Origin of the sequence: Terrimonas rubra (assembly GCF_042686025.1) — a bacterium.
Lineage (GTDB): Bacteria > Bacteroidota > Bacteroidia > Chitinophagales > Chitinophagaceae > Terrimonas > Terrimonas rubra.
On the sequence record NZ_JBHUOZ010000002.1, the window covers coordinates 173015 to 288357 of the forward strand.

A 115343-nucleotide genomic window follows, 5' to 3' on the forward strand; every position below is an offset into this window, starting at 1 on the left:
GCCACATCGTATAAATCGATGATCGTTACTTTCGTTTCTATATCGTATAACTGGTTAATCACTTGCAATCTTTCTTGCGTCATATTAATGCCAAATGATTTGTGGCGGTTACTTTCCTTACTTTTTAAAGCAGCTGCTTTCTCCCGGCCAATACCATTATCCGTGATCACCACTTCCAGTAAATGTTCGGCTGGTTGTATAAATTGGATAGTAACCTTGCCGCCCTCTTTTTTATGCATAAGACCATGCCAGATGGCATTTTCGATATAAGGCTGTAAGAGTAAGGGAGGCACTTCCAGGTATTGCTCATCAACGGAGGATGCAACAGTCATTTCATAGGTTAGTTTATCTTTAAAACGCATCATCTCCAGCTCAATGTATAAACGCAGCGTTTCAATTTCCCTGGATAAAAATACTTTTTCTGATTTTGAGTTTTCCAGCACCAACCTGATCAACCTCGAAAACTTTGTCAGGTAGTCCGATGCGGTTTCTGCATCGTTCTCCAGGGTATACAGCTTGATAGAGTTAAGACAGTTAAAAATAAAGTGAGGGTTCATTTGTGCCCTCAGGGCCGCCATTTCTGTTTCAGCCAGCTTTTTTTCAAATGCAGTTTCCAGTTGTTTGGCCTGTTGTAACTGCAGGTGCTCAAATTGAGTATCAAGTGTTAACTTTTGTTCCGCTAATTTTTGCTGCAGTTCCGTGGTATATTGTTGTTGCAGTTTATTCCGCTCCTCTTTTACCAGCTTGCTTTTATAGGCCAGGGCCAGGGCAAAACAAAAGGCTTCCGCCGTTACACCCATTAAACCCCAGAAAGGCGGAAAGTTGGCAAATACACTGATGCCTGGCGGCAAACCGGGAATAAAATATACAAAATTGCTGAATACAAATAAAAAGAGTATCAGTAAGGTCAGGCCTGCCAGCAGGTATTTTTTTATAGGGCTTTTACTGGTAATTAGTACATATAATAAAAACAGGTTAACCAGGTTATTAGGCAGGGGCAGTACATAATGATAATAAAATGAGGAAGTAAAAATAAAAACGCCGGTAAAATTTTCATACACTTCCACAGCAGTTTCAAGGATAATCAGCAGGAGTAATATTTTTAAGACCTGCCATTTTACAGGGTGGCTGGTTTTTAACTGTAAAATATGTACAATGAATAAAGTATAAAAAAAAGCAATGCCCGAGCTGACGGGGATATGAAAATGCTGCTGCTGTAAAAAACCAACCTGTAAATTAAACCGGGTGTTGCCAATGACCAGCCATACATATAAAGCGCATAATACATAGGCTACATAGAAAAGAAAGGACTTATCTTTTTCCAGTATAAACTGGTATAGTGCAAACAGGGCCATAAATACCAGGCAGCCCAGGGCCATACTCATTACCGTTAACAGAAAAGCGCCATCACCCGTCTGTTGTGTAAAACTATGAGCCGCAGCATCAGTTGCCTGCAGGCGGGGAGTAATAGAGGACAGATAGTTAATCCGCTCGACAATTTTTACATAGAAAGTATCCTGTGCCTGCGGTGGTATGGTCAGCAAAAAATGTTTTTCTTCCGCCATAACCGGGTAAACAGGCTCTGCCATAGCCTTACCGCCCGTAAACATACTGACAAATTGATGGGGGTTACAATTGAAGTATAAACGTATGGTATCGGCTGGGTTTTTATTATCGATACTGAACCTGAGCCAGTTGGTGTTTACTGCGTACCGGGGTCTGATTAAGCCGGTATAGGCCACGGGTATTGGAACAAACTGTTGTTGACGGATGGCTGCAAGATCAAGCGTATCCTGCCCTGTATCATTATAAAACCAGGTATTGCCCGTAATACCCCATACAGAATCGGCTCGCGGCGGGTTGTATAAAATGATGGCCGGTTGTGCCGCCAGGTTCAGGTAACACAACAACACCAGGAGACCGCAATACAAAAGCTTTTTCTTCATGGTAATGCCTTATTAAAAGTACATTAATTAAATTTTGCCTTTGCTGCTTTATGGCGGACAGTCGTTTTTTTGAGTAAGCTGTGTCAATTGCTCCTGTCGCTACCGGCTCAAAAAAACGGCCATTCACTTATTTATTGTTATTCCCGGCATCTTTTCGTTTCAATTTTAGTATCTAAAATTTGATATATGCTAAAAAGAATCCTGCTTATTACAGCGAGCATTGTATTAATGCTGCTGCCTTTCTGGCCCCTTACCGAGCATTTGTTTCCCATAGTAGATAATACCAATTTTGGTTATTACAGTTTAACCTGCTTAGCTATATTCCTGGTTGCGGTAACCCTGGCTTTACTGTTACGTAAATACGCAACACCTGCTAAAGCCGATAAAAAACTACTGCCAGCCACCTGCTTGTTTTTTGTTCTGGGATTTTCGGCTATGTTTGCCCTGCACCTGGGTGCACCTGCATTGGGACCGGACCTGTTAGCCTTAAAAACTATTGAACAGGTACGGTATGGCATGTTGCTGTTATCCGTTATGGGTTTTGCCGGGGGATGCTTTATGCTCTTACGGTCTATCCCCATAAAGACATCTTTAAACGCCTACCTGTTTACCGGCTTTTTAACCATTGTTACCATTGCCAATTGCTGGGATAATATAAGTTCATTAATGCTGGGGTCTCAGTTAACATCGTGGGTAGAAAATGGTAAAAACCCTGTTGATTTTTTTATTGATCTTGATCATCATATTCATTGGCGGTTTTTTGCCCGCGTTTCCCTTTACATAACAGCTATCTGGATCAGCCTTTTTTTGTGGAAAAGCGGCCTTTTTAAAATATGGCAAACCCTGCTGTTAACCCTGTTTTGTCTTACCGGTGTTGGCTTTTGTATTCTTTTTATAATCAATGGGTTTGATTATTATTTCCCGTTTATGGTACCAGCCATAGCCCTGGCTCCTGTATACTGGATCGGGATAACACTTTTAAGTAAACCCAATTATGCCGGTAAACAGCAGTGATCATCTTCACAATTTACCCCTCTACCCGGCGCCGGGTATTTTTCAAAAATGACAGAAGAATGTGGGATAACAATTTGTAAAAGCCATAATTTTAGGGATTCTAACGTCACATTTATTTTAACATATGAACCCTTTCTACAAAAACCTTAAACACCTGTTGCTGCCTGTTACACTTATTTTTTTAGGTAATTATATATGGGCCCAGGATTTTACGAAGATTCACCCGGCATTATCAGCAATGCTGACAAACCGTGCAGCCGGAAAAAACCTGCCTGTTATTCACCCGGAGAACAGTTCATTTAATTTACAGCCGGTAAACAGTGAAGCGGTAGCCACAGCCCGTGCCGTACCCATGTACCCCTGTATTGTTTATACTACCAGGGGTAAGGCCTTAAGAGATAACGGCTATAATATCAAAGGCATTTCAGATAAACTTGCCGTGGCCTTTGTAACCCTGGATGAAATGACCCGCCTTTCTTACGAACCGGATGTTACGTATATAGATGCGGATATGTTTGCCAAGCCGGATAATGGCATTGCCCGTGCGCAAAGCGGTATTGACCTGTTACAGCAAGGCGTGTTGAATAATACCAGGTACACCGGTAAAGGTGTGATCATTGGTATTATTGATTCGGGTATTGATATTAAACATCTTGATTTCAGGATGCCGGGAGCTGACTCTACCAAAAGCCGGATCCTGTATTTATGGGACCAGCTCTTATCAGTTACTACAGGTGAAATTACAGAACCTTCGGCCAAGACCGGTGTACTGTACAACAACAGCGATATTAACCAGGACCTGACAGCAACACCTGCAGGCAAAGTGCGCTCCTTTGATACAAATGGCCACGGCACCCACGTAGCAGGCACGGCTGCAGGCAACGGGGAGGGTCACCCTTCTAAAATACATAAGGGTATGGCACCGGAAGCCGACATCGTTGTAGTAAAAGCGGGTAACGGTAGTTTCTCGGTTACTAATCTTATTAATGCATTGAAATTTATTGACAGCATCGGCCGGGTGTTAAACAAACCCGTGGTAATTAATATGAGCCTGGGCGGATTAAGTTATGCGCAGGATGGTTTTGCTCCCCACGAACAGGTGGTAGACCAGATCACCAATGCCTCAACAGGCCGGGTAGTAACTATATCGGCCGGTAATAACGGAGGTCAGCAATTACACCAGCTATTTACCATACCTGCCAACAGTTTTGTGGATGTGCCTTTGAATGTTGTATCATATAATGATGATTATTCTTCCGGGCAATCCTTTTTCATGAATTTTTATGCTTCGCAGCAAACCAATATTGCAGGCGAGATAGTGGCGCCTGACGGGTCAAGTGTGATCAATACAACACCGGGTCCGCAGCAATCACTGAATATTCAGAATGGCGCTTACTCTATAATTGTTTATAATAACACTTACCAGTCTAATACGGTATTAAGCCGTTTGCAAATGGTGATTAATAAAAACAACTCCAGTGCCATCAGCGCCTTAAACGGCAACTGGGTATTCCGTGTGTACAATAACTCGGCTACGCCCCAAACCATCCATGGCTGGGTAGTAGGGCAGGCCAATACTTTCAGTACGGCTACGCTGGTTAACGGCGATAACAATTACGTGGTGGGCTCGCCCGGCACTTCCTCCAATGCTATAACGGTAGCTAATTATGTAGGCCGTAACCGTTGGTTAAACGAAGTTTCTGACCCTCTCGGTACCTGGAGCTCAAGTGCCTATAGCGAGGGGCGTATATCGCTTTCTTCGTCTGCCGGACCACGCCGCGATGAAGTATTAAAACCTGAAATATCAGCAGTTGGCACGAATGTTATCTCGGCACGTTCCCGCTCATTAGCTTACGGTACCGGCTCCAACAGCCAGACCATTGATTATTATTACCGCGCCATTGCCGGAACCAGTATGGCTTCGCCGGTTGTAGCCGGTGCAGCAGCTTTATTATTGCAGGCCAAACCCAATGCCAGCTTTAGTGAAATTAAAAATGCTATGACCTCCCAGGCTGATAAGGATGAATATACTACCGCCGCCACCAATAATACCTGGGGTTATGGCAAGCTGAATGCGCTAAAAGCAATGGCCTCTTTAACTGGTTGCAATACCAACAGTATTGATGTAATTAAATATGAAACCCTGCCTTTACCTGCCAATTATGTTCACGTTAATATAGGGAACAATATACTGGCCGTGAAATATACGGCTCCCCGGAAAGGTATAGTAGGCGGTATTTACTTTTTTGCCGGTAATATTACTGCTACAGATAATTTCCAGTTACAGTTACAAAAAGCCAATAGCGGGGGTACACCGGACGGAACCGTATTGGCCAGCCTGGACGTAACCGGTAATATGTACCAGCGTTATTCTTATAATTATTTTGATTTCAGCAGCTTTAAAGTACCGGTAAATACCGGCGATAACTTTTTTGTGGTGGTGAAACGTTTAACCACCAATGCCAATGTATTTTCTATTTACGCAGAAAGTACCCTGATTGATGGTCGCAGCTACCTTAGTTCTAATAATGGTAGTTCCTATAGTGTTAGGAACGATTATGATTTTAAAATACGCGCCGCCGTTTATTCCCTGCAACAGGATGAGGCCGTACTGGCCACTGCTACATCGGCAAAAAACCAGTTGGTGAATGGTTTGCCCCAGTTTTATAATGCCAGCTGCGAGTTGATCACCCAGGTAGTACCCAGTGGAAACAAGCCGGTTAATGGCAATGTAAATGCCCGTGTTGTTTTAAATACTACCGCTAACGCCCCATTTGTAAAACGTATATACGAAGTAATAAACCAGGACAATGATGCACAGGCAACCGGTAAAATTACATTGTACTATACACAGGCTGAGTTTAATGCACTGAACGCTGTGCTGGCTGCCCCGCTTTTACCAACGGGACCAACCGATGTACAGAAGTTTGTAAACCTGCAGTTAAGCAAGTATAACGGCATTAGTAATGACGGAACCGGCAACCCCGCTACGTATACCGGCAATCCAACGCTTATCAACCTGCAGCCTTCCAACGCAGTGTGGAATGCAGCCAAGAGCCGCTGGGAAATAACAGTGGATGTAACCGGCTTTGGTTCCTTCATTATTGAGGCAGCTAAAAACGCACCGATCGTATTGGATTATTTCAACGGCAATATTGTTGACAAAAACAATGTACTGAACTGGAAGCTTACCTGTGGTTCTTTACAGGCCGTTAAGTTTTATATTTACCATAGCCGTAACGGTGTGGATTATGTTGTAAAAGACAGCCTTTCCGCAACAGCCAATAATTGTGCTGCCATACAAAGCTATACGCATACAGCACCAATGGGCGGTATCAATTATTATAAGATCAGTTTTGTTAACCACCGTAATGAAGTGGTAACCAGCGCCGTGGTAACCCTTACCAACGAAAGCACGGAAATGATGGTGATGCCAACACTGATAAGCCTGAACAGTTCACAAAACATACAGGTGTATAATACCGAAGAAACAGCGAAAACTTATTTCCTGTTATATGATAACAGCGGAAGAAAGGTGTTTGAACAGGTATTAACACCGGGACAACAGGCAGTTAATTATAAACCAACCGCAACAGGTATTTATTTCTATTCCATCAGTACCGATAAAAAAGTATTGAAATCGGGCAGGATCCTGGTACAATAAAACCAGTATATAAGAGACTATTCAAAGGGCCGCCATATGCGGCCCTTTTTTATGACCATAGTGTAAACAAACTACCTGCTATTCTTAACCTCAGCAGCCATATTAACCATACTGATATGATAAAATAATAGCTGACAGAAAGTTATTGCTGAAGGGCTGCCCGGCTGGCAGTAGTAGCTGCAACGTACACTCCTTTCCGACCCGCAAGGGTGTACAATAATATACCGTTGCACTACTACAGAAGACGGGGACTGTAGCCGATAACAGAACCGGAGGCTGAAAGCCCCTGGCTAATTAGGTAATGAGAGAATGAGATAGTTTGAAAATGACGGTTGTTTGCCGCAGCAGCTGACTATTCATAACAGCACCCCGAGACAATAGAAGCCGGTCATGTGCCTTTTTACATCAGGCCGTATTAGTTCTGAATTTAAGCTTACGGGTAAATAATAATTCGGTAGTGATAATGAGTAACATACTGATGGCAGTAGTTGACAACACTTTTTGTATGAAAAGAAAAAAGGAACCAAAGGATAGCCACTCTAAAAAAGTAAGATAGGTATTGTGAAAGAAGGTGAGCACAAAGGCGTAGATGAGATAAGGCGTCCAACCCATAGCTTTTGGCGAAGGCTCACGATAGGTAAACTCATTCGCATCTTTAGGCGCCAGGATATTGATAATAAAAGGTCGCAGGTAACCGATCAGTAAACAGGCAGCCGCATGCAGGCCCGGCGTTAAAGTAAAATAGTCGAGTGTAAGGCCGGTGAAAAAACTAATGATAAGTAACCAGCCGCGGGAGACAGCAAAAGGCAACCATAGTATGAATAAGAAATACAGGTAGGGTATAACCAGCTGGTGCAGGTGTGGCACAGCATTGAGCACATATACCTGTATCAGTATAAAGAGAAAAAAACGGATTATATTTCTTAGCAGATCACTCACCTGTTTGTTGCAGTTTTAATATCGTTTACTTTTTTCTGGGTTTCCTGGTTCAGTTTCTGCATTTCATCATAATGCAGGTTTTCCACCACCGATACCTGTTGCAGGGTAGCAAAGTTGGCAGTGGCCTTTATTTTCAACACGTAAAAGTTGGTTGTTTTATCTTTTACTATATCTATTACCCGGCCTACCATCATACCGGCAGGATAACTGTTGGAAAATTTACCGGTAACAATGGTATCACCCACCAGTACCGAGTCGCTTTTAGGAATACTGTTCAGGGTAAGTATACCGGGTTGTTGTGCATCCCAGGAAAGACGGCCGGCATTACCTGTTTTTTTAAGCAGTACGTTCACATTGTTTTGTACATGCAATAAGGTCATTACCTGGCTGAAGTTAGTGCCCACGTTCACCACTTTACCTACCAGTCCGCCATTGGAGCTGAAAACCCCCATATCATCCTTAATTCCCTGTGCCGAACCCTTATTGATCTGTAAATAGTTTTTTTCGGAGTTGACGGTATTGTATACCACCTGTGCAGGCGTCCAGGTGAACAGCCTTTTACTGCCGGTACTGTCAAAAGGTATGGAGTCGCGGAAATAACCTTTAGTGGTATCCTGTTGTGTAAAGTTGTAAGCCTGTAAATTGCGCAGGGAGTCGTTGAGATAGTGTAATCTTTTGTTTTCCTCTTTCATGCGGAAGAAATCTTCCACCGTATTGTAACGGGTATTGAACCAGCCTGTTAGCTGGTTGGCCACCCCCAGCCCTTTGGCCCGGTGCGTACGGTTATAGGTAAATAAAAACCATAAACTTATTCCCTGCAAAGCAATAAACAGCAGGAATACAATATAACGGCGTATGAAAACAAAAATATTCCGCATATAGGTTGTGGTGTAAAACAACCGGTCGCTTTATTTTTTGCAACCTTTTATGAACTGTTATTTTACCTGGGTATAAAAGAATAACGGTGCCTTTATGGTACAACCGGTAAACCGGTGTATGTTTATCGCATTACAAAAGGATACCTGTCGTAATGTTTTAAGGCAATACCTGTGCCACGTACCACGCTTTTCAGCGGATCATCGGCCACGTGTACCGGTAATTTAATTTTCTGGCTTAAACGTTTATCCAAACCACGTAACAAAGCACCGCCACCTGTTAAGTATAAACCACGGCGGTAAATATCGCCGGCCAGTTCGGGAGGTGTTTGCTCCAGCGCTTTTAAAATAGCTTCCTCAATTTTAAAGATGCTTTTATCCAGTGCCTCGGCAATTTCCTGGTAGCTTACCATAATTTGTTTGGGAATGCCGGTTACCAGGTCACGGCCATTTACCGGGATATCGTCAGGCGGATTGTCCAGGTCTTTCATGGCAGCACCTACCTGTATTTTAATTTGCTCGGCTGTACGCTCACCAATCAGTAAGCTATGGTAACGGCGCAGGGCTTCCATAATATCGGCGGTAAACTCGTCACCCGCCACACGGATACTCTGATCGCATACAATACCGGCCAGGGCTATTACCGTAATACCGGTTGTACCACCCCCAATATCAATGATCATATTACCCACCGGCTCTTCCACATCAATACCAATACCCAGGGCAGCGGCCATTGGCTCGTGGATAAGGTAAACCTCTTTGGCACCTGCCTGCTCGGCACTGTCACGTACCGCACGCTTCTCTACCTCGGTAATGGATGAAGGAATACAGATCATCATTCTCCAGCTGGGCGGGAAAAGGGGTTTTTTAGGATAAACCAGTTTGATCAGTTCACGGATCATCAGCTCGGCAGCATTAAAGTCGGCAATTACACCATCTTTTAAGGGCCTTACGGTACGGATGCTCTCGTGTGTTTTTTCGTGCATCATCAACGCCTTTTTACCAACAGCCAACACCTCTTTAGGGTTGTTTCGGTTAAGGGCAACAATGCTCGGTTCATTTACTGCTACTTCGTCGTTATGTATGATAAGGGTATTTGCGGTACCCAGGTCCATTGCTATTTCTTGTGTAAACCAGTTAAAAAGTCCCATGCTAAAAACGCTTGAATTAAGTGTGCAAAGTTGGAGGAAATAATTCGAATAAACAAAGCGAAAACCCTTGTAAATATTGATTTCTTTTAAACATTTGTTTTCTCTGTCACCCTCATTTTTCAGAAATCAAATTTACCATCGCCGGCCTCATCGCAAGGTAAGATACTCAATTAAATCCACGCTTTGTGAATAACTCTAGAACGAAGTTTTTCCGAAATTATTTTTTTGGCACAATAATAGTATTTGTACCTGCAAATAACCTATTGAAAGGACCAGAATCCGTTACACTTCTACATATATGGTTTCCTTAATCTATCAGCAAAAAGTAAGGGGATGACTATGTCATCCCCTCTTTGTATTGTCAGTGCTTTTTTACGCATGCACAAAACCCAGTTTTGCCTCCACCGATAAGGGTAAAGCCGGTAAACGCCGGCGCTCTATTAAAAAGCTGTTCAGCTGTGCTACTTCGCGGAAAATATAGTGTTTATCCGCAGCTCCCTTTAAATAGTCCTTGCCCGTGCTGCCACCTGTACCAATCCGTGTACCGATAATACGGTGCACCATGTTCATATGCCGGTACCGCCAGGAACTTAACTGTACATCCATTTCCAATAAGCCGGTGAGCAACTGGAAGGGCTGTTGTAACAGCGGGTATCCCCGGTATAACATAATGAATAAAGCCGCCCGGGAAGCCTTTGCGGACAGGTGTTTTACCACTGTACCCTGCTGGGTTGCAGCGGGTGTGCCGCCATAACCCATGGGGCAACCGCCTGTGGCAGTCGTACTTACACCGGCAGCTGCCGTTATGCTCTCTACCTTATCATCGTTAAAGAAGATACTGTCAAACAATTGCAGGTTGTTCTTTTCTGCTTCCGCAAGGCTGTTATCGTAGGCTTTACGGTACTGTTGCCAGAACGATTCATCGCCAAAAGCGGTTTCATCCTCAAAAAAGGGCATCCGCTCCAGCCAGCTGTTCACCAGTTCGAAAAGAGACTGGCTGTTTTCGGCATTTTTGATGATATTGATATGATCGGGCCTTAACTGTGCCGTATAGTATTCCTTACCATGCCTTTCTTCAAACTTCAGTCCCAGCTTGGCTTCCAGCTCCTTGAACTGCCAGCTCTGAAAGCCGGAGGCCGGGCGCAGCATGTCCCGGAAATCGAGGAAATCCATGGGTGTCATGGTTTCCATAATATCAAACTGGTGTACCAGCACCCGCATAATGGTGGCCATACGGTCCAGGCGGTGCACGGCAGTTTGTAATTCCGGCGAATTATCGTTCAGCGCCGGCTGGTTCATGGTGGCAATAATAGAATCTAACTCGTAGTGTATCTGCTTAAACCACAGCTCATAAGCCTGGTGGATAATAATGAACAGCATTTCATCGTGTGCCGGCATCTGCAGCTTATCGCTTTCGGTTTGCTGGGCCGATAAAATTTTTTCCAGTTGTAAGTAATCATGATAGTTAACTGCCATATAGCGAAAAATTTTTAAGATCAATTAGCGCCACAAGGTAAATTTATTTCCGGGAACGGTTTTCACAATTGACAAGTAACAATTTACAATTGACAATGGGAAAGGGGTAAAAAGACGTATTGATTATTCACTTTTCACTAGTGGTAACCAGGCTTTTAGCTTTCTGCTTTATAATTGGATTTTTACTGTTAATTTTGCCGGTTTAAGCGTAGTTATGTTTCAAAATTTATCAGAAAAGCTGGAGTCGGCCTTTAAAGGCCTGAAAGGTCAGAGCCGTATTACGGAGTTAAATATTGCGTCTACTGTAAAAGAGATACGCCGTGCACTGATTGATGCCGACGTGAACTATAAAATTGCCAAAGAGTTTACCGATAAGATCAAAGACAAAGCCGTAGGCGAGAAGGTGATCAATGCCATCAGCCCCGGCCAGTTAATGACCAAGATCGTTAAGGACGAACTGACCGACTTAATGGGCGGACAGGAAGCTGTTTTTAACGCCAAGGGTAACCCGGCAGTTATTTTAATTGCAGGCTTACAGGGTAGCGGTAAAACCACGTTCAGTGGTAAGCTGGCTAATTTCTTAAAAAGCAAAAAAGGGTTGTCGCCCTTACTGGTAGCAGCGGATATTTACCGCCCTGCGGCCATGGAGCAGTTACGTGTGCTGGGCGAGCAGATAGGGGTGGATGTACATATTGAACCGGACAATAAAGATGCGGTGAGTATTGCCCAGAATGCAGTGAAAGAAGCCCGCAGCAAAAACAAGAACGTAGTTATTATAGATACTGCCGGCCGTTTGGCTATTGACGAGCAGATGATGACCGAAGTGGCCAATGTACGTGCCGCTGTAAACCCGCAGGAGATCTTATTTGTAGTGGATAGTATGACCGGCCAGGATGCCGTGAATACTGCCAAGGCATTTAATGACCGTCTTGATTTTACCGGAGTAGTATTGACGAAACTGGACGGTGATACCCGCGGTGGTGCGGCTTTATCTATTAAATACACGGTTAACAAACCCATTAAGTTTGTCAGCAGCGGTGAAAAGATGGACACCCTGGACGTGTTCTACCCCGAAAGGATGGCACAACGTATATTGGGTATGGGTGATATTACCACCCTGGTGGAAAGAGCCCAGGCCCAGTTTGACGAAGCAGAAGCGAAAAAGCTGGAAGGTAAAATACGTAAGAACAAATTTGACTTTGCCGACTTTAAAGCCCAGCTGGAGCAGTTAAAGAAGATGGGTAATATGAAAGATTTGTTGGGTATGATTCCCGGCCTTGGCAATAAGTTAAAGGATATTGAAATTAACGACGATGCCTTTAAAGGCATTGAAGCCATGATCAATTCTATGACACCAGCCGAACGTGCCGACCCGGACCTGATTGATACCAGCCGTAAAAAACGTATTGCCAGAGGCGCCGGTAAGGATATCAGCGAGGTGAACAACTTTATGAAACAGTTTGACCAGATGCGTGATATGATGAAAAACATGAATAAGATGGGCATGTTTGGCAAAATGATGGGCATGAAGCGTTAAAATAACAATTATAAATATTTATAAAGGGGTTTTAATCAAAAGATTAGCCCCTTTTTTGTGAATAAGTATAAAGAAATTGTAAATCAGCCGCAGTTCATTTTGTAAGTTTACGGGCAATGCTTAATTTTGTCGTCCGGTATCAACCGGAACTAACAATTATTGTTTAACGCTGTTAAATTTCTATTTAATGTCAGCAAAAATCAGACTGCAACGCCACGGGTCTAAAAAAAGACCTTTCTACTTCATCGTAGTAGCCGATGCACGTGCACCACGTGACGGAAAATTCATTCAAAAATTAGGTACTTACAACCCTTTAACTGTACCGGCAACTATCCAGTTGGACCGTCAGAAAGCTTTAGAGTGGTTACATAACGGTGCTCAACCCACCGATACTGTACGCCGTATCTTAAGTTTCAAAGGTGTATTATACCTGAAACACCTGCTTCGCGGTGTGGGCTTAGGCCTTTTTGATGATGCCACTGCCATGGAAAAGTTCACAAAATGGACTGCAGAGCACGAAGCTCAAATTAAAAAACGCCAGGAAGATGCTGCCCGTAACAGAAGAAACCGCAGGCCAGCTCCAGGTCGCAGACCTGTTGAGAGAAGAGCGGAAACTGAAGGCGGAAGCGAGGCTTAATTTATATTCCTCACATCCTGAAAGTTTGTTGAAGGCGGTATCCCAGGATACCGCCTTTTTTGTTTGTTCAGGTATGGACAAAAAATAACTGCAGCGGCATGGCCACTGCAGTTAACCGGATGTTCTTCAATATATACTTAACTAACCTAGTAATCCTTTTTCGGCAAGGTATTCGGCAATCTGCACCGCATTGGTAGCAGCTCCTTTGCGCAGGTTATCCGATACAATCCACATGTTCAGTGTATTGGGCTGGGTTTCATCACGACGTAAACGTCCTACAAAAACCTCGTCACGCTCATGTGCATCTTTTGGCATCGGGTATAATGCGTTGGCCGTATCATCTACCAGCACCACACCGGGTGCATTGGCCAGCAGATCCCTTACTTCCTGCAGGTCAAAATCAGACGAAAATTCTATGTTCACACTTTCACTGTGACCACCCACTACCGGTATACGCACCGTAGTTGCGGTTACACGTATGCTGTCATCACGCATGATCTTTTTAGTTTCGTTCACCATTTTCATCTCTTCCTTGGTGTAACCATTGTCTAAAAAAACATCTATCTGCGGAATAACGTTCAGGTCAATGGGATATTTATAAGCCATGGGGTATTCAGTTGTTTCTCCTTTAACCGCCTTGGCCCTTTCGCCGTTTAACTGGTCAACCGCTTTAACGCCCGTTCCGGTAACACTCTGGTAAGTGGATACCACCACTCTTTTAATCCCATATTTCTGGTGTAAAGGGTTTAATGCTACCACCATTTGTATGGTGGAGCAATTGGGGTTGGCTATAATTTTATCGTTGCGCGTAAGCAGGTCGGCATTAATTTCAGGCACAATCAAAGGCTTATCCTTATCCATACGCCAGGCCGATGAATTGTCTACTACGGTAATACCGGCTTCGGCAAATTTGGGCGCCCATTCCAATGATGTATTTCCCCCCGCAGAAAAAATGGCTATATGCGGCTTCGCAGCGATAGCGTCATCCATGCTCACTACCTTAAATTTATTGCCCTTAAAAACAATTTCCTTACCAACTGATCTTTCAGATGCTACCGGTAATAATTCCGTTACCGGGAAATTTCTTTCGGCTAAAACTTGTAACATTTTGGTGCCCACCAGGCCGGTAGCACCTACTACAGCAACTTTCATTTTCTTTGTTTCCCCCCAAGGTCTCTTTAAAAGAGTTTTTTATGATTAAATAAATTTTTCATGATACAAAAAAACAGGCCCTCCGATGGGAGGGCCTGCCAGTTTATTTATGTTGTTACTACATAACGGTGCAAACCCTCCATCAGGAACGTTTCTTCATTCGTTTTGTAGTATGCATCATTGTAATCATGTGGCGCAAATATATAACCGCAACAGTAGCACGCAAAATTTATTTAAATATTTATTTCGGGGCTAACAACCGTATGTGTGATCTTATTTTATTTTAACGTGATCTCAATTACCCCGTTTTTAGCTGCCGAACCATATTTACTGGTGGCGGTTGCATCCCTCATTACTGTAACGGTCTTAATGGTATGGGGGTCTAATTGCTGGCGCTCTTCCTCAGTTACCACCTTACCGTCTATTACCCATAATGCGTTGGTTTCATTATCTACCCCAGAAATATTTACGGTTTTAGCTTTACCTCTTAATACAATACCGGCGGTTTTACCTGTAGTTTCGCGTACTTCAGTATTCTCTACTGTTCCCCTGATCTCGAGTTTTACTTTTTCTTTATCCTCCACAATATAATCACCGGCCTTTCCTGCCTTGGTTGTGATGACGATAACGCCATGCTCCGCTTTCTCTCCATATAAACCTGTAGCGGAAGCACCTTTTAATATATTGATCGTTTCGATTGTATTGGGGTTAAGGGCCTGGAATTCCCCCTCGCTCAAAATGCTGCCATTTAGTACGAACAGGGGCGGGTTAGCCGGTGCAGGTTTCACACCATAAAGAATTACCTCCTTCGGTTTTTCATTAACATCACCGGCATCCTCTTTTACCAGTTTATTGGCTTCTGCCTTGCCGGTAACATATATCGTCGCCTTTCCAGGAACTGTATCCTGAACAACGGGCACGGTACCCATAATTACAACAGCAGGAGTATATTCCTTCACCGTTTTGTTATGTATGGTCCTGAACGATAAAAGCAATACAGCAATCACCGGCAACACCAGGACAAACTTCAGTAAATGTCTTTTCCGGGTTTCATTTGTATTCATCATGGCAATACGTTTTTTAAGTGCTGAAATATTAAAATTGTTGGCTATTGCAAAATTCCTGTTCCCCATTACTTTTAGTAACAGGAACTGGTAACCTTCCCTGTCCACCCCCTGCTGTATCACTTTATCATCGGCAATAAACTCCAGGTTCTGTTTAATGGCGCTCCGCAACATCCAGGCAAAGGGATTGTACCAGTTCAGTATGCAGAGTATTTCACACCAGATCACATCCAGCGTATGTTTCTGCTTAATATGTACAAACTCGTGTTTAATAATCTGTTCCAGGTCCTCACCCTGGTGCTGGTTAATATTGAGGTACATATTTTTCCCGAAGGAGAAGGGGGCAATATTTTCCTGTACCTGGAAGATGGTAGCCGTTTCATCGGCCGATATCACCGTAGCATTCTTCTTTAAAAACCTTAGTGATAACCAGTTAAATAATAATTTGATCAGCAGTACCACCGCACCCAATGCTATAATGCCCAGTATATATGCGATCACTATTTCATTACTGTTTAACTTTTGTACCGCATTGCTGTTGGTAAGGGCCGGTATCCATTGTATAAAAACAATCTGGTCTACCTCCTTATACTGCCATAAACTGGATATACTGGCAAAGGGTATTAAAAAGGATATAAAACTATAACCCAGTAAATACCACCGGTTGATAGTATAAAAAGTAAGCCTGCTTAAAACCAGCTTATAAAAAACATATACCACCGCTAAGGATACGGATAACTGTAACAGGTATTGGGCTATGCTCATGGTTGTACTATTTTATAAAACATACGGTATTGCACCCGTAAGGCAATACATGTATTTATTTTGTCTTTTTGTTCTTTATCATCTGTACTATTTCCTGCAACTCATCGGCAGAAAGTTTTTTCTGGTTCACAAAAAAGTTCACCAGGTCCTTATAGGAGTTGTCAAAATAATCCTTTACTACGTTGCCCAGAAAACGCTTTTTATAATCCTCTTCACTTATCACAGGCTTATACACATACACATTACCAAAAAACTTGCTAGATACATAGCCCTTCTTTTCCAAGTTTTTAACAGTGGAAGCTACGGTAGTATAGGGAGCGGCCATTTGCAGGTGTTCCATAAATAGCTTCACATTACCTTCGCCCACTTTCCAGATGGCAAGCATTACCTGCTCTTCCTGTGCTGATAGTTTTTCCATTTTAATTACGAATGATTTTCAATATTACGAACAATTCGTAATAATAGCAAATATTTATTTACTCATTTTTTTGTAAATTAGGTTATGAAAAAACACCTCCTGCTGCTTTGTTGCCTGCTGGCAACAACCACCTGTGTATATGCCCAAAACCGCTACCAGGTGGTTATTACCGAAATTATGGCCGATCCCGCACCAATAGTTGGGTTGCCGAATAACGAATGGATAGAGTTAAAAAATACCGGTACTACGCCTGTTAACCTCGCGGGCTGGCGCCTGGGCGATTTAACCGGCATCAGTGGCCCCATGCCCCAGTATATGCTGGCTTCAGGTAGTTATGTTATTATTTGTACCGGTAATGCAGTTACCGCCTTATCAGCATTCGGGGCAACGCTGGCAGTTACCAGCTTTCCTTCATTGGATAATGAAACGGACCAGTTATTTATACGGTCGGCAAACGGTACCACCATGCATGCAGTGAATTATCAAAGCAACTGGTATAACAATGAGTTAAAGAAAGAAGGAGGTTGGACTCTTGAAATGATAGATCCTGTACAGCCCTGTTCCGGCAAAGAGAACTGGAAAGCCAGTACCAGCGCCACCGGTGGTACGCCGGGTACTGTCAACAGTGTCAATGGCAGCTTAACCACCCAGCCGGCCCCGGCTGTTACGCATAGTTATACCACCGGAACAAACCAGGTAACCATTGTTTTTAACCAGCCGGTGGACAGCAGCAGCGGGGCCACACTTACCAATTATAGTGTTACGGGCAACAATATTACCCGGGCCCTCACCCTGCCGCCTTTATTTAACCAGGTACAGCTTACGCTAGCAGAGCCTTTAACGGAAGCCACTATTTATACTATCAGCGTTAGCGGGGTTATTAACTGCTCAGGCAAAGTGATAACTGCCCAACAGGTGCAAACAGGCCTGGCTTCAGCTGCTATGGCGCAGGATCTAGTGATCAATGAGATCCTTTTCCGTCCCCGCCCCAATGGCTATGATTATGCAGAGCTATATAACAGGAGCAAAAAAATAATCGATCTCTCCAAAATACTACTGGCCAACAGGAATACCGCCGGTAATATCGACAATATAAAATCAGTAAGTCAGCAACCCGTATATATTTTCCCTGGCGATTATGTAGTAGTAACGGAAAATGCGGACAACCTGGCTTTAAACTACCTGGTTAAAGCGCCTTCAAAAGTAATGGTCATTCCCGCACTACCGTCCTACCCCAATACCGGCGGAACCGTAGTACTGGTAAATGAACAGGGAGCCGTGGTGGATGAAGTGGCTTATTCCAATAAATGGCATTTTCCATTAATAGATAATGACGAAGGCGTTGCCCTTGAACGTATTGACCCCGATCAGCCTTCCCAATCGGCCCAAAACTGGCATTCCGCCGCTTCCACAGCAGGTTTCGGCACCCCCACTTATCGCAACTCACAGTATAAATCGGTGGAAACAGGTAAGGGCAGCATCAGTATTTCACCCACCGTTTTTTCGCCGGACGGGGATGGGTTCAATGATATAACTTCCATTAGCTACAACCTGCCGCAAAATGGTTTTGTGGCCAATATCACCATCTTTGATGCTGCAGGCAGGCCTGTAAAAAACCTGGTGCGTAACGCAACAACCAGTACCTCAGGCTATTGGAACTGGAACGGGCTCAATGATAAAAACAACCCGCTGCCCATAGGCACCTATATTATACTCAGCGAATTTTTTAACCTGCAAGGGAAAAAACAGGTATATAAAAATACCGTAGTGCTTGCCCGGCCTTTATAATTTTTTTATGACGCCCGATAAACTATTACCTTACTATTGTATATTTACCGTCAGAATCCCACCCGGAAAAACGCTTAGTTGAGCCCCCTGCCGGCTCAATGCTTAACCTTCCTGCACCGGACATTATTTATTTACATTTTTTGGTTTTATGGATCTGATTCAACTTACCATTTTACAACTACTCGTTTTGCTCTTAGCTGCAGTGGCCATTGGTGCTGCCCTGTATTTTTTTATCAGCGGCCGTACACAAAAAAAGAGCATCAGTAAAAAACTGGATACCGAAAAGAAACGGGTGGAAGAATGGAAACGCCGTTACCGTAATGATATGGACCTGCGGGATAAGGAGATCAGCGACCTGAAAAAAGACCAGCAGAACAGCCAGTCTAATGAAGCACTACAAAAATTATTACAGGAGAACACTAACCTGAAAGAAGAGATAACCATTCTGCAGGAGCTGCTGGATGAAGGCCAGGCTACAGCAGAACCCGAAACGGAAGAAACGGAAATTATCATCAGCGAAGAACCTGTGCAGCCTACATACGCTGTACCAACCCCAACCACACCCGATTATTTAACACAATTGCAGGCGGCCCAGTCGGGCCTGGTGGAACAAAATAACAGAATAGCTTCCTTACTTGAGAATATTGAAACCATTAAACAACAGGAAACACAACAACAGCAGATATTAAAAGATAAGGAGATACTGACACACAAGGTTGATGACCTGGAAGTATTATTATCCACCAAACAAAAAGAGCTGGATAATATGCAGCAGCAGCAGGAAATAACCAAAGAACTGACTTTACTGCTGGACAATGCGCATAAAGAGTTTGCCTTATTACAGGAAAAAATAAATAAGCTGGAGTCGCAGGCCGGTAACGCTTTGTTATTAAAAATAGAACATGAAGACCTGAAAGAAGCCAATTATAAATTACAAAAAGATATTTCCGTGCAGCTGCAGCTGGTACAACAAAAGGATACCGAATACCGCAACCTGATGCATGAGCTTACGGCCACCGAACATAAACTGAGCGAAGCTAATTTTGAACGCCAGCAAATGCAAAAGAAAATTGCTTACCTCGAGGAGATTAATAACGATATGCAGCTCATTAGCCAGGACAACCAAAGCCTGATGGACCAGATAAAACGTATCGGTCAGCTGGAAAGCATGTTGCAGGTAGTATCGCAGGAACGCGATGCTTTACTGGGGCATTCAAAATAAGTAACTCATTCCTGTTGTTTTCCCGCAGATTTCGCAAAAGAATACAGCGCAGATTTTCGCAGACAATACAATATACGCTGCGCTAGCTGCATGAACAGCTTGAGACACTAAAACCGGTTATTGGCCCAGTTTTATATCAATAAATTAACCCGCAGATTTCGCAGAAGAATACAACGCAGGTTTTTCGCAGACAATACAATATACTCAGCGCTAGCTGCGTGAACAGCTTGAGATACTAAAACCGGTTATTGGCCAGTTTTATATCAATAAATTAACCCGCACATTACGCAGAAGAATACAACGCAGATTTTCGCAGATAACACAATATACGCTGCGACGATCTGCGTAACTAATCCGCGAAAATCTGCGGGCAAAAATCTACTTATGTAAATAATGAAAAACTAAAACCTCGGACAGTTTAGTTTACGCATATTGGGATCTACATATTTGCGGATATAGATAAGTGATATTTCCACACCGCCACGGGCATTGGATGCCGCTTTCAGTTTTGAAATATTTACATCATACGAAGCGCCGAAACGGAACTCCCCAAACTCAAGTCCCATATAAGGAATTACCGCATCGCCAAAACGGTACCAGCTACCCAGGTATACATTGGTAGGATTATCCTCATCGTTATTTACATTTACCGATACTGCACCACCTACTGATGTATTATTGGCCTTGGCCTGCATACTATGGTTAGCGGCCAGGTGCAGGTAATTATAAGAGCTTCCCAATGGTATTTTACCACCGGCCTGTATCGTTGTACGTGGATTTAAAATAAAATTAGCGCCGTTAAAACTTTCTTTAGGGCGGTTAATATGGTACATGGAAGCACCTAAATAAAAGTTATTATACCCATCGGTACTGCCATTATAAAACACACCGGCATTCAGGTCAAAATAATGTAATGCCTGGTTACCCTGACCAACTAAAGTTTCTTCGGAAATGCCGGTAAAACCAAAGGGGGTCAGCATATCACCAAACTTCAAACGGCTTACATCTAATCTTTTATTTGTGTACATACCCTGGAAACCCGCACCGATCTGGTGGTTAAGATTTTCGTCCAGGCTTTTATGGTAGGCAACCGATAACCCTACATGGTTTGTTACCAGTACGCCATCACCGGCTTTATCGCTAAAGCCTATCAGGCCTACGCCAAACTGGTCACCTTCCGGAATACGGTTTTGTAAAATGCCCATATCGGCCGATACGGTATAAGTATTAAAAGCATTGCTGATAGATGGCCACTGGTTACGGTAATTGCCGGCCACCCGGATCACACCGTCAAACTTACCCGTTAATGCCGGGTTCAGTGTTAAGGGTGAAGCAAAAAACTGTGAAAAATTAGGGTCCTGTGCCTTGCTCACAACCACCATTGCTACACAGCCTAAAACAGTTAATAATATTTTCTTCATCAAAGCAATAAGTTTATCTCATTAGACAGTACTAAAGCCCCAAACGTGGCTTACGGTATTAAAACGTTGTAATACAGGCAAAATTGTAAGCCCGGGCAACGGAACGGAAAAATACAACTTTTTAATACAGCAACATGCAAATACTGTCCCTTCTGTAAAACTTAACAAATTCCGGTTGTAAGCCGGATCACAGGCCCATCTTTGTCCATAGGGGTCAGCCTAATTAATTCATTACCAGTTTTATGGGCTTTCGGCTCCGGTACAAATCCCGGCTGCAGTTACGGCTGTACGCTTGTAGTGGCCGCCGCCCGCCTGGCCCCGCAATGGCCAGCTACCGCTGCCATCCGTCAGCCCCTCGGCTATAGTACGGGTACCGGCTATTGAAACCTATAATCCTAAAATTTCTTTTAAGCGGGCATAACCGCTGCGACTTACCGGCACCCGGCCGCCATTGCGTAATAAGGCAATATGACTATCCTTTTCATAAGGCTCTATACGGGTTATTTCCTGCAGGTTCACCATGTAGGAACGATGGCAGCGGGCAAATTCCTGTGCCGGTAATATCTGCTCAAAATGCGACATGGTTTTATTCTTTAAAAAAGCGCCGTCACGGGTATGCACTTTTACAAAATTGTCGGCAGCTTCCAGGTAAAACACATCCTGTGTAGGAATGATCTTTATTTTGGTGCCGGTTTTTACCACTATACGCTGGCTTTGTGCCGGCGATTGAGAGGCTGCATCCAGCAGGCCGGGCATATTCAGGGCTGCACGTCCCGCCTGTTGTTCAAGCCATTTATTAACCGCTGTTGCAAAACGCTCCCGGCTAAAGGGCTTTAATAAATAATCAATGGCATTAGCCTCAAAAGCCTTAATGGCATATTCATCAAAAGCAGTGGCAAATATTACCGAAGGCTGACTGTCCACCAGTTCCAGCATTTCAAACCCATTGATCTTGGGCATCTGTACATCTAAAAAAATCAGCTCAGGCTCATGCTCCTGTATCGCTTTTACTCCTTCAAAACCATCGCCGCAGGTGGCTACTACCTGTAATTGCGGAAAATCCTTTATAAACTCTTCCACTATACTGCGGGCCAATGGCTCATCATCAATTATTACAACTTTATGCATGGTTAAATATACTATTTAGTCTTTATGCTATATCAGGTTGAATTTGTGGTATGGTTACCTGCGTGGTAAAAACATGGTTGCTGCCTCCCGCCGTTAACAGGTCGTTACGGCCAAATAACAGGTATAAACGCCGTTGTACCGATGATAAACCAAAGCCGGTTCCCTTACGGGGCGATGATGTATCAGGGTCGTACGGGTTTTGGATGGTTATCTGTAGTTGTCCGTCTACGGCTGCTGCCTTCAATACTATATCGGCCGGCCCTAGGGTATCATACAAGCCAAATTTTATAGCATTCTCTACCAGGGGTTGTAATATCAGGGCCGGTAGTCTCAGTTCACGGGTGGTATCATCACATTCAATAGTAGTTACCAGGCGGTTGCCAAAACGTACTTTCTCAATATTCAGGTAGCGGCCTAAATGATCCAGCTCTTCCTGCAGGCTTATCCATTTATTTTCGCTGCTGCTTACATTATTACGTAAAAAAGCCGACAGCTGTAATACCATATCCCTGGCCTCATTGGGGTTAATACTGATAAGCGCATTAATGGAGTTAAGGCTGTTAAATAAAAAATGCGGTTGTAACTGCTGGCGCAGCTTATACAATTCGGCATCCCGCGAAAGTTTCTCCGCATCTTTTTTCCGCTGTTCATTCTGTTCCTGCTCCTGCAAACCATACCATATAATACCCAGCATGGCGGCTATGATCAAAACCAGGAAGCCAATACTGCCGCGTATGATCAGCGAGTGCTGTAAAAAACTGCTATAGCCCTCTACCTCCTCTAAAAAAAAGTTCAGTACAAAGCGGTTAAAATATACCCATATAATGCTCAGCACTATACAAAGTATGATCATATTGCTGTAACGGCTGGCCCCGGCATTATAGTAGCGCAGCATGCCAATGATCAGTACACAGGCCCACAATAACAAAAAATTGCTGATCAGGCTGTCAATTACCGCTGTTTTCAGGGGCAGGTTAAACCAATAAAGTATCAGTGCCTGGTCGGCAATTAATACCAGCCAGCAAATACCCAATATGAGCAAAAGTCTGCGTACCGAAAATAAGCTTACCCGCATACGCTAATATTTACAGGGGTAAATTAATGGTATCCGTTAACTGGCTATGCCTGCGTTGCAGGGTCAGCATATAGGCTTCGGCATTGTCATGTTCTTCAATGCGGGTGTATAACTCTATACCATCATTCAGGTGCTGCAAAGGCTTTAATTCGGTAACATTTAAAAACTGCCACTGTACCAGCTGCAGTTGCTGGTTGTAAAAAAAATCTTCGCTCTTGCGGCCTATCTCGGTAGCTTTTTGTAAGGCCTTGCTGATATGGGTAGCTTGTATTAAACGCAGTTGTTCTTCAAACTGTGCCATATGGTTACCGGCGCCGGTAATAATACGGTAAACAATTTTTGCCATAAACCATTCCATAATGTTAGTTTTTAGGGTTTATAAAAAAATTAAAAGCTACCGGTTTAGTAGCTTTTAATTTCTATACCGCCAAACAGCACGGTACCTTTTATAATTAATGTTTTACGGGGCAGTTCGCTGGCTATGGCCATTTTACGTTTATCGGATATACCACCAAAAATAGTTACCGCTTCCGATCGTATAAGCCAGTTGGAAGGAATGATAAGCGTAGCGCCACCAAAAATGGCTGTTACTTCCAGTACACATTTTCCCTGTATATCAGCCTGTGTCAGATCAACCTCTGAACCGCCGAACACATTGGTTATTTCACCCCCCCTGAAGTTTTTGGATAGTACATTTTTTTTATCACTGCCGAATATGGAAGTGCTGTCCACATAATCATCTTCCGTTTCCACATAAGGGGTTCCGTCTGATAAAGGAATATCACCCCATTCGGTCTGACGTTCATCCTCCTCCTTTAGTGATTGCCGTTTTTTTTTACCGCCGGCCTGTGTAATAAAGTACACACCCACCAGTATCATAATTATCGGCCATACACTGAATTGTAAGTTATACGCCCTTAACACATCCTTGGATAAAAAGATGGAGCCGATGGCAATCAGTATGATCCATGCAGAACCTTTAAAGTTTTCTTTAAAGCCAATAAATAAACCTATACCTATCAGTATCCATTCCCAGGTAAAGATCCAGCGGGGAAAGTGTATATCAAAATTGGCCTTTATCAATGAAAAAACACCGAAGATCAGTAAAAACACACCCAACCATACATGGTTGCCCATATTGTGACGATTGTTACGCCTTTCCCTGCGTCTATCTCTCAGCGATTGATTACTATATTCGTTCATAACCTGTAAATTTTAACCGAAAGTACTATGCCCTAACCTGTTAAGCAACACCCTAATGCCTTATATACCCGAAAAAAGGGTAAACGGGAATTATTTAAGGGCGAATGACGAAAGCCCTGTACACTGGCGGGTAAACAACCCGCTATCCGCTTCAAAAAATGTTGATGGTCATTATCCTTATGCAGTAATAAAACTAAAGCTGTCGCCATCAAACAGGCCCAGGTCGCTCAGTTTTATATGCGGTATTACCAGTAAGGCCATAAATGATAAGGTCATAAAGGGTGAGGTAAGGGTACTGCCAGCCGCTTTAGCGGCTTTATCAATAGCCGCATACTGATGCCCCACTTCATACCCATCCCGTATGCTCATCAGGCCGGCAACGGGTAAAGGCACTTCCATTGTGATCGCTGCTGTGTTTCCGGTAGCAGGTACATACAGGCTAATACCGCCTTGCTGTGCTATTACCATATTAATGGCTTTTACCAGGCTTTCATCATCTACACCCACGGCCACTATATTATGACTGTCGTGAGCAACAGAAGAAGCAATGGCACCGTTTTTTAAACCGAAGTTTTTAATAAAGGCGCCGGTTACCGTGGCTTCGTTATAGCGATTCACTACTACAATTTTCAACATATCGCGGTCAGTATCGCTTACATACTGCCCGTTAAGGATAACAGGTGGTAATAAAATTTTATTGGTAATTAACTGCCCGTCCAGTGCTTCTATTACCGGTATATCGGCCGGAGCCGTGGTATCTTCCTTTACCCGGTATACCCGGCTGATATCATCCACGGTTTTGGGCCGGCAATTAAAATTGTTGATGGGCTTAACTGTAGCCGGCGAGCCGGTATTGATCAGGCTCTGGTTACCGTTGGCCACCAGCTCACCATTGATATAGGTTTGCAATACTTTAAAATGCTCCAGGTTCTCCACCACTATAAAATCAGCATCATCGCCGGGCTGTAACAAACCCACATCCATTTTATAATGTTTTACCGGGTTAATACAGGCGGCTTTTAATACCTTAAACACATCAATGCCTTTTGCAACAGCCCTGGCGCATAACTCGTTAATATGGCCCAGCATTAAACTATCCGGGTGTTTATCATCACTGCAAAACATCATATTGTCCGCATGATCGTGCATCAGCGGTATCAACGCATCAAAGTTCTTGGCGGCACTGCCTTCGCGTATCAGTATCTTCATGCCATGCTGCAGTTTATCCATGGCCTCATCGGCAGTAAAACATTCATGATCGGTTGAGATGCCGGCAGCAATATATTGCCTGGCCGTATCGCCTCTTAAACCCGGTGCATGGCCATCCACCGGTTTACCGAGCTCCTGTGCGGCTTTTATTTTTGCCATTACTTCCGCATCGCCATGTAATACACCGGGAAAGTTCATCATTTCACTCAGGTATTTAATTTCATCGCGGGCCAGCAGTTGTTTTACGGCAACCGCATCGATAGTAGCCCCTGCCGTTTCAAAAGTGGTGGCCGGTACGCAGCTGGGCGCACCAAAATTAAATTTAAAATTAACGGTATTGCCATTGTCGATCATAAAGTCAACACCCGCCACACCGCAAACATTGGCTATTTCATGCGGATCGCTGATAGTGCCCACCGTACCATGTACCACGGCCAGCCGGGCAAATTCGGCGGGTACCAGCATTGAGCTTTCAATATGTACATGACTGTCAATAAAGCCCGGTAAAATATAGCCCTGTTTATCACCCGGCAAACTGGTTAACGTTTCAATGCTCTTTATTTTTCCATCCTGTACCACTACCATGGCAGGATAAATTTTTTGTTGCGGAATATCTACCAGCTGGCCGGTTACCGTAAAAGAAGTCATGTTATATATTTTACCTGTTGAATCATGCTAAGGTAAAACAGTAGCACTAATATCATCCGGCTAATTTTTTTAAACAACAGGGAGCGTTTAACTTTAAACTAAAACGCATACCAATTGAACCCTGAACAAAATATACCGGTTGATGCCAGGATGCTGTTACCACAGATTGATCATTTATTTATACAGCTGTTAAAAGAATTGTCACCTGAAGACTGGCAACGGCCTACTGTTGCCCGTTTATGGAAAGTGAAAGATGTGGTGGGGCATTTATTAGATGGCAATATAAGGGCACTCTCCATGTTGCGTGACGGGTATTTTGGCGAGAGCCCTTCGGACACCACTTATAAAGGTCTTGTAAATTACCTGAACGGCCTGAATGCCGACTGGGTAAAAGCCATGAAAAGAGTAAGCCCTTCGATGCTGATCATTCTGCACGAAATAACCGGCCCGCTTTATTGTAATTATTATGCCGGGCTTGATCCCTTTGCACCTTCGCCCTTTGCCGTTAGCTGGGCAGGCGATACGGAAAGTCCCAACTGGAAACATATTGCACGCGAATACACCGAAAAGTTTTTACACCAGCAGCAGATACGTGATGCCGTAAATAAACCCGGCTTAATGAACAGTACTTATTATACGCCCTTCATTCATATTTTTATGCTGGCATTACCGCACCAGTTTAAAGAAGTAAATGCCCCTGTTGATACGGTTGTAAAACTAACTATACCTGAAGATATTGGTGGCAGCTGGCAGATCATTAAGCGTGCTGATGCCTGGGAGGTTTATACGGGCAATGATATAACACCAGCCACTACCGTGAGCATACCGGCAGCTATAAGCTGGCCCCTGTTCTCCAAAAGCATACGGCCCGATGCAATAATGGAAAAGATAAATATTGAAGGTAACCGCATACTGGGCGAACATGCTTTACACATGGTTGCTGTTATGGCTTAATGAAAAAATAAAAACCGGGAACATGTCCACTGAGAAAACAAATAACAACCGTATGGTTATTTCTTTTTTAACCATTCGTAAGGCCATTGGTTTTATGGGCATTTTTTTGCCGGCCGCTTTACTGGCCGCCACATTTTTAGTGGGGCAATGCTCCCGTATACAGGACTCCATCAGTCATTATTATTTTACCATTGCCGGCGACATATTTGTGGGGGTATTATGTGCGGTGGCGTTGTTCTTAATTGCCTATAAAGGTTATGACCGTAACGATAATACCTGGACCACCATTGCCGGCGTAGCAGCTATACTGGTAGCGCTTTATCCTACCACACAAAACGATGATGCGGTTTGCAGCGTGGTACATTTAACGGACAACAAAGCCAGGGTATGGGTGCACTATACTGCGGCAGCTATTTTCTTTTTAAGCCTGTCCTTTATTTCTTTTTTCCTTTTTACCAAAAGCAGGGGCCAAAAAACACCCGAGAAGCTGGCCCGTAATAAAATATACCGCAGCTGCGCCGTTATTATGGTGGCTTGTATTATACTGGTATTTATAGCCACCCGCGACAGTATTGCGCAAGATGCCGATGCCATTCATGCCGTTTTCTGGCTCGAATGGATCGCTTTACTGGCCTTTGGTACTTCCTGGCTGGTAAAGGGCGAATTACTGCTCAGTGATGAATGAAGGAAGTAAATACGACCCTCCTACGACGAAATATGTTGCTTTTTTACAATATTATGGCTTGCAGTTGCAACCAATTGTTAACTTTGCAGTCTTTAGAAAACGAAAACATGATTATGAAAAAATTATTATTAGCTGCCGCCATTGCTTTTGCCAGCACAGCTGCTATTGCTCAACCGCCTGCAGGCGATGCCAAACCAGGTGATGTATATGGTGAAATTAAATCCATTAACGGCGCTATTGATATTGCCCAGATACCGGCCAAGCTGGCTAAACAGGAATCCATTGATACAAAAGTTACCGCTACTGTACTGGACGTTTGTCCTAAAAAAGGTTGCTGGTTAAAATTAGCGGTAAATGATACCACTACTGCTTTTGTAAAAATGAAAGATTATGCATTTTTTACTCCTTTAGCATTAAAAGGTAAAACCATTGTATTGGATGGTAAAGCATTTATTAAAACAACTTCGGTTGCCGAGTTAAAGCACTATGCTGAAGATGCTAAAAAATCGCAGGCAGAAATTGACGCCATTACACAACCTGAAAAAGAGATCCGTTTTACTGCAACGGGTATCCAGGTAGTAAAATAATTTTGCTGTAAGGCAAATAAAAAAAGCTGTCCGGTTGGACAGCTTTTTTTATTTGTTATGCTGTATGCTATTCATATAAATGTATATAACTGCCGGGCTTTGTTGTTTTGTTGCTGATAGCCCCGATTGCAGCGGAAAGCCCGGTGAGGAACTGCGGTAGGCGGTTCCCCCTATGGGGGTCAGGGGGCGTGCCGGACTTGCAGCGAAAAGCGGGAAACCAATGACCGGCCCTGCACTGCAGCCGATGCTACTGGTTTATTTACGCTTAATAACCACGTACATCCTTACCTTCCATATAGTTCATAAAGGCTTTGTTCACCACCTTGTTACCACCCGGTGTGGGGTAGTTGCCGGTAAAGTACCAGTCGCCCAGGTTACCGGGACAGGCTTTGTGCAGGTCCTCAATGCTCTGGAAGATCACTTCTACGGGAATATCTACCTCCGGCGGAGTAATAAGCTGGGCCACTTTTGCCGATATTTCTTCGGTGGTAGCTGTTTTATATAGTTGTTGTACTACATTCTCCGTATGTAACTGGTTGTTGCGTTGCAGGGTCTTGCATTTTTCCAGCAGGTCCTGTAATATCTGCTCCTGTCCTTTTTCACGTAATAAAGCCACGGCTGCGCCAAAAGCAATAAAGTCGCCCATTTTGCTCATGTCAATACCATAACAATCGGGATAACGTATCTGCGGAGAGGAAGATACAACAATGATCTTTTTAGGTTTCAGGCGGGCCAGCATACGGATGATACTCTCTTTTAGTGTAGTACCCCGTACAATGGAATCATCTATTACCACCAGTGTATCTACATGTGGTGTTACGGTACCATAGGTTATATCGTACACGTGCTGCACCATTTCGTTACGGCTGGTATCCTCGGTAATGAATGTACGCATCTTTACATCCTTGATGGCTATTTTTTCAATGCGTACCCGGCGTGATATGAGTTCGGCCAGTTGTTCCTGGTCAATATTATTACCCCAGCTGAGAATGCGCTCCAGTTTACGTTTGTTCAGGTAATCTTCCATACCTTTTTGCAAACCATAGAAAGCCACTTCGGCGGTATTGGGTATAAATGAAAAGATGGTGTTCTTTAAATCATTGTCCACCGCATTCAATACCTGCTCGCTGAGGTTATGACCTAAGGCCAGGCGTTCTTTATATATTTTTTCATCGCTGCCACGTGAAAAGTAAATACGTTCAAAGCTACAGGCCTTACGTTCTTTGGGCTCCAGGGCCTGGAAAATTTCGTAACGGCCATCTTCATACACGATGAGTGCCTGGCCGGGCATTAATTCTTTTACCTCGTTTTCGCCTACATTAAAAGTGGTACGTATAGCAGCTCTTTCCGATGCGGCTACAATCACTTCCTCATTAATATAATAATAGGAGGGACGTATACCATTGGCATCGCGGAACACAAAGCCGGTTCCATCGCCGGTAAGGCCACCCACATGAAAACCACCATCAAACAAAGGCAGGGCCTTTTGCAATACCGCTTTAATATCCGGATGTTCAGGTGAGTTTTCATCGGCCTGTACCAGGAAGTGGTGTAATACTTCCATCATAGCCGCCAGATCGCTCTGGCGCTGAAACACACCGGGATCGATATTGATGAGCGAAAAAAGCTCTTCGGTATTTACCAAATTAAAATTGCCCGCTAAAGCCAGGTTGCGGGCAGGTACGGTATGCCTTTTAATAAAAGGGTGGCAAAACTCTTCGTTATTCTTTCCCTGGGTACCGTAACGCAAATGGCCTAATAACAGTTCGCCCATAAACGACACATGCCCCTTCATGAGGCCGGCATGTTTACGTATTTCGGGGTTGTACTGTGCCAGGTTCTCCACTTCGGCGCCTATCTGGCGAAAAACATCGGCAATGGCCTGCGGTTTGGCGCTGCGTATACGGTGTAAAAACGGGTAACCCGGCTCTACATTCAGTTTTACGGCAGCCACTCCGGCACCATCCTGTCCGCGATTATGTTGCTTTTCCATCAGCAGGTACATTTTGTTCAAACCCCACATGGTGGTACCGTACCGTTGCTGGTAATAAGAGAAAGATTTTCTTAGTCGGATGAATGCCAAACCGCATTCATGTTTTATTGGGTCGCTCATTTTTTTAGAGGAAAGCGCAAAGTTAGGTTATTACATTTACTTTTCCGGTACACAAACCATTGTTCCTTTTATGCATTTGTGTTTATTACAAAAGCTATAACAACAGCGGGGCCACTTTGTTTGATGAAGGCCGAAAGCAGAAAGCGTAAAGCTAAAAGCTTAAGGCTCAAAGCAAGCACGCCTTCCTTCATCATTCAAGCTCAAAAACTTTTCTTATGCATACAGATAAATGCAGAAGGCTGAAAGCTAAACGCTGAAAGCCTCACTAACCTTAAACATAAAACGTTAAACCTTAAACGATTTTAAACCTTTTGAACTTCTTGAACCTTTGAACCTCTTGAACCTTTCCCTACCACCTCAGCAAAGCACTGCCCCAGGTAAAGCCGCTGCCGAATGCAGCCAGGCAAACCAGGTCGCCCTCTTTTATTTTGCCTGCTTCCCAGGCTTCGCATAAAGCAATAGGAACGGATGCAGCGGTGGTATTGCCGTATTTCTGGATATTATTAAACACTTTATCGTCGCTTAACCCTAATTGTTGTTGTACAAACTGCGCTATACGCAGGTTGGCCTGGTGGGGCACCAGCATATCAATATCAGCCGCCTGCAGGTTATTTTGTTTCAGGGCCTCCTGTACTACTTCCGGCATTTTTACTACCGCTTTTTTAAATACGGCCGGGCCGTCCATATAAGGGTACAGGTCGTCCTTATCCAGCAGGCTTTGGGTAATGAACATGCCGCCATAAGGCGTTTCGGGTTGTTCCGGCTTAACGGCCTCCCAGAATTTTCCGGCATGAAAGCCAGGGTTAGGCATACTTAACATTTCGGCTTCGGTGCCATCGCTGTGTAAATGGGTACTTAAAATACCCTGGTTTTCTTTTTCGGTAGGCTGTAACACCACGGCCCCGGCACCATCACCGAATATTACCGATACATTCCGGCCGCGGGTACTGAAATCCAGGGCATAGGAATGTGTTTCGGAACCAATGAGCAGGATATTTTTATACATGCCCGTTTTAATGAACTGGTCGGCAATACTGATACCATATACAAAACCGCTGCACTGGTTACGGATATCCAGAGCGGGAATATTGGGAATGTTTAAAATACGCTGTACCAATACACCGCAGCCGGGGAAATAATAATCGGGACTAAGGGTGGCAAAAATGATAAAGTCAATATCCTGCGGGGTTATGCCGGCCCTTTCAATAGCTACCCGGGCAGCTTCGGCGCCCATGGTGGCCGTTGTGTCTTCAAACCTTTTGGCATAACGACGTTCCTGGATACCGGTACGCTCCTGGATCCATGCATCGCTGGTATCCATTACTTTAGTGAGGTCGTTATTGGTTACAATGGTCTCAGGCAGGTACTTACCAATGCCCGCAATCTTTGTTCTCGGCATAAACAATCATTAAAAAAGCAAGATAAGAAATGTAACATAAATGCAACTGTTTCGCCGGTTAACTGTTTCAAAAATTTGCCTGTTCCGCCAATCCACGGGAAAAATCGGGGAATTGGCGTTTTTTTATGGGTATAGCCGTATAAATGGTATAGTTTTTTATGCTGATAAGGCATTAATTAAGAATAATACAGCAATTTTGTGGGGTATATGGCGGGGTAATAAAAAGTTTTCAGGATGTGATTGGCTACCAGGTTCTTATTAAATAAAACACTTACATATTGTGCTGTGTAAAAACAGTTGGTTCAGCCGGTAAGCCATAAAAGGATGATCGTTGATTCATTAACATATTATAACCACGCAGGCCGCAATTAATTGAATGGAAAAAGTAAAAGCCCCTAAGAAAAAAAATATCTGGAAACGCCTGTTGAAGGTGTTGGGCGGTATTATATTGGGGCTGCTCCTCCTGGTTGTTATTCTCATTATTGCCATTCAAACCCGCTGGGGCCAGAATATCATCCGCAAACAGGCCATCAGCTACCTGCAGGACAAGCTGGATACCAAAATAGATATTGGCAAATTGTATATCAGTTTCAGCACCAAGGTCGTGCTGGAAGATTTATATGTTGAAGACCGCAAACAGGATACCCTGCTGTCGGCCGGTAAAATACAGGTGAATATCAGCATCTGGAATTTATTGTTTGACAAGCTGGATATTAAAGAAGTGCAATTGCAGGACATTACCGCAAAGATCAAACGGGAGTTGCCTGATACCGCTTTTAATTTCCAGTTTATTGTGGATGCTTTTTCTTCCCCCTCCTCCGATACATCGGCCAGTGTAGCCGATACCAGTGCTGCCCCGTTTTTACTACGATCCGTTTTACTGGATAATGTACGTTTTGTGTATAAGGATGTAGTGACCGGTAATGATGTTACCACACAACTGGGGCATTTTGGTGCAAAGATCAACGGGCTTGATTTTAATAAACTGATCATTGATATTAAAGAAACCGCTATTGAAAATACAACAGCGATCGTTATACAAACCAAACCCTTAACCAATGATACGGCCCTGGTGGTAGCAACAGAGCCTACCACCCAAACCAGTGCAGCCGAAGGCAATTCGCTGCAGTTGTTATTAAGAGATGTCGGTATTAAAAACCTGCAACTCGATTTCAGGGATAGTGTCGGTTCGTTTTATACCCAGGCCAGTGTGGGCAGCCTGGCGGTACAACCCCGGAAACTGGACCTGGATAAAATGATTTTTGATGCCGGGGATATTACCATTGATAAACTGAATGCCATTGTAAGACAAGATAAAACCGCACCGGTAGTAACGCCTAAAAAAACAACCAATGCCGCTACCACCGAAGATGCTTTACAGGAAGTGGCCGCCGGAGAAGCGGGTTTACAACTGGCGGTAAATTCTTTAAAGATCAGCAACAGCAATGTACAGTACGACGATAATAATTCACCACGTATTGCAAAAGGAATGGATTACGCCCATTTAAAGGTGAATGATCTTAACCTGGAAGTAGACGGGTTTTTATTCAAGAGCGATAGTATTAAAGGCATTATAAAAAAAGGCGAGCTGAAAGAACAAAGCGGTTTTGTATTAGAAAAGTTACAGACCAGTTTTTTATACGGCAGCAGTACCGCTTATTTAAAGGACCTTGTATTAAAAACACCAGGTACGCTGTTGCAACGTGATATTGCCATCCGTTATCCATCAATAGAAGCCATTGGTAAGGATATTGGTGTTTTGTATGTAGATATGAACCTGGACCGGTCAAAGGTAGTGGCTGCCGATATCTTAACATTTGTACCCGACCTGGCACAACAGGAAGCTTTTGCCAACCCTGCTGCCTCATGGCAGTTACACGGACGCATCAGAGGTTTTATTAAAAACCTGGCGATTGAGGACCTGGAATTAAAAGGCTGGAATGCTACTGCTGTAAAGTTAAGGGGGCAGTTAAAGGGACTGCCGGATATGGACAGGTTTACATCGGACCTGGCCATTGATAATATCAGCACTACCCGCCAGGACCTGGAAAAGATATTACCCCCCGGCACCTTGCCCGCCAATATTACATTACCCAATACCATGCAGTTAACGGGTAAAATAAAAGGCGGGCTCGCCAGTAATGATATTGATGCCCGGCTGAGAACCGACCTGGGAAATGTAAAAATTAAAGGCAGTACCACGCATATTACCGATGCAGCCAAAGCCACCTATGATGTTAACCTGGCAACCGAATCCTTTAACCTGGGAAAAATAATGAACGACTCCACGCTGGGGCCGTTAAGCGTTAGCCTGCAGGCCAAAGGCAAAGGGTTTGACCCTAAAACGGCTGATGCCGTGTTTAAAGGAACCGTACATAGTTTTACATACAACCAGTACGAATATAAAGACCTGGCCATTAACGGGGATATCAGGAACCAGGTGGCCAATCTTACCGCCTCCATATCCGACCCTAATATTGACCTGGACCTTACCGCCTCGGCTAATTTTACCAAGGAATACCCGGCCATCCAGGCCAATTTACAGGTTGACAGCCTTAAAACACTGCCGCTTCATTTAACACCTGAAGCCATCAATTTTGCCGGTACTATCAAAGCCGATTTTGAGAATACCAATCCTGATGACCTCATTGGTGAATTAATGATTGAAAGAGGTTTACTGGTGATGAATAACCAGCCCGTGGACTTAGATAGTGTGAGACTGGTAGCCAATGTATTTGATGATATCCGTTACCTGCAATTATTCAGCCCGGTTGCCAATGTGGATTTATATGGTGAATATAAACTGACACAGATAGGCGATGTGGTGCAGCATGTGATGCAGCCATATTTTAAAACAACCCAACGCGATACCACCCTGGTGTTTGATCCGTATAACTTTACCTTAAACGCGACCATCAGTAACTCGCCGCAGTTAAAAGCCTTTGTACCCGACCTGGAACACCTGGAAACGGTTACACTAAATAGCTTTTTCAGCGATTTTAATGGCTGGCATGCCAATTTAAAAGCGCCCTCGCTTAGTTATGCCGGTAATAAAATTGACAGCCTGGCGCTGGATGCAGGTACCAATCAGGCGCAGGATTCTATACTGGCCAATATCAATGTAAAAAATATTGCTGCCGGCGGCATTGTTATACAAAACACCAATGTACAGGCTGGCGTTGCAGAGAACAACCTGGCTTTTGTTTTAAATATTAAGGACGAAAATTTTAAAGAACGGTATAACCTGCAAGGCTTACTGGAGCAGAATGATAGCAGCCAGTATAAGTTTTCTATTGTTCCGAAAAACCTGAAACTGAATTACAACGAGTGGAAAGCTGCAGAAAATAACAGCCTGGTATATTCGCCTGCCGGATTACTGGCTGATAATTTTTTATTGGCCCGGAACAACGAAGAGCTTAAAATACAAAGCACCGAACCGGTACCTACAGCACCCCTGCAGGTTTCTTTTAACCAGTTTGGTATTGGTACCCTGCTGGGTTTTGTAATGCCTGATACCACGCTGGCGAATGGTAAGCTGAATGGCTCGGTGGTATTGTCGGACCTGTTTACCTCACCCGTATTTACCGGCGACCTGACCATTGATAATTTACAACTTTACCAGGATACGGTAGGTAACGTAAAGATACTGGCCAGCAACAGTTCACCCGGCGTATACGATGCCAATGTAACCATCACCGGTGGGGAGAATAATGTTCAGCTGGCCGGAAAGTATTACCAGCAAACAACGGGTGGTAAGGACTTTGATTTTAACCTGGATATTAATAAACTGACCATTCAAACAGCACAGGCGTTTTCGGCCAAAGCCATCCGTTACGGTACCGGCTCGGTTAATGGTAAACTGGCCATTACCGGTACCATTAAACAACCTTCGGTATTGGGCAGCATTAATTTTGACAAGGCCGGCTTTAATGTAAGCACCCTTAACAATTATTTTAAAGTAGACCAGCAAAAGATCATTTTTGACCAGCAGGGGCTGCGCTTTAACCGTTTTGCCATTAAGGATACCAGCAATAATGACCTGATATTGAATGGTACCGCGGCTACCCAAAACTTTACCAATTATAAATTTAATTTAAACTTACGTGCCGATAATTTCCAGGCATTGAACAGTGTTAAAAGAGATAATGATCTTTTTTACGGTAAGCTGTTTTTTAATACCGACCTGCAGATAACGGGTACGGAAGCAATGCCTGTTATTGACGGGCGCTTAAAAGTAAACGAAGGAACAGCCATGACGGTTGTATTACCCCAATCGGACCCGGGTATTGAAGACAGGGAAGGTGTAGTGGAGTTTGTGGATATGGATGCCCCATTGAGCGACTCCCTATGGCTGGTGCGATATGACTCGCTGAACACATCTTCCATTACAGGTATGGACGTATCTGTAAACGTAGAGATTGATCCTGCCGCTGACTTTACCATTGTGATTGATGAAAGTAATGGTGACTATTTAAATGTGAAAGGCGAAGCCTTACTGAGTGTAAATATTGATAAGTCCGGTGAAATTGTAATGACCGGCACCTACGAAATTAATGAAGGGGAATACCAGTTAACCATACCTATGGCCAAACGTAAATTCTCCATTGAAAAAGGCAGTAAGATCACCTGGGGTGGCGAGCCTACAGCAGCTGATATAAACATAACGGCAAAATATGTAGCCAATGCCGTACCGTTAGACCTGGTAAAAGGCCAGTTGGGTGATGATATTACCGCTACCCAGCGTAATATGTATATGCAGCGCCTGCCCTTTGATGTACTATTAAAACTAACCGGGCAGTTATTACAGCCGCAGGTTGCTTTTGATATTGTATTACCGGAGAATAAAAGTTATTCTGTTGCCGGTAACGTGTTAACCGATGTGCGCACCAAACTGGACCAGCTAAGGTTAGATGAGGGTGAAATGAACAAACAGGTTTTCTCCCTGCTGGTACTGACCCGCTTTTTTGCCGAAACACCGTTTGACGGTACCGGCGTTTCGGCCAATACCATGGTACGCCAGAGCGTAAGTAAACTGCTAACAGAACAACTGAACCGCATGAGCGAAGGTTTAATAAAGGGTGTTGACCTGAATTTTGACCTGCAATCATCGGAGGATTATTCTACCGGTGCAAGAGCTGATAGAACGGATCTGAATATTGGTTTATCCAAAAAAATGTTCGATGACCGCCTGACCGTTTCCATCGGCAGTAATTTTGAACTGGAGGGACCACAGAACAGTAACCAGCAGGCGGCTAATATTGCCGGTAATATTGCTATTGATTACCGCTTAAGCAAGGACGGCCGTTATATGTTAAGGGCTTACCGTAAGAATGAGTTCCAGGGTGTGATAGACGGGTATATTGTTGAAACAGGCCTGGGATTTGTTATCACACTGGACTATAACCGTTTCAGGGATATTTTCAGGAAACAGAAAACCCCGGAACAGAGACGGAAAGAAAGAGAGGAAAGACAAGAAAAAGAACGTCAGGCAAAACAAGCGGCCAATCCATAAACAGGTTAGTTAATAAAGCGAAGAACTATTGTACAGTTCATAATAAAATAAAAACGGAAGCAGTTAAAGATGTTTGCACCAGATAAAATACATAGGTGGATAGTTTATTCCTGTTGTATAACAGTGATGACGCTATTATATGCCTGCTCCGGTACCAAGTATGTACCCAAGGGTGATGCCTTGTATACCGGTGCCAGTATTAAAGTAAATACGGACAGTGCAAGCAAAAAGCATAAGAGCCTTGTAAAGGATATTGCTTCATCCCTTACACGCCCCAAACCCAACAGGTCCATCTTCGGGGTCAAATTCAAACTGCACATGTACAACCTGGCGGGTAACCCCAAATCGGAGAAATCATTCCGTAGCTGGTTGAAAAATAAAGTAGGTGAACCGCCTGTATTATTAAGCCAGGTGAATGTAGACAATAATGTGAATGTGATCCGTAGCAGCCTGGAAAATACCGGCTTTTTTCATGTTGCCGTAAGTGGCGATACAACTGTAAAAGGTAAAAAAGCCAGCGCCACTTATACTGTTACACCCGGCGAACGTTATTATATTGACAGTGTATTTTTTGAAACCGACAGCAGTAATCTTTCTACCAATATCAGGGCCGCATCCAAAAACACCTTACTGAAACACGGTAACCCGTTTGACCTGGAAACAATAAAGGCCGAACGTAACCGCCTGGATGTTTATTTAAAAGAAAAAGGCTTTTACTATTTTGATCCCGGTTATTTAATTATACAGGCCGATAGTACTGTTGGTACCAAACAGGTACACCTGTATGTGAAAGTAAAACCCAATACCACCACTGCTGCCAGGTCGGTATTTTCCATTAACGATATTTTTATATTCCCTACTTTCCGGATCAACAGTAGCACTTCGGCCGATACTTTAAAAAAGAATGCGACCTATTATAAAGGCTATTATGTAATTGACCGGCGTAACCAATATAAGCCCCAGCTGTTTCAAAACACCATGCAGTTTAAAAAAGGCGAGGCCTATAACCGTACCGATCAGAACCTGACGCTTAACCGTTTGGTGGGCCTGGGTATTTTTAAGTTCGTGAAAAACCGGTTCGAGGTAGATAGTACAAGGCTTAACAGTTTGTTTAATGACAGTGCCAGGGTATTACGCGGACTGAACGATAGTATTCCTTTAAATACATATTATTACTTAACTCCCCTGCCAAAGAATGCCCTTAAACTGGAACCCACCGGCAGTACCAAATCCAATAACCTTACAGGTGCCAATATTACATTGGGCTGGCGCAGGCGCAATACTTTTAAAGGCGGTGAGATTTTAATGGTAAATGCAAATGCCGGTTTCGAGGTACAACTTAGCGGACAATTGAAAGGTTATAATACTTACCGGTACGGGCTGGAAGGCAATCTCAGTTTCCCTAAATTCCTGATCCCCTTTTATAAGTACAACCTGAAAGGTGGTTTTGTTCCGCGTACGAACCTGCTACTGGGCTACGAAGTACTGACCAAACAAAAACTGTATACCTTAAACTCTTTTAAGGCAGGCTATGGTTATGTGTGGAAGGGCAATGCTTTTACCGAGTACGACCTGAAGCCTATTGCTATTAACTATATCCAGCCTATACATGTAAGCCAGCAGTATTCGGACAGTGCTGCCAATAATCCTACTTTACAAAAAGCCATTGAAAAACAATTTATCCTGGGCGGTAACTATAACTTTAACTACAATGAATTAGTAGGTAATGCTATTATGACCGGCTGGTATTTTAATGGCAATGTGGATCTGTCGGGTAATATTATCGGGGGTATACTGGGCGCCAATGTTAATAAAGGACGTCCGAAAAGTATTGCCAATGCGCAGTTCTCGCAATATGTTAAACTGGAGGCTGACACCCGTTTTTATTTAAAGCTGTCAAAGAAGAGTGTACTGGCCAACCGTGTGATCATAGGCTATGGTTTGCCCTGGGGTAATTCTACGGAACTGCCCTTTGTAAAACAGTTCTTCTCCGGTGGTAATAACAGTATCCGTGCCTTCCGTAGCCGTTCATTAGGCCCGGGCACATTTAAAGATACCGTCAACACCGCTTTTCTTGCCGATCAGTCAGGTGATATTAAGCTGGAATTTAATACTGAATACCGTACTAAATTATACAGCATATTTGACGGAGCCGTGTTTGTTGATGCCGGTAATGTATGGCTCAAGAACGAAGATCCGAACAGGCCCGGTTCAAAATTTACGGGTAAGTTCTTAAGCCAGCTGGCCATTGGTGCAGGTGTAGGTTTACGGGTAGATGTATCGATACTGGTGCTGCGGCTGGATGTAGCTTTCCCCATACGCAAACCCTGGCTTGCCGAAAACCAACGCTGGGTATTGGACGATATCCGTTTCGGATCAAAAACCTGGCGACAGGAAAACCTGATCTTTAACCTGGGTATCGGCTTCCCCTTTTAATGCATTTAATACATCATTATTGCTAATAATGTATTCCCCTGCGCGGAGCAATACCAGGATATATGCGTCGTGTTTCTATAATATTAACGGCTATAGTTATTGTTTTATCAACTTTATGTATACATTTAGTTTTAAAACTACTATATGCAGTTTGTTGATATACTCGGGTTAGCAGCAGCCATCATTACCACTTTTACTTTTTTGCCACAGGTAATTAAAGTGTGGAAGGAAAAATCTGCAAAAAATGTATCCTCTCTTATGTTCATTATTGCTATAACCAATGAAATATTATGGATAGGCTATGGCATATTAAGAAATGACTGGATCATTATTGCCACCAATGCCGTATTGATGATCATGGCCATTATGATCTTATATTTTAAACAGAAATTTGATAAATAACCCACACATTAAAACCACCTATTATGGAGAACAATTACCAAAACCAGGAGCAGGAATATAATCTTGCAGATGATCTAAACAATCTAGCCCAGTATACCACTGCTGATAAAGGCAGGAGGTTTATTAATTTTTTAGTAGATAACCTGTTGATGCAGTATGTAGTTGGTTTTGCTACCGGCTATTTACTGGCGCTGGTACTGATTGAACTGGCCCCCGATTTTTTATACGAGGTAATTAACGAACCTGCCGGTACAATTAATTATTTTTTATTTACCTATATGGTAGCCATCTTCAATTACCTGGTCTATTATACTTTTTGTGAGAAACTGTTTAAAGGATATACTTTAGGCAAACTGTTAAGCGGCACCCGGGCTATCCGTAAAGATGGTACTGAACTTACCTGGAAAGATGCTTTTTTAAGATCATTGATACGTTTAGTCCCATTTGAACCATTCAGTGGTTTAGGCGACGAACCCTGGCATGACACCTGGACAAATACCACGGTTATCCAGACCCGCTAATCATTTTTTTATCATTTATGTTATCCGCTTTTATGTAAAACGGTGCTTTCAGGCATCTACCCTGATATTTGTTTAATCCACCAAAAAGAAAGAAATGAATCTTATTAAAAAAACAAGCCTTTGTATTGCATTGTTATGCGGTTTAACGAATGTTTCAAAAAGCCAGGTTGGAACAGAAGACGTATTTAAAGTAACATTTTTAAACCCTGGTGTAAGCTATGAAAAAAGCCTGGGAGGCATCCACACGATCTATGGACAGGCCTTCGCCAATTTTGCGTCTTCTTTTACGGAGGACTACTATTCTGATGAATATAATTTTGATTTTTTTGTGGAGCCGGCACTTAGCTTGCAGTACCGCTTATATTATAATTTAAACAGAAGAGAAGACCGCGGCAAGAACACCGCAAGGAACAGTGGTAACTACTTTACGTTTATTAACGAGAACCGGTTTACAAAAGCACCTTTAGGATTCAATGATGTGAAGGAAGCGAAGATCCGCCCGGTAATTGCCGGTGCCCTGGGCTGGGGCTTACAGCGCAATTATGATTCCCGTTTCAGCCTTGACCTGTACCTGGGTGCCGGTCTTAAATATGCAAAGACCACTACCTACGATAATTACGGGCAGTTATACAGTGCCAATACCACCAGTTTTGCCTTTATCGGGCAAATTAACCTGGGTATCTGGCTGGGGGCCCGGGACTAAGGGTTTCAGCCATAAAATAAAAGGAAAAGATCTTCGGGGCTTATCAATGCAACCCTCATCTTTCCATACAGCCAGCGCAGGTTTTCGCAGATTAAATGATCTGCTAAAACCTGCGTTTCTTTTCTGCGATACCTGCGGGTCAAAACCATTGTTGTTGTACACTTAATACAATCTCACAGATCTTTTTCCCCTTCACGCCATCACACAATCGTTTTCGCTGGTATTCTTTGCGGGTTCATAAAAACATTTTCGCCCACTTATAACATTTGCTATACTTTTGCGGCATTATAACGATGCTTTATTACCAGTGATGAAACGTAGCATGCGAATTTTTCTCTCAGCGAAGAATGCCTGTGCGAAGTTCCATTCAACAAAATGATCATCTGCCATTGGTGGAAAAATTAAAAATATACGAATGAAAACAACCCCATTTACAAACAAACACATAGCCCTGGGAGCTAAAATGGCCGATTTTGCCGGCTACAATATGCCTATCTCTTATACCGGTATTAACGATGAACACCAGGCCGTACGCAATAACGCCGGTGTGTTTGACGTAAGCCATATGGGCGAGTTTATTTTAAAAGGCGAACATGCGCTGGACCTTATCCAGCGTGTAACCAGCAATGATGCATCCAAGCTAAAAAACGGCCAGGCGCAGTATAGCTGTTTACCTAATAACGAAGGCGGTATTGTCGATGACCTGCTGGTATATTGTATCGAGGAGAATAAAGTATATATGCTGGTGGTGAATGCTTCAAATATTGAAAAAGACTGGAACTGGATCAGCAGCCATAATACCAACAATGCAGAGATGCATAATATCTCTGATAAAACTGCATTACTGGCCATACAGGGCCCTAAAGCCACCCAGATATTACAACCACTGACCGACGTGGATATCCTCAACCTGAAGTATTACACTTTTGTAAAAGGAACATTTGCCGGTGTAGAGAATGTCTTGATCAGCGCAACGGGTTATACCGGCGCCGGTGGAGTGGAAATTTATTTTGAAGATAAAGATGGTGCAGCAGACAAGATATGGGACAGTATTTTTAAAGCCGGTGCCGAAGCCGGTATCAAACCCATAGGCCTGGGCGCCAGGGATACCTTACGCCTGGAAATGGGCTTTTGTTTATATGGTAATGATATTGATGATACCACCTCTCCCCTGGAAGCCGGTTTAGGCTGGATCACCAAATTCACCAAAGACTTTTCGTCCAAAGCTATTTTTGAAAAACAGAAGGCTGAAGGCCTTACCCGCAAGCTGGTAGGCTTTGAAATGATTGACAAGGGCATTCCCCGTCATGGATATGTTATTGCAGATGAAGCGGGCAATGATATTGGTGTGGTAACATCCGGTACACAGTCGCCCAGCCTGAGTAAAGCCATAGGCCTGGGTTATGTACAAAAAGATTTTGCCGGTTTTGATACGAATATTTATATCAAGGTACGTGACAAATTATTAAAAGCGAAAGTGGTAAAACTGCCGTTTTAAAAGAAAACCCCCTCATAACAGAGGGGTTTTTCTTTATCAAATTACTTATACGATCTTCACCGGTTTTTTATGTTCATCAATAGCAACAAAAGTGAAACTGCCGGTGATGGCTTTCTCCCTGTTGTCAGAATACATTTCCTCCACGTAAATCTCTACATGTACCTTCAGGCTGGTATTACCCACATGTATCACTTTACCAATCAGTTCTACTAATGTACCGGAGGGAATAGGCCTGTTAAAATCTATACGGTCGCTGCTTACCGTTACCACCCGCTGGCGGGTAAAACGGGTAGCGGTTATAAATGCCACTTCATCCATCAGGTGCATGGCCGTCCCTCCGAATAAAGTATCATAGTGATTAGTGGTATTGGGGAAAACAGCTTTAAAAATATGGGTCTCCGATGCTGCGATACGTTCGTCTATCGTCATGATATTATTTGTTTTTTGTAAACAGCGTTGAAATTTTTTGCATTCGCTCCTGTTGTTGTAATAAATGAAATTCGTTTTTAAGGTCACGCAGGCAGGCAGCACACAGGCAATCGGTATATTTTGCAGCAATAAAACTTCTTTCTTCAACGGTCAGTGTAACGGTAGTGCATTGACACAAACTGATGGAGCCGGCCTTACATTCAAAGCCGCCATGGCAACGGGGACAAAAAGTCTGTTCGTGTTTACACATGCTGCAATGTAATTAATTAAGCGATAAAAGAGTTCAAATTTGTACAGGCCGGTGTTTTGCCTGTGCAGTAAAGAACAACCGGTAATGCCGAAACAATGCTTTAACCTAAATTAACCTTAATCAAAGCATCATTAACCCGGCGGTAACCGGTATAAGAATACTTTCGTACCCGTAAAAAAACAGCTATTTATGAGGTATGGTTTTATATTACTACTGGTATTGTTTGGTACAGCTAACGCAGTATTTGCCCAGGATAAAGGAAAGGTACAGGGACTGGCTTTCGACTCTTTAAACAACCGTGCTATTCCCGATGCCACCATCACGGTATTATTAAAAAAAGATTCTTCCCTGGTAAGTTTTGGTATGACCGATGCAGCCGGGCGCTTTGAGATCACCGGCCTGAAAAATGGCGATTACCGTTTACTGATTACACATGTGGCTTACCATAATAAAAACCAGTTCTTCACCATTGATGATAATAACAGGCAGGTACAGCTGGGTAATATAAAAATGGACGATAAAACACAGGTATTGGATGAAGTAGTAGTTACCAGTGAAGCCCCGCCCGTGACCATGGTAGGCGATACCATACAATACAATGCCGGCTCGTTTAAAACCCAGCCTAATGCCAGCGTAGAGCAGTTGTTGAAAAGAATGCCCGGCATGGAGGTAGATAAGGATGGCACGATCCGTGCACAGGGACAAAAAGTAAATAAAGTGCTGGTAGATGGTAAAGAGTTTTTTGGTAATGATCCTAAGATAGCCACCAAGAACTTACCGGCCGATGCCATAGACAAGGTACAGGTATATGATAAACAAAGTGACCAGGCTGCCATGACCGGCTTTGATGACGGCAATGGCGAGCGGACCATTAACCTTAAACTTAAGGCCGATAAGAAAAAAGGCATGTTTGGTAAAATTATGGGCGGTGGCGGCACCCGTGATACCAAAGAAGGACGCTTTAATATTAATTCATTCAAAGGGGCCAGGCAGGCATCGGTAATTGGTATGGGTAATAATACCAATACAGAAGGTTTCTCTTTTACGGACATGATGAGCTTTACCGGTGAGCTGAGCCGTATGATGCGTGGCGGTGGTGGTACCATCAGCGATGCCACAGCAGCCATGCTGGCCGGGGCCGGCAATACCAACCAGGGTATCCGTACCATCTGGGGCGGTGGGTTGAACTATAATGATATGTTCGGTACCAAAACCGATTTCAGAAGTAACTATTTTTATAATCATTTCAATCCCAAAACCAGCAGCGAACGCCTGCGCGAATACCTGTTACCCGACTCCAGCTATTTTAACAGGCAAAATGCTTATACCGATAACGCAGCCAACAGTCACCGTTTAAACTTCATCATCGACCAGTTCATTGATACCTTTCACTCTATCAAAATATCTCCTTCCATCGGCTATCAGCATTCGGATAACAGGTCCCGTACAGACTTTAAACAATGGGGATCGGATGGTGTGACCAGCAACGACGGTTATACCTATAACCGCAGCAATAACAAAGGTTTTAATTTTAATAACGAGATATTATTCCGTAAAAAATTCAGGCGTCGTGGCCGTACCTTATCACTGAGTTTACTCACTACTTTTAACGATAACAATGGTACCGGCAACCTGGAAACCGTCAATAACTTTTATGACCGGCTGGGTGCTAAACTGCGGGCCGATTCCATTAACCAGTATATTGAGAACGACAGCCGGTTAAGTGGTTATAATGCCAAACTGGTGTATACAGAGCCGATCTTCCGCTCTTCCTTACTGGAACTCAGTGCCAGCAATGCCCGTACTAAAAATGTATCCAATAAAACAACTTACGATTTTAATAATGTAAATGATAAGTTTGACCGCTTCAACGATTCATTGAGCAATGACTTTTTAAACATCTATGCCAATACCCAGGCCGGTGCAAGGGTGCGTACCCAAAAATCCAAATACAATTATTTTGTAGGCTTAAACTGGCAGTATGCTTACCTGGAAGGAAAAGTAGTAAGTGGTATTAAAGATTCTATTATCAATAAACACTTCAATAACCTGCTGCCATCTGCCAGGTTCCAGTATAAGTTTACCCGTTACAAAAGTATTACAGCCGATTACCAGACCTATACCACACAACCCACAGTCAGCCAGTTACAGCCGGTTCCAGATATCAGCAGCCCCCTGTTACAAAGAGAAGGTAACCCTGACTTAAAACAGGAATACTCGCATAATGTGCGTTTAAACTATAACAGCATCAACCCCTTCCGTAACAAAAACTTCTTTGCCACCTTCAGTGCCACCAAAACCAATAACAAGATCGTGAATGCAGATAGTTTACTGGCATCGGGTACCAGGGTTACCAAACCGGTGAATGTAGACGGGGTATATAATGTAAATGGTAATGTAAGTACCGGCATACCGGTAAAAGCATTAAAGACCGATTTTCGTTTAGGAGCAACAGTTGCCTACAATCGTGGTGTACAGTTTACCAATGGCGCTGAGAACCTCATCAATACCTATACCGTTGGGCCGCGTTTAAATATAGATATTAACCCCAGCGATAAAATTGACCTGATGTTCGGTACCCGCCTGAACTATAACCGCAGTACTTATTCCCTGGATAATAAGTTTAACAACACTTACTTTTCACAATACTACGAGGCCGAGTTTAACTGGCAGATGCCCGCAGGATTTTATTTCAGCACCGATTTTAACTATACCATCAATAACCAGTTATCCAGTGGCTTTAATGCCAGGATACCATTATGGGGAGCATCGATCAGCAAACAATTCTTAAAAAACAACCGGGGTGAATTAAAAATACGTGTCAACGATATTTTAAATAAAAACATTTCGGTAGACCGTACCAGCAACCAAAACTATATTGAAGACAGGTTGGTAAACACGCTTAGCCGTTATGGTCTTATCAGCTTTACCTATAGCTTAAGCAAAACCGGTCTGGGTGGCGGCGGATCCGGTCCCAAAGTAACGTTCCAGGCGAGATAACCGGAAGCAAAAAGTTAAAAGAGAAGGGAGAAACAATTGTTACTCCCTTCTCTTTTATGTTACAAAGCGTTCTTATAAAATACGATGTTTAGTAAACAGCACAATGAAAAGAATGACCGTTACTGCTTACAAAATAATAAACACCGGAAGAGTTCTCCTTTAATTCAATACCACCACATTAGCGATCAGTTGAGCTCCTACACCGGCTAAAAACCCGGTATATACTTCAAAAGTATTGTGGCTGCCACTTATCAGACGGGCTGTACATACAAGGCCGGCGATAATAAAGGCAACAGACAGGTAAACCGCAAAATGCAGTGACTGCTGCAGGGCAATTGTAACCAGGAAGGTGACCATGGTGCCTACACCAATGGCGTGTAAACTGATCTTAAATTTTATATTGGCCAGCATGGCAATAATGGAAGCGGCAAATATACCCAGGGCCAGTGCCACCAGTTCTTTGGGATAATCAGGCAGGTTACGCCATACATGCCAGATCCAGAAATACCAGGTCATGTTGGCGATAAGTGGTATGATACGGTCTTTTTGGGTAGGCAGCTGGATACTGTCAATAAATTTCAGTGCTTTTAATAACAAGGTAGTAATGATGGGAAAGAAGCTGAACATCATAAAGGCCTGCGCCACTACCAGTATTTTATTTTTGGGTGAAAAGCCAACAAACATATTAGGATGTTCGTACACTAAAAACAACACCACATATACAGGTACAAAACAAGGATGGAAAAGGTAAGAGATAAGCTTAGCCAAAAACTTAAGCACCGGGTGGGTGGTTTCCGGTTCTCCGTTTGCTGAAGCGATACTGCCATTATCCGTTATGGGTAGGGTTTGCATAAAATTTCCTATAAATGGATCAGCTGCAAAGGTAACCCTTTGTTTTTATGTAATTTATCCCTTACCGGTTTTTGATTTTTTAATCTTTCCTTTTGAATTTTAATCCCTCCGCATTGCTTACACTCGTTAGTTTTTGTACCTTTACAGGTAATAATATAGTTTGCCCGTGGAAAATGTTGAACAAAAATTTCAGTCCGCTATTGATGCGGAAATAAAAATAGAACCCCGTAACTGGATGCCGGATGCGTACAGGAAAACGCTTATCCGGCAGATAAGCCAGCATGCGCATAGTGAGATCGTGGGCATGTTACCTGAAGGCGCCTGGATCACCCGGGCTCCCTCCTTAAAACGTAAAGCCATTTTACTGGCCAAAGTGCAGGACGAGGCCGGTCACGGATTATACCTGTATTCTGCCGCCGAAACCCTGGGCGAAAGCCGTGAGCAGATGATCAATGACCTGCACAGCGGTAAAGCCAAATACTCCTCCATATTTAATTACCCCACCATTAGCTGGGCCGATATGGGCGCTATTGGCTGGCTGGTAGATGGCGCTGCTATTTTAAACCAGGTAATGTTATGCCGTACTTCTTATGGTCCTTATGCCAGGGCGATGGTACGTATATGCAAGGAAGAAAGTTTTCACCAGCGCCAGGGCTTTGATATTTTATTAACGCTGGCCAATGGTACCCCCGAACAAAAAGCCATGTGCCAGGATGCCATTAACCGCTGGTGGTGGCCATCGCTGATGATGTTTGGTCCAAAGGACAGCGAAAGCACCAACAGCGATCAAAGCATGAAATGGAAAATAAAACGCAAGAGCAATGATGAGCTAAGACAGAACTTTGTGGACATGTGTGTACAGCAGGTAAAAGTGTTAGGTATGACCTTGCCCGACCCGGACCTTAAATGGAACGAGGGCAAACAACAACACGACTGGGGCGAGATAGACTGGGACGAATTTTGGGCAGTGGTAAAAGGCAACGGCCCCTGTAATAAAGAAAGACTGGACGCACGCCGTAATGCCTGGAATAAGGGGGCATGGGTACGTGAAGCAGCCGCTGCACATGCGGCCAAACAAGCAGCCAAACAAAAACAACAAGCGGCCTAATACATAACTTATGATGTTTACTTTTTTAAAAAAATATTATTACGGTGATATACCGGAAGATAAAGCGGGAGGTGTTATAGATGCTTCGCAGGCTACCAATAACGACTGGCCTTTGTGGGAGGTTTTTATACGCAGCAAACAAGGATTAGATCATAAACATGTAGGCAGCCTGCATGCAGCCGATGCACAAATGGCCATTGAAAATGCAAGGGACGTATATACCCGCCGTGCCGAAGGTGTAAGCATCTGGGTAGTGCCCAGTAACCAGGTACATGCCAGCGAAGCGGATGAGGCAGAGAGTTTGTACGAACCGGCCATAGACAAAATATACCGGCATCCCACTTTTTATCACCTGCCGGATGAAGTAGGACATATGTAATGATTTAAGATTGCTGATTTAAGGATGTATGATTATGTAGCCATCTGCAGTACTACTGGCATCGTCCCTTGCGTCGCACACTTCTACACCATCAACCTTATTCAGCATAAGGAAAGCGAAAGAACTGAACATTGAACTTTTGAACAATTGAACCTTTGAACTTTTTAACCGCAAACAATGACCCATCGTATAAAACATATATTACACCTGGCTGATAATGCCCTTATCCTGGGTCATCGTAACAGCGAATGGTGTGGCCATGGCCCCGTACTGGAGCAGGACATTGCATTGACCAATATATCCCTTGACCTGATCGGGCAGGCACGCAGCTTTTACCAGCATGCGGCAATATTATTAGGAGAAGACTATAACGAAGATAAACTGGCTTATTTCCGTGATCCCCATGAGTTTTTAAACTGCCTGATGGTAGAGCAGCCGAACGAGGAGGACTGGGGACTGACCATTTTACGCCAGTTTTTTGTAAGCAACTATCAATACCATCTTTACCAGCAGTTACAGCACCATCCCGATGAGCAGGTAGCGGCTATTAGTGCCAAGGCGTTAAAAGAAGTAACCTATCATTTACGCTGGAGCAGCGAGTGGGTTATCCGCCTGGGTGATGGTACCGAAGAAAGTAATGGCCGCATGCATAATGCATTGCAACAATTATGGCCATATACGACCGAAATTCTTACGCCTGCTGATTATGAGACCGGCTTTATCGACTTTTCTTTATTGCAGGAACAATGGCGCCAAAAAACAACAGCCGTTTTAGCGGAAGCCACTTTAGCTATACCGGCCAATGAAACGCAGCAAACCGGCGGCAAATCCGGAAATCATACTGTTCATCTTAACGATATTTTAGCCGTAATGCAAACCCTACCACGTACCCATCCCGACGCAATATGGTAAACAGTATGGTCATATCAACCCAACAGGTATGGGAGGCATTAGCACATGTGACCGACCCCGAAATACCGGTGCTCAGTATCATTGACCTGGGCATAGTACGGAATGTAACGGTGAACGGCAAGGAAGCCGTGGTTACCATTACGCCTACTTATACCGGCTGTCCGGCCATGGATGTCATTGGCGCAACCATTAAAATGGAACTGCTGGCGCTGGGTTTTGATACAGTAACGGTAAACCAGGTATTATCACCCGCCTGGACCACCGATTGGATGAGTGAAGAGGGTAAAGCCAAACTAAAAGCCTACGGCATTGCACCGCCCAACCACAAACAACAGGTTTGCAGCTTAGAATTATTTACACCGCACGAAGCCGTGCAATGCCCGCATTGTAATGCCTACCATACCCACCGCATCAGCGAGTTTGGCAGCACTGCCTGTAAGGCGTTATACCAGTGTGATGAGTGTAAGGAAGTGTTTGATTATTTTAAATGTTACTAGAGCTTTATTAAATACTAAGCCCCATCAAAGATGGGGCTTAGTATTTAATATTTAAAAACCTTGAATGCCTAATGCTTCTTTTTTAAAGTTAAAAGGCCATTCCCAAAATTGGAACTTCCAGCCGTAAAATTTAAAACTACGCTAATCTTCTCATCGCATGGAACTACAACACTGTTAGCATCGGCCACACTTTTTGCGGAATACACTGTCCCTGTCGCAGAATAAGACCCAAAGGCTGTTAATGGAACTGAGGTTGCAAAAGTATTGGGGTTAACATCAATTAATAAAGGCTGGTGATTAAAGGGTGTAGGATAGTCAAACCTGATTTTACCGCCCACAACGCTTAGTGTTACTATATCACCTGGAAAATAGTCTTCCCAATCATCTCTCAAAACTTCAAAATTTCCGCTAAACACATTAATATTAAAAGGACAATACTGTTGTAATACTACCTTAGCCACAGTTCCTCCTACAAAAAATGGTGCATCTCCAGATGTTAATGTAAACACAAGGGTATCTTTACGACCACCATTGTAACCATTAAAAAGACCTTTTACAGAAATTGAGTCTATTGTCTGACCTGCTGGTATAGTAATAGTTTTAGAAGGTAACGTATACTGGGTCCCTTCCACTGCGCCAGTTGGAGAAGAAACTGTAAAAGTAAATGTCTTATTAACTGATGAGGGCTGTGTCAGTCCTACCGCAATTTTAAATACCGATGCCGCATCATCTCTAACCGGATATGACAACGTTGCAGTGTTAAGAAACTTTGCTAATTCGGGCGGCCTCGTAAAATCTTTCTTTTTACAGGAGTTTCCTACAAAAATAACACTTATTAAAAGTATTGATAATAGATATATATATTTTCTCATAATTATAGAATTTATCTATAGGTTGGGTTTTGAATCATGTTTTCGTTTGCCTGCATTTCCGAATTTGGGATTGGGAAATAATACTCTTTTGCTGTTGGCAATAAAGTAACAGCTCCCAATGCATTTTCTGCGTCCTGGGGAATCCGGGTCACCGGTAATTTATGCCTGTGGAGGTCATGTATACGCTGTCCTTCAAAAGATAGCTCTTTATATCTTTCCAGTAAAATCGCATCAATTAAAGTTTCTTTTGTTGTAAACGTTGCATCAACATAACCATTAATCCTGGCTCTTCTAAGGAAATTTAAATCAGCTGTGCCCAGGTTTAACTGGCCAGTTTTCTCAGCATAAGCCTCAGCACGGATCAGGTACATTTCCGCGGTCCTGAAGTTTTTAATATCAGCCCGGTTAGGTTCTGCCGCATCGCCGCCAACATACTTTCCAATGGAAAACCTGTTAGCTCCTGAACGAACTAAAACAGTGCTTGCATATCTTATATCATTAGTCGCATCAAAAAGCGCTAACATTTCATATGCAACCGCATACATGATCTTTGCCTGTGAACGATCATAAAAGTTATCTCCAAACCTGGTTTGCCCTGTTACTCTTTTCGTTTTAAAGATAACTTCACTTTCCGAAGCATCTGTCCAGATTAACGGATAGGCTGTTCTAGTTGCTAAAGGAACAGCATTAATAGCAGCTGTAGCTGCCGATATTGCACCATCCCAATCTTTCGCATATAAAGCGGTTCGTGCCCTTATTGCATAAACGGCAGACAATGTTACTCGGTTATTATTAGTAAAGCTGGCAGGAATTAATGCTTCGGCATTGGTTAAATCGGTTCTGATATTTGCAAATACATTCTGCACTGTTTCTCTGGCAGGTTTGCTAATAACAGCTGTCTTCATATATGGTACAGCCAATGATCCGGGGTCAAAGTTCTCAGCAAAATTAATCAGCAGTTGCAAATGACAATAAGCCCTTATAGCTGTAGCCTCGCCTATTAATTGTTTTCTTAAAGCTTCCTGAACAGGATTGATGCCTGTAAGTTTTTCGGCACCTGCAATAACCCTGTTTGCCCTGTCAATGGTAAAATAATATGCTGCCCATGCGGCAGTAACATCACCACTTGTGGCATCCACTTGCCACCTGTAAGTATTTACACCGCGGCCGGTATTATTTTCAATATGCAAATTTGCCTCGTCTGAGTATAGAACAGACGCATAAATTTCATTATCAAAAGCTCCGTTTAACTGTGCATATACACCTATCAAAGCCTTTTCCACATCAGGCACACTTTTAAAAACGGCACTTTCCGGAACCTGATCCGGTGGAACGAGATCCAGTTGCTTTTTACATGCAAATAAAACCGGGGTAAATAAAAAGAGAAATATATATTTTCTTAAGCTCATAGCTTTTTATTTTAAATGTTAAAAGTTAAGGCTGATCCCGGCAGTGATCGTTCTTGCTGCAGGATATTCAAATTGCGCAATATTATTATTATCCTCAGGATCAAAACTGGTCCACCTGGTCCAGGTAAGCAGATTTTGTCCTTGCAGGTAAACCCTGATATTGGTTATTCCTTTCACACGCTCCAGTAAAGATTGTGGGATAGTATAACTCAAGTTCACATTTCTTAACCGTAAATAAGAAGCATCCTGTATGTCTTTAGAAGAGAACTGGCGTGCTGTACCAAATTTTTGTATATCAGTTACATCACCTGGTTTTCTCCAGCGTCTTAGCATGGCTGTTCCCTGGTTACTGGTAGCAAAGTTTGGAACCTGGTTGAAGTAATCTTCATTATTAAACCTTTTATTACCCCCTGCATAAGAGAAGAAAATATCTAAACCGATGCCTTTATATGTTAAGGTAGAGTTGATACCGCCATTATATTTAGGCAACCAACTGCCGTAACCAACATTACTTTGGGCTGTTCTGTCATAGTTTGTAGTAACTGTGCCATCCAGGTTATAATACAATGGATTTCCTGTTGCCGCATCAACACCTGCCCATTTAGGTAAATAGTGTGTTCCCATTGGTAAACCAACACGGATAATAGAAGTACCCAAAATAAATTCGTTCACCTGTCCCAAGTCGGTAATTTCATTCTTATTAAACGAAATATTTCCGCCTACTGTCCAGGTTAAATCTCTTTTACGAACAACATCTCCGGCTAAAACAAATTCCCATCCTGTATTTTTTAAGGTACCCGCATTAATGCTTAAAGATCCAATACCCGCAGTTGCAGATAACCTTTGGTCAATAAATAGGTTCTCCGTTAATTTATTATAAAAATCTACTGAACCCCTGATCCTGTTTTTGAAAAAACCATAATCAACTCCGATATTAAGTGTCTTGGCATATTCCCAATCATATGATTCGTTGTTAATATTGGTTAGTCCAAAGCCAGTTGTTCCGGCATATCTCGTAGCACCATATAAGGCCATATAACCAAAGCCAGTAATCGGGCTTGCTGTTAAGCCATAACTTGCTCTAACTGATAAATCAGAAATCCAGTTGATATTTTTAATAAAATCTTCTCTGCCTGCATTCCAACCGGCACCTACAGAGTAAAATGATTTCCATCTGTTTGCAAGAGGCATACTTGATGTTCCGTCATACCTGTAGCTTGCGTTTAATATATATTTATCATCCAATATATATTTACCCACAACTACGAGTGATTGTAAAGCATGTATAGAACCGCTGCCGCCTACAGTTGGAATAAATCGACCCTGGCCATTCACAACCGATCCCGGAGTAATGCCTGCAGGAGAGTTTTGCAATAATGGTTCAATACCAAAGCCGGTATAATTGAAGTTTCTGGTTGTTGATTTTGTAGTTTCAAATATTGCATTCAGATCAATAGAATGTCTCTTGCTGATTAATTTATTATAGTTAAAACCAGCGTTTCCAAATAATCTGACAAACCGTCCCACAGACTCGCCAAACGATCCTTGTCCACCAGCCACCTGACCTCCGGTATAGGTTCCTGGCAGTATTTGTCTTCTGCCCATAACCTCACGATAGTCAATACCTGAAGTAGAAACTATGGAAAGACCATCAAATAATTTGTAGCGCAGGTTAAGACCTACCACCCCTTTTATTTCATTGCTCTTGTTAGTAGTTGACATTAATCTCTCTAATGCAGTAGAACCTTCTCTCTGGTCATAAGTAACTACGTTTCCAAAAAAAGCTGAATTATTAGCCGCAACCAACACCCCGTTAATATAAGGCTGCTCATACGGCAATGCATAATAGATAGATGCAAACGGATTAGTTACAGCCGTAGTATTTTCGGACTCAATTATACTTGATTGAGAGTAGTTTAAGGTAGTGCTCAAAGAGGCAGTAAACTTATCCGTCTTAAAATCAAGATTCGTTCTAAAAGAATAACGTTCCAGGTTCGAACGAATAGCAATACCTTCTTGTTTATAATAGTCTAAAGAAGTATAAAATGATAGCTTTTCAGAACCACCCGTAGCAGTGAACTGGTGCTGCTGGAAAGAACCTTGTCTGAAAAAGATATCAGTCCAGTCGATATTCATTCCGGCTAAACTATCTCTTATTGCATCGTAACGTTCTAATGTTGCTTCTGGCAATGAGGCGTTTGAGGGGTTAAACCTTGAAAAACGCCATCCAGGACCAATATTAACACCGTTTTCTCTTCCAACTTCTTCCTCATATTGAATTCTTTGTTTAGAATCCATCATTTCAAACTTTGGCCTTGTTCTGTTGCTTACACCATATTGAGAATTGATTCCAAAAACAACTTTACTATTGGTTTTTCCTCGTTTGGTTGTAATTACAATTACACCATTTGCTCCTCTGGATCCATACATAGCCGTTGCAGACGCATCTCTCAATACATCTACCGTTTCAATATCGGAAGAACTTAGTGAGGCAAAAGCTGCTGCCTGAATAGGAATACCATCCATAATATAAAGTGGCGTACTGCTACCACTAATACTACCTACACCCCTTATAATAACATTTGCCGCTGTTCCTGGTTGGCCCGAACCAGCAGTAACATATAAACCGGGAGCACGGCCCTGGAGTAATTGGTCAATACTGCCGTTAGGAACCTGGTTAATGGCCTTACTTTCAACTTTTGCCGAAGCCCCAACAAAGTCCCTGCGTCTTTCACGGGTATAACCTGTAATTACAACGTCTGTAAGTTCATCCGAAAGACTTTTTAAAGTGACATTAATAACAGATGAAGAACCAATAGCGATAGTAAGACTCTCAAAATCTACACTTGAAAAAACCAGTTCTTTTGCTGATGCCGGAACCGTAAGAGCATAGGTACCATCATCTTTAGTTGCAGAACCTGTTGTAGTTCCCTTAACGGTTACCGATGCACTTGGGATGGGATCCCCCTTTTCGTCAGTCACCTTACCTGTAATCGTCCTCTGAGCCAACAAACTACCTGCAGTACACAGGAATAGCGTCAGCAACATTAGCGTTTTTCTCATTTGCGAAGTTTTAGTTTTAAATTTTGGCCTGATAGCGTTTGCAAAATTAGTTCTTTACCCAAAAATTTAACAATATTTTGCAATTTTCTTAACAAAAAGACAGATGAGTGTTAAAAATTGCTGCGTGTTGAGTATAAAATATATAAAAAAAGGCTGTATCATTAAGATACAGCCCTTTGTATATACATGATTCTTTTAATCTATTTAGTACCCATCATTCTGTGGCATGGGGTTGGTTTGTAATTCCGCAAAAGGAATAGGCCAGGCCCAGAACCTGTCATTTGCAGGAAGTTCATCACCGCTGTTTCTTTCAATCACACGGTCAGTTCTTTTCAGGTCAAACCACCTGTGACCTTCTCCTAAAAGCTCTTTTCTTCTTTCCAGGGCGATGGCATTAATTAAAGCCTGTCCTACTTCTACACCCGGAACATAGTTCCTGATCCGGCTAGCTCTTAAGGTGTTCAGATCAAGCAATGCGTTCACCGCATCGGTACCGGTATTTCTCCTGGCAGCAGCTTCTGCCCTTATCAGGTACATCTCTGATGTTCTCAACACTTTCCAGTTAACATTACCATCGTTCAAACCTGTACGGCCCCTGAATTTATACAATACTTCTCTTGATACACCTCTTCTATCCACCGGCTGGATAAAGGCGTTAAGCCTGATATCACTGGTGCTGTAAGTAGCTCTCAGCAGGGGATCTACCCTGAATGAACTCCTGTTACCGCTTGGGAAGAAAATATTGGAACCCGGTGCACCCTGGCCCGCATCAAAATTAACCGTCCAGATCAATTCAATACTTGACTGATCAGTCCATATATTTCTATAGGCGGTACTGTCCGCAAGTCTTGCCAGCGGTATAGCGTTAATTACATCCGTAGCGTAATCAATGGCATTATCAAAGTCCTCCTGGTATAAGGAAATACGGGCAGCTATAGCTCTTGCCGCATTTAAATCAATATTACTCTTCCTTGTTGACGTGTTGATAGCCTGGTCAACATCTGCCAGCAGGTCCATCGCAGCGTTTAAGTCGGTCCATATTTTAGTTAAACTGGCACCAACGGTTAACCTGGTGGGTAAGGTAAACTTGTCAGTATCCTCTTTATAAGGAATGCCTTTACCTGTACCACCTTCGTCAAAATTCTCACCCCAGTATCTTAATACGTCAAAGTGTACATAAGCCCTTAACGCCAACGCCTGGCCTTTTAACCGGTTGGCTCTTTCGGGATCAGCGGCGCCAAATTTATCAACGTTATTGATAACAAAGTTGGCTTGTACAATAACGTTATAAGCCGCTTTCCAGATATTTTCAATATTTGATTCATCTGAAGCCGCTCCCCAATAGGTTAAAAGCACCAGGGCGCCCAGTGATTCACCGGTTTCTTCAAAATTATCGCCGATAATATCCGGCAGGGTAGAATAACCGGAAGAAGAGTTAAGATTACCATAATAATCAACATTTCTCAACTTAGCGTAAACACCACCCAGGATACGCTCAACATCGTCAAGATTTTGAATATTCTCCTCGTCAAAACTAAACGGAGGCTTAGTGTCTAATTGCTTTTTACATGATGTGGCAAATAAAGCAATCAACAAAACTGATGATATATATTTATATAGTTTCATAGTTATTTTTTTTCTTGTAATTAGAATCCGATATTAACACCAAAAGTAAATTGCTTCAAAGCAGGGTATTGCGCACCATTTAATATACCTGTCGAGATCTCCGGATCGTAGCCTGTATAATCGGTTACCGTAAGCAGGTTTATACCCTGGATAAAAATTCTGGTTGAAGACATTCCGGCTTTTCCCAGTATGCTCTTAGGCAAGCTGTAAGATAATGTCACATTTCTAAGACGAAGAAAATCTCCTTTTTCTATAAACCTGTCGGTTTCAGGAATAAATGTATTGTTTGGATCAGGGATATCAGTAATATCGCCAACATTTCTCCATTCTCTGGCCATATTCACACTGATATTATCATACAGGTAAGCAGGGTTCTCAAGGTTTACCCTGTCATTATTATAGATATAGTTACCCATGGCATAAGTCAGTAATGCAGATAACTCCAATCCTTTGTACCGGAAGCTGGTAGTAACACCACCAAAATAAGGAGCATCTGAAGTTCCGATCACCACTTTATTGGCCGGGTCATAATTGGCTGAAGTTGATTTGTCCAGGTTGTAGTACAACTGCTCACCGGTCTGAGGATCCACACCTGCAGCACGAACCAGGTAGAAGGAGTTAATAGGTTTTCCTACTTTTGTAATACCCATTCCGTCTACCTGCTCATTTTTACCGTCATATAATTCTTTTACACGGTTTCTGTTATAGGTAAAGTTTACACCCAGGTCCCATTCAAAATCACGGCTCTTAACAATGGTTCCGTTTAAGCCTACCTCAATACCCGAGTTTTGTAATTTACCCAGGTTGTAGTTGATGGCATTTACACCACTGGTTAATGATAAAGTACGGTCTATGAACAGGTCAACCGTATTATTATTATAGTACTCAACACTACCGGTTAACCGCCTGTTGAACAATTCAAAGTCAATACCGGTATTGAACATTCTTTTGGTTTCCCAACGCAGATCATTATTACCATACTGTATATAGTTATAATAAGAAGAGCCTGCATAAGTTGTTCTTCCAAATAAAGAACGGTTGCCAAAGTCGGCAATTCCTTCCTGGTTACCTACGGTACCATAACTTATTTTATAACGCAAAGTATTGATCCAGGCTGCATCCTGCAGAAAGTCTTCAGAAGATACTAACCAGCTGGCACCCACTGAACCAAAGTTTGCATAACGGTTCTCGCTACCAAACCTGGAAGAACCGTCTCTTCTTGCATTCAGGTTCAGGTAGTATTTGCCTTTATAACCATAGTTCACATCGGCAAAAATAGAAGACAAAGCATTTAATGTACCGTTACCTACAACGGTTGGGATATAACCGTTTGTTGCATTACCCGGGGTAATGGCAAACTCGTTGTTATAAGGTAAGGTAAGGCCATAACCTGTAAAGCCAAAGCTCCGGATATTTTGTTTTACAAACTCCTGGAATAAACCCACAGTTAATTCGTGATCACTGTTGATTTTTGTGGTATATGATAAAGAGGTTGTTCCGGTATAACGGAAACTGTTTCTTGAGCTCCTGTTCAGGCTACCATTATTACCCTGAGAAATAGAACCCTGGTATGTTTGCGGTGCTAAATACACATCACCTTCGTCCTGTGTAAAATCAGCACCCCAGTTTGTACGTAAAGCCAACCCTTTTAAGAAAGGGAAGTTATACTGAACAAAGAAGTTTCCGATTCCTTTGATCTGGTAAAAATTCCTTTTGTTCTGCTCAATTTCCTGTAATGGATTAGGCTGACCCGAAACGATAGCAGTATAATTACCATCTGCATCAAACGGCGTTTCGTAAGGATTTGCCCAACGGATAGCATTCAGCGGACTACCAATAAAGGCGTCATTTTCCTGGGTATTGTTAAATATTGAATAACCTACCTGGGTGTTTAAGCCGAAGGTCAGGTTTTTAGTGCCGCTTTCAATATTAAACCTGGCCGTATACCTTTTAAGCCTGGTTTCTTTTACGGTTCCGGTCTGGTCAAAGTATGAACCCGAAACATAATATTTTGTATTTTCTTTACCACCGCTTGCGCTTAACTGGTGGCTATTGGTTTGGCCGGTGTGAAATAACACATCCTGCCAGTTAGTATTGATTTTTGATAAGGCATCTATCTCAGCAGGAGTCCATCCATAAGGATTACCACCATAAGGGTTAGGTGAGTTTACCTCATAATCCAGTTTTTGTGCGCTGTTCATTACTTTTAACTTCGGCGTAGGGAATTTTGAAATACCATACTGACCATCATAGTTAAACGCAATTTTACCGGCTTGTCCTTTTTTGGTAGTGATCACCAGTACACCATTAGCACCCCTTGAGCCATAAATGGCTGTGGCAGACGCGTCTTTTAAAACGCTGATGTTGGCAAAGTCACCGGGGTTTAAAGTAGAAAAGTCGCTGGCATTTATCTGGATACCATCTACTATATATAATGGCGTATTTGATCCTAAAATAGAACCTTTACCACGGATCTGTACTGAAGCTGCAGCACCAGGCTGGCCACTCGGAGCCGTAACAGAAAGTCCCGGAGCCATACCCTGTAAGGCCTGGTCAAAAGAACCCAGTGTTACGTTCTCAATTTTGTCAGCGGTGATGACAGTAGAAGAGCCTGCCGATTTTTTCTTGATCTGTGTAGTATAACCAGTTACCACTATCTCCTCCAGGCTGCTCACTTCTGTCTGTAAGGTTACATTTAAGCTGGTGCCGGTGGCGGCAGACTCAAAGGTTTTATAACCTGATATAGAGAAAACCAGGGTTTTGCCATTAGGCAGGCTAATTGTATAATCGCCTGAGTCGTTGGTAGTTGTACCTGTAGAAGTTCCTTTTACAACAACCGATACACCGGAGAGGGGATCTCCTTTTTCATCAGTAACTTTTCCTGCAACCGTTCTTTGTGCAAACAATGTCCCTGTAACAGACAGGAACAAAGTTAGCAACACTAACATTTGTCTCATATTGGGTATTTTAAAATTTAATTTTCCACGGAATTAAAAAAAGACTACAATATTAAGTCATTCTTTTTAAACAACTTAACAATAATTTGTATAAATTTTAAGGAAAAGACAACAGTTCATTAAGAACTGCTGCTTTGTTTATCCTTTTTCTTCCTGTTTACGGTAATTAATAAGGCGGGTAATAAAACCAGGTTGGTAAAAGTGGCCACTACCAGGGTTAAAGAAGTAAGCCAGCCCAAGGCAAAAGTGCCACCAAAGCCGCTGAAACAGAAAATAACAAACCCCGCTATGAGTACCATAGAAGTATATATTATACTTATTCCTGTACTGTGAATGGTTTCTATCACTGTTTCACGGACATTATTGGCCTGGCGCGGAAGTTCCTGCTTGTAATTGACCAGGAAACGAATGGTAATATCGATGGCAATACCCAGCGCCACACTAAATACCAGTACGGTAGATGGCTTTAAAGGTACGCCCGACCAACCCATTACCCCGGCCGTGATAATTAAAGGGATTACATTGGGGATCAGCGAACATATTAAAATTCTTACTGATTTGAATAGGTAGAGCATACAAAGCGAGATCAACAGGAAAGCATAAAAAATACTCTCCTTCAGGCCATTAATGATGAACTTACTACCCTCCAGGAAGGTAATACTGGTGCCTGTTAATTGTATATCGGCCTTTTTGGCCAGTTTCGTGGAATCAACCTGTTTGGCCAGTTCTGCAGCCGGTAACACTTTTTTCAGGCTGTCCACTTCTCTGGCATAATTGATACTGTCCTCGTTAAATAATACCTCGGCCTTATTCCTGATCTTATCTAAAATTTTAGGGAGTTCAATAGTGCCCACATCGGCCATATTTACACTGATACGGGCCTGCTGCTTGGTGCTGTCCATAAAGCTGGACAGTATTTTGGTAAATGCACCGCCGGTATTAACGGCACCCGAATCGGGACGCATATTTAAGTATTGTACCAGGCCGGGTAACATAAAGTCGGAGGGCATGGAGTAGTTACTGCTATCACCATCGAAGAAAGCCTGCTTGGCAAATTTTAACCCTTCAATGATACTTAAAGGCCTTGCCATCTCCGGCATGGAGGCAATATACCCCGACAGTTCATCCATTTTGGTAAGGTTGCCAATGTTGCGGACTGCTCCTTGTTTTTTACGGGTATCCACCACAATTTCCAGCGGCATAATACCCCGGAAGTTCTTTTCAAAGAATTTAAGGTCAGTATATACTTTATCGGACTTGGGTATATCATCTACCATATACCCCACACTTTTTAATTTGAATATACCTATTACAGAAGCTGCCAATAAAACAGCTGTTACGCCATAGATCAGCCTGCGGTGGTTTAAGCACCATCTTTCCAGCCTGTCCAGCCAGCGGTTCAACCGTTTATTATCCAGGTAACGGGTATGGCGTTTTTTAGGCACGGGTAAAAAGCTCAGTACGCCGGGGATGAGCACCAGCGAAATAAAGAATAACAACATGATGTTGATACCAGCAATTACCCCGAACTCACTTAATATTTCGCTGGCGGTAAAGCCGAACACCGCAAAACCAATGGCTGCTGCCAGGTTACAGAATAAGGTAACCACACCCATGCGGCCTACCATATTTACCAGCGCCTCTTTCTTTAATTCCTGCAAGGCCTTTTTATCAGTTGGCAATACGCCACCCAGTCTTTTCACCGTATCCTGCCAGCTGCTGTGGTATTTATTTAAAAAGTAAATACAGTTGGGGATGCCTATTACCACGATCAATGGCGGAATAAGGGCCGTTAATAAAGTAATATCGTATTTAAATAAGTACATGGTGCCTACACAGAACAGTACACCAATAATTACCACGCTGATAGATAGTATAGTGGCCGATATGGAACGGAAGAAGATCAATAATATCAGCGCCGATAAGACCACCGATGCCAGTAAGAACAGTTGCATTTCCTTGGCAATACGGGTTGACATTTCGGTACGGATGAAAGGCAGCCCGCTGAGGTGCAGGGTTTCGTTTTGTTCGGCAGCAAAGGTTTCGGCAAGCCCCCGGATGGTAGACGTAATTTCATTACGTTTGGGGGAGTTCATAATGCCGTCGTTGATCCGGATGCCCATGAGGAAGGCTTTGGTATCGGGATTATACAACAGTCCTTTATAAAAGGGTAAGGACAAAAACACGGAAGAAGCACTATCCAATTCCGACTGGGTCCATGTTTTTTGAGTAAACACCTTCACCGCTTTCAGCTTTTCCGTGGCGGTATCTTTCAATAAACCAAAAGCGTCGGGAATACTGATGACACTTTCAACACCGGTTATTTTTTTAAGCGTATCATTCAGATGAGCGTAACCGTTAAAAAACTTTTCGGTAAACAGTTTGTCTGTTTGCAGGCCGATAACATAGAGATTACCGTCGCCGCCGAATTTTTTGCGGAATTCCTGGAAAGTTACATTGGTGGGGTGCTGGGGAGGGATAGCGCGGGAGAATTCGTAACTCATTTTTACGTTCTTGCCCCAATACGCCATTAAAAATGTACTAACAGCTAATAAAATAAGTAACGGAATACGGTATTGTAAAACAAACTTGCCCAGCTTACGCCACATGCTTATGTAAATTTTAATAAATGTGTGATCCTATAAAAGGGTTACAAAGAAAAGCAAAAAAGCTAAAGTTCACCTAATTAATAGACAAATAACTGACTATAAACGACTTAACCCCATATCGCCTTTTACAAGTAAATATTTTTTATAACATGTAAATGATCAACCCGATTGTACATCATTATATTATTGTCCTCACTGGTGCTGTCCAATAACAATGCCCGGTTTTAATGAACGCGTACATCTTTTTGACAACCTGCTTTTATCCCACTGTTTGACGCCTATTATTAAAAAATCTTTGCTATTTAAGTTTTACTTTCGCGAAATTAAACGGCAGGTATATGGCAATACGTATTTTTATTACAGGCGGTACATTTGATAAAGAGTATAATGAGCTGAACGGACAGCTGTTTTTCAAGGATTCGCACCTGCATGACCTGCTGGAAATGGGACGCAGCCGTTTATCGGTGGAAATAAGGACCCTGATGATGGTGGACAGCCTGGAGATGACCGATGCCGACCGGGAGCTGATCCTGCACCAATGCCAGACCTGTGAAGAAGATAAGATCGTTATTACCCATGGTACCGATACCATGTCGGTTACCGCTGCCATGCTGGCCGATAAAGTACCGGGCAAGACCATTATTTTAACCGGCGCCATGATACCTATTAAGTTTGGTAGTTCTGACGGATTATTTAACCTGGGCAGCGCATTAGCCTTTGCCCAATCCTTACCGGCAGGCGTATATGTAGCCATGAACGGCCGTTATTTTGACTGGGATAATGTGCGTAAAAACAGGCAGACCGGTGTTTTTGAAGAAACCAAAACTGCAGGGACTAAATAATACCAACGATTCCTCTTACATTTTTTACGCATCATCGTGCTATTGAAAGGGTGTGTTTAAGTTATCATTTTTGCTATTCAAACTTATCAGCAAAATTTAATTTAAATACAATGAAAACGTTTAAGTCCTTAACCCTTATCTGTATTGCTTTTTTTACATTATTAACCAGTTGTAAAAAAGATAAAAAGCAGCCCAATTGTAAAATTATTACCGTTAACATGGGTGCTCAAAATTTTGTAATTAATTACGATGAGCAAAACAGAATTGCCAGTGTAGTTAGCGGCAGCACAACAAGAACTTATGTTTATACCGGATCTACCATTACTATAACTGAAACAAACGGGGGTAGCTTTTCTAAAAGAAAAATAGTTACTGTTGGTGCTAATAATATGCCTGTTAATTTACGGGAAGAACAAAATACTGCCGGCACGCTTTGGATGAACTCCGCCTTTGAATATAATGGCACAGAACTTTCACGATTAACCCAAACAGGAAGTGGGGGCACTGCTCCTGCTGTTGTAACCTATACCTGGGCAAATGGTAATCCTGTTTCCGCTTCTTCCGGATCTACAACCAACGTTATTGCTGTTGATGCATCTAAACCTGCACAGGCAGGTGACTTTAGTTGGTTTTCAGCATTTTATCATGAGTGGATTACTGTTTTAAAACCCAAAAATCTTATAACATCAATTGCCGGAAGTACGTTTACCTATACTTTTGATAGCGATAATAAAATAAGCAGCCTGATTTCGGGTGGCACTACAGTTAGTTACAACTATACCTGCAACTAAAAAACTATAACCGCTGATTAAACCGCCTGCATTACAGGCGGTTTTTTATTTTATAGTAACACTTAGTTGCAGGCGTAAGCAAGCGTGAGGGATATGGAGGGCGGCGACGCAGGAGCCGGTGCGCAGTGCAACGCAGCACGGGAGCGGAGCGAACCCCGCAATAGCCCGGCCCCGCATGAATGCACCAGGCGAGGAACGAGCGCCTGTAATGTAAAACGGGGACACGCCCTATAAAAAAAGAGCAACCGGTAAAGGCTGCTCTTTTATAGTTGAATGTTTTATTTATTACTTACCGGGTTCTAATAGTTTAAAGAACTGGTCTAACTGCGGTAAAATAACAATACGGGTACGGCGGTTAGCAGCACGTCCTTCCGGAGTGTCGTTATTGGAAACCGGGTTGAATTCGCCACGACCTGCAGCAGCCATTTTAGCCGGGTTTAAACCATATTGTTTTTGCAGGATACGTACCACCGATGTAGCACGTTTAACACTCAGATCCCAGTTGTCCAGTACCAAACCGGCGCCTTTGTATTCCACGTTATCGGTATGCCCCTCTACCATGAATTCGATATCGGGCTGGTTTTTTAATACCATGGCCACTTTACCCAATACATCGCGGGCCTCAGGTGTTACATCGAATTTAGCGGTTTTAAATAACAGTTTGTCCGAGATATCGATGTACACAACACCTTTATCTACCTTAATATTGATATCCTTGTCGTCCAGGTTACCAATAGCGCCTTTCAGGTTCATTACCAGGGCCATGTTTAAGGAGTCTTTACGGGCTATTTGTTGTTGTAAGGTCTGGATATAGTTGTCTTTAGCACCAATGTTTTCCATTGATTTTTTGATGCTTTCGGCCTGTGCGGAAGAAATTACGGACAGGTCTTCCAGTTGTTTTAAGGCCTGGGTATTGTTTTGCTTTAAGAAATCAATTTGTTTGTTCAGGTTGGCAATATCGCTTTCGAGCAGACCTTTTTGACGGGCCAGTTCAGCTTTTTCCGTGTTACAGTTGTCTAAATTACCCTGTAAAGTAGTGTAGCGGGTTTCGAGAGCCGCATATTCACTTTGGGATTTTTTAAATTTTTTACTACTAACGCAGGATGGCGCCATTACTACTACTGAGGCCAGGCCTAGTAAAACTGTGAGCTTCATACATGATTCTTTTTAGTTCAAAAAAATATGGGTGGTAGTGTTTTCCCATGTCAGCACCGAAAGCGCTAAAGGTATACATCACTTTAATTAGAACCACCTCATATATTGTTAATTTTAAAAAATAGCTAACCCGTTGATTTTGATAGCTATAAATACAGGCTATGCAACAAGCGTTCCATTTTAAAGTTTAAAGGGAAAAGATTGGCTCATTTTGCCAAAAAAGAGGCAACTTTGTCCGCTTTTCAACAAGTTTTTATGCAAAAAACATCGAGGCAGGCCGCCATTGGTTTTATATTTATTACCATATTACTGGATGTAATGGGTTGGGGTCTGATCATACCGGTGATGCCCGACCTGATTGCAGAACTGAAACAAATACCCATCAACGAGGCCAGTCCCTTTGGCGGTCATTTATTGTCGGTATATGCGGTAACCCAGTTTTTATTTGCCCCTTTTATCGGCAACCTGAGCGACCGCTTTGGCCGCCGGCCGGTTTTATTATTATCCTTATTAGGTTTTGGTATTGATTATATTATACTGGCCCTGGCCCCTACTTATGGCTGGCTATTTATTGGCCGCGTATTGGCAGGTATTACCGGCGCCAGTGTAACCACCGCATCGGCCTATATTGCCGATGTAAGTAATGCGGAAAACCGGGCTAAGAACTTTGGCCTGTTAGGAGCCGCTTTTGGCCTGGGCTTTATTATAGGGCCGGCACTGGGTGGTTTAATTGCCGGTTTAGGCCTGCGGGCGCCATTTTATGCCGCTGCCACCTTGTGTTTATTGAATTGCCTGTATGGTTATTTTGTATTGCCCGAATCGTTAAGTAAGGCCAACCGTAAGCCATTCAGCTGGAAAAAGGCCAACCCCGTAGGCTCGCTGATGCTGTTAAAAAAATACCCCGTGATAGGTGGTATGGCCATAGCTTATTTCTTATTATTCTTTGCGGCCCAGGCGGTGCAGGGTAACTGGAGTTTTTATACCATGTTCCGTTTTAACTGGACCGAACAGCAGGTAGGCATTTCCTTAGCAGTGGTAGGGTTGTTTGTGGGCCTTGTACAAGCCGGTTTAATACGGTTTACCAACCCCTTGTTAGGCAATAAACGCAGTGTATATGTAGGACTGATATTATATAGTATTGGTTTATTACTGTTTTCCTTTGCCACCAAGGGCTGGATGATGTATGCCTTTTTGTTGCCTTATTGCCTGGGTGGTATTGCAGGCCCGGCCTTACAATCCATTGTGGCAGGGCAGGTAAAACCCAATGAACAGGGTGAGTTGCAGGGTGCATTTACCAGCCTGATGAGCTTAACGGCCGTATTTGGTCCGTTGGTGATGAACGGGCTTTTTTACGAATTTTCAAAACCCGGGGCCAGTTTTCACTTTCCCGGTATACCGTTTTTCTTAGGCGCGGTGCTGATGCTGGGCAGCGCTGTTATCAGCTGGTTTGTACTACGCAAAGTACCGGAGGAGTATCCTATTATAGATGAACTGTTCAAGGAAAACAGTGCCCCGCCTTCACATTAACATAGGTACGGCAGGTAAATCTCTGTTTAACAGCCAGTATTTTTTTCTTTTCTTTGCACATGGCTTTAACAAAAGAAAAAATCATCATTATTACGGCGCCTTCCGGGGCCGGTAAAACATCGATTACCCGTTATTTACTGGCAAAATTTCCGCAATTATCTTTTTCCATTTCGGCCGCCACCCGGCAACCGCGTAGCAATGAAGTGGATGGTAAGGACTATTACTTTATTTCCCTGCAGGAGTTCAGGGATAAAATAAAGAACAATGATTTTGTTGAATGGGAAATGGTGTACGAAGGCAAGTATTATGGTACCCTGAAAAGCGAGATACAACGCCTTTGGAACGATAATCTTTGCCCGCTGCTGGATATTGATGTAAAAGGTGCCATACATGTACAACAGCAGTACCCCGACAACACCTTATCGCTGTTTATTGAGCCGCCCTCTGTTGATGAACTCCGCCGCCGTTTATTATCAAGAGGGACCGAAACGGAAGAAACATTAAATGACCGGGTAAATAAAGCTTCCTACGAACTGTCTTTCAAACATCATTTTAATAAGATCATTGTGAATGATAACCTGGAGCGGGCCTGTGCCGAAGCAGAGGAGATTATCAGGACTTTTTTAGAAAACTAAGCGGCCGGACAAACCGTACGGTTGTAAAAAATCGTAGCTATACAGGCATTACGGATATATTTTCTTACAACTTTATTCTATATCTTTAAGTTACCATGGAGTGGAAATTGATCATATGGTTTTTGTGTACCCTGCTGATAATGGCGTTTTTTACCGGCATTGAGATGGCATTTTTCAGCGCCAACCGCTTAAGTATTGAGCTGAAGAAGAAACAGGGCGGGGCCAATGCCCGTTTATTATCCAAATTCATGGATGCACCTACCAGTTTTTTGGGTGTAACCCTGGTAGGGTATATTATTTTCCTGGTATTTTTCAGCCTTCAGATAAGTGCTGTACTAAAGCCCATCTGGAAAAACCTTCACTTAGGCGGCGACCTGGTACATATTGTTATTGAAATAATCATTGCCACTTTCATTGTGCTGATCTTTGCCGAGTTTTTACCCCGGGCTTTTTTCAGGGCCCGCAGCACCACAATGTTAAGCGGTCTTGCACGCATTACTAATTTTTTATTCGAGATTTTTCAGCCCCTGGCCAATGGCCTGGTATCGCTGGCAGAATGGATATTGAAGTATTTGTTCAATATTAATTTAGACAAGACCAAGGAGCCTTTTAACCGTAATGAACTGCGGACCATGTTCCAGGATGCGGTGGATGAGGAAAAACAGGAACGTAACTCCATGTTACTGGAAAATGCCCAGGAATTGCCCAATGTACGTATACGCCAGTGCCTGGTGCCGCGCAAAGAGATCATTGGCGTGGAAATAAATACCGGCATTACCCAGCTGATTGAAAAGTTTACCGATACCAAGCTCAGTAAAATGATCGTATACGATGGCAATATTGACCATATTGTAGGGTATGTACACGAGCTGGACCTGTTTAAGAAGCCCAAAGCCATCCAGGAAGTGTTACTTACCATACCGGCAGTGCCGGAGAGTATGAGCGCCACCGACCTGATAAAAAAACTGAGCAGTGAACGCAAGAGTATTGCCTGGGTAGTGGATGAGTTTGGCGGCACGGCCGGCATTATTACCATGGAAGACGTGCTGGAAGAGCTTTTTGGTGAAATATTTGACGAATACGATACCGCCAAGTTTGTTGAGAAACGTATCTCTGAAAATGAATACATATTCTCCGGCCGTATTGAAATTGATTACCTGGCCGAAAAGTATGGCTTTGAATTTGAAGAGGGTGATTTTGAAACCCTTTCCGGTTATATCATTAATGCCCACGAAACCATTCCCCAGCAAAAGGAACGCATTATTATTGATGATTTTGAATTTGACATCATCAGCGTAAGCGATACCCGCATTGAAATGGTAAAAATGAAAAAATTAAAATAAGCGCTTGTTGCCAAGCGCCAATCGCTAACTTTGCCCCGTTTCAATATTTACAATGGCTTTACTAGACTTTTTAAATAAACGCAGCAAATCCGCCGAAGGCGAAATGTCCTTTATTGATCACCTGGAGGTTTTGCGCTGGCATTTGATCCGCTCTGTTATTGCGATCCTTATTGGCGCTATTGTGATTTTTGCTTTTGTAAGGGAAATTGTCGATGCCATTATTTTCGCCCCCACCCGAACTGACTTTATCAGTTCGCAATGGTTGTGTTCACTGGGTAAAAAACTGCATATTGAAGATGCGCTTTGTTTTGACCAGGTAAATGCGCAGTTCCTGGAAACGACCATGACCGGGCAGTTCATCTCCCATTTTACTGTGTCGTTTGTGGGTGGTTTTGTGATTGCCTTTCCTTATATATTCTGGGAGTTCTGGCGTTTTGTAAAGCCGGCACTATCTGAAAAAGAATTAAGAAAAACCCGTGGCATCATCTTTTCTGTATCCATGTTGTTTTTTTTAGGTGTTGCGTTCGGCTATTTTATCTTAACCCCTTTCATGGTTAACTTTTATTTCAACTACAAGTTGAGTTCACAGATAACCATCATGCCTTCTTTTTCTGACTACCTGGAAAATCTTATTTATACTACAGTGGGTATCGGCGTATTATTCCAAATGCCTTTACTGGTAATGATATTGACACAGATAGGAATTGTTACCGCCAAGTTCTTACGTAAATACCGCCGGCATGCGTTTGTACTGATACTTATTGCTGCCGCTATTATTACCCCATCAACTGATCCGTTCAGTTTAACCATTGTTACCATTCCTTTATACCTGTTATACGAAGCCAGTATTATTGTGGCAACCCGTATTAACAAGCGGCAAAATATTGATAAACCTGAGGAGTGGAGTTAGGTTAGACAGCCAGGCAATATTTAGTATAATAGGATAGATCAGATGTGAAACCTGCGTTCTGTCTGAATACTATATACTTCATACTAAATACTATTCCACACACCTAAATCAATGAATGTAACGTATTTTTATGCCTGTACCATAAATAACAGGTTCATGAAACGATTGCCTTTGTTGCTTTTAGTGATAACTCTTTTCACGGCTTCCACAGCTGTACAGTCCCAGCAAAAAATGGCGGACCTTATTGCCGCTAATTTCCAGTTTGCCGAAAACCAGTATAAACTGCTTATGCAACATGTTACGCCGGGTAAGATGCCGCAGCGTTATGAGCAGGCGAATAATAACTGGGTGAATATGGAAATACAATGGTGGTGTTCCGGCTTTTACCCCGGATCATTATGGTATATATATGAACAAACCGGTGACAGCAGTATAAAAAAAGAAGCAGAGCGTGCCCTGGAAGTAATAAAGCCTAACCAGTTTTATACCGATCACCACGATCTGGGTTTTATGATGTATTGCAGTTTTGGAAATGCCTACCGCATTACCGGTAATGAAGCTTATAAACAACCCATTTTAAATGCGGCCGATGCGCTTATTACCCGGTTCAGGCCCGGTATACCGGCCATTCAATCCTGGAACAAAAGCAAAAAATTCAACTGCCCCGTTATCATTGATAATATGATGAACCTGGAGTTACTGGAATGGGCGGCACGCAATGGCGGCAATAAAAAGGGAAGTGAAATAGCCCGCTTACATACAGAAACAACTACCAAAAATCATTATCGCCCTGATTACAGCTCCTATCACGTAATAGATTATGATACCGCCACCGGGGCCGTATTACAAAAGCGTACCCACCAGGGTTATGCCGATAACTCTGCCTGGAGCCGTGGACAGGCCTGGGGCTTATATGGCTATGTAATGATGTACCGTTTTACCAAAAACAAAGCTTATTTGCAACAGGCACAAAATATTGCAGGCTTTATACTCAATCATCCCCGTTTACCTGCCGATAAAATTCCCTACTGGGATTACGATGCGCCTAATATCCCTGATGCTGTAAGAGATGTATCAGCCGCTGCCATTACCGCATCGGCCTTACTGGAATTAGGGCAGTATACAAAAGGTAAACAAAAAGAAAAATACCTGTCGGACGCTACAACCATATTACGTGCTTTGGACAGCGATCAATATAAAGCAGCACCGGGTACAAATGGTGGATTCCTGCTGTTACACAGTACCGGGGCCCTGCCTTTTAATTCGGAGATAGATGTGCCGCTGATCTATGCCGATTATTATTTCCTGGAAGCCTTAAAAAGGTATAAGGACTGGTACCTGAAGTAATGCCTGTAATAAGTTTGCCCGGCTTTGTTGCATTCCTTAGTATCTTGCATATATATTTTATGTACATGATGAAACAAGTCCTTCTCCTGTTGGGTATCAGTATTTGCATGTTTGCCTGTGGTACCGGCAAACGCAATAACCAAACAGAAAACCTGAATGCCGATAGTATTACCAATACGGCTAAACCCGGCTGGCAGGTTTTTGTAAACAAACAGCTCGTTTTACAAAGTAATACCGAAGATCCCGCTGCAAATAGCAAAACTGTAAAGGCAAATGACCTGTTTACGGGTAATGGTTTACAGATCACTTACACGGAAGAGCCGGATGCCAAACTGAACCGCAGTTATATTATCATGGATAATAACCGGCGCGAATTATTCCGTACCGAAAACACAAAGCAACCGATCAACGGGGCTGAGCTGAAAAAAGCAATTGGCGATCAGAACACCATTGTTCTTTATACCGTAGCGATACCTTCCGATCCGGCCCTGGCCGCTACTGTAAGGGTAAGACCCGTTCATTTATGCACTTTAATTTTACAATAGCCTGTGAGCCGCAAGATCATCTATATTGTCAACCCTATTTCAGGCACCAAAGGCAAACAATCGTTGCAGGCGCTGATTGAAAAAAGAACAACGGCACAGGGTATTCCCTATTTTATTTACCCCTCGGTGGCTAATGGCGATTATAGTTTTTTGCATGATATTATTAAAGAAGAGAAGATTACCGATGTAGTGGCTGCCGGCGGCGACGGTACCGTAAGCCAGGTGATACACAGCCTGCAGCCAACAGGTGTTAATTTTGGTATCATCCCCTGCGGCTCGGGCAATAGCCTGGCCCTGGCAACAGGTATACCCAAGGCTCCAACCAAGGCATTACAAACAATTTTTGCCGGCAAAGCTGATAAAGTAGATGCTTTTACCGTAAACGATTATTTTTCCTGCATGCTCTGCGGTATTGGCTTTGACGCCAAAGTGGCACATGATTTTGCCAAACAGCCTACCCGTGGTTTGGCCATGTATGTAAAACAATCGGCTTTAAATTTTTTTGCTGCAAAGAGTTATGCATTTGAAATGGCTTTTGACAAACAAAAGATAAAGGTAGACGCCTATTTTGTGAGCATTGCCAACAGTAACCAGTTTGGCAATAATGTAACCATTGCGCCCCGTGCCAACCTGAGCGACGGCCTGCTGGATATTGTGATCGTTACCAAACAGAATAAAGTGAATTTTGTGTTACAAACCCTGCGCCAGGTGACCGGCTTTAACAGCCTGCAGACCGCCAGGCCCATTGATACCAACCGCGCTGTGATCTATTTCCAGACCGATAAAATAAAAGTAACCAATAAGGATAATGCGCCTTTGCATATTGACGGCGAACCATTGGAAACAGCAACTGTTTTTGATATTCATGTAAAGAAAAATTTCTTTACACTCATTCAACCGGCTTAATATAGCCGGTTATACAGTTTTTCAATTCTTATATCTATTGTATATTGCTGGTATGGATAGTTTACCCGATGGTATTAATCGTTTTTTGATCAGTAAAGTTATTACCGAAACGGCGGCAGCAAAAACATTTGAATTAACCCCGCTGGACGGGTGGCAGCCGGGTTATGTATCCGGGCAGTTTGTTACCCTGGTATTCTTTACTCCTTATGGTGAAAAAAGAAGGTCTTATTCCATCTCTTCCAGCAATGCCTTCAATGAAACTTTAAGTATTACCGTAAAGAAAGTAGATAACGGAGAGTTCTCCCGTCAGCTGGTGTATAATGCAAAAGAGGGTGATATTTTATTTAGCTCGGGTATCAGTGGCTTGTTCCGGTTGCCGGAAAAGCCGGAAGCCGTTGAGCAATATTTTTTCCTGGCAGCAGGCAGTGGTATTACGCCCTGTTTCTCTTTAATAAAAACTTTGCTGGCAACAACGCAAAGTCATGTTACGCTTATTTACAGTAATAAGACCAAAGGCGATGCAATTTTTTATGAACAGTTAAAAGCACTGGAGCAGGCATACCCTGAACAGCTGACCATCCGTTTTTTATTCAGTGATGTATTTAATGTTTACCATAGCCGATTAAGCCATTGGTTACTACAACAGTTGTTACAGCAATATATCCGTACCGATATCAGCAAGACCCTGTTTTATATGTGCGGGCCTTTTGATTATATGTTAACCATCAGTATCACCCTGCTGGGACATGGTCTGCAACCGCAGCAAATTATTAAAGAGAATTTCAGCACTTTACCCCGTTTAAACAAACCCAAACCGCCGGATACCGACGCACATATGGTAACCATTAACCTGGCAGATAAAACCGAGATCATTACGGTACAATACCCGCATAGTATTTTAGCGGCGGCCAAAGAAAGCAATATAGCTATTCCGTACAGTTGCGAAGCAGGCCGTTGCGGCAGTTGTATTGCCACCTGTACCAAAGGCAGGGTGTGGATGGCTTATAACGAAGTGTTACTGGATGAGGAAGTGGCCGCCGGGCGGATACTTACCTGCCAGAGCTACCCGGTTGGGGGCGATGTAACGATAGAGGTTTAGGTTATAAGGTATAGGATTGGAAGGTTGAAGGCGGGTTCGTTAATCTGTTATTATAGTTATTGGTTTTTCCCGCAGATCATGCAGATGAAAAAAAGCGCTGATTTTCGCGAATAAAAATAGTCAGTGAAAATATGGAGGAAGAGCAGAACCAATATGAGGAATTATTGAGTATGGTTTTAGTCCGAAACTTCACAGATAAAACACATGAAAAACAACGCAGGTTTCCGCTAATAAAATAATCAGCGAAAATCTGCGGGGAAAAATCTGCGTTATCTGCGGGAAAAAATAATATCCCGGCATCATAAAACTGTACATTTTTACCCAGATCAGGCCCCTCACCCGGGAACTATTACTAAACCCCCTAAGTACACTGTTAATCAAACTAATAGCTCTACACGCGGCTGTTTTATTATTCGTAACAATACTTTCACTTGTTGGCCCCGTTTTATTAGCGTACCTTTGCGCCCTTGAAATGAAAATTGTTGACAGTTCTATACGTTCGTCGAGGTAATTCACTCATTACCAGCTACTTTTAAAATTCCGCCTTTCTAAATTGTACAATTTGGATGCGTGGTAAACGACCACCGGGGTAGAAAATAGAGTAAAGTGGTGAACCGGCAGCCGGTATCGTATATGGCCAGACAATTTATTTAAATGATATTATGGAAATCAGAAACATAGCAATTATTGCCCACGTTGACCACGGTAAGACTACCCTTGTTGACAAAATTTTACATGCCACAAAGGTTTTCCGCGACAACCAGGAAACAGGCGAGTTAATCATGGATAGTAACGACCTGGAAAGAGAAAGGGGTATTACTATTTTCAGTAAAAATGCTGCCGTTACCTACAACGGGGTTAAAATTAATGTGATCGACACCCCTGGTCACGCCGACTTTGGCGGTGAAGTGGAAAGGGTATTGAAAATGGCTGATGGTGTTTGCCTTTTGGTGGACGCTTTTGAAGGCCCGATGCCCCAGACCCGTTTCGTATTACAGAAAGCATTGCAGTTAAACCTGAAACCAATTGTTATTATTAACAAGGTTGATAAACCAAACTGCCGTCCTGATGAAGTACATGACGCTGTTTTTGAATTATTCTTTAACCTGGATGCGACAGAAGCCCAGTTGGATTTCCCCACCTACTATGGTAGCGGTAAAAACGGCTGGTTTAACGATTCGCTGACCCAGATCGATAATATTAACCCGTTATTGGACGGTATTTTAAAACACGTTCCGCCACCACAGGTGAATGAAGGTCCTTTGCAGATGCAGATCACTTCTTTGGACTACTCTTCTTTCCTGGGCCGTATTGCCGTAGGTAAAGTAAGCCGTGGCAGCATTAAAGAAGGCCAGAACATTGCCTTAATGCAGGCCGATGGCAGCATTAAAAAACAACGTGTAAAAGAATTATACGTATTTGAAGGCATGGGCAAGAAGAAAGCGACTGAAGTTTTTGCCGGCGACCTTTGTGCCGTAGTAGGTATTGAAGATTTTAATATTGGTGATACCATTGCTGATGCAGAAAACCCGGAAGCATTACCGGTGATCAGCGTGGATGAGCCAACCATGAATATGTTGTTCTCTGTAAACAACTCACCTTTCTTTGGTAAAGACGGTAAGTTTGTTACCAGCCGTCACTTACGTGACCGTTTGATGAAAGAAACAGAGAAAAACCTGGCCTTGCGTGTAGTAGACAGTGAAGAAGGTGATAGCCTGCTGGTTTATGGTCGTGGTATATTACACTTAGGTGTACTGATCGAGACCATGCGCCGTGAAGGATATGAGTTAACTGTTGGTCAGCCACAGGTAATTGTGAGAGAGATTGATGGTAAAAAATGTGAGCCTTATGAAACACTGGTAGTAGACGTTCCGGAAGAGTTTGCCAGTAAAGTAATTGACCTGGTAAGCCGCCGTAAAGGTGAAATGCTGATCATGGAAACAAAAGGTACCATGCAGCACCTGGAGTTTGATATTCCTTCTCGTGGTTTAATTGGTTTACGTACACAAATGTTAACCGCCACTACCGGTGAAGCTGTAATGGCCCACCGCTTCAGCGAATATAAACCATGGAAAGGCCCTATCCCCGGTCGTAACAACGGTGTGCTGATCTCTAAGAACACAGAAAAAACTACCGGTTACTCTATTGACAAATTACAGGACCGTGGAACTTTCTTTGTAGACCCGGGTGAAGATGTATATGTTGGCCAGATTATTGCCGAGAATATTAAACCCGGCGACCTGGTGGTAAATGCAACGGAAGGTAAAAAACTGACCAACCACCGTGCCAGCGGTAGTGACGACGCTACCCGAATTGCTCCAAAAACATTGATGACCCTGGAAGAATGTATGGAGTATATACAGCACGATGAGTGTATTGAGGTAACGCCTAATTTTATTCGTATGCGTAAGGTTATTTTAGATGAGAACGAAAGAACCAAGCAGGCGAAAAAATTAAGCGCCGAAGTTTAATAGTTGAACAACAGCTAAAAACACAGATATATAAAACCCGGACCATGGTCCGGGTTTTGTTTTATTAATATATCATGCATTATTTTTTGGGTAACTGCATATCGGCTACGAGTAAGTAGTGGTCGGAATAGTTTTTTACCACCCGCCTGAATTGTTTTACGCCGAAAGATTTATCGGCTAAAATATAATCAATCCGCAATGTAGGTGATAAAGAAGCAAAAGTGCGGCCAATGCCACGGCCTTTTTCCAGGAAAGCATCGTTCATATTACCCCTTAAGGTGAAGTAAGTGTAGGAGTTGGGTACATCGTTCATATCACCGCAAAACATTACCGGGTAAGGACTGTCGTCCATGATCTTACGGGCAATATCCGTTTGTATCTGCCGGTTAACGATAGCGGTCTTCATTTTGGCAAAGATGGTTTTGGAATTACTGACGATGCCGTCTTCACCCTCTTTTATCTTGGATATTTTATCATAATCATCCTGCCTCAACTGAAAAGATTGCAGGTGTGTGCTGAATACCCGGAAGATCTGATCCTTTACTTTAATATCGGCATATACCAGTCCTTCGCGTAATGAAGGACGGGGAAAGTTGATCATACCGCTATCTACAATGGGGAATCTTGAGAAAATAATGGTGCCGTTCTTTAATACAAAATTGGGATTACCATCATTGTAATAGGTATAGGTATAATAGGGATAGTTGAGTTTTGTTTGTATGTCGTTAATATTCGCATACCATTCGGGGTTATCATCTACATGTACAAACTCCTGCAGGCAAAGGATGTCGGCATTTTGTTCCTTTAACAGGTCAAACATTTTTAAGCGGGTCTGGCTGCCTTTGTTGTTGTTGTTTTTCATTTCAACAAAGCGGGCCACATTCCAGGTAGCGATCCTGAAATCGCCTTTTTTTTCGGTGGTAAATTTTCCCGGGAAGTTGAGGGCAAAAAACACACTGATACTTTTTAAGCCCAGTAATAAAGCAATACCCGATAGTAAAGCATATTTACGTTTTACTACCAGCCACCAAACTAAAAAGACAATAACAAACAGTAATAAAAAAGGAAAGCCGATACCCAGGATAGAAAGGAACCACCAACCCGAAGGACTGACATAGGGTACCAGGCAGGCCAATAAGAATACCGCTACAACAATAATGTTGCACAACAGTAAGAAGCGCCTGGTAAATAATCGGAATTTGCTGGCCATTGCGCCTAAATTAAGACAAAATTATTTACAACCCTTCCTGGCTGGCACGGTTTAATAATTCTTTTTCTTCCTTGGTCAACGCATCATAACCCTCCTGGTTGATCTTGTCTAAAATGCCGTCAATACGTTGCTGTGTCAGGTTAGGAGTTTTAGTGTAAGGAGTTGCCGGGCTTTTATAAAAAAGCGTTTCTTTAATGGTTTCGCCTTTCTTGGGCTTGTCCGGATTAAGCAGGTTAATGAACCAGTCGTACAGGTTGTTCATCCAGTCGCTGCCATCAAAGCCTTTACGTAATAATACAATGAACAGCACACCGGTAAGGGCCGCTGACAGGTGTACAATATGACCAAGACCTGCACCGCTAACGGGTATGGTAGCAAAGTCAATAACCAGGTATATAGCGGTTAATATCCACAACGGAATGCCACCGTTCAGCATATGTAATAAGCGGTATTGGGGTGCAATGGTAGTGGCTGCCGTTGCAATGGCCAATACACCAGCCGAAGCGCCATAGTACATACCGTTCAGTTTATTATGCGCAAATGCAGGAACCAGGCTTACCAGCAGCAGGTAAACTGTTGCGGCAATTAAGGAGCCATAAATGTATAGGGGTACCAGTTTACGGTTGCCGGTAAGATTTTGCAGGATATAACCGAAGGTCCAGAGCCATAACATATTGGCCAGTAATAACCAGAATTCGGTATGGGTAAATGCATGGGTAAAGAAGGTCCAGGGTTTCACCAGCAATTCCTTAAAACTGCCTGGCATAGCAAACCATACCAGCACATTGTCGTTAAAATTTTGAACCGCAACCGCTTTTTCTTCGCCGTAATAGTTCAGATAAGATACCGCTTTAAAAAAACCGAGCACTACAAAAATAATAGCGCTGATAGCAATGAGCAGTATAAGCGTTCCACTGCGGTCGTTTAACGACAATCGTTTATAATATGAAGATTCGTATGATGATTTCATTGCAATATAAAATTATTGCAGGCAAAACAGTTTTTTGAGCTTTACCGGCGCCGCGCTACTAATACAACGTTTTTTTATTGGTTTTGTTCCAGATGAGGACAATTATTACACCGGTTAAAGCGCCTCCCAGGTGAGCAAAGTGGGCAATATTATCCCCGGGAACATTGGAGATACCGCCAAAAAGGTCAAAAGCCATATAACCAATAGCTACCCATTTTGCCTTTATGGGCACGGGAATAAACATGATATACATTTCTGTATTGGGGAAAAGCATGGCAAAGGCAGCAAAAACGCCAAATATGGCCCCGGAAGCGCCTACTACGGAAGCGTAACCACCTGTAAAGTGCTGGATGAGCAGGTGGGCGGCCGCAGCGCCAATTCCACATAATAAATAAAACGTAAGAAATCTTTTAGCGCCCCATACGTTCTCTAATATTTTTCCAAACATCCACAGCATAAACATATTAAACAATATGTGAAAAAGGCCATACTGTGAGTGAGCAAACATGTGCGTAAAAATCTGGTAGGGCTCAAACAGCGGAGAATCTACCGGCCATAAAGCGATACGTTCTGTCAAAAACTGGTTTTTAAAAACCAGTTGAGCTATCCATACCAATACGTTCAGGATAATCAAATTCTTTACAACCGGGGGAAAATTATCCGGCCGCACTTGTCTAAAATTACTCATGGCGCAAATTTACAATAACCGGCTCACTTTTCCTGACCGAGTACTATGAACGGTAACTGGTAAAAAAGGCCGCGGTAACTGGTTTTTAGGCCCGTATTAAATAAAGGGAGCGGCGGTTAAATAACGCCAGTTAAAGTTATTGGCCTCGTAGGCATTTTGTGCTACCGGCTTTTGCTGCAATACACTCGCATTTAATATTTTTTCGGCCACCAGTTTTGTTTTGGCCTGGTGAATCATATCTGTTACGGCAGGGTCCTGTACCCAGTTTTTTTGCGGGGGTTCAAAGCCTACCTTATCCTTACGCCATGTAATGTTTGCAGGCAATTGTGTTTCCATGGTTTTTCGCAGTATCCATTTGCCATATCCTTTTTTTATTTTGAAGGAAGGCGGTAAGGAAAAAACAAAACTCACCAGTTCATGGTCAAGGAAAGGCAGGCGCACTTCACGGCCATGGGCCATACTGTTCCTGTCGGCATACCGTAGTAACTCCTCTAACCCATGCATACAGGTGTTGAAATACAAAGCGCCGTTCAGGTTAAAAAACGGTGGCGTGGTATAATACGCTTCGCGACTCTGGAGGTGTACAAAATCAGCCGTAAGGTCTTTTTGCTGAAGGGCTGATAACAAATATCTTTTTTCAACGATGGTGGAAGCAATATCCGGGAACAGGGCTGCAATAATATTGCGAAAGCCGAAGGGCTCCTGAACCCCCAGTTTACGGGCAGCTTTTAGTTCGCCGCTGGTGAACAGCCTGCGTTTTACAAAAAGCTCCTGCCAGTACCATTTGTAATGATGACGGTAACCCGCCAGTATTTCATCGGCACCCTGGCCGTCCAGTAGTACTTTGGTTTGCCCCCTGGCGGCCAGTTCAAACACTTTATACTGTGCAATAATCCCCGCCGATCCAAAAGGTTCCTCCTGGTGATGAACGATCTTTTGCCAGAGCCCGGTCATGTCATCCACCGTGGGTGTAACCGTATGTCCTGTAACCTCCCATTCGTCTGTAAGCTGCTGAATATATGCACTTTCATTTTTTTCAAACCCGGGGAAGATAGCTGAAAAAGTATGGGGTTTATGCTGGCTTACCTGTAACACGGTGCTTAGTACAGAAGAGCTGTCCAGGCCGCCGCTCAGGCTGGTACCCACGGATACATCGCTCCTTAACCTTCTTTTTACCGATTCTTCAAAAAGATATTTAAACTCGTCCAGCGCATCATACTCATTCATTTTTTTCTGTTGGTGCTGCGGATCAATATCCCAGTATTTCTCTACATACAGTTCCCCGTTATCGGGCGTATAGTATAACCTGCAGGCTGCAGGTAATTTAAAAATATTGGTATAAAAGGTTTCTTCGGGCCGTTCCGGATTGTCTACATACCCAATAGTGATATAGTTAAACATCAGCTGCAGGTTGGTTTGTTTGCTAACCCCTGCAGCCCAGAGGGCTTTCATCTCCGATGCAAATAAAAAACCCTGGTTAGTACTATTGTAAAAAAATGGCTTTTCACCAAAACGGTCACGGGCAGCAAAAAGTTCCTGCTCCGCTTCGTTCCAGATGGCAAAGGCAAACATGCCGTCAAAGTGTAACACGCAATCCTCACCATAAAAGTCGTAAGCAGCTAAAATAACTTCGGTATCCGATTGGGTGGAAAAACTATAGCCTTGTTTTATTAATGTATTACGCAGCTCCGGGTAATTATATATTTCGCCGTTATAGGTAATGCTTAATGCTCCCTGGTAGTTACGATGCATGGGCTGTGCGGCGGCATTACTCAAATCGATGATCGCCAGGCGACGATGACCCAACAGTACCTGGCTATCGGAGGAGTGCCAATGCCCCTCCCCATCGGACCCGCGGTGAGCCAATGCCCGGGTCATTTGCTGCAACTGGGATAAGTTGTATGCTCCGCTCTGTCGTTGTATAATACCGGCAATGCCACACATAGTGTAAATATCGAAAGAAAAACGGAGTTTTCAGTATACGTTACCCCGGAACAGCCAGAAGAACCGGAACCAGCCCTGCATAGATTTTAACATATTGCTAAAACATAGGGTTGTAAGTTTGAAGCATGAACCGTCTGCTGCTGCTATTCACCATTATTCTTTTACCGCTACTGGCCTGTGCACAGCCCGGATATTTGTTTGTAAAAAAAGGAGCAAAGAAAAAAAAGACCTACGAAGAAGGTGACCGCATTGCTTTACGTTTGACCAATGATACGGTTTATCATGGCCTGATCACTTTATTATACCGGGATACGATTTATTTAAACGGCAAACCCATACCTGCCAGGGATGTAAAAGCCGTGGTATTACCTGTAAGGAGCAATAAATTTCCTGTGGATGGCAAGACGCTGTTATTAATCACAGCCGGATCGGCCATGGTATCGGGCGGGTTAATGCTGAACGATATGGAAACCCCGAAAAACGCAATTATGACGGGGCTTGCCATGGGCTTTGGCTCCATACTGGTACGTTATGGTATACAGACCGTAGTACATTGGGTCAGGAAGAAAGAGTACCGAATGGGTAAAAAGTACCGCATACAGGTACTGGAGTTTCATATGCCCGGGCGGCTGGGTTTTTAGCCTTATTTTGTTAACAGGTCCCAGAACGAATCGGCAATAGGGTGGCTGGCTTTAAATTGTAAGCCCAGGGATGCCGCAAAAGTTTGTGCAAATTTTTCCTGGAATAAGTGTCCCGCTGTTTTTATTTCCCCTTTTGTTTTTACACCATTGCCCCAGGCTGCGAACCATATTTCATTAGCGCCGGCAATTGTACTGCCGTGGCTGGTCCATTGTGTTTTTTTAACATCCCCGCGACCATGATCGGTGGTAAAAAATACAGTGGTCTTATTTTTATACTGCGGATCACTTTGTAAAAACTCCCATAATTCTTTTAACCAGGTATCCACCTGCCAGGCCGCATCCAAATAAGAGCGGTATTTGCCCGCATGTGCCCATTCATCCGTTTCACCATAACCAATAAACAATACACGGGGTTTGTTTTGTTTCAAATGTTCCATGGCTGCATAATGGGTAAACACATCCAAGCATTCCCCATCGCCCCAGGGTTTGTAGGAGTCCTTCAGCATACTGTTCACCAATTGCTGGCGGGGTGATAAGTTGTTACCGGCTACGGTATCAAAAGCACTCACAACAGGTATACCACTGCGCTTTTCATTTAAAATACGGTCAAAAGCATTCCAGGCGCCAAAAGCCGCCACCTTGTTCCTGAAACGTGGTTGTTGCTGTAAATATTCCAATACCGTAGTATGCGGGTTTGCCGGGTAGTTATTACTGTTAATATTGGGATCGGCATAACCGGTGAATATTTCGCTGTAACCGGGATAGGAGAACCAATGCGGGTTGGCTACGTCTACCTCGTTTTTATAGGCCCTGTTGCCATATACCTGGCCTATTTTTTCAATATTGTTCCAGAAAAAAGGCATGAGTTTTTTCCGGCGGTCCAGTTCATTTTCTGCCCAGTAGTTGTGGAAAATATAACTGCTGTCACCTTCATTGAATTTTTTATTATTGGCAATAGCCGTATCCATGCCCTTAAACAGCTCCTGCCAGCGCAGGCCATCGGTAGTAATAATAATGATGTTCTCCGATGGTGTTTGCGCTGTTGCGGCCACACTAATAAATGCTAATAGTATAAAAAGATACCTCATCAGTATATGATTTTATAAACAAGTGCAAAGTTCAACAAGATACGCTATACACGGTATTAAGAAATTGTTTCCCGTTCAGTAAATACAATCTGTATACTAAATACTACATACTGTATACTCTAAACTACTTCACCGGCTTTATCCAATAACTATATTGGTAGTTTTTAAATGGTAAGCGATATTCTTCCAGGGGTCTTGCTCCCCAGCTGTCAATACCCTGTACACCCAATTGCTGCAGGTCCACATGCAGGTATATTTCATTACGGGGCACCAGTTCACCGGAATGGTATTGCTTTTTATTTACCTCGGGATCCAGGTCATCTAAAGCATAGGGCAGCGCAGCAACATTCAACAGGCTGTCGGCCATAATAATCTGAATGCCCTTACCTTTTGCATCGGTAAAGCTGGCCCAGCGTACATCGGCCTTGTTACCACTTTCCTGCGGACGGGCATAAGGGAAGTATTGTTCCTGCACCGTTTGTTTGTACTGCCCGATCAGGGAACCCGTTTTACGATCCCAATAGCTTTCACCGGGGCCACGGCCATACCAGCTGATATTGCTGTACGCTTTATTCAATACCAGGTCATTACCCACACGCATCAGCAACTCATGTTTACCCTGTACCGCTTTTAAGCTGTTCGTTACTTTTATTTCACCATTAGCATAAATGGTAAACACCTGTGTCTGTACCGCATCGCCATTCAACAGTTCTTTTTCAATGGTTACTTTATAGGTATTCCCTTCCTTAACTGTTGTAAAGTTTTTAGTGGCCGATTTTTCGTACACATTACGCCAGTTACGCAGCTTGCTGTTAAAGCCGGCGCCAATATCATTATCAGTAGGGGCACGCCAGAAAGATGGGGTTGGTCCTGCCGTTAAAATATGCTGCTGTTTAACGGTATATGCATTGATAGCGCCTTTTGCTTTATCAAAGCTGATGGTAAAGTCTTTACCGCTAATGGTTAATTTATCCCCGCTCTGGCTTTCAGTTAAAGCACCATTAGCCACAGGTGCCTGGTAAGCATTAAAGCTGTTGGCAACAGGGAACTGATCATACGCAATGGTATAGCCTTTTTCTAAAAAAGGCTCTGCATTAATCATGTTATAACTCAGGTTCAGGAAATATTCCTTCCCTGCTTTGATCGTTTTTTTAACAGGTACTGTGACAGATTGAGTAGCCTGAGGGGCAATGGAAATATTATTGATGACACCTGATTCTATTTGTTTACCATCTTCTATCAGCTGCCATTGTAAAACAACATTGTTCAGTGTTTTAAAGAAATAACTATTGCGGATATCAAATTGGTAGTTGCCTTTATAATTTGTTTTAATGAACTGGTGTACTTTTTTAACCTCAACTGCCATGGGGGTCATGCCACGGTAAGCAGTTACCACACCTTTTACACAAAAGTTATTATCGCTTATGTTTTCATCAACCGGACCGGCCAAAGGAAAATCACCACCATAGGCCATGATCCTTTTACCGTTTTTAACGGTATCAATGGCCTGATCAATCCACTCCCAGATAAAACCGCCCTGCAGTTTGGGATTGTTTTCAATAGCATCCCAGTATTCTTTAAAATTACCCAGGCTATTACCCATAATATGGGCGTATTCGCTCATGATAAAAGGACGCGGGCTATTGCCTTTGGAGTAGTTGATCAAGCCACGCGGACTGGGATATTGCGGCACGATCATATCGGTATTAAAATCGTGTTCGGCCCTTTCATATTGTACCGGCCTGAAGTCGTTGGCCTTTAACCATTCATAAGCCTCGTAAAAGTTAACACCGTTACCGGCTTCATTACCTAATGACCAGGTAACTACCGATGTATGGTTTTTATCTCTTTCATACATACGGGTAATTCTTTCAAAATGCGGGTTACGCCATTTTTTATCGTTACCAAAGCTGGTGCTTAAATCGTAGTAACGGCCATGCGATTCAATATTGGCTTCGTCTACTACGTACAAACCAAACTCATCGCAAAGCTCCATCCAGTAAGGATCGGGAGGATAATGCGAATGACGCACGGCATTTACATTCAGCTTTTTCATCATCTCCATATCCTTGAGCATATCTTCTTTTGACAACACATGGCCCTGGGTAGCATTATGCTCATGACGGTTAACGCCTTTTAAGAAAACTCTTTTACCATTAATTAAAAAGTCGCTGCCTTTAATTTCCACGGAACGGAAACCAATACGCTGGGGAATTACTTCCAGTACATTTTTATCCTTGTCTTTCAGTGTCAGGTATAAGGTATATAAATAAGGGGTTTCGGCTGACCATGTTTTTACCCGGTCGATCTGTGTTTGAAAATTAAGTTTTTGGTGGTAATTACCTAATACATCCTGCTTTTCACCGTCTTTTTTCCAAACCTGTTTGCCATCCGCATCTACCAGTTCGGCATCTACATAAAAAGCCACGGGCTTACTGTGTAAGGTATTACTATCTTTTTTATAGTTTTCAATGGTCAGGGAGCCGGCCAGTAATCCATTGGTATAAGCAGCATCTAAAGTACCGGTTACTTTAAAATCGCGGATATTGAGTGTTGGTGTGGCATACAGATATACCTCTCGCTCGATACCGGAGATACGCCACATATCCTGGCATTCCAGGTAACTGCCATCGCTCCAGCGATATACCTGTAAGGCCACCAGGTTTTCACCGGGCTTTACATATTCGGTAATATCAAACTCTGCGGCCAGTTTGCTGTCTTCACTATAACCCACTTTTTTGCCGTTTACCCAGATGAAGAAAGCCGATTTAACCGCACCCAGGTGAATAAATACCTGGCGGCCGCTCCAGTTGGCAGGGATGTTTATTTTTTTGCGGTATGAACCTACGGGGTTATTATTATCCGGAATATCAAAGGGGGGATTTAAACGGCTGCCGGTTTTAGCACGACCGGTAAATTCATAAGGATGATTTACATAGATGGGTAAACCATAACCATTCAACTCCCAGTTAGCCGGTACTTTAAAATCGGTCCAGCCTGCATCATTAAAATCTTTTTTATAAAAATCAACCGGTCTTTTAGCAGGATCCTGCACCCAGTTGAATTTCCAGTTACCGTTTAATGACAAAAAGTAAGCAGACTTTGTTTTGTCGCGTTGTTGTGCCAGCGAACGGTTCTCGAAACTGAAAGCACTGGCCCGCATGGGCATACGGCTAACGGAAACGATCTCGGGCGTTTGTAATTCGGATGGAATAACCTGGCTGAAAGCAGTAAAAAAACCGGATAATGCTAATAAGAGAAACCCTAACCTGAACATGATTTGATTTTGATATATGGTTACAAAATGCTGACCAATGGTATGCAGTACAAGTGTGCGACGCAAAGAACGATGCCCTGTTTGCTGCAGCTGGTAACAACAAAAATGTTGAAGCCATAAAGCTAAGCTGCTTTTGTTTACCAACACCCCGGCGCAGAAAATAACGGACAAACGATTGAAAAGGGGGGATACTGCTTATTTACGGTCGTATTCACATAAATTTGCAGCGCAAATACAATCGTTTACCAACTTAATGTTTACAACATGCAGTATAGAGTAGAAAAAGATACGATGGGTGAAGTGAAAGTGCCGGCAAAAGCCTATTATGGTGCACAAACCCAACGCAGTATTGACAATTTCAAGATTGCAGAGGACATCAACAAAATGCCGAAAGAAATTATTAAGGCATTTGCTTACCTGAAAAAAGCCGCTGCTATTACTAACCAGCAGGCAGGTGTACTTCCCAAAAACAAATCGGTGCTGATAGGTAAAGTGTGTGATGAAATACTGGAAGGACAATTAGATGATTATTTCCCCCTGGTAGTATGGCAAACCGGCAGTGGTACGCAAAGTAACATGAATGTAAATGAAGTAGTAGCTTACCGAGGCCATGTACTGAACGGTGGTAAGTTAACCGATAAAGAAAAGTTTTTGCACCCGAATGATGACGTAAATAAATCACAGTCATCCAATGATACCTTCCCTACAGCCATGCATATTGCTGCTTATAAAATACTGGTGGAAGTAACCATTCCCGGCATTAAAAAGCTGCGTGACACCCTTGCTAAAAAAAGCAAGAAGTATATGAAAGTGGTGAAGATAGGCCGTACGCACTTTATGGATGCTACGCCCCTGACCGTAGGCCAGGAGTTTAGCGGTTATGTATCGCAGTTAGACCATGGCTTGAAAGCCATTAATAATTCCTTGCCGCATTTAAGTGAGCTGGCTTTAGGTGGTACAGCTGTTGGTACCGGTATTAATACACCTGCTAATTATGCCGAGAATGTAGCCAAACAGATCGCCAAATTAACCAAACTGCCTTTTGTTACCGCCGAAAATAAATTTGAGGCGCTGGCCGCACATGATGCCATTGTAGAAGCACACGGCGCTTTAAAAACAGTTGCCGTAAGCTTAATGAAGATAGCCAACGATATCCGTATGTTATCCAGCGGGCCACGCAGCGGTATTGGCGAATTGTTTATTCCTGATAACGAACCGGGTTCATCTATTATGCCGGGTAAAGTAAACCCTACCCAGTGTGAGGCCCTGACCATGATAGCCGCACAGGTAATGGGTAACGATGTAGCCATTAGTGTAGGTGGTGCGAACGGCCATTTTGAGCTGAATGTATTTAAACCTGTAATGATCTATAACTTTTTACACAGTGCCCGTTTAATAGGCGACGGTTGTGTATCGTTCAACGATAAATGTGCTGTAGGTATTGAACCTATTGAGGCCAATATTAAAAAACACGTGGACAATTCCTTAATGCTGGTAACTTCTTTAAATACCAAGATCGGTTATTATAAGGCTGCCGAGATAGCGCAGAAGGCGCATAAGGAAGGAACAACCCTGAAAGAGATGGCGGTGAAGCTGGGTTATGTTACACCGGCACAGTTTGATGAATGGGTGGTGCCTGCTAATATGGTAGGTAAACTGTAAACAAATTGATAACTGTTCGTAGGTTTACGAATGACAAAAGCGGATACTACTGTGGTATCCGCTTTTTTGTGTAAAAAACTTGCATAAAGCGAAAGCGTGTAGTAGTTTAAAGTAAAATTCAATATTTATGAAAGCCATTGAAAAGACTGGTAGCGGTTTGCCCGCTGCCTCCTTATTACCCCAGGCTACAACACTGTCACCTTATTTACAGGCAGTGCTGGCGGCCAAAACCGGATCGAAAACTGTAAGCCAGGAAAACGGTAATGCTATTGCATTAGAACGTCTTTTTAAAGGGCGGCAAAAACCATGAACCGATACATATAGTATGTAAAAAAAAATGGCTTGTTAATCATAACAAGCCATTTTTATGATAAGGCTGTTTACTTATTGTTTGACCACTTTTCTTGTTTCTACCAGTTGCCCATTACCATTGTATAGTTTTAAAAAGTAAATACCGCTTTTTTGTGCACTAATATCCACCGTAAAACTATTCTGGAAACTGGATTTACTCTGCACCACACTGCCCGTTACATCGTACAGTTGTGCCAGCAAGGGCTTCTGGAATTCTTTTTTACCCCTTACCGTAAGCAGGTTGGTAACTGGGTTGGGGTATATATCAATATGCTCTGCAGCTGCCGGGCCTTCACCCGGTTTATCGGTTAATGCCAGTAAAGTGCCGGTATAATTGTACGCAATGATGGTTCCGTTGCCTGCATTTACACCACCATCCCTGGCTATAAAAAAGCGGCGGCCGTTGGGGGAAATAGCCATATCCCTGATCCTTCCGCCATCACCCTGGAACAACTGGTAATAGGTAGTTTCTACCCCATCGCCGGCAGGGTTCAGTTTAAGCCGGTACACAAAATCCTTTTTTAATGGTGTAACAAATAAGGAGTTGCTCCATCCCGCTATGCGGCTGGTGCCCAGGAAGTCGATGCTGGAGCAGGCAACCGTTGGCCATTGGCTGTTATCTGATGGATTGATGGTGGACATCTGTGCCGTGAACATGGTAAAGATGGGCTCCTTGTGATTGGTGATACTGGTACAGTTAAACTGCTCATTAGTAGTAGCCGTTGTTCCTATAGCCGTTGTTCCGATCGTATAACCATTCACATTACCATCGCAATAGCCCGAAACACGGTCCCAGCCATAGTTACGGCCTTTTTCAATAATATTCACTTCGTCATCGGTCCTGTCCATCTGCTCCGAACTATACAACCTGTTTACCCCGTTTACCTTACCCCAAACCAGTCCCTGTGCATTGCGGTGGCCCAGGGTAAAAACATAATCTTCGGCACTGATAGTTGCCGCATTAAAAAAGGGATTGTCATTCGGCACCCAGGCATTCTGACCTGCATCGCCATCGGATTCGGTATTAAGACGCAATACTTTTCCTTCAAAAGCATTCTGTACCAGCGAACGTTGTGTACGGGTGGTGTTCAAATACTGGCCGGCGCCCATATCGCCCAAAGTATAATATAAACGGTATTGGTTATGCAGTCCGCCGGGCGACACATTTTCAATTTCGGGGCTTATTACCAGGCGGCCGGAATTATGATCACTGCTGCCCGGTAAGTTATCTACTATTGTTTCAGGGTTGATCAATGCATCGCCGCTATAGGTATACCGGACAATTTTTGTTGAATAGATACAGCTGGTATTTGATCCGGGGCATGACCCTTTGGTGTATACAAAAGCAGCATATACCCAGGGCTTTTGATTTCTTACGGCCGGGTCGGAGGAGTATAAGTTAGGATGGATGGCCAGGCCCATTAAACCACCCTGCGGAAAATTGGAGGTGTTTTGCGTGATGGTAATGCCATGCGCAGCAGATTGTGCAAACAAATCGACCAGGGTGGTAGAGGCACCAAAAGTACTCACTCCATCTTCTTTTACATTGATCCGGCGGATACGGTAACTCCTGTTCTCAGTAACCCAGAGTGAATCATTGGGACCGTATAACACTTCCCAGGCATTATTAAAATTCGTTCCTACAGTACGTTTGGCAAATGGTTCGGTTTGAGCATAACTAAATAACGCAACAGCAAAAAAAACTCCCAGGAGTAAAGAACGTTTCATGTATTGGATTTATACGCAATTATATAAATCAAATGCCTTTTATACAACCGCAAAAGCTACATAGTTTTTAGTAAAATTACTGCGCACATCGTTTTTTCCCTTACCCCGATAATTAATATTATAATATTGTTTTATGTTTTGCTAAGTAGAAAACCCGGCAGTTTTAGTAAAAAAAATACATTGAAACGTTTGTTTACGTGTACCCGGCTTTTGCTTTTTCGTATATTTTTTATACAGACCGGCGGGAAAATTACACATTTAGTATACAAACCGGGTAATAGTACGATGGTCTTTTACGATTGTTCAGGCCGGTGTATATGTTTACTTTTGAATGATCGAAATCCAATAGATGAAAATAACTTTACGTATACATCAGCGGTGGCAACACGGCAAGGCTGCATGGCTTTTACTCCTTAAAAGCGTTCCGCTATTGCTGGCTTTTCTGTTCACTGCTACTACGCTCCTTGCCCAGGTAAATGTAAAAACCGGCAAGAGTTTTATCAATATCAGCAGGCCTGGCGGCGGCACTTTTTTAGCCGGCGACATTATTGAAGTAAGGGCTACTATTGCCGTAAACGGAGGCTCGAGTAACGATAATACCTATGTTAACAGCATACGGTATAATGATACCATTAATACCAATAAGTTCCAGTACATAACGGGATCGCTGCGGATGTTATCAAACGAGGGAGTTCAACAGGCTACTTTTACTGATGCTGCGGGCGACGATCTGGGTAATATACAGGGCGCCTTGATACGCTTTAATATAGGCGGCAATGCTACCAATGCCAATGTAACCACACAAACCAACAGTACCACCGGCGCCGGCCGGTTAAGACGAAGCGACGTGCCGAGCTTTTATGGCGGCACCTGCATCCGCATGTACACCTATCAAATCCAGATTAAATCAACCGCCACCGATGTGGCACTGGATAGCCTGATCATTTTAAACGCCGGTAATTTCCGTTACCGTATCGGCTCCAGCACCACCGATGTACTTTCAAATTTTCAACCTTACCGTATAAGAATAGCGCCTGACTATGGACTTTGTTCCAGCTCATTTGGTACCAATGCCATCCTGGGTGAGGCAGGAGGTACTTTTGGTTCGGGTACTGTGCGTAATAAAGCCGGCGGTACAACATTTGTACCCCTGCCTTATAACCGAGTAAATTTCAGCGCATCGGCTCCGCAGGATAATGATTATGGGGTGGCCAACAATACCAGCAGTGATGGTTCCAGTAACCCGTTTGTAGCTTATCCTAACAGCGCCCGGGTGCATAGTGTATGGGATATTATTGGTGATCATACAGGCGCTGCCGACCCTGTGGCCGGTAATGCTCCCACACCCGCCGGTAACAACGGTGGTTATACACTTGTTATTAATGCCAGTTACGAAACCAACCTGGCTTTCCGCCAGAACATCACCAACCTTTGTGAAGAAACCTACTACGAGTTTTCGGCCTGGTTCCGGAATATCTGCCGCCGTTGCGGCTGCGATGTGACTGGCCGGGGATCGGGTGACCCAGGTTATACGCCAGGGGCGGGTAATGACTCCTCCGGTGTAAAGCCCAATTTAAGTTTCCAGATAGATGGCGAAGAGTATTATACCAGTGGCAATATAGCTTACTCGGGACAATGGGTTAAAAAAGGATTTGTATTTAAAACAAAACCCGGGCAAACCTCGTTTACGGTTACCATCCGTAATAATGCTCCGGGAGGCGGGGGTAATGACTGGGCAATTGATGATATTGCCGTTGCAACCTGTTTGCCTAATATGAGTTACTCCCCCTCACTTACACCCAATATTTGTGTGGGCAATCCCATTACTATTTATGATACGGTACGTTCTTACTTCGACAACTACCGTTATTATCAATGGCAATATATGGCCGATGGTACCAGTACCTGGACCAATATCGGAAGCCCGGTAGGCCCCGTAACACCGGTTAACAATGCCGGTACCTGGGAGTATGTGGCACAACACACCATACCCCCGGCATCTACTACTACGGCCAACAGCGGCGACCGTTACCGGCTGGTAGTGGCCACATCCACCACCAATTTATTAAACGATGCCTGCCGCTCTACAGATATCATTAATGCTGTTACCTTAAATGTACTGACCTGCACCCCTACACTCGGCACCAACCTGCTGTCCTTTAATGCTACGTTACAGTCGGATCATGTATTATTAAACTGGACCACATCCCGGGAAGCTGAATTGCTTTATTTTGATATTGAACGGAGCGCCAACGGCATTCATTTTGAAAAAGTGAGTACGGTAAACAGCGCATCCCAATATGCCCGGGAGCAGAATGAGTACCGGTTTACCGATAACCAGCCAAACAGCGGGAAAATGTTTTACCGAGTAAGAATGTATAACCAGGCGGGTAAAACAACCTACTCTAAAATCATCTCATTAGGCCGCAATGAATCGCAGTTTACCGTGAACGCAGTGATGAACCCTTTTAACCAGGAGATGAGATTTGATATTACGGCCACACAAAAGGAAACCATCACCGTTGAGCTGACCGATTATTATGGTAAGAAAATTAAACAGACAAGCTTTGATATACAGGTAGGCAATAATATTTTAAAATGGAACGGCATGAATAACCTGCCTTATGGTATGTATATTGTTCGCCTTACCGGCAAATCGGGCAAGACCAGTACGCATAAGCTGGTGAAAAGCGCGAGACCCTAAAGAAGTAAGATTTTAGATTTAATATTTGAAGATTGTTAGCAGCTGCATACGCTCAAATCTTAAATCCCAAATCTTAAATCAAAAATCTTAAATTCCTAAGAAACCTGTACATCATCATTCACCGTGGTAGTGGTTTCGATGGATTGTTTATTAACCGGTACCAGTTTCTGGATAAACCGTTTTTGAAATACCAGTAAAGTGATAACCCCGGTGGAGATGGCCATATCGGCGATATTAAAGATGGGGCTGAAAAACTCAAACTCCTGTCCGCCTACTACCGGGAACCAGGAAGGATAGGTGGATTTGATCATGGGGAAGTATAACATATCCACCACGCTGCCATGTAAAAAAGAGGAATAACCATTAGAGGATAAAGCGGCCACACCCGAATAGGACAAATAATCCTGCGTAACCGGGTCGTAATGCAGGCCCTTGTCAAATATCATCCCGTAAAACATACTGTCTATCAGGTTACCCAATGCGCCGGCATAAATCAGTGCAGCACAAACGATAAACCCTTTGGTGTATTTTTCGCGGACAAATTTTACCAGCAACCAGGAGCCGAATATTACTGCTACCAGCCTGAATAAGGTAAGGATCACTTTGCCGGTTTCATTGCCAAATTTCCAGCCCCAGGCCATGCCCGGGTTTTCAATAAAATGTAAACGGAACCAGTCCATGCCAAATACCCTTACCACTTCACCGGTAGGATAACTGGTTTTAATAAATATTTTCAAAGCCTGGTCGGCAATAATAATAGCTGCAATGATTAAAACGGCATGTTTCAGCTTCATGTCCTTTATTTAAGGGGCAAATATATTGTTTAAGGTTTTATGAAAACCATTTGACAATTAGTTAATTCGGAAATTTGCCAATGTTCAATAGCATTACTGCAGCTGAACGGAGCGTCGCAAGGGACGATCAATCAGGGATATGCCGCTTAAAACCATCAAAACCTTACCTGATATTATTGTTCTTTGCCCGAAGATTTATTGTCCTTGTCTTTTTTGAAGTTTTTCTCAATTTCCTGTGCCTTTTTAAAATCGAGCACCACGCCATTTATACAGTAACGTAAACCTGTTGGGGGTGGGCCATCTTCAAACACGTGACCCAGGTGCGACTCACAACGGCCGCATTGCACTTCAACCCTCTTCATACCATGCGAGTTATCGGGGGTATAAATAATGCTAGTTTTACTTACCGGCTGGTAAAAACTGGGCCATCCGCAGCCGCTTTCAAATTTGGTATCGCTTAAAAATAAGGCATTACCACATACCGCGCAGTAATAGGTTCCTTTTGCGGTAAGGGTTTCCAGCGGGCTGGTCCAGGGCCTTTCGGTGCCTTTTTCACGGGCAATCTGGTATACATTGGCCGGCAATATCTTTTTCCATTCCTCCTCGCTCAGCTTCACACTGCTGGTATCGGTATTGGAGTAAACGGGGTTGTTTGTTTTTTTATCGTCCATAGTATCTTTTATTACAATTTTAGACGGTGTTTGTTGCGAGTAACTGCATTGCTGGAATACAGAACAGGCCAAAATAAATATTATGATTTTTTCTAATCTCATATCTTATCTATAACAAAGCTAAATTATATCAGTTTAACTATTGAAAATCATTAACAATTTGCTAGCATTGAATAGAATTCAACGAAATCTTTGCTTTAGTAAACATTTTTTAAAAATGCTATCTTATATTTGTTTTTCACCAAGGATATTGTGTGCTTATGCTTAATTTAATTCTTTTTGGTCCTCCGGGCAGTGGTAAAGGTACCCAGTCAGAAAGGCTGGTGGCCGAATACGGTTTGGTTCACTTATCAACCGGTAACCTGCTGCGTGAGGAAATTGCCAACAAAACCCCTTTGGGTTTGGAGGCTAAAAATTTTATGGACAAGGGCCAGTTGGTACCCGATGAGGTAGTGATTGGTATGATCGACAGCAGCATTGAACACCATAAAGATGCTGTAGGCTTTTTATTTGATGGTTTTCCGCGTACCGTTGCCCAGGCACAGGCGCTGGATAAATTGCTGGAGCTTAAAAAAACCAGTATTTCCCTGTTTCTGGCATTGGAAGTGAGCGAAGAAGAGCTGGTAGCCCGTTTACTGAACCGTGGTAAAACCTCCGGCCGCAGTGATGATACCAACGAAGAGGTGATCCGTAAAAGGTTTTCGGTTTATAACCAGGAAACTGCGCCGGTATCGGAACACTATAAAAAACTGAAAAAGTTCCACCACATTAAAGGCGAAGGCTCGGTTGATGAGATTTTTGGCGCCCTTGCCGCTGTTATAGATACACAAAAAGCCAAAGTATAAGGCTTTACTGACGATTGCCACATTTTATGTAAAACACCGCTAAGGTTTTTTACCATCGCATGCTGCCTTTCGTAACATGCATTTACCAAACGCTATATGATATTCTGGTATAAATAACACTACCTGCATAAGCTGGTACCGGTTACTTTATGTACTTACATGAATGTAACCGGTACCGGCATTTTTTATTTGAACGATCAGACGGAAGAGATCAGAAAGCAGATTTCGGCCGTCAGAAAAGAGGTATCAGCTATCAGACAGGAGACTTCAGTGATCAGACGCACACGATCTTCAATATTAAATATTAAATCTAAAATCTTAATTCCCCAAATCCTGCATCTTAAATCCTCTTTATTTTTTCAGCAAACTATCTGCCCTGGCCAGTGAACCGGTAATGGCTTCATTCATCTTATTCACCTTCTGCTCTTCATTGCTCAGGTATTTAATGCGTTCGGGCAGGTTATCGCTAAGGGTGTCGGTAAAGTTCATTTCGGCCATCCATTTATCCATGGCGGTGGTGGCATAACGCAGGTCCAGCAACAGGGTATCCAGTTGCATTACATAAGCTTTGAGTGCCGCTTGTTGTGCAGCCGGCAGTTTGCCTATTGAGTCGATGGTTTGTGCGGCTTTCAGCTGCATTTTTTCAATGCGCATCATTTTGGGCATGCCCACATCATGGCCTTTCATTACCACATCAAACAAACTATCGGCCTGTTTTTGCAGTCCGCTGTCTTTAGCACTGTTATTACAGCCCGATCCGGCAACGGCCGCCACCAATAATGCTACAGGGATCATTTTTTTTACGAACATAGTTATACTGTTTTGTAAGCCGCAAAGGTACTACCTTACCCAGATAAGCCCCTATAAACCTTGGCCGTCTTTATCATCATCCCGGTGTGCAGACCATAATTAACAGTACTCCCGCAACAAATTTTTAATTACCGTGTTGTAAATAAAACTTGCCTTATTTTGCAGGCAAACAACGATTATTGCTGATGCCACAACTACACAATTATATTACCGGCAAATGGATAGCCGGCGATGGCGAAGGACAGGCTTTATTTAATGCCGTAACCGGCGAAACCATTGCCATCACCTCCACCAAAGGCCTTGATTTTAATGCCGTTTTACAATATGCCCGTACGGTGGGTAATCCTGCTTTACGCAAAATGACCTTCCACGAACGTGGTAACATGCTGAAAGCACTGGCCCTGTACCTGCGTGAACACCTGCCCCTGTTTTACGATACCAGTTATAAAACCGGGGCCACCAAAGCCGATAGCTGGGTGGATATAGAAGGTGGTATAGGCAACCTGTTTGCCAATGCTTCACTCAGAAGAAAATTTCCGGATACCACATTTGCCGTTGATGGCGATACCCATATATTAGGTAAGCAAAACACATTTGCCGCCACCCATATATTAACACCCAAAGAAGGGGTAGCCATTCATATCAATGCCTTTAATTTTCCGGTATGGGGTATGCTGGAAAAAATAGCGGTGAACCTGCTGGCAGGGATGCCCTGCGTGGTAAAGCCCGCCACTGTAACCAGTTACCTTACCGAAGCCGTAGTGCAAAAGATCATTGCTTCCGGCATATTGCCCGAAGGGGCTTTACAACTCATCTGCGGCAGCGCGGGTGATATGCTGAAGTATGTAACAGCCCAGGATGTGGTTACCTTCACCGGCTCGGCCTATACCGGGCAAAAACTAAAAGCCCATCCCCAGATCATCAGCGAATCGGTTCCTTTTAATATGGAAGCCGACTCCTTAAATTGTATGGTGCTGGCGCCCGATGTAGAACCGGGTATGCCCGAATGGGACCTGTTTATTAAAGAGGTGCGTAAGGAAATGACCACTAAGGCCGGGCAAAAATGTACGGCGGTTCGCCGCATATTTGTACCGGATAATAAACTGGCCGATGTAAGTAGATCGCTGACAGCCGCCTTAATGCAAACCGTGATCGGTAACCCGCTGAATGAAAAAGTGCGCATGGGCTCACTGGCCGGTCAGGAACAGCGTAACGAGCTGTTTGCCCAGGTACAACAATTATTAGCCGCCTCACAAATTATATATGGCTCACTGGATAGCGTAGAAGTAGTGGATGCTGATGCTTCAACGGGGGCTTTTGTATCACCACTTTTATTATTAAATGAAACACCCTGGCAGCAGACCGTATCGCACGAAGTGGAAGCTTTTGGCCCGGTAAGTACCCTGATGCCTTACAGGGATATGGAGGAAGCCATTGCCTTAAGTAAAATGGGCAAGGGCAGCCTTTGCAGTTCCATTATTACCGCCAGTGAAAAACATGCCCGGGCTTATGTGATCGGCGCCGCATCACATCATGGCAGGATACTGGTACTGAATAATGATTGTGCCAAAGAGAATACCGGCCATGGTTCACCGCTGCCTTTACTGGTACATGGCGGACCGGGACGTGCAGGCGGCGGCGAGGAAATGGGCGGCATACGTGGCGTAAAACATTATTTACAACGTACCGCAGTACAGGGTTCGCCCACTATGCTTACCGCCATTACACAGGTTTACCAGCAGTATGCAAAAGGCAATACCGGTGGTATACACCCTTTCAAAAAAACGTTTGATGAACTGGCCATCGGCGACCAGCTGATCACGGATAAAAAACTGATCACATCAGAACTGATTGACCAGTTTGCCGACCTGAGCGGCGACCATTTTTATGCGCATATTGCCGGTACCGATTTTAATGGCACTATGTTTGAAAAACAGGTAGCACATGGCTATTTATTAATGAGCCTGGCAGCCGGTTTGTTTGTGGACAGTTACGAAAAGAACCCGGTATTACTGAACTATGGTATTGATGAACTACGCTTTACCAAACCCGTATACCCTGGAACCGAAATAAGTGTCCGTTTTACCTGCAAAGAAAAATTACCGCAGGATAAAAAGGAGGAAACCGATATTGACAAAGGCATTGTAAAATGGCTGGTGGAGATTTTTGACGATACCGATGAGCCGCTGGTTGGTGTAGCTACCATACTGACCATGGTGGCCCGTTAACTTAACATTTTAACAACGAATAATGCTGAATATTCAGGACAAAAATTAGTATATTTATTACACCACAAAATATTTTGAACTATGGAAAATGGATATGTTAAAAGCGAGTTTCATAATGGCGTAACCACTATCGAGTTTCACCATCCCCAAAGTAATTCTTTACCATCCCGCCTGCTGGAGCAACTGGCCCAGGCCATACATGGTGCGGGTAACGATACCGAGACAAAAGTTATTATTTTACGATCGGAAGGCGAAAAAGCTTTTTGTGCCGGCGCTTCTTTTTCCGAACTGGCCGCCATCAAAACAACCGAAGAAGGAACAAAATTCTTCAGCGGCTTTGCGCATGTAATTAACGCTATGCGTACCTGTCCTAAATTTATCATTGGCCGTATACACAGCAAATGCGTAGGCGGTGGTGTAGGTTTGGCAGCTGCGGTTGATTATGCTATTGCAGTTGAAGGCGTAGAGGTAAAATTAAGCGAACTGGCTTTAGGCATCGGCCCCTTTGTTGTAGGACCCGCCGTTGAAAGAAAGATCGGCTTATCGGCCTTTACCCAATTAGCCATTGATGCCCATATGTGGCGTAACGGCGACTGGGCCCGTAAAAAAGGTTTGTTTGCCGAGCTGCACCCTTCAGTGGAAAGTATGGACGAATCTATCATCCGTTTATCACATACACTGGTGGCCAGCAGTCCCGAAGCAACGGCCGAATTAAAAAAACTAAGCTGGCAGGGTACAGAGAACTGGGATAAATTATTAATTGAAAGAGCAGCTATCAGCGGCCGTTTAATTACCAGTGAGTACAGCAAAAAAGCTATTGAAAAAATTAAACAAAAACAGGTGGTAGCAGCGTAAAGCAAGCACTTATTTGTTTTTGAAAACTGTTTCTGTATCAGTTATTCCCCCGTGTCACATATACGGGGGATTTTTTTATTATCTTTGGTCCTGCTTTAGGGGTATTCTGTAAAGAATTGAGAGAGTCCCTTTGAACCTGACCCGGTTAATACCGGCGTAGGGAAAAGCAAATACACCTTTCTGCAGGGTTGTATTTTGTTGCGATCTTTCCTAAAGCATTTTTTTAATTATTAAAACAATGACAATGGAAAAATCGCTCTGGCAACACATCGCCACGGTACGCCAACAATCTCCGCTCGTTCATAATATTACCAACTTTGTAGTGATGAATAATACAGCCAATGCGCTATTGGCTGTGGGTGCTTCCCCTATCATGGCACATGCCCACTCAGAAGTGGCTGACATGGTATCCATTGCCCATGCGCTGGTCATCAATATCGGAACATTGGATGAATACTGGGTTGAGTCGATGTTATTGGCCGCAGCAACCGCTAACAAGTCCAATAAGCCCTGGGTACTCGATCCTGTTGGCGCCGGTGCCACTGCTTACCGCGACGAGGTTTTGCAAAAACTACTGGCCTTTAATCCCACCATCATCAGGGGAAACGCCTCTGAAATTATGGCCTTAGCTAAGAATAATACGGTTACAACGAAAGGCGTGGACAGCACCGCTGCCAGTAACGACGCCATCTCCTCCGCCCGCTTACTGGTGGAAAAATACAAGGCAGTGGTTTGTATATCCGGCGCTGTTGATTTTGTAGTGGACAGCAAACAAACCGTTTCCATTACGAATGGCCATCCCTTAATGACTAAAGTAACGGGACTGGGTTGCTCGGCCACGGCACTTATCGGTGCCTTTGCAGGCGTAACAGCAAACAAAACCGAAGCAGCCGTGGCGGCCATGGCTGTTTTAAGTATCGCCGGAGAGCTGGCAGAGCAGCAGTCAAAAGGCCCCGGTAGTTTACAATTACATTTACTGGACCAGTTATACGCCCTTACAGAAGAAGTTTTTAATGCCCGCTTAAAACTTGGTATAACAGCATGATCTCCTTCACGTATAAATTATACCTGGTTATTTCTGAAGCAGATTGTAAAGGCAAAAACATGATAGCCGTAGCCAGGCAAGCTATAAAAGGCGGTGTGGACATTATTCAGCTCAGGGAGAAAAACGCTTCCGTTACCGAGTTTACAACAAAGGCCCTGCAACTTAAAGCACTTGCTGATGAATACCACATTCCGTTGATCATTAACGATAACCTGATGGTAGCCGAACATGTAAATGCAGCAGGTATACATGTAGGCAATAATGATCTGCCACCGGCAGAAATCCGCCGGGAGTGGAATGTAGCCAATAAGATCATCGGGTATTCTATTGAGTATATAGAACAGTTACATAATGAGCAGATGGAAGCGGCCGATTACCTGGGTATCAGTCCGGTGTTTGGCACTGCTACCAAAACGGATACGGTTACGGAATGGGGACTGGAGGGTATTACAACAATAAGACAACTCACCACTAAGCCGCTTATTGCTATCGGCAATATGCAGTTGAATAATGTAAAAGCAGTAATAAATGCCGGCGCCGATTGTATTGCAGTGGTATCGGCTATTTGCAGTGCCAGTAACCCGGAGAAAGCCGCTTATGATTTAAAAAATGAAATAATCAAATGAAAAAATACACTTATCCTTCGGTACTTACTATTGCCGGTTTTGACGGAAGCGGGGGAGCCGGCATCCAGGCCGATATAAAAACATTCTCGGCACTGGGCTGTTATGCCACATCGGTATTAACCGCATTGCCGGTACAAAACACGATGGGGGTACGTAAAATCTATCCCATCCCCGTAGAGGCTGTGGCCGATCAGATCAGGGCCATATTAGACGATATTTTTCCTGGTGCTATAAAAATAGGCATGGTACATACGCCTGAACTGGTGGAAACCATTGTAGATACACTGAGCGAATACCCTAAAATACCCATTGTATTTGACCCGGTAATGGTAGCCACCAGCGGCCACCGGTTAATTGAAAGCGATACCATTACTACCATCATCAACCGCTTACTGCCGGTAGCCGAAATCATTACCCCCAATATGGATGAAAGCGCTATACTGGCCGGTATGCCGGTAAAGACCCTGGATGATATGGTTATTGCCGGGAACAAAATAAGAGCCCTGGGTTGCCGGTCCTTATTATTAAAGGGTGGTCACCAGGAAACGGAAAAGATCACGTCCCTGTTCATCAGCGAAGATGGAAGCGTTGACCCCTTTGTAACCGAAAAGTTTAAAACAAATAACACACATGGTTCGGGCTGTACTTTATCATCGGCAATTGCGGCTTACCTGTCGCAAGGCAAGGCTTTAGCTGAAGCTGTGGCTTTAGCGCAGGCCTATGTATTTGATGCCATAAAACATGGACAGGATGTACAAACAGGAAAAGGGAACGGCCCGCTGAATCATTTTTTTAATCCTCAAAAACTAATTAAAAATGAAATGGTCTGAATATACCTGGACACAGGTGGAGCATTGTTATCAAGCTATATTGGAAATGCCTTTTATAACGGAGCTTTCAGCCGGAACCCTACCCGTGGAAACCTTTAAGTTTTATATGGCCCAGGATTCGCTTTACCTGGAACATTTTGGAAGGGCATTATCCCTTGTGGGCGCTAAAGCATACGATATACAGGATGTACTGGCATTTATCCGTTTTGCTGAAGGGGCCATTGTGGTAGAGAATGCCTTACACGAAACCTATTTTAAAGACTTTGGTCTCACCGACAGGGGAACCATGCAGCCAGCCTGCCATCATTATATTCACTTCTTAAAAAGCACAGCCGCTTTTGATGCAGTGGAAGTTGGTATGGCGGCCTTACTGCCCTGTTTCTGGATATATAAAAAAGTAGGTGACCATATTTTTCAAAACCAGGAAACAGTAAATAATCCCTATAAAAAATGGATCCAAACTTATAGCAACGAGGATTTTGGCGCCCTGGTTCAACAGGCCATCAATATTTGTGATGCCGCGGCTGAACGCTCTACACCGGAAATAAGAGAAAGAATGACACAGGCATTCATCACTTCATCGCATTTGGAATTCGATTTCTGGCAGGGGGCTTATCACAACCGAAAATGGAACGTCTTTTAACGTATCATGCACTTAATTTCTGGCTGGTTCGCTTTAAATCGCCGGCCAGCCTGGAGATAAATAAAAACTGGTCGATGATGGGTTTAAGTTCACCCAATCTTATGCGGGTGTCGGTGTCCATTAGGCCCTGCTGGATTTCGGTACGCCGTTTTTCTATCAGCTCATTGGCATGTTTGTTCAAGGCAAGTTCGGGATGATCATCCTCCTCTTCCTGCCAGGCCACTTTGTTTAAAATAGCAATACAGTCCTCCAGTTCCTCCAGGGTATCATCTATCACCGGGCTGAAATCGGTAGAGCGGTATTTGATAGATAGCGTAGGTGAGTAATAAGATAAAGTGGCAATATGTGAGTTGAGCATATTACTCATTACCACAAACTGGTGGGTGAGTTTGCTATGTACCTGCTTACTCTTTGGTTCGGCCAGCATACGCGAAAAAGCACCCGCCAGATTGGCCTGGGCTACAAAAGCATTCTTGCGGCTTATTTTAAAATCGAGTACCGATGAGGATTCGTTCACGTAAGGCAGGCTTACATTTTTATAGTAGGTAATACTTTCCTTCACCGCATCGATCATATAGGTTTTTATCTGCTCCTTCTCCCAGGCGGGCACTAATAAAAAGGTAGCGCCAAATGCGATCACAGAGCCAATGGCCGTATCAATTACCCTGTCCTGCAGTATTACCTGGAAATGTGCCGTATCCAGCAGGTAAAACATAATGAGTACAAAGGGTGTCATAAAAATAACACTGAATAAATACCGGGTACGCATAAAGCTATATGAGCCGATCATGAACAGTAACATGATGGCAAAGAGGGCCGATTCATTTTTAATCAGTGTAAGGATGCCCAAACCCAGCAAGGCGCCGAATATGGTACCGGCCAGTCGCTGGTAATTCCGTTCCCGGCTCAGGCTGTATGCAGGTTTTAATATCACGATGATGGTCAGTAATATCCAGTACCCGTGACCCAGTGAAAAAATATGGGAGAGTATATAACCTGCAGTAGTAGCAATACTCACCCGCAGGGCATGCCGGAAAGTATTTGATTTAAGGGACAGGTTATCCGGCAACAGTCTCCAGCTAAGGTCAGTAGGGGTTACAAAATGTTCATAATCGCCGGGCAGTTTATAATCAGCTGCCGATTTTTTATCATAACCGGTGTAATGATGTAAAGTGTATAACCTCACCGATATATCATCCAGGGATTGTAATATTTTACGCAGGCTTAATAAAGCTTCCAGGTTTTCGGGGTTACGCTGGCTGTCCCGGAATGTATTAAAATACTGCTGCAGCTCCTTTAAATGCTGCTGCATATCCACCGGTTCACGGGAGTATTTACCACTTTGAACAGAAAGGCCTATCTCGTCCAGCTCATTGGCCATTTCCATGATAATGGTCCTGAAACGTTCTAATATATCAGTATTATCAAAGTATTTATGCAGGGCTTCGTAGGCATAAAAAGTAGTAGTGGTTTTTTCAAACAGGTCAACCGTATCTGAAAATATCATCAGTATAGTACGGCTGGTAGTGGTGGACTCCTTAATGATATGCCGGCTTTTGAACAACATTTCCCGCAGGGTTTGCTGCTGGTTCTGAACGATCACCTGTTTTTCCAGTAACAGCCCGTACACTTTATCATAATCTACCTGCTTGTTATAAAACAAAGCCCGGCTGCGCAGGTAATCGGCCACCGACATAATATTTTCACCCAGGGCCTGCTGAATAAGTTTATAAGGCCTGAAACTGTATAAGGTAATACTCAGCAGCATATACCAAACCCCGCCCGCGGCCACATATAATGCGTTCAGTGCAATACCCTGTGGTGAATTGTGCACCTGTTGTATACCCAGCACCATCACCAGTAAAGCCGACATGCCAATGGCATTTACCCGGGAATTGTAAACACCTATCATACTGAACAGGAAACAAAATATAGCGATCAGGAAACCCAGCAATACGGGAGAGTAGGAAACAAAGCCTGTGATGAGGGATACAAAAAAGATAATGATGACCGTAGCCCGCATGCCATTACGCCGGTGCAAAATAGGCCCCGGCATATCTGACACACTTACACAAAGTGCACCCAGCGACACCACAATACCGATATGAAGTAATCCGAAAAAATTAAGTATGATGGCGGGCAAAGTAACGCCGGCAGTAATACGTATACCCTCAGCAAAATAATAGCTGTTAATAAAACTCCGGTATTGTTTTACATAATCCATCCTGCAAAAAGCAACGGGGTTGCTATAAATAAATTAATCAGTGTGAAGAAACAGCTTTTAACCCAATAATGGAAGCAATAAGTGTAACTAAAAATACAATACGCCAGGTAGTGGCCGGCTCCTTAAATATAAAGATCCCTACCAGCACGGTACCTACCGCACCGATACCCGTCCACACCGCGTAGGCCGTACCCAGCGGTATATGCAAAGAAGCCCGGTACAGCAAATACATGCTGGCCGATAAACAAATAAAAAAACCTGTCATCCATACTGCCGTGTTGGTATCGGGCTCTCTCGCTTTTCCTAAACAGGTAGCAAAGCCTACTTCAAACAACCCGGCTATGATCAATAATATCCAATTCATACATTTTAATCCAGCTGTGAAACAATCTCCTCACTCAGTGGTGATACGGATGGCGGATAATAATCAATTAAAGTGCCATTCTCATCTACTAGGTATTTTGAAAAGTTCCATTCCGGAGCGGTGCTATTCCAACCGTTTTTGGCAGCATCGGTCAGCCATTGGTATACGCTGTTTTGTTGTGCACTTTTGATCACCGTAGTTTTTTGCATTAACGGGAAGCTCACGCCAAAATTCACCTGGCAAAAACTGGCAATTTCCTCATCGGTTCCTTTTTCCTGTTCCTTAAAATCGTTGGCCGGAAAACCCAGTATCACCAGTTTATCCTTATGCTGCTCATATAGTTTTTGCAATTCGGCATACTGGGCTGTATACCCGCAGTTGGAAGCCGTGTTAACGATCAATACTTTTTTGCCCTGCAGTTGCCCGAAATCAAATGCGGTTTTGTTATTGGCGGTAGCACTTAATGTATAAAAGGAGACCGGCGCTTTTACCTGGCCGTCCCGGTTATGTTGCGACATATTTTTCTTTTTAGGAGTTAAAAACATGATAGCCGGGTAAATGGCTTTCATGATGCGTTGCCTGATGGTCATATCTGTATTGTTTTTGGTAACAATAAATACATATACTGCAAACGTAGTACATAGTATAACACTAATAACAACAATGCGTTTCAATAGTTTATATAACCTTTTACGTACCACCTGGTTTATTATTACGTGCAAGATACGATCAATGTACGGGAGTACCCCGGCATTTCCGTTTATCTGTTCCTGTCTCCTTACATAATCTTAATGTAGATTTTTTCGGTATAGCAGGTATCTTTACAGCCGTTCCTAAGATGACAGGGTTTGTAAAGAAATACCAACAACTACTGCGTTTTTGTTTATGTACTATTATATGTAGCCTGCTGGTTACCGGTACCTATGCCCAAACAGCCGCATTTACCATTGATAACCCCAGTGGTTGTGCACCCCTGTCCGTAAACTTTACCGATATCTCCTCCGGCGCCACCGTAGTAAGCCGCAGCTGGAACCTGGGCAGCGGCCCGATCAGCAATACTGACCCTACCGTGGGAGCTAATTTTAATACCCCTGGTACCTATACTATACAACTGACCGTTAACTTCAGCAACGGCACTACACAAACCCAGCAGCAAACCGTAACGGTACACCCCAAACCCGTAGCCAATTTCAACGCCAGTACCCTGATCGGTTGTGCCACCCTGCCGGTAAATTTTACCGATGCATCCACCACGGCCACCGGCAGTATCACTACCTGGAACTGGAGTTTTGGCGCCGGCTCGGCCAGTACACAGAACCCTTCCTACAGCTTTACCACCAATGGCCAGTACACCGTATCCCTTTTTGTGGAGAATAACTGGGGCTGCCGCAGCGATGCCGAAACCAGGCCTAATTATATTACTGTACACAACCGACCCAGTGCAGCCTTTACAGTAGACGCCGATGCCAGCTGTACTTTACCGTTTACACCAACCTTTACCAATAACACTACCGGCAGCGGTACTTTAACCTATGCCTGGGATTTTGGGAATGGCGAAACCTCAACCGATGCCGTACCCGTTCACAGTTATACCACACCCGGCGTGTATACTATTACTTTAAACGCCAATAACGGCACTAACTGTAACAGTAATACAGCCAGCCGTACGGTATATGTTGGCAAGCCGGCAACACCGCCGGTATTAAGCGGACCGGCCAATCTTTGTGTCAATACATCGGGCTATTTCTCTTTTCCCGCTACTACACCATCCAACTGGTTACAAAACGTAAGCTGGGATTTTGGAAACGGTACCGTGGTAAACGGCAGCAACGGCATATACTATACTTATCCCTCGCCGGGCACTTATACCATTACCGCTACCGTACGTTACCGCAGCGGTTGTGAAGACATTATTACCACTAATGTAACCGTTTCGCCAAGACCCGATATTACAGTAAGTGCTTTGCCAACAGCTGCATGCCAGTTACCCTTCAGCACAACATTTACAGCAACCGCTACACCGCTTAACCCCAACTATATTTATAACTGGGATTTTGGTGACGGCAACAGTCAGTCAGGTACAGGCCTTAGCACCATCGGCCACAGTTATGGCAGCGCCGGTAATTATACTGTTACCGTAACAGTCACCGACCCTGATAACCCCAATGCGGCCTGTAATAGCCGTAGCACCACCATGGTTGTAAGAACGGCTATACCCGCCATAGATATTTATAATTACACTCCGCAAAGCGGCTGTAAACCTTTATTCACCACTTTTAATTCCTACTTAAACAACCTGGTTACACCCATTGCCGGTGTACAGTATACCTGGAATTTTGGCGATGGCAGCCCGGACTATATAGTTACACCAAACAACAACTATTCTACCGCAACGCATTTATACACCACTGCCGGAACTTTCACCGTAAGGGTTACCGCTCAAACACCCGAAGGATGTACCACCTATGATGAAGTGGTGGTTACCGTTACCGATGAATGCCCGCCCGGAGAAGGTGGTGGCGGAGGAGGCGGAGGCGGTGGCTTTGGTAATAATGGCGGCAGTTGTGCCAATCGTCTGGCTTATACTTTTACGGCCAATAATGTACCGGGCACTACCGTGTATAGCTGGAATTTTGGCGACCCCGCTTCAGGGGCCGCTAACGAGATAACCGGCAATAACGCCACCATTACACATACCTTTAGCGGCCCCGATACCTATACGGTAACCCTGACCCGTGAAATTACCGCAACCGGTGCACTGGTAACCACTACCCGGGTGATAACTGTTACCAACGAACCCATCGTACCGGCTTTTACGGCCAGCCCCATTGCTGTTTGCCCTAATGGTACCGTAACTTTTACGCCTGCGGGCATTAATGCCGATCGTGTACGCAGTTATACCTGGAACTTTGGTGATGGCTCTCCTGTTACCACCATCAACAATACCAACCCGCCCCTGCCAGCATTGGATGGTGTAACCTCTCATACCTATACAGCAACAGGCACCTATACCGCTACCTTAACTATTATTGATCGGTTAAACTGTTCAACGGTTTCCGATAACAGTATACAGATCATTGTAGATGGACCAACAGCCGATTTTACGGCCGATGTGTTAACCTCCTGCGATCAAAACTTTGACGTAAGGTTTACGCCCACACAAACCCCCATTGATCCATCAGTGCCTATTGTCAGGTGGATCTGGAATTTTGGCGATGGTACTAATATTACCCAAACCAGTGCGGACCCCGTAACGCATAGTTATAACAATAGCAGCTATTACCGGGCCTATGCGGTAAGCTTAACGGTGGAAGATGCCAATGGCTGCCGCAGTGATGTGGTATTAAAACCGGATTATATCAAAGCATATCGTCCGCAGGCTTCTTTTTATGCCAGTAGTCCTTTACGCTGTAATAATTACACTGTAACATTTTACAATACATCCAACGCACAGGGAACCCCAGCTGCACCCAACTACAAGTTTACCTGGAATTTTGGCGATGGCAGTGCAGAAGTAGCGACCAATAGTAACGCGGCACAAACACATACTTATGCCGGCGATGACGAGTACACCATTACATTGACCGTGATGGATGAAAACGGCTGCACCCACACCTATACACAAAACAACTATATACGCATTGTAAAGCCCGTCGCCGATTTTGAACCCGGCGGTAGTATTACCCAATGCGCACCTATAAGCCTGGGCTTTGTCAACCTGTCCGAAACCTTCGGGCAGCCAGCTACCTATACCTGGGATTTTGGTAATGGCGGTACCGGCTCTACCAGTGCAACCCCGCAACCCGTCATCTACCCGGTACCTAATGATTATATGGTAACCTTAACCGTTCGCTCATTAGGCTGCGAAAGCACTATTTCAAAACCCATCACCGTAAAAGGCCCGAGAGGAAATTTAATTGCCGATGTATTGCCCGGCTGTAAACCCTATACGCTGAATATGCAGGTAACCGGCAGCAATATCAGCAGTTATGCCTGGGACTTTAATGATGGCACCCCTGTAACACCATCGGCCACCAATCATACCATATCACATGTATATAACCTGGCGGGTATTTATAACCCCAATGTAATATTAAGAAGTCCGGAAGGCTGCTCCTTTACCCTGCGTCCTGCAAACAACGTAATTGTTGATTCGGTAAAAGCCATATTCACCGCCGATAATACAGCATTCTGTGATGCCGGCACAGTCAACTTTACCAATAACTCAGCCGTTCCATCTTTTTCCGGCTTTGTAAACCAGACCTGGAATTTCGGTGATGGCAGCAGTTTTACCGGCGCTAACCCGCCGGCACATACCTATAACAGCCCCGGCACGTATACTGTAAGTTTACAAACCGGATCGCAATATGGCTGTACCGATATGGCCCAAACCGTGATACAGGTTAACAGCTCTCCCACTGTACAAATTACCGGGCCGGATAATAACTGTTTAACACCCGGCTCTTCCCTGCAGTATGAAGCGGTGGTAAACACCACGGATATGGTGACGCAATATGCCTGGCAATTAAACGGTACGCCAGTAGGCACTAACAGCGCTTCGCTGAATATCGATTACCGCCAACCCGGCATTCACCAGTTACTGCTGACCGTTACAACGGATAAGGATTGCAGCACTACTATTTCCAGGAATATTGTAATAGATTCTGTTGTTGCCAACTTTACTATTGACGAAAATGTTTTCTGTGGTAATGGTACGGTTAGTTTTACCAACCTGTCCACGGTACCAGGCTTTTCGGGCTTTACCGCACAAACCTGGAACCTGGGTGACGGCAGCCCTTCATTTAACGGCAGTACTCCGCCACCACACGCTTATTCTATTCCCAATACCTATACCATCAACCTGGCGGTGGCTTCACAGTATGGTTGTACTGATAATCTTTCTAAAACGGTTACCGTGCACCCCATGCCCGCTGCACAGATCGATGGGCTGGATGTAAATTGTTTACAACCTGGGTCTACCCTGCAATACCATGCGGTCATCAACAGCATTGATCCTGTCACTACTTATCAATGGCAGCTGAATGGCGTAACCATGGGAACCAACGATCCTGTTTTTAAGGTGGATTATCGTCAACCCGGTAACCATGTATTATCATTAACCGTTACTACCTCCAATAACTGTAGCATAACGGTTACCCGTAATATTATTATTGATTCGGTGGTGGCCCGTTTCACCGTTGATAATCATTTTCATTGCGCAACCGGCGAAGTACTATTTACCAATACAGGCAGCAGCGCCTTCCCCATCAATAGTTTTACCTGGAATTATGATAATGGTATCACCCCCTCCTTACCGTTAAATGGCGGCAGTTATACCTATCCTTCGCCCGGTGAGTATTACCCATCGCTGCTATTAGCAACAGTAAATGGTTGCCGCGATCAGTATGTATTGCCGCAAATGATAAAAGTGTATACGGCCCCTGTTGTAACGATCAGCGGTGAAGAAGAAAAATGTGCCCAGAACGAACTTGCCTTCACGGCTTCCATTCAATCGGAAGACCAGGTAATAAGTACCGTATGGCGTTTAAATAATACCGTTATCAGCAATACCGGCCAGGCATCCTACCGTTTTACACAGGCGGGTGATTATGTATTAACCTTTACTGTTACCACGAAACATAACTGTGTGGAGGTAATTACCAAAAACATTACGATCCATCCTTTACCCGTACCCAATGCCACGCCGCAAACGGCTACTATATGTGAGCAGACCAGTATTCAGCTACAGGCAGGTGATGGCGTACAGTATTCCTGGACCCCAACACAAGGCATTATTTCCGGTTCCGATAGCCCCAACCCTGTGGTATCACCGGCCAACACCACCAAGTATTATGTTACGGTGACCAACCAGTTTAACTGTATACAGAAAGATTCGGTGCTTATTACCGTAGACAGAAGAGTACGTTTAACCCATAGCGATAACCAGGTGATCTGTATTGGTAAATCCGTACAGTTGCAGGCAGCAGGTAATACCAATCAATTTGTGTGGTCGCCCGTTACAGGTTTAAACAACCCCAATATTCCTGACCCGGTGGCAGCCCCTACCCAAACAACTACCTATAGCGTTACGGGTATCAGCCAGAATGTTTGTCCCAATGAAACCGGGCATGTATTGGTGGTGGTAGGCCCTTACCCAACTGTTGACCTTGGAGCCGATGTGGTGATCAATGCCGGCCAGGAACATATATTTAACCCGACTGTTAGCAGTGATGTAGAAAAATATTTGTGGCAACCTGCAACGGGATTAAGTTGTACCAACTGTGCCCTTCCCTCATTTGTGGCCGATGATGATATTACCTATAGCCTTACGGTTACCAATCAATACAATTGCAGTACAACCGATGAAGTAAGGGTAACGGTATTGTGTAACAAAGGAGCCATTTATGTGCCCAATGCCTTTACACCAAACGGCGATGGTAAGAATGATATATTTTATATCGGTAAAAGCTTTGGTGTACAGGAAATAAAATCCTTCAACATCTTTAACCGCTGGGGCGAGCTGGTATTCAGCCGCAAAAACATCCGGGCTAATGATATCAACAGCGGCTGGGACGGCCGTATCAAAGGACAACCCGTTGAAACCACCACGGTATTTGTATATATTATCGAAGCTATCTGTAATGAGAACCTGCCGGTGGTGATAAAAGGAACGGTAACGCTGGTCAAATAAATCTTAGATCTCAGATCTGAGATCTGAGATCTAAGATTACTATACTATCTTTTTCAACAATCCCAGCTTCCCTTTCAAACTCGGGTATTTTGCTGCGGGATCAAACCAGGTAGGACTTTTTAAAATGCCTTTTTTATGACTGAAAGTGTCAAAACTATGTTTACCATGATAAGCACCGATACCGCTGGTGCCTCTTCCGCCAAAGGGTAAATGATGGTTGGTGGCGTGCATACTGCTGGTATTGATACAGGCATTGCCCGATGGTACGGCCTGCAGCCATTGTTCCTGTTTTTTACTACTGCCCGAGTAAATATAAAATGCCAGCGGGTTGGGATGTTTCGCAATAATGTGTAAGGCTTCCGGCATACTGCTGTATTCCAGTACCGGTAATATGGGGCCAAAAATTTCGTCCTGCATAACCGGGGCATTATCGCCGGTATCTGTCATCACCGTTGGTGCAATATACAGGTCGTCCCGGTTGTATTGCCCGCCCGTTACAATGTTACCGTTTTGTAAATAACCGGTTAAACGGTCAAACTGTTTGGTGTTAATGATACGGCCGTAGTCATAACTTTCAGCAGGATCGGCGCCAAAAAACTTTTCTATTGTTCGTTGTAAAGCCTGTAGTAATTTTTCTTTAACCGATGTATGTACCAGTATATAATCGGGGGCGATACACATTTGCCCCGCGTTGGAAAATTTGGCCTGTACAATACGTTGTGCCGCTACTTTAATATTGGCATCCCGCTCTACCACACAGGGACTTTTACCACCCAGTTCCAGCACCACCGGCACCAGGTTCTCAGCTGCCATTTTATAAATTGTTTTTCCTACTGCCGGGCTGCCGGTATAAAAAACCAGGTCAAACGTAAAATGCTGCATCAGTGCCGGCACAATTTCATGGCCTTCTCCCTCGGCCACCATTATGTATTCCGGGTTGAAAACCGTTTCAATAATTTTTTTAATAACCGCCAGGGTGGCCGGTGCAAACTCGCTGGGTTTTATTACCACACAGTTGCCGGCGCCAATAGCCCCGATAAGGGGTACCATAATTAATTGTAAGGGATAGTTCCAGGGACCAATGATGAGCACAGTGCCCATAGGCTCGGCTTTTATATAACTGGTGCCGGGAAAGTTAAGCAGGTTGGTATCCACATATTCTTTACGCATCCAATGCTCCAGGTTGGCCAGGGCATAATCCAGTTCATTTAATACAAAACCCGTTTCGGTAACCCAGGTTTCTTCGGCATTTTTGCGCAGGTCGGTAAACAGGGCTGTTTGCAGCTCCTGTTCATGGGCTTTAATGCCTTTTTTAAGTTGTTGCAACTGCTGTTTTCTGAATGCGTAAGCCTGTGTTGCCCCCGATCTGAAATATTGCTGCATCCTTTGTAAGGATGGTATTAAACTATTTTCCATGCCTGCATTAATTAATAATTTACACCTGCCAATACTTTACCGGCTTGCGTATATCTAAATTAATAAAAATGCAGCGCATTGTTATGCTGTCCTTTGTTACAGCTCAATTAAACCCCGGCCGCTTCCGTTTTAGGCCAGTTCCATGCCTGCCATATCACACATATCGTAATTATGCTCTCCACTATGGCCAGGAAAACGTAAAAAATACGCCACCCGGTCAAGGAAGAAGCGGCTATCAGTAACATTAACAGGGTAAAAAATATTCCTAATATTATATTTACTATCCTGCAAACTGCCGGTTTGAGTACCAGCGATAAAAACACCATCAGCGCGGGCACTGTTAACATAAAGGTGGCGGCAAATAACTTCAGGGGAGTGTCCAGCATATTTTCCCCTGTTATTAAGCCTTCCGTTTTGCCGGGAACATACAACTCAAAATAATCTCCATACAGGTAGCAGAACATCAGCGATGTCCACAAAGCGGACAGCTTAATTCTCACATTTACCTTCATATCTTCAAAATAAGTGTTAGCCATTTTCAGTTTTTTTACTTTTTCTGCCAAAGATCAGCAACCATAAACAGGTACCTATTTCGCCCAGTGTAGCCGGCAGGGTGATGAATTTTGAAACAGTATATTGATGAAAATTTACAAAGATGGTATTGGCAAATACACTCAGCAGGTAACCTATGCAACCCAGCATTAATAAAATACCCAGTATTTTGGGTAATACGCCCGATTTATACACCAGGTAACCGAAAGGAAATAGCCAAAGACCCCAGAACACCTGGCACACCCGTAAACCGGAATTATAATTGTCCAGTAGTTGCATTACCTGGGCCTGTAACTCCTCCGTATTATAAACATCCAGGTAACCCGCACCTTCCACCAGGTTAAGTATGGCAAATTTGTGCTGCAGGTTAATAAAGGACATAGGCACACTCACAATGGCCAAAATCACCATCAGTTTGGCATACTGCTCATTTACTCCGTGCAATATTTTGTACAGTACCAGGGGAAGCAGCAAAAAAGCAATATAACAAAGCATACTGCTAGCAATGCTTAATCTGAACAGTTGCGGGGAGTTCGTTATGTTCTGAAAGGTTTCGGCGGGGTCTTTCCAGTTTACCAAAACAGAGGGAACGTACATTAAACTGAAAATCCCGGTTAGCACCACCACGAGATATATCAGGCCCGCCAGCCGGTCAAATTTTTTTGAAGCAGTCATTTTTTCTTGGTTTTGGGCTAAGACGGCGATGATCAAAATTTGTTACAGGCTTTTACACTTTCTTTTACCCGTTATTGGGCAGCGGCCGGCAGGATGCCCTTATTTTATGGGCCGGTATGTTACATTGCCGCATTTCCCTATCTTGCAGCCCATGTCCACAACACTCTGCTTTGATTTTGGCAATACGCGGAAAAAAGTAGCCGTATTTACCGATACGGTTATTACGAAGATATTGGTTCTTCCCAACGACGATTTGGCCACTATTCAGCAGTTAACGGAGGATTTTAAGCCCCAAAAAACCATTTTATCCTCGGTTATCAACCATAACCCGGAGATAGAGACCTGGTTAAGAGGCTGTTCCAAATTTCACAAACTGGGTCACACCACCAAGGTTTCCTTTACCACACCGGTGGGCAAGCCGGAAACCATCGGGGCCGACAGGCTGGCCATTGCCGCCGCCGCAGTACATTTTCACCCGGGCAAACATAACCTGGTCATTGCCCTGGGCACCTGTGTTACCTATAATTTTATCAATAAATACAATGAATTTGTAGGAGGGGCCATTTCCCCGGGCCTGGAAATGCGGTTAAAATCGCTGCAGCACTATACCGCTTTCCTGCCGGTGGTAAAACCTACCGCCAACGTCCCATTAATAGGTTACGATACAGATACCAACATTCTTTCAGGCGTCGTGTTGGGCATTTGCTACGAAATTGATGGATTTATAGACGAATATGCCGCTAAATTCGACAACTTTAACGTGGTATTAACCGGAGGTGACATGGTACATTTGGGTACACACCTTAAAAACAAGATATTTGCAGACCCTGATTTAATATTTAAAGGTCTTTATGCTATTAGCGAAGTCAACAACCCCTGATAAACTTACCGTAAAAGGGGTTTGCCGTATAGCGGCAACCATACTACTTACTGCTGTAATTACTCCTGTATTTGCACAAGATAACTCGCCCTATTCCAGGTATGGCTTAGGCGATATTACTCCCCCAACCAATGTTATCAGCCGTAGCATGGGTGGCGTATCGGCCGGTTATAATGACCATTTGTCTGTTAACTATAACAACCCGGCATCATACGCCTGGTTCCAGAGTTATATAGAGGCAAAAAGTAAAAAAAT

Annotated in this window: 87 protein-coding genes and 1 riboswitch (2 of these 88 running past the window's edge); of the genes, 45 read left to right on the plus strand and 42 right to left on the minus strand. The window is 43.5% G+C overall.

Annotation, left to right across the window (positions count from 1 at the left end):
• A protein-coding gene (locus ACFS6H_RS09130; protein WP_386097522.1) for a histidine kinase crosses the window boundary here: on the minus strand, positions 1–1946 show its 5' portion. Its footprint begins 46 nt before the window's first position; 1946 of the gene's 1992 nt are visible here — the first part of the coding sequence; it begins with the start codon at positions 1944–1946; the stop codon falls past the left edge of the window.
• Positions 1947–2132: 186 nt separating this feature from the next.
• Here ACFS6H_RS09130 and ACFS6H_RS09135 point away from each other — a divergent pair, with 186 nt between their 5' ends.
• On the plus strand, positions 2133–2960 hold the full coding sequence (locus ACFS6H_RS09135; RefSeq protein ID WP_386097524.1) for a hypothetical protein: 828 nt from the start codon (positions 2133–2135) through the stop codon (positions 2958–2960).
• Between the two features lie 610 nt (positions 2961–3570).
• Complete coding sequence (locus ACFS6H_RS09140) at positions 3571–6624, plus strand: S8 family serine peptidase (RefSeq protein ID WP_386097744.1); 3054 nt, start codon at positions 3571–3573, stop codon at positions 6622–6624.
• 405 nt (positions 6625–7029) lie between these two features.
• Here the strand turns inward: ACFS6H_RS09140 and ACFS6H_RS09145 are convergent, their stop codons facing one another.
• The 4 genes from ACFS6H_RS09145 to ACFS6H_RS09160 form a co-directional block, all read right to left on the minus strand.
• A complete protein-coding gene (locus ACFS6H_RS09145; protein WP_386097527.1) occupies positions 7030–7563 on the minus strand; it encodes a rod shape-determining protein MreD in 534 nt (177 codons plus the stop codon).
• Positions 7560–8441 carry a rod shape-determining protein MreC gene (mreC, locus tag ACFS6H_RS09150; RefSeq protein ID WP_386097529.1) on the minus strand — a complete coding sequence of 294 codons (882 nt, stop codon included), beginning with the start codon at positions 8439–8441 and terminating at the stop codon, positions 7560–7562. The genes ACFS6H_RS09145 and mreC overlap by 4 nt, the downstream gene beginning before the upstream one ends.
• 122 nt (positions 8442–8563) lie before the next feature.
• Positions 8564–9589, minus strand: coding sequence for a rod shape-determining protein (locus tag ACFS6H_RS09155; RefSeq protein ID WP_386097531.1), 1026 nt, complete (start codon positions 9587–9589; stop codon positions 8564–8566).
• A 372-nt stretch (positions 9590–9961) separates the two neighbouring features.
• Positions 9962–11065 carry a tryptophan 2,3-dioxygenase gene (locus tag ACFS6H_RS09160; RefSeq protein ID WP_386097533.1) on the minus strand — a complete coding sequence of 368 codons (1104 nt, stop codon included), beginning with the start codon at positions 11063–11065 and terminating at the stop codon, positions 9962–9964.
• Between the two features lie 214 nt (positions 11066–11279).
• On the opposite strand from ACFS6H_RS09160, the gene ffh reads away from it, so the two are divergent.
• Positions 11280–12602, plus strand: coding sequence for a signal recognition particle protein (ffh, locus tag ACFS6H_RS09165; protein ID WP_386097536.1), 1323 nt, complete (start codon positions 11280–11282; stop codon positions 12600–12602).
• 187 nt (positions 12603–12789) lie between these two features.
• Positions 12790–13239: a 30S ribosomal protein S16 gene (gene rpsP, locus ACFS6H_RS09170; RefSeq protein WP_386097538.1), complete on the plus strand. Its 450-nt coding sequence runs from the start codon at positions 12790–12792 to the stop codon at positions 13237–13239.
• Positions 13240–13380: 141 nt separating this feature from the next.
• Here rpsP and ACFS6H_RS09175 read toward each other — a convergent pair whose 3' ends face one another.
• The 3 genes from ACFS6H_RS09175 to ACFS6H_RS09185 form a co-directional block, all read right to left on the minus strand.
• Entirely contained in the window at positions 13381–14391 is a 1011-nt protein-coding gene (locus ACFS6H_RS09175) for an aspartate-semialdehyde dehydrogenase (RefSeq protein WP_386097540.1), read from the minus strand.
• Between the two features lie 278 nt (positions 14392–14669).
• Positions 14670–16220 (minus strand): M56 family metallopeptidase, encoded by a 1551-nt coding sequence (locus ACFS6H_RS09180; protein ID WP_386097542.1) that lies wholly within the window; start codon positions 16218–16220, stop codon positions 14670–14672.
• A 55-nt stretch (positions 16221–16275) separates the two neighbouring features.
• Complete coding sequence (locus tag ACFS6H_RS09185) at positions 16276–16638, minus strand: BlaI/MecI/CopY family transcriptional regulator (RefSeq protein ID WP_386097544.1); 363 nt, start codon at positions 16636–16638, stop codon at positions 16276–16278.
• A gap of 84 nt (positions 16639–16722) precedes the next feature.
• Between ACFS6H_RS09185 and ACFS6H_RS09190 the strand changes: the two genes are divergently transcribed.
• Both ACFS6H_RS09190 and ACFS6H_RS09195 read left to right on the plus strand, forming a co-directional pair.
• Positions 16723–18426, plus strand: coding sequence for a lamin tail domain-containing protein (locus tag ACFS6H_RS09190; RefSeq protein ID WP_386097546.1), 1704 nt, complete (start codon positions 16723–16725; stop codon positions 18424–18426).
• A gap of 148 nt (positions 18427–18574) precedes the next feature.
• Positions 18575–19648, plus strand: coding sequence for a hypothetical protein (locus tag ACFS6H_RS09195; RefSeq protein ID WP_386097548.1), 1074 nt, complete (start codon positions 18575–18577; stop codon positions 19646–19648).
• Between the two features lie 401 nt (positions 19649–20049).
• Here ACFS6H_RS09195 and ACFS6H_RS09200 read toward each other — a convergent pair whose 3' ends face one another.
• From ACFS6H_RS09200 to ade, 6 genes are all read right to left on the minus strand, one after another.
• Positions 20050–21069 carry a PorP/SprF family type IX secretion system membrane protein gene (locus ACFS6H_RS09200; RefSeq protein WP_386097746.1) on the minus strand — a complete coding sequence of 340 codons (1020 nt, stop codon included), beginning with the start codon at positions 21067–21069 and terminating at the stop codon, positions 20050–20052.
• Positions 21070–21456: 387 nt separating this feature from the next.
• Positions 21457–22197 (minus strand): LytR/AlgR family response regulator transcription factor, encoded by a 741-nt coding sequence (locus tag ACFS6H_RS09205; protein ID WP_386097550.1) that lies wholly within the window; start codon positions 22195–22197, stop codon positions 21457–21459.
• A 22-nt stretch (positions 22198–22219) separates the two neighbouring features.
• Entirely contained in the window at positions 22220–23272 is a 1053-nt protein-coding gene (locus tag ACFS6H_RS09210; protein ID WP_386097552.1) for a sensor histidine kinase, read from the minus strand.
• Positions 23273–23282: 10 nt separating this feature from the next.
• Positions 23283–23630, minus strand: coding sequence for a DUF4288 domain-containing protein (locus ACFS6H_RS09215; protein WP_386097554.1), 348 nt, complete (start codon positions 23628–23630; stop codon positions 23283–23285).
• A gap of 44 nt (positions 23631–23674) precedes the next feature.
• The gene (locus ACFS6H_RS09220) at positions 23675–24475 is read right to left on the minus strand and encodes a LiaF transmembrane domain-containing protein (protein WP_386097556.1); all 801 of its coding nucleotides are present in this window, start codon (positions 24473–24475) and stop codon (positions 23675–23677) included.
• 177 nt (positions 24476–24652) lie between these two features.
• Entirely contained in the window at positions 24653–26332 is a 1680-nt protein-coding gene (ade, locus tag ACFS6H_RS09225; RefSeq protein ID WP_386097558.1) for an adenine deaminase, read from the minus strand.
• A 114-nt stretch (positions 26333–26446) separates the two neighbouring features.
• On the opposite strand from ade, the gene ACFS6H_RS09230 reads away from it, so the two are divergent.
• The 3 genes from ACFS6H_RS09230 to ACFS6H_RS09240 all read left to right on the plus strand — a co-directional run bounded on the left by ACFS6H_RS09230 (position 26447) and on the right by ACFS6H_RS09240 (position 28558).
• A complete protein-coding gene (locus ACFS6H_RS09230; protein ID WP_386097560.1) occupies positions 26447–27286 on the plus strand; it encodes a maleylpyruvate isomerase N-terminal domain-containing protein in 840 nt (279 codons plus the stop codon).
• Between the two features lie 22 nt (positions 27287–27308).
• The gene (locus ACFS6H_RS09235) at positions 27309–27971 is read left to right on the plus strand and encodes a DUF998 domain-containing protein (RefSeq protein WP_386097562.1); all 663 of its coding nucleotides are present in this window, start codon (positions 27309–27311) and stop codon (positions 27969–27971) included.
• 113 nt (positions 27972–28084) lie between these two features.
• The gene (locus tag ACFS6H_RS09240) at positions 28085–28558 is read left to right on the plus strand and encodes a DUF4920 domain-containing protein (protein WP_386097564.1); all 474 of its coding nucleotides are present in this window, start codon (positions 28085–28087) and stop codon (positions 28556–28558) included.
• A 265-nt stretch (positions 28559–28823) separates the two neighbouring features.
• Here ACFS6H_RS09240 and ACFS6H_RS09245 read toward each other — a convergent pair whose 3' ends face one another.
• Together ACFS6H_RS09245 and ACFS6H_RS09250 are read right to left on the minus strand one after the other, a co-directional pair.
• On the minus strand, positions 28824–30671 hold the full coding sequence (locus tag ACFS6H_RS09245; protein ID WP_386097566.1) for an amidophosphoribosyltransferase: 1848 nt from the start codon (positions 30669–30671) through the stop codon (positions 28824–28826).
• A gap of 349 nt (positions 30672–31020) precedes the next feature.
• A complete protein-coding gene (locus ACFS6H_RS09250; protein WP_386097568.1) occupies positions 31021–32070 on the minus strand; it encodes a 3-oxoacyl-ACP synthase III family protein in 1050 nt (349 codons plus the stop codon).
• Positions 32071–32446: 376 nt separating this feature from the next.
• Here ACFS6H_RS09250 and ACFS6H_RS09255 point away from each other — a divergent pair, with 376 nt between their 5' ends.
• The 6 genes from ACFS6H_RS09255 to gcvT all read left to right on the plus strand — a co-directional run bounded on the left by ACFS6H_RS09255 (position 32447) and on the right by gcvT (position 43142).
• Entirely contained in the window at positions 32447–37582 is a 5136-nt protein-coding gene (locus ACFS6H_RS09255) for a translocation/assembly module TamB domain-containing protein (protein ID WP_386097570.1), read from the plus strand.
• Between the two features lie 126 nt (positions 37583–37708).
• The gene (gene tamL, locus ACFS6H_RS09260) at positions 37709–40018 is read left to right on the plus strand and encodes a translocation and assembly module lipoprotein TamL (RefSeq protein ID WP_386097748.1); all 2310 of its coding nucleotides are present in this window, start codon (positions 37709–37711) and stop codon (positions 40016–40018) included.
• A gap of 144 nt (positions 40019–40162) precedes the next feature.
• Positions 40163–40420 (plus strand): SemiSWEET transporter, encoded by a 258-nt coding sequence (locus tag ACFS6H_RS09265; protein WP_386097572.1) that lies wholly within the window; start codon positions 40163–40165, stop codon positions 40418–40420.
• A gap of 23 nt (positions 40421–40443) precedes the next feature.
• Entirely contained in the window at positions 40444–40941 is a 498-nt protein-coding gene (locus ACFS6H_RS09270; RefSeq protein ID WP_386097574.1) for an RDD family protein, read from the plus strand.
• Between the two features lie 94 nt (positions 40942–41035).
• Entirely contained in the window at positions 41036–41644 is a 609-nt protein-coding gene (locus ACFS6H_RS09275) for a hypothetical protein (protein ID WP_386097576.1), read from the plus strand.
• A 415-nt stretch (positions 41645–42059) separates the two neighbouring features.
• Positions 42060–43142 (plus strand): glycine cleavage system aminomethyltransferase GcvT, encoded by a 1083-nt coding sequence (gcvT, locus tag ACFS6H_RS09280; protein ID WP_386097578.1) that lies wholly within the window; start codon positions 42060–42062, stop codon positions 43140–43142.
• A 45-nt stretch (positions 43143–43187) separates the two neighbouring features.
• Here the strand turns inward: gcvT and ACFS6H_RS09285 are convergent, their stop codons facing one another.
• Together ACFS6H_RS09285 and ACFS6H_RS09290 are read right to left on the minus strand one after the other, a co-directional pair.
• The gene (locus tag ACFS6H_RS09285; RefSeq protein ID WP_386097580.1) at positions 43188–43571 is read right to left on the minus strand and encodes an acyl-CoA thioesterase; all 384 of its coding nucleotides are present in this window, start codon (positions 43569–43571) and stop codon (positions 43188–43190) included.
• A gap of 4 nt (positions 43572–43575) precedes the next feature.
• Positions 43576–43821: a cysteine-rich CWC family protein gene (locus ACFS6H_RS09290; RefSeq protein WP_386097582.1), complete on the minus strand. Its 246-nt coding sequence runs from the start codon at positions 43819–43821 to the stop codon at positions 43576–43578.
• Positions 43822–44010: 189 nt separating this feature from the next.
• Between ACFS6H_RS09290 and ACFS6H_RS09295 the strand changes: the two genes are divergently transcribed.
• A complete protein-coding gene (locus ACFS6H_RS09295) occupies positions 44011–46821 on the plus strand; it encodes an outer membrane beta-barrel protein (RefSeq protein ID WP_386097584.1) in 2811 nt (936 codons plus the stop codon).
• Positions 46822–46980: 159 nt separating this feature from the next.
• Here ACFS6H_RS09295 and ACFS6H_RS09300 read toward each other — a convergent pair whose 3' ends face one another.
• Positions 46981–47673 (minus strand): hypothetical protein, encoded by a 693-nt coding sequence (locus tag ACFS6H_RS09300; RefSeq protein WP_386097586.1) that lies wholly within the window; start codon positions 47671–47673, stop codon positions 46981–46983.
• A 166-nt stretch (positions 47674–47839) separates the two neighbouring features.
• Here ACFS6H_RS09300 and paaA point away from each other — a divergent pair, with 166 nt between their 5' ends.
• The 4 genes from paaA to paaD all read left to right on the plus strand — a co-directional run bounded on the left by paaA (position 47840) and on the right by paaD (position 50569).
• Positions 47840–48781 (plus strand): 1,2-phenylacetyl-CoA epoxidase subunit PaaA, encoded by a 942-nt coding sequence (gene paaA, locus ACFS6H_RS09305; RefSeq protein WP_386097588.1) that lies wholly within the window; start codon positions 47840–47842, stop codon positions 48779–48781.
• Positions 48782–48791: 10 nt separating this feature from the next.
• Entirely contained in the window at positions 48792–49160 is a 369-nt protein-coding gene (gene paaB, locus ACFS6H_RS09310) for a 1,2-phenylacetyl-CoA epoxidase subunit PaaB (RefSeq protein WP_386097590.1), read from the plus strand.
• Between the two features lie 177 nt (positions 49161–49337).
• Complete coding sequence (gene paaC, locus ACFS6H_RS09315) at positions 49338–50072, plus strand: 1,2-phenylacetyl-CoA epoxidase subunit PaaC (protein ID WP_386097592.1); 735 nt, start codon at positions 49338–49340, stop codon at positions 50070–50072.
• A gap of 5 nt (positions 50073–50077) precedes the next feature.
• On the plus strand, positions 50078–50569 hold the full coding sequence (gene paaD / locus ACFS6H_RS09320; RefSeq protein WP_386097594.1) for a 1,2-phenylacetyl-CoA epoxidase subunit PaaD: 492 nt from the start codon (positions 50078–50080) through the stop codon (positions 50567–50569).
• A 68-nt stretch (positions 50570–50637) separates the two neighbouring features.
• Here paaD and ACFS6H_RS09325 read toward each other — a convergent pair whose 3' ends face one another.
• The 6 genes from ACFS6H_RS09325 to ACFS6H_RS09350 all read right to left on the minus strand — a co-directional run bounded on the left by ACFS6H_RS09325 (position 50638) and on the right by ACFS6H_RS09350 (position 63105).
• Entirely contained in the window at positions 50638–51441 is an 804-nt protein-coding gene (locus ACFS6H_RS09325; RefSeq protein WP_386097596.1) for a hypothetical protein, read from the minus strand.
• 11 nt (positions 51442–51452) lie between these two features.
• Entirely contained in the window at positions 51453–52850 is a 1398-nt protein-coding gene (locus ACFS6H_RS09330) for a RagB/SusD family nutrient uptake outer membrane protein (RefSeq protein WP_386097598.1), read from the minus strand.
• 18 nt (positions 52851–52868) lie between these two features.
• Positions 52869–55913 carry a SusC/RagA family TonB-linked outer membrane protein gene (locus ACFS6H_RS09335; protein ID WP_386097600.1) on the minus strand — a complete coding sequence of 1015 codons (3045 nt, stop codon included), beginning with the start codon at positions 55911–55913 and terminating at the stop codon, positions 52869–52871.
• Positions 55914–56117: 204 nt separating this feature from the next.
• Positions 56118–57539 (minus strand): RagB/SusD family nutrient uptake outer membrane protein, encoded by a 1422-nt coding sequence (locus ACFS6H_RS09340; protein ID WP_386097602.1) that lies wholly within the window; start codon positions 57537–57539, stop codon positions 56118–56120.
• A gap of 20 nt (positions 57540–57559) precedes the next feature.
• Complete coding sequence (locus tag ACFS6H_RS09345; RefSeq protein ID WP_386097604.1) at positions 57560–60496, minus strand: SusC/RagA family TonB-linked outer membrane protein; 2937 nt, start codon at positions 60494–60496, stop codon at positions 57560–57562.
• Positions 60497–60615: 119 nt separating this feature from the next.
• The gene (locus ACFS6H_RS09350; protein WP_386097606.1) at positions 60616–63105 is read right to left on the minus strand and encodes an efflux RND transporter permease subunit; all 2490 of its coding nucleotides are present in this window, start codon (positions 63103–63105) and stop codon (positions 60616–60618) included.
• Between the two features lie 338 nt (positions 63106–63443).
• Between ACFS6H_RS09350 and ACFS6H_RS09355 the strand changes: the two genes are divergently transcribed.
• Together ACFS6H_RS09355 and ACFS6H_RS09360 are read left to right on the plus strand one after the other, a co-directional pair.
• Positions 63444–63947: an asparaginase domain-containing protein gene (locus ACFS6H_RS09355; RefSeq protein ID WP_386097608.1), complete on the plus strand. Its 504-nt coding sequence runs from the start codon at positions 63444–63446 to the stop codon at positions 63945–63947.
• Between the two features lie 50 nt (positions 63948–63997).
• Positions 63998–64738, plus strand: coding sequence for a hypothetical protein (locus ACFS6H_RS09360; RefSeq protein WP_386097610.1), 741 nt, complete (start codon positions 63998–64000; stop codon positions 64736–64738).
• Between the two features lie 285 nt (positions 64739–65023).
• Here the strand turns inward: ACFS6H_RS09360 and ACFS6H_RS09365 are convergent, their stop codons facing one another.
• Positions 65024–65893: an OmpA family protein gene (locus ACFS6H_RS09365; RefSeq protein ID WP_386097612.1), complete on the minus strand. Its 870-nt coding sequence runs from the start codon at positions 65891–65893 to the stop codon at positions 65024–65026.
• A gap of 255 nt (positions 65894–66148) precedes the next feature.
• Here ACFS6H_RS09365 and ACFS6H_RS09370 point away from each other — a divergent pair, with 255 nt between their 5' ends.
• From ACFS6H_RS09370 to typA, 9 genes are all read left to right on the plus strand, one after another.
• On the plus strand, positions 66149–67420 hold the full coding sequence (locus ACFS6H_RS09370; protein WP_386097614.1) for a TCR/Tet family MFS transporter: 1272 nt from the start codon (positions 66149–66151) through the stop codon (positions 67418–67420).
• 59 nt (positions 67421–67479) lie between these two features.
• Complete coding sequence (gene gmk, locus ACFS6H_RS09375) at positions 67480–68055, plus strand: guanylate kinase (protein WP_386097616.1); 576 nt, start codon at positions 67480–67482, stop codon at positions 68053–68055.
• A 95-nt stretch (positions 68056–68150) separates the two neighbouring features.
• On the plus strand, positions 68151–69398 hold the full coding sequence (locus ACFS6H_RS09380; protein WP_386097618.1) for a hemolysin family protein: 1248 nt from the start codon (positions 68151–68153) through the stop codon (positions 69396–69398).
• 52 nt (positions 69399–69450) lie between these two features.
• Positions 69451–70308, plus strand: coding sequence for a twin-arginine translocase subunit TatC (tatC, locus tag ACFS6H_RS09385; RefSeq protein WP_386097620.1), 858 nt, complete (start codon positions 69451–69453; stop codon positions 70306–70308).
• Positions 70309–70464: 156 nt separating this feature from the next.
• On the plus strand, positions 70465–71655 hold the full coding sequence (locus ACFS6H_RS09390; protein ID WP_386097622.1) for a glycoside hydrolase family 88 protein: 1191 nt from the start codon (positions 70465–70467) through the stop codon (positions 71653–71655).
• 65 nt (positions 71656–71720) lie between these two features.
• Positions 71721–72200: a hypothetical protein gene (locus ACFS6H_RS09395; protein ID WP_386097624.1), complete on the plus strand. Its 480-nt coding sequence runs from the start codon at positions 71721–71723 to the stop codon at positions 72198–72200.
• 3 nt (positions 72201–72203) lie between these two features.
• Positions 72204–73106 (plus strand): diacylglycerol/lipid kinase family protein, encoded by a 903-nt coding sequence (locus tag ACFS6H_RS09400; protein ID WP_386097626.1) that lies wholly within the window; start codon positions 72204–72206, stop codon positions 73104–73106.
• A 52-nt stretch (positions 73107–73158) separates the two neighbouring features.
• Positions 73159–74205, plus strand: coding sequence for a 2Fe-2S iron-sulfur cluster-binding protein (locus tag ACFS6H_RS09405; RefSeq protein WP_386097628.1), 1047 nt, complete (start codon positions 73159–73161; stop codon positions 74203–74205).
• Positions 74206–74867: 662 nt separating this feature from the next.
• Positions 74868–76676, plus strand: coding sequence for a translational GTPase TypA (gene typA / locus ACFS6H_RS09410; protein WP_386097630.1), 1809 nt, complete (start codon positions 74868–74870; stop codon positions 76674–76676).
• Between the two features lie 79 nt (positions 76677–76755).
• On the opposite strand, the gene ACFS6H_RS09415 is transcribed toward typA, so the two are convergent.
• The 4 genes from ACFS6H_RS09415 to asnB form a co-directional block, all read right to left on the minus strand.
• The gene (locus ACFS6H_RS09415; RefSeq protein WP_386097632.1) at positions 76756–77886 is read right to left on the minus strand and encodes an endonuclease/exonuclease/phosphatase family protein; all 1131 of its coding nucleotides are present in this window, start codon (positions 77884–77886) and stop codon (positions 76756–76758) included.
• Between the two features lie 25 nt (positions 77887–77911).
• Positions 77912–78856, minus strand: coding sequence for a rhomboid family intramembrane serine protease (locus ACFS6H_RS09420; RefSeq protein ID WP_386097634.1), 945 nt, complete (start codon positions 78854–78856; stop codon positions 77912–77914).
• A 58-nt stretch (positions 78857–78914) separates the two neighbouring features.
• Positions 78915–79544 (minus strand): rhomboid family intramembrane serine protease, encoded by a 630-nt coding sequence (locus tag ACFS6H_RS09425; RefSeq protein ID WP_386097636.1) that lies wholly within the window; start codon positions 79542–79544, stop codon positions 78915–78917.
• A gap of 96 nt (positions 79545–79640) precedes the next feature.
• Entirely contained in the window at positions 79641–81488 is a 1848-nt protein-coding gene (gene asnB, locus ACFS6H_RS09430) for an asparagine synthase (glutamine-hydrolyzing) (RefSeq protein WP_386097638.1), read from the minus strand.
• A 125-nt stretch (positions 81489–81613) separates the two neighbouring features.
• Here asnB and ACFS6H_RS09435 point away from each other — a divergent pair, with 125 nt between their 5' ends.
• Positions 81614–82129, plus strand: coding sequence for a hypothetical protein (locus ACFS6H_RS09435; protein WP_386097640.1), 516 nt, complete (start codon positions 81614–81616; stop codon positions 82127–82129).
• A 2-nt stretch (positions 82130–82131) separates the two neighbouring features.
• Here the strand turns inward: ACFS6H_RS09435 and ACFS6H_RS09440 are convergent, their stop codons facing one another.
• Both ACFS6H_RS09440 and ACFS6H_RS09445 read right to left on the minus strand, forming a co-directional pair.
• Entirely contained in the window at positions 82132–83217 is a 1086-nt protein-coding gene (locus tag ACFS6H_RS09440) for an alkaline phosphatase family protein (RefSeq protein ID WP_386097642.1), read from the minus strand.
• Positions 83218–83341: 124 nt separating this feature from the next.
• Positions 83342–86494 carry a glycoside hydrolase family 2 TIM barrel-domain containing protein gene (locus ACFS6H_RS09445; protein WP_386097644.1) on the minus strand — a complete coding sequence of 1051 codons (3153 nt, stop codon included), beginning with the start codon at positions 86492–86494 and terminating at the stop codon, positions 83342–83344.
• A 264-nt stretch (positions 86495–86758) separates the two neighbouring features.
• Between ACFS6H_RS09445 and fumC the strand changes: the two genes are divergently transcribed.
• Complete coding sequence (fumC, locus tag ACFS6H_RS09450) at positions 86759–88156, plus strand: class II fumarate hydratase (RefSeq protein ID WP_386097646.1); 1398 nt, start codon at positions 86759–86761, stop codon at positions 88154–88156.
• A 127-nt stretch (positions 88157–88283) separates the two neighbouring features.
• Positions 88284–88466: a hypothetical protein gene (locus ACFS6H_RS09455; RefSeq protein ID WP_386097648.1), complete on the plus strand. Its 183-nt coding sequence runs from the start codon at positions 88284–88286 to the stop codon at positions 88464–88466.
• A 74-nt stretch (positions 88467–88540) separates the two neighbouring features.
• Here ACFS6H_RS09455 and ACFS6H_RS09460 read toward each other — a convergent pair whose 3' ends face one another.
• Positions 88541–90235, minus strand: a complete 1695-nt coding sequence (locus ACFS6H_RS09460; protein ID WP_386097650.1) for a PQQ-dependent sugar dehydrogenase — start codon at positions 90233–90235, stop codon at positions 88541–88543.
• A 349-nt stretch (positions 90236–90584) separates the two neighbouring features.
• Here ACFS6H_RS09460 and ACFS6H_RS09465 point away from each other — a divergent pair, with 349 nt between their 5' ends.
• On the plus strand, positions 90585–92939 hold the full coding sequence (locus tag ACFS6H_RS09465) for a T9SS type A sorting domain-containing protein (RefSeq protein ID WP_386097652.1): 2355 nt from the start codon (positions 90585–90587) through the stop codon (positions 92937–92939).
• Positions 92940–93034: 95 nt separating this feature from the next.
• Here the strand turns inward: ACFS6H_RS09465 and ACFS6H_RS09470 are convergent, their stop codons facing one another.
• Both ACFS6H_RS09470 and msrB read right to left on the minus strand, forming a co-directional pair.
• Positions 93035–93733 carry a lipoprotein signal peptidase gene (locus ACFS6H_RS09470; RefSeq protein ID WP_386097654.1) on the minus strand — a complete coding sequence of 233 codons (699 nt, stop codon included), beginning with the start codon at positions 93731–93733 and terminating at the stop codon, positions 93035–93037.
• Positions 93734–93906: 173 nt separating this feature from the next.
• Positions 93907–94506 (minus strand): peptide-methionine (R)-S-oxide reductase MsrB, encoded by a 600-nt coding sequence (gene msrB, locus ACFS6H_RS09475; protein WP_386097656.1) that lies wholly within the window; start codon positions 94504–94506, stop codon positions 93907–93909.
• A 158-nt stretch (positions 94507–94664) separates the two neighbouring features.
• Here msrB and ACFS6H_RS09480 point away from each other — a divergent pair, with 158 nt between their 5' ends.
• The gene (locus tag ACFS6H_RS09480; protein WP_386097658.1) at positions 94665–95249 is read left to right on the plus strand and encodes an adenylate kinase; all 585 of its coding nucleotides are present in this window, start codon (positions 94665–94667) and stop codon (positions 95247–95249) included.
• 351 nt (positions 95250–95600) lie between these two features.
• On the opposite strand, the gene ACFS6H_RS09485 is transcribed toward ACFS6H_RS09480, so the two are convergent.
• The gene (locus ACFS6H_RS09485) at positions 95601–96059 is read right to left on the minus strand and encodes a viral A-type inclusion protein (RefSeq protein WP_386097660.1); all 459 of its coding nucleotides are present in this window, start codon (positions 96057–96059) and stop codon (positions 95601–95603) included.
• 149 nt (positions 96060–96208) lie between these two features.
• Between ACFS6H_RS09485 and paaZ the strand changes: the two genes are divergently transcribed.
• The 6 genes from paaZ to tenA all read left to right on the plus strand — a co-directional run bounded on the left by paaZ (position 96209) and on the right by tenA (position 102286).
• Positions 96209–98287 carry a phenylacetic acid degradation bifunctional protein PaaZ gene (paaZ, locus tag ACFS6H_RS09490; RefSeq protein WP_386097662.1) on the plus strand — a complete coding sequence of 693 codons (2079 nt, stop codon included), beginning with the start codon at positions 96209–96211 and terminating at the stop codon, positions 98285–98287.
• 81 nt (positions 98288–98368) lie between these two features.
• A complete protein-coding gene (locus tag ACFS6H_RS09495; protein WP_386097664.1) occupies positions 98369–99142 on the plus strand; it encodes an enoyl-CoA hydratase/isomerase family protein in 774 nt (257 codons plus the stop codon).
• Positions 99143–99229: 87 nt separating this feature from the next.
• Positions 99230–99322: riboswitch (TPP riboswitch) on the plus strand.
• A 64-nt stretch (positions 99323–99386) separates the two neighbouring features.
• A complete protein-coding gene (gene thiM / locus ACFS6H_RS09500) occupies positions 99387–100187 on the plus strand; it encodes a hydroxyethylthiazole kinase (protein ID WP_386097666.1) in 801 nt (266 codons plus the stop codon).
• Entirely contained in the window at positions 100184–100813 is a 630-nt protein-coding gene (gene thiE, locus ACFS6H_RS09505; protein WP_386097668.1) for a thiamine phosphate synthase, read from the plus strand. Before thiM ends, thiE begins: the two co-directional genes overlap by 4 nt.
• Complete coding sequence (gene thiD / locus ACFS6H_RS09510; RefSeq protein ID WP_386097670.1) at positions 100810–101643, plus strand: bifunctional hydroxymethylpyrimidine kinase/phosphomethylpyrimidine kinase; 834 nt, start codon at positions 100810–100812, stop codon at positions 101641–101643. The genes thiE and thiD overlap by 4 nt, the downstream gene beginning before the upstream one ends.
• Positions 101630–102286, plus strand: a complete 657-nt coding sequence (gene tenA / locus ACFS6H_RS09515) for a thiaminase II (RefSeq protein WP_386097672.1) — start codon at positions 101630–101632, stop codon at positions 102284–102286. Before thiD ends, tenA begins: the two co-directional genes overlap by 14 nt.
• A 4-nt stretch (positions 102287–102290) precedes the next feature.
• Here tenA and ACFS6H_RS09520 read toward each other — a convergent pair whose 3' ends face one another.
• Genes ACFS6H_RS09520 through ACFS6H_RS09530 form a run of 3 tightly spaced genes read right to left on the minus strand, consistent with a single transcriptional unit; the run spans position 102291 to position 105596 of the window.
• Positions 102291–104510: an FUSC family membrane protein gene (locus tag ACFS6H_RS09520; protein ID WP_386097674.1), complete on the minus strand. Its 2220-nt coding sequence runs from the start codon at positions 104508–104510 to the stop codon at positions 102291–102293.
• Between the two features lie 37 nt (positions 104511–104547).
• On the minus strand, positions 104548–104874 hold the full coding sequence (locus ACFS6H_RS09525; protein WP_386097676.1) for a DMT family transporter: 327 nt from the start codon (positions 104872–104874) through the stop codon (positions 104548–104550).
• 5 nt (positions 104875–104879) lie between these two features.
• Positions 104880–105596 (minus strand): glutathione peroxidase, encoded by a 717-nt coding sequence (locus tag ACFS6H_RS09530; RefSeq protein WP_386097678.1) that lies wholly within the window; start codon positions 105594–105596, stop codon positions 104880–104882.
• Positions 105597–105712: 116 nt separating this feature from the next.
• On the opposite strand from ACFS6H_RS09530, the gene ACFS6H_RS09535 reads away from it, so the two are divergent.
• Positions 105713–111565, plus strand: a complete 5853-nt coding sequence (locus ACFS6H_RS09535; RefSeq protein ID WP_386097680.1) for a PKD domain-containing protein — start codon at positions 105713–105715, stop codon at positions 111563–111565.
• A gap of 39 nt (positions 111566–111604) precedes the next feature.
• Here the strand turns inward: ACFS6H_RS09535 and ACFS6H_RS09540 are convergent, their stop codons facing one another.
• From ACFS6H_RS09540 to ACFS6H_RS09550, 3 genes are all read right to left on the minus strand, one after another.
• Positions 111605–112981, minus strand: coding sequence for an aldehyde dehydrogenase (locus ACFS6H_RS09540; protein WP_386097682.1), 1377 nt, complete (start codon positions 112979–112981; stop codon positions 111605–111607).
• A 107-nt stretch (positions 112982–113088) separates the two neighbouring features.
• Positions 113089–113517: a DUF6326 family protein gene (locus ACFS6H_RS09545; RefSeq protein WP_386097684.1), complete on the minus strand. Its 429-nt coding sequence runs from the start codon at positions 113515–113517 to the stop codon at positions 113089–113091.
• A complete protein-coding gene (locus ACFS6H_RS09550; protein ID WP_386097686.1) occupies positions 113510–114208 on the minus strand; it encodes a DUF4386 domain-containing protein in 699 nt (232 codons plus the stop codon). Before ACFS6H_RS09550 ends, ACFS6H_RS09545 begins: the two co-directional genes overlap by 8 nt.
• 151 nt (positions 114209–114359) lie before the next feature.
• Here ACFS6H_RS09550 and ACFS6H_RS09555 point away from each other — a divergent pair, with 151 nt between their 5' ends.
• Together ACFS6H_RS09555 and ACFS6H_RS09560 are read left to right on the plus strand one after the other, a co-directional pair.
• Positions 114360–115088, plus strand: coding sequence for a type III pantothenate kinase (locus tag ACFS6H_RS09555; RefSeq protein WP_386097688.1), 729 nt, complete (start codon positions 114360–114362; stop codon positions 115086–115088).
• A protein-coding gene (locus ACFS6H_RS09560) for a hypothetical protein (RefSeq protein ID WP_386097690.1) crosses the window boundary here: on the plus strand, positions 115060–115343 show its start. 1150 nt of this gene lie beyond the right edge of the window; only the first 284 of its 1434 coding nucleotides appear in the window; its start codon is at positions 115060–115062; its stop codon lies off the right edge, out of view. Before ACFS6H_RS09555 ends, ACFS6H_RS09560 begins: the two co-directional genes overlap by 29 nt.

What these genes read in the sequence shown, in the direction of transcription:
- ACFS6H_RS09135 (WP_386097524.1), top strand. Translation starts at nt 2,133, where the DNA reads ATGCTAAAAAGAATCCTGCTTATTACAGCGAGCATTGTATTAATGCTG.
- mreC (WP_386097529.1), bottom strand. Translation starts at nt 8,441, where the DNA reads ATGCGGAATATTTTTGTTTTCATACGCCGTTATATTGTATTCCTGCTG.
- ACFS6H_RS09155 (WP_386097531.1), bottom strand. Translation starts at nt 9,589, where the DNA reads ATGGGACTTTTTAACTGGTTTACACAAGAAATAGCAATGGACCTGGGT.
- ACFS6H_RS09160 (WP_386097533.1), bottom strand. Translation starts at nt 11,065, where the DNA reads ATGGCAGTTAACTATCATGATTACTTACAACTGGAAAAAATTTTATCG.
- ffh (WP_386097536.1), top strand. Translation starts at nt 11,280, where the DNA reads ATGTTTCAAAATTTATCAGAAAAGCTGGAGTCGGCCTTTAAAGGCCTG.
- rpsP (WP_386097538.1), top strand. Translation starts at nt 12,790, where the DNA reads ATGTCAGCAAAAATCAGACTGCAACGCCACGGGTCTAAAAAAAGACCT.
- ACFS6H_RS09175 (WP_386097540.1), bottom strand. Translation starts at nt 14,391, where the DNA reads ATGAAAGTTGCTGTAGTAGGTGCTACCGGCCTGGTGGGCACCAAAATG.
- ACFS6H_RS09180 (WP_386097542.1), bottom strand. Translation starts at nt 16,220, where the DNA reads ATGAGCATAGCCCAATACCTGTTACAGTTATCCGTATCCTTAGCGGTG.
- ACFS6H_RS09185 (WP_386097544.1), bottom strand. Translation starts at nt 16,638, where the DNA reads ATGGAAAAACTATCAGCACAGGAAGAGCAGGTAATGCTTGCCATCTGG.
- ACFS6H_RS09190 (WP_386097546.1), top strand. Translation starts at nt 16,723, where the DNA reads ATGAAAAAACACCTCCTGCTGCTTTGTTGCCTGCTGGCAACAACCACC.
- ACFS6H_RS09195 (WP_386097548.1), top strand. Translation starts at nt 18,575, where the DNA reads ATGGATCTGATTCAACTTACCATTTTACAACTACTCGTTTTGCTCTTA.
- ACFS6H_RS09200 (WP_386097746.1), bottom strand. Translation starts at nt 21,069, where the DNA reads ATGAAGAAAATATTATTAACTGTTTTAGGCTGTGTAGCAATGGTGGTT.
- ACFS6H_RS09205 (WP_386097550.1), bottom strand. Translation starts at nt 22,197, where the DNA reads ATGCATAAAGTTGTAATAATTGATGATGAGCCATTGGCCCGCAGTATA.
- ACFS6H_RS09210 (WP_386097552.1), bottom strand. Translation starts at nt 23,272, where the DNA reads ATGCGGGTAAGCTTATTTTCGGTACGCAGACTTTTGCTCATATTGGGT.
- ACFS6H_RS09215 (WP_386097554.1), bottom strand. Translation starts at nt 23,630, where the DNA reads ATGGAATGGTTTATGGCAAAAATTGTTTACCGTATTATTACCGGCGCC.
- ACFS6H_RS09220 (WP_386097556.1), bottom strand. Translation starts at nt 24,475, where the DNA reads ATGAACGAATATAGTAATCAATCGCTGAGAGATAGACGCAGGGAAAGG.
- ade (WP_386097558.1), bottom strand. Translation starts at nt 26,332, where the DNA reads ATGACTTCTTTTACGGTAACCGGCCAGCTGGTAGATATTCCGCAACAA.
- ACFS6H_RS09235 (WP_386097562.1), top strand. Translation starts at nt 27,309, where the DNA reads ATGTCCACTGAGAAAACAAATAACAACCGTATGGTTATTTCTTTTTTA.
- ACFS6H_RS09240 (WP_386097564.1), top strand. Translation starts at nt 28,085, where the DNA reads ATGAAAAAATTATTATTAGCTGCCGCCATTGCTTTTGCCAGCACAGCT.
- ACFS6H_RS09245 (WP_386097566.1), bottom strand. Translation starts at nt 30,671, where the DNA reads ATGAGCGACCCAATAAAACATGAATGCGGTTTGGCATTCATCCGACTA.
- ACFS6H_RS09250 (WP_386097568.1), bottom strand. Translation starts at nt 32,070, where the DNA reads ATGCCGAGAACAAAGATTGCGGGCATTGGTAAGTACCTGCCTGAGACC.
- ACFS6H_RS09255 (WP_386097570.1), top strand. Translation starts at nt 32,447, where the DNA reads ATGGAAAAAGTAAAAGCCCCTAAGAAAAAAAATATCTGGAAACGCCTG.
- tamL (WP_386097748.1), top strand. Translation starts at nt 37,709, where the DNA reads ATGACGCTATTATATGCCTGCTCCGGTACCAAGTATGTACCCAAGGGT.
- ACFS6H_RS09265 (WP_386097572.1), top strand. Translation starts at nt 40,163, where the DNA reads ATGCAGTTTGTTGATATACTCGGGTTAGCAGCAGCCATCATTACCACT.
- ACFS6H_RS09270 (WP_386097574.1), top strand. Translation starts at nt 40,444, where the DNA reads ATGGAGAACAATTACCAAAACCAGGAGCAGGAATATAATCTTGCAGAT.
- ACFS6H_RS09275 (WP_386097576.1), top strand. Translation starts at nt 41,036, where the DNA reads ATGAATCTTATTAAAAAAACAAGCCTTTGTATTGCATTGTTATGCGGT.
- gcvT (WP_386097578.1), top strand. Translation starts at nt 42,060, where the DNA reads ATGAAAACAACCCCATTTACAAACAAACACATAGCCCTGGGAGCTAAA.
- ACFS6H_RS09285 (WP_386097580.1), bottom strand. Translation starts at nt 43,571, where the DNA reads ATGACGATAGACGAACGTATCGCAGCATCGGAGACCCATATTTTTAAA.
- ACFS6H_RS09290 (WP_386097582.1), bottom strand. Translation starts at nt 43,821, where the DNA reads ATGTGTAAACACGAACAGACTTTTTGTCCCCGTTGCCATGGCGGCTTT.
- ACFS6H_RS09295 (WP_386097584.1), top strand. Translation starts at nt 44,011, where the DNA reads ATGAGGTATGGTTTTATATTACTACTGGTATTGTTTGGTACAGCTAAC.
- ACFS6H_RS09300 (WP_386097586.1), bottom strand. Translation starts at nt 47,673, where the DNA reads ATGCAAACCCTACCCATAACGGATAATGGCAGTATCGCTTCAGCAAAC.
- paaB (WP_386097590.1), top strand. Translation starts at nt 48,792, where the DNA reads ATGATGTTTACTTTTTTAAAAAAATATTATTACGGTGATATACCGGAA.
- paaC (WP_386097592.1), top strand. Translation starts at nt 49,338, where the DNA reads ATGACCCATCGTATAAAACATATATTACACCTGGCTGATAATGCCCTT.
- paaD (WP_386097594.1), top strand. Translation starts at nt 50,078, where the DNA reads ATGGTCATATCAACCCAACAGGTATGGGAGGCATTAGCACATGTGACC.
- ACFS6H_RS09325 (WP_386097596.1), bottom strand. Translation starts at nt 51,441, where the DNA reads ATGAGAAAATATATATATCTATTATCAATACTTTTAATAAGTGTTATT.
- ACFS6H_RS09330 (WP_386097598.1), bottom strand. Translation starts at nt 52,850, where the DNA reads ATGAGCTTAAGAAAATATATATTTCTCTTTTTATTTACCCCGGTTTTA.
- ACFS6H_RS09335 (WP_386097600.1), bottom strand. Translation starts at nt 55,913, where the DNA reads ATGAGAAAAACGCTAATGTTGCTGACGCTATTCCTGTGTACTGCAGGT.
- ACFS6H_RS09340 (WP_386097602.1), bottom strand. Translation starts at nt 57,539, where the DNA reads ATGAAACTATATAAATATATATCATCAGTTTTGTTGATTGCTTTATTT.
- ACFS6H_RS09345 (WP_386097604.1), bottom strand. Translation starts at nt 60,496, where the DNA reads ATGAGACAAATGTTAGTGTTGCTAACTTTGTTCCTGTCTGTTACAGGG.
- ACFS6H_RS09350 (WP_386097606.1), bottom strand. Translation starts at nt 63,105, where the DNA reads ATGTGGCGTAAGCTGGGCAAGTTTGTTTTACAATACCGTATTCCGTTA.
- ACFS6H_RS09355 (WP_386097608.1), top strand. Translation starts at nt 63,444, where the DNA reads ATGGCAATACGTATTTTTATTACAGGCGGTACATTTGATAAAGAGTAT.
- ACFS6H_RS09365 (WP_386097612.1), bottom strand. Translation starts at nt 65,893, where the DNA reads ATGAAGCTCACAGTTTTACTAGGCCTGGCCTCAGTAGTAGTAATGGCG.
- ACFS6H_RS09370 (WP_386097614.1), top strand. Translation starts at nt 66,149, where the DNA reads ATGCAAAAAACATCGAGGCAGGCCGCCATTGGTTTTATATTTATTACC.
- gmk (WP_386097616.1), top strand. Translation starts at nt 67,480, where the DNA reads ATGGCTTTAACAAAAGAAAAAATCATCATTATTACGGCGCCTTCCGGG.
- ACFS6H_RS09380 (WP_386097618.1), top strand. Translation starts at nt 68,151, where the DNA reads ATGGAGTGGAAATTGATCATATGGTTTTTGTGTACCCTGCTGATAATG.
- tatC (WP_386097620.1), top strand. Translation starts at nt 69,451, where the DNA reads ATGGCTTTACTAGACTTTTTAAATAAACGCAGCAAATCCGCCGAAGGC.
- ACFS6H_RS09390 (WP_386097622.1), top strand. Translation starts at nt 70,465, where the DNA reads ATGAAACGATTGCCTTTGTTGCTTTTAGTGATAACTCTTTTCACGGCT.
- ACFS6H_RS09395 (WP_386097624.1), top strand. Translation starts at nt 71,721, where the DNA reads ATGATGAAACAAGTCCTTCTCCTGTTGGGTATCAGTATTTGCATGTTT.
- ACFS6H_RS09405 (WP_386097628.1), top strand. Translation starts at nt 73,159, where the DNA reads ATGGATAGTTTACCCGATGGTATTAATCGTTTTTTGATCAGTAAAGTT.
- typA (WP_386097630.1), top strand. Translation starts at nt 74,868, where the DNA reads ATGGAAATCAGAAACATAGCAATTATTGCCCACGTTGACCACGGTAAG.
- ACFS6H_RS09415 (WP_386097632.1), bottom strand. Translation starts at nt 77,886, where the DNA reads ATGGCCAGCAAATTCCGATTATTTACCAGGCGCTTCTTACTGTTGTGC.
- ACFS6H_RS09420 (WP_386097634.1), bottom strand. Translation starts at nt 78,856, where the DNA reads ATGAAATCATCATACGAATCTTCATATTATAAACGATTGTCGTTAAAC.
- ACFS6H_RS09425 (WP_386097636.1), bottom strand. Translation starts at nt 79,544, where the DNA reads ATGAGTAATTTTAGACAAGTGCGGCCGGATAATTTTCCCCCGGTTGTA.
- asnB (WP_386097638.1), bottom strand. Translation starts at nt 81,488, where the DNA reads ATGTGTGGCATTGCCGGTATTATACAACGACAGAGCGGAGCATACAAC.
- ACFS6H_RS09435 (WP_386097640.1), top strand. Translation starts at nt 81,614, where the DNA reads ATGAACCGTCTGCTGCTGCTATTCACCATTATTCTTTTACCGCTACTG.
- ACFS6H_RS09440 (WP_386097642.1), bottom strand. Translation starts at nt 83,217, where the DNA reads ATGAGGTATCTTTTTATACTATTAGCATTTATTAGTGTGGCCGCAACA.
- ACFS6H_RS09445 (WP_386097644.1), bottom strand. Translation starts at nt 86,494, where the DNA reads ATGTTCAGGTTAGGGTTTCTCTTATTAGCATTATCCGGTTTTTTTACT.
- fumC (WP_386097646.1), top strand. Translation starts at nt 86,759, where the DNA reads ATGCAGTATAGAGTAGAAAAAGATACGATGGGTGAAGTGAAAGTGCCG.
- ACFS6H_RS09455 (WP_386097648.1), top strand. Translation starts at nt 88,284, where the DNA reads ATGAAAGCCATTGAAAAGACTGGTAGCGGTTTGCCCGCTGCCTCCTTA.
- ACFS6H_RS09460 (WP_386097650.1), bottom strand. Translation starts at nt 90,235, where the DNA reads ATGAAACGTTCTTTACTCCTGGGAGTTTTTTTTGCTGTTGCGTTATTT.
- ACFS6H_RS09465 (WP_386097652.1), top strand. Translation starts at nt 90,585, where the DNA reads ATGAAAATAACTTTACGTATACATCAGCGGTGGCAACACGGCAAGGCT.
- ACFS6H_RS09470 (WP_386097654.1), bottom strand. Translation starts at nt 93,733, where the DNA reads ATGAAGCTGAAACATGCCGTTTTAATCATTGCAGCTATTATTATTGCC.
- msrB (WP_386097656.1), bottom strand. Translation starts at nt 94,506, where the DNA reads ATGAGATTAGAAAAAATCATAATATTTATTTTGGCCTGTTCTGTATTC.
- ACFS6H_RS09480 (WP_386097658.1), top strand. Translation starts at nt 94,665, where the DNA reads ATGCTTAATTTAATTCTTTTTGGTCCTCCGGGCAGTGGTAAAGGTACC.
- ACFS6H_RS09485 (WP_386097660.1), bottom strand. Translation starts at nt 96,059, where the DNA reads ATGTTCGTAAAAAAAATGATCCCTGTAGCATTATTGGTGGCGGCCGTT.
- ACFS6H_RS09495 (WP_386097664.1), top strand. Translation starts at nt 98,369, where the DNA reads ATGGAAAATGGATATGTTAAAAGCGAGTTTCATAATGGCGTAACCACT.
- thiM (WP_386097666.1), top strand. Translation starts at nt 99,387, where the DNA reads ATGGAAAAATCGCTCTGGCAACACATCGCCACGGTACGCCAACAATCT.
- thiE (WP_386097668.1), top strand. Translation starts at nt 100,184, where the DNA reads ATGATCTCCTTCACGTATAAATTATACCTGGTTATTTCTGAAGCAGAT.
- thiD (WP_386097670.1), top strand. Translation starts at nt 100,810, where the DNA reads ATGAAAAAATACACTTATCCTTCGGTACTTACTATTGCCGGTTTTGAC.
- tenA (WP_386097672.1), top strand. Translation starts at nt 101,630, where the DNA reads ATGAAATGGTCTGAATATACCTGGACACAGGTGGAGCATTGTTATCAA.
- ACFS6H_RS09520 (WP_386097674.1), bottom strand. Translation starts at nt 104,510, where the DNA reads ATGGATTATGTAAAACAATACCGGAGTTTTATTAACAGCTATTATTTT.
- ACFS6H_RS09525 (WP_386097676.1), bottom strand. Translation starts at nt 104,874, where the DNA reads ATGAATTGGATATTATTGATCATAGCCGGGTTGTTTGAAGTAGGCTTT.
- ACFS6H_RS09535 (WP_386097680.1), top strand. Translation starts at nt 105,713, where the DNA reads ATGACAGGGTTTGTAAAGAAATACCAACAACTACTGCGTTTTTGTTTA.
- ACFS6H_RS09540 (WP_386097682.1), bottom strand. Translation starts at nt 112,981, where the DNA reads ATGGAAAATAGTTTAATACCATCCTTACAAAGGATGCAGCAATATTTC.
- ACFS6H_RS09545 (WP_386097684.1), bottom strand. Translation starts at nt 113,517, where the DNA reads ATGGCTAACACTTATTTTGAAGATATGAAGGTAAATGTGAGAATTAAG.
- ACFS6H_RS09550 (WP_386097686.1), bottom strand. Translation starts at nt 114,208, where the DNA reads ATGACTGCTTCAAAAAAATTTGACCGGCTGGCGGGCCTGATATATCTC.
- ACFS6H_RS09555 (WP_386097688.1), top strand. Translation starts at nt 114,360, where the DNA reads ATGTCCACAACACTCTGCTTTGATTTTGGCAATACGCGGAAAAAAGTA.